93 protein-coding genes (2 of these 93 running past the window's edge) are annotated in these 115,343 nt (G+C 51.5%); 65 read left to right on the top strand and 28 right to left on the bottom strand.

The window, feature by feature from the left end:
* The 4 genes in view from A9753_RS06230 to A9753_RS06215 are tightly spaced (at most 43 nt apart) and all read right to left on the bottom strand, a layout consistent with a single transcriptional unit that may run on beyond the window.
* A protein-coding gene (locus A9753_RS06230) for a response regulator (protein ID WP_067781917.1) crosses the window boundary here: on the bottom strand, window positions 1-339 show its start. It extends 366 nt beyond the left edge of the window; 339 of the gene's 705 nt are visible here — the first part of the coding sequence; it begins with the start codon at window positions 337-339; its stop codon lies beyond the left edge, outside the window.
* The gene (locus A9753_RS06225; RefSeq protein ID WP_083090360.1) at window positions 321-1,520 is read right to left on the bottom strand and encodes a sensor histidine kinase; all 1,200 of its coding nucleotides are present in this window, start codon (window positions 1,518-1,520) and stop codon (window positions 321-323) included. The genes A9753_RS06230 and A9753_RS06225 overlap by 19 nt, the downstream gene beginning before the upstream one ends.
* 43 nt (window positions 1,521-1,563) lie before the next feature.
* A complete protein-coding gene (locus A9753_RS06220; protein WP_083090359.1) occupies window positions 1,564-2,391 on the bottom strand; it encodes an ABC transporter permease subunit in 828 nt (275 codons plus the stop codon).
* Window positions 2,388-3,296: an ABC transporter ATP-binding protein gene (locus tag A9753_RS06215; RefSeq protein WP_067781913.1), complete on the bottom strand. Its 909-nt coding sequence runs from the start codon at window positions 3,294-3,296 to the stop codon at window positions 2,388-2,390. Before A9753_RS06215 ends, A9753_RS06220 begins: the two co-directional genes overlap by 4 nt.
* A gap of 265 nt (window positions 3,297-3,561) precedes the next feature.
* Here A9753_RS06215 and A9753_RS06210 point away from each other — a divergent pair, with 265 nt between their 5' ends.
* The 5 genes from A9753_RS06210 to A9753_RS06190 all read left to right on the top strand — a co-directional run bounded on the left by A9753_RS06210 (window position 3,562) and on the right by A9753_RS06190 (window position 10,435).
* Window positions 3,562-4,488, top strand: coding sequence for a Bax inhibitor-1/YccA family protein (locus A9753_RS06210; protein ID WP_067782351.1), 927 nt, complete (start codon window positions 3,562-3,564; stop codon window positions 4,486-4,488).
* A gap of 213 nt (window positions 4,489-4,701) precedes the next feature.
* Window positions 4,702-5,109: an FKBP-type peptidyl-prolyl cis-trans isomerase gene (locus A9753_RS06205; protein ID WP_067781909.1), complete on the top strand. Its 408-nt coding sequence runs from the start codon at window positions 4,702-4,704 to the stop codon at window positions 5,107-5,109.
* A gap of 86 nt (window positions 5,110-5,195) precedes the next feature.
* Window positions 5,196-7,046: a dihydroxy-acid dehydratase gene (gene ilvD / locus A9753_RS06200; protein ID WP_067782348.1), complete on the top strand. Its 1,851-nt coding sequence runs from the start codon at window positions 5,196-5,198 to the stop codon at window positions 7,044-7,046.
* A 28-nt stretch (window positions 7,047-7,074) separates the two neighbouring features.
* The gene (ilvA, locus tag A9753_RS06195; RefSeq protein ID WP_067782345.1) at window positions 7,075-8,586 is read left to right on the top strand and encodes a threonine ammonia-lyase, biosynthetic; all 1,512 of its coding nucleotides are present in this window, start codon (window positions 7,075-7,077) and stop codon (window positions 8,584-8,586) included.
* Between the two features lie 22 nt (window positions 8,587-8,608).
* Window positions 8,609-10,435 carry an ABC transporter ATP-binding protein gene (locus A9753_RS06190; protein ID WP_067781906.1) on the top strand — a complete coding sequence of 609 codons (1,827 nt, stop codon included), beginning with the start codon at window positions 8,609-8,611 and terminating at the stop codon, window positions 10,433-10,435.
* Window positions 10,436-10,588: 153 nt separating this feature from the next.
* On the opposite strand, the gene A9753_RS06185 is transcribed toward A9753_RS06190, so the two are convergent.
* Window positions 10,589-11,350 carry an isoprenyl transferase gene (locus A9753_RS06185; protein ID WP_067781903.1) on the bottom strand — a complete coding sequence of 254 codons (762 nt, stop codon included), beginning with the start codon at window positions 11,348-11,350 and terminating at the stop codon, window positions 10,589-10,591.
* Window positions 11,351-11,522: 172 nt separating this feature from the next.
* On the opposite strand from A9753_RS06185, the gene trhA reads away from it, so the two are divergent.
* From trhA to ychF, 9 genes are all read left to right on the top strand, one after another.
* Complete coding sequence (gene trhA, locus A9753_RS06180; RefSeq protein ID WP_425394251.1) at window positions 11,523-12,188, top strand: PAQR family membrane homeostasis protein TrhA; 666 nt, start codon at window positions 11,523-11,525, stop codon at window positions 12,186-12,188.
* A 55-nt stretch (window positions 12,189-12,243) separates the two neighbouring features.
* Window positions 12,244-13,233, top strand: coding sequence for a PPK2 family polyphosphate kinase (locus A9753_RS06175; protein ID WP_067781900.1), 990 nt, complete (start codon window positions 12,244-12,246; stop codon window positions 13,231-13,233).
* Between the two features lie 39 nt (window positions 13,234-13,272).
* Window positions 13,273-13,761, top strand: coding sequence for a GreA/GreB family elongation factor (locus tag A9753_RS06170; protein ID WP_067781895.1), 489 nt, complete (start codon window positions 13,273-13,275; stop codon window positions 13,759-13,761).
* Window positions 13,762-13,765: 4 nt separating this feature from the next.
* Window positions 13,766-14,392: a peptide-methionine (S)-S-oxide reductase MsrA gene (msrA, locus tag A9753_RS06165; RefSeq protein WP_067781892.1), complete on the top strand. Its 627-nt coding sequence runs from the start codon at window positions 13,766-13,768 to the stop codon at window positions 14,390-14,392.
* A gap of 8 nt (window positions 14,393-14,400) precedes the next feature.
* On the top strand, window positions 14,401-15,237 hold the full coding sequence (locus tag A9753_RS06160) for a hypothetical protein (RefSeq protein WP_067781889.1): 837 nt from the start codon (window positions 14,401-14,403) through the stop codon (window positions 15,235-15,237).
* The gene (locus A9753_RS09650; RefSeq protein WP_141673337.1) at window positions 15,234-16,118 is read left to right on the top strand and encodes a glycosyltransferase family 32 protein; all 885 of its coding nucleotides are present in this window, start codon (window positions 15,234-15,236) and stop codon (window positions 16,116-16,118) included. Before A9753_RS06160 ends, A9753_RS09650 begins: the two co-directional genes overlap by 4 nt.
* Window positions 16,057-16,995: a hypothetical protein gene (locus A9753_RS06155; protein WP_067781886.1), complete on the top strand. Its 939-nt coding sequence runs from the start codon at window positions 16,057-16,059 to the stop codon at window positions 16,993-16,995. The genes A9753_RS09650 and A9753_RS06155 overlap by 62 nt, the downstream gene beginning before the upstream one ends.
* Window positions 16,962-17,993 carry a 4-hydroxy-3-methylbut-2-enyl diphosphate reductase gene (locus tag A9753_RS06150; RefSeq protein ID WP_067781883.1) on the top strand — a complete coding sequence of 344 codons (1,032 nt, stop codon included), beginning with the start codon at window positions 16,962-16,964 and terminating at the stop codon, window positions 17,991-17,993. Before A9753_RS06155 ends, A9753_RS06150 begins: the two co-directional genes overlap by 34 nt.
* A gap of 117 nt (window positions 17,994-18,110) precedes the next feature.
* Window positions 18,111-19,196 carry a redox-regulated ATPase YchF gene (gene ychF / locus A9753_RS06145; RefSeq protein WP_067781881.1) on the top strand — a complete coding sequence of 362 codons (1,086 nt, stop codon included), beginning with the start codon at window positions 18,111-18,113 and terminating at the stop codon, window positions 19,194-19,196.
* 151 nt (window positions 19,197-19,347) lie between these two features.
* Here the strand turns inward: ychF and A9753_RS06140 are convergent, their stop codons facing one another.
* Both A9753_RS06140 and A9753_RS06135 read right to left on the bottom strand, forming a co-directional pair.
* Window positions 19,348-19,827, bottom strand: a complete 480-nt coding sequence (locus A9753_RS06140) for a GtrA family protein (protein WP_083090356.1) — start codon at window positions 19,825-19,827, stop codon at window positions 19,348-19,350.
* A gap of 138 nt (window positions 19,828-19,965) precedes the next feature.
* Window positions 19,966-20,580, bottom strand: a complete 615-nt coding sequence (locus tag A9753_RS06135; RefSeq protein ID WP_067781869.1) for an HAD family hydrolase — start codon at window positions 20,578-20,580, stop codon at window positions 19,966-19,968.
* Window positions 20,581-20,683: 103 nt separating this feature from the next.
* On the opposite strand from A9753_RS06135, the gene A9753_RS06130 reads away from it, so the two are divergent.
* From A9753_RS06130 to typA, 12 genes are all read left to right on the top strand, one after another.
* Window positions 20,684-22,000, top strand: a complete 1,317-nt coding sequence (locus A9753_RS06130; protein ID WP_067781867.1) for a M18 family aminopeptidase — start codon at window positions 20,684-20,686, stop codon at window positions 21,998-22,000.
* Window positions 22,001-22,002: 2 nt separating this feature from the next.
* A complete protein-coding gene (locus A9753_RS06125) occupies window positions 22,003-22,992 on the top strand; it encodes a lactate/malate family dehydrogenase (protein WP_218056743.1) in 990 nt (329 codons plus the stop codon).
* Between the two features lies 1 nt (window position 22,993).
* On the top strand, window positions 22,994-23,956 hold the full coding sequence (locus A9753_RS06120) for an alpha/beta fold hydrolase (RefSeq protein ID WP_067782336.1): 963 nt from the start codon (window positions 22,994-22,996) through the stop codon (window positions 23,954-23,956).
* 115 nt (window positions 23,957-24,071) lie between these two features.
* On the top strand, window positions 24,072-24,656 hold the full coding sequence (locus A9753_RS06115) for a biotin transporter BioY (protein WP_245637387.1): 585 nt from the start codon (window positions 24,072-24,074) through the stop codon (window positions 24,654-24,656).
* 145 nt (window positions 24,657-24,801) lie between these two features.
* A complete protein-coding gene (locus A9753_RS06110; RefSeq protein ID WP_067781864.1) occupies window positions 24,802-25,908 on the top strand; it encodes an LLM class flavin-dependent oxidoreductase in 1,107 nt (368 codons plus the stop codon).
* 416 nt (window positions 25,909-26,324) lie between these two features.
* A complete protein-coding gene (locus A9753_RS06105) occupies window positions 26,325-27,284 on the top strand; it encodes an ABC transporter permease (RefSeq protein ID WP_067781861.1) in 960 nt (319 codons plus the stop codon).
* Window positions 27,285-27,287: 3 nt separating this feature from the next.
* Entirely contained in the window at window positions 27,288-28,274 is a 987-nt protein-coding gene (locus tag A9753_RS06100) for an ABC transporter permease (RefSeq protein ID WP_083090353.1), read from the top strand.
* Window positions 28,271-30,397: an ABC transporter ATP-binding protein gene (locus A9753_RS06095; protein WP_067781858.1), complete on the top strand. Its 2,127-nt coding sequence runs from the start codon at window positions 28,271-28,273 to the stop codon at window positions 30,395-30,397. Before A9753_RS06100 ends, A9753_RS06095 begins: the two co-directional genes overlap by 4 nt.
* A 392-nt stretch (window positions 30,398-30,789) precedes the next feature.
* Entirely contained in the window at window positions 30,790-32,490 is a 1,701-nt protein-coding gene (locus A9753_RS06090; protein ID WP_067781856.1) for an ABC transporter family substrate-binding protein, read from the top strand.
* Window positions 32,491-32,856: 366 nt separating this feature from the next.
* Window positions 32,857-34,551 (top strand): ABC transporter family substrate-binding protein, encoded by a 1,695-nt coding sequence (locus A9753_RS06085; protein WP_067781854.1) that lies wholly within the window; start codon window positions 32,857-32,859, stop codon window positions 34,549-34,551.
* A gap of 106 nt (window positions 34,552-34,657) precedes the next feature.
* The gene (locus tag A9753_RS06080) at window positions 34,658-35,320 is read left to right on the top strand and encodes a hypothetical protein (RefSeq protein ID WP_141673336.1); all 663 of its coding nucleotides are present in this window, start codon (window positions 34,658-34,660) and stop codon (window positions 35,318-35,320) included.
* 228 nt (window positions 35,321-35,548) lie between these two features.
* Complete coding sequence (gene typA / locus A9753_RS06075; protein ID WP_067781850.1) at window positions 35,549-37,471, top strand: translational GTPase TypA; 1,923 nt, start codon at window positions 35,549-35,551, stop codon at window positions 37,469-37,471.
* An 873-nt stretch (window positions 37,472-38,344) separates the two neighbouring features.
* On the opposite strand, the gene A9753_RS09820 is transcribed toward typA, so the two are convergent.
* The gene (locus A9753_RS09820; RefSeq protein ID WP_176702751.1) at window positions 38,345-38,524 is read right to left on the bottom strand and encodes a hypothetical protein; all 180 of its coding nucleotides are present in this window, start codon (window positions 38,522-38,524) and stop codon (window positions 38,345-38,347) included.
* A 537-nt stretch (window positions 38,525-39,061) separates the two neighbouring features.
* Between A9753_RS09820 and A9753_RS06060 the strand changes: the two genes are divergently transcribed.
* The gene (locus A9753_RS06060) at window positions 39,062-40,999 is read left to right on the top strand and encodes a VanW family protein (RefSeq protein WP_067781840.1); all 1,938 of its coding nucleotides are present in this window, start codon (window positions 39,062-39,064) and stop codon (window positions 40,997-40,999) included.
* Between the two features lie 202 nt (window positions 41,000-41,201).
* Window positions 41,202-41,531, top strand: a complete 330-nt coding sequence (gene fdxA / locus A9753_RS06055) for a ferredoxin (protein ID WP_067781837.1) — start codon at window positions 41,202-41,204, stop codon at window positions 41,529-41,531.
* 190 nt (window positions 41,532-41,721) lie between these two features.
* Here fdxA and A9753_RS10015 read toward each other — a convergent pair whose 3' ends face one another.
* Window positions 41,722-45,786 (bottom strand): carboxyl transferase domain-containing protein, encoded by a 4,065-nt coding sequence (locus tag A9753_RS10015; protein ID WP_176702750.1) that lies wholly within the window; start codon window positions 45,784-45,786, stop codon window positions 41,722-41,724.
* Entirely contained in the window at window positions 45,786-46,505 is a 720-nt protein-coding gene (locus A9753_RS06045) for a Maf family protein (protein WP_342668225.1), read from the bottom strand. The genes A9753_RS10015 and A9753_RS06045 overlap by 1 nt, the downstream gene beginning before the upstream one ends.
* A 2-nt stretch (window positions 46,506-46,507) precedes the next feature.
* On the opposite strand from A9753_RS06045, the gene A9753_RS06040 reads away from it, so the two are divergent.
* The 3 genes from A9753_RS06040 to A9753_RS06030 all read left to right on the top strand — a co-directional run bounded on the left by A9753_RS06040 (window position 46,508) and on the right by A9753_RS06030 (window position 49,382).
* Window positions 46,508-47,554, top strand: a complete 1,047-nt coding sequence (locus A9753_RS06040; protein WP_067781830.1) for a biotin--[acetyl-CoA-carboxylase] ligase — start codon at window positions 46,508-46,510, stop codon at window positions 47,552-47,554.
* Window position 47,555: 1 nt separating this feature from the next.
* Window positions 47,556-48,593: an adenylate/guanylate cyclase domain-containing protein gene (locus A9753_RS06035; protein ID WP_067781827.1), complete on the top strand. Its 1,038-nt coding sequence runs from the start codon at window positions 47,556-47,558 to the stop codon at window positions 48,591-48,593.
* 96 nt (window positions 48,594-48,689) lie between these two features.
* On the top strand, window positions 48,690-49,382 hold the full coding sequence (locus tag A9753_RS06030; protein ID WP_067782319.1) for a VTT domain-containing protein: 693 nt from the start codon (window positions 48,690-48,692) through the stop codon (window positions 49,380-49,382).
* 202 nt (window positions 49,383-49,584) lie between these two features.
* On the opposite strand, the gene A9753_RS06025 is transcribed toward A9753_RS06030, so the two are convergent.
* Both A9753_RS06025 and A9753_RS06020 read right to left on the bottom strand, forming a co-directional pair.
* A complete protein-coding gene (locus A9753_RS06025; protein WP_067781824.1) occupies window positions 49,585-50,124 on the bottom strand; it encodes a GtrA family protein in 540 nt (179 codons plus the stop codon).
* A 120-nt stretch (window positions 50,125-50,244) separates the two neighbouring features.
* Entirely contained in the window at window positions 50,245-51,432 is a 1,188-nt protein-coding gene (locus A9753_RS06020) for a hypothetical protein (protein ID WP_176702749.1), read from the bottom strand.
* A 190-nt stretch (window positions 51,433-51,622) separates the two neighbouring features.
* Here A9753_RS06020 and A9753_RS10010 point away from each other — a divergent pair, with 190 nt between their 5' ends.
* The 3 genes from A9753_RS10010 to galE all read left to right on the top strand — a co-directional run bounded on the left by A9753_RS10010 (window position 51,623) and on the right by galE (window position 54,615).
* A complete protein-coding gene (locus tag A9753_RS10010; protein ID WP_141673334.1) occupies window positions 51,623-52,996 on the top strand; it encodes a 5-(carboxyamino)imidazole ribonucleotide synthase in 1,374 nt (457 codons plus the stop codon).
* Window positions 52,997-53,024: 28 nt separating this feature from the next.
* The gene (purE, locus tag A9753_RS06010; protein WP_067782316.1) at window positions 53,025-53,534 is read left to right on the top strand and encodes a 5-(carboxyamino)imidazole ribonucleotide mutase; all 510 of its coding nucleotides are present in this window, start codon (window positions 53,025-53,027) and stop codon (window positions 53,532-53,534) included.
* 94 nt (window positions 53,535-53,628) lie between these two features.
* A complete protein-coding gene (galE, locus tag A9753_RS06005; protein WP_067781815.1) occupies window positions 53,629-54,615 on the top strand; it encodes a UDP-glucose 4-epimerase GalE in 987 nt (328 codons plus the stop codon).
* A 122-nt stretch (window positions 54,616-54,737) separates the two neighbouring features.
* Here galE and A9753_RS06000 read toward each other — a convergent pair whose 3' ends face one another.
* Window positions 54,738-56,414: an LCP family protein gene (locus tag A9753_RS06000; protein WP_245637386.1), complete on the bottom strand. Its 1,677-nt coding sequence runs from the start codon at window positions 56,412-56,414 to the stop codon at window positions 54,738-54,740.
* Between the two features lie 13 nt (window positions 56,415-56,427).
* Window positions 56,428-57,774, bottom strand: a complete 1,347-nt coding sequence (locus A9753_RS05995; protein ID WP_083090347.1) for an LCP family protein — start codon at window positions 57,772-57,774, stop codon at window positions 56,428-56,430.
* Window positions 57,775-57,856: 82 nt separating this feature from the next.
* Between A9753_RS05995 and A9753_RS05990 the strand changes: the two genes are divergently transcribed.
* Window positions 57,857-58,858, top strand: a complete 1,002-nt coding sequence (locus tag A9753_RS05990) for a glycosyltransferase family 2 protein (protein ID WP_067781811.1) — start codon at window positions 57,857-57,859, stop codon at window positions 58,856-58,858.
* Here the strand turns inward: A9753_RS05990 and A9753_RS05985 are convergent.
* Window positions 58,855-59,214 (bottom strand): DUF2304 domain-containing protein, encoded by a 360-nt coding sequence (locus A9753_RS05985; protein WP_067781808.1) that lies wholly within the window; start codon window positions 59,212-59,214, stop codon window positions 58,855-58,857. The two genes, A9753_RS05990 and A9753_RS05985, sit on opposite strands and share 4 nt — an antisense overlap.
* Window positions 59,215-59,228: 14 nt before the next feature.
* The gene (locus A9753_RS05980; protein ID WP_067781806.1) at window positions 59,229-59,876 is read right to left on the bottom strand and encodes a glycosyltransferase family 2 protein; all 648 of its coding nucleotides are present in this window, start codon (window positions 59,874-59,876) and stop codon (window positions 59,229-59,231) included.
* Between the two features lie 172 nt (window positions 59,877-60,048).
* Between A9753_RS05980 and A9753_RS05975 the strand changes: the two genes are divergently transcribed.
* The 5 genes from A9753_RS05975 to A9753_RS05955 all read left to right on the top strand — a co-directional run bounded on the left by A9753_RS05975 (window position 60,049) and on the right by A9753_RS05955 (window position 65,289).
* Complete coding sequence (locus tag A9753_RS05975) at window positions 60,049-60,705, top strand: acyltransferase (RefSeq protein WP_067781804.1); 657 nt, start codon at window positions 60,049-60,051, stop codon at window positions 60,703-60,705.
* Window positions 60,705-61,826, top strand: a complete 1,122-nt coding sequence (locus A9753_RS05970) for a DegT/DnrJ/EryC1/StrS family aminotransferase (protein ID WP_067781800.1) — start codon at window positions 60,705-60,707, stop codon at window positions 61,824-61,826. Before A9753_RS05975 ends, A9753_RS05970 begins: the two co-directional genes overlap by 1 nt.
* Before the next feature lies 1 nt (window position 61,827).
* Window positions 61,828-62,796, top strand: coding sequence for a Gfo/Idh/MocA family protein (locus A9753_RS05965; protein ID WP_067781797.1), 969 nt, complete (start codon window positions 61,828-61,830; stop codon window positions 62,794-62,796).
* Window positions 62,797-62,923: 127 nt separating this feature from the next.
* Complete coding sequence (locus A9753_RS05960) at window positions 62,924-64,120, top strand: oligosaccharide flippase family protein (protein ID WP_245637385.1); 1,197 nt, start codon at window positions 62,924-62,926, stop codon at window positions 64,118-64,120.
* Complete coding sequence (locus A9753_RS05955) at window positions 64,120-65,289, top strand: glycosyltransferase (protein WP_067781791.1); 1,170 nt, start codon at window positions 64,120-64,122, stop codon at window positions 65,287-65,289. The genes A9753_RS05960 and A9753_RS05955 overlap by 1 nt, the downstream gene beginning before the upstream one ends.
* Here the strand turns inward: A9753_RS05955 and wecB are convergent.
* Complete coding sequence (wecB, locus tag A9753_RS05950) at window positions 65,260-66,354, bottom strand: non-hydrolyzing UDP-N-acetylglucosamine 2-epimerase (RefSeq protein ID WP_067781787.1); 1,095 nt, start codon at window positions 66,352-66,354, stop codon at window positions 65,260-65,262. The two genes, A9753_RS05955 and wecB, sit on opposite strands and share 30 nt — an antisense overlap.
* A 54-nt stretch (window positions 66,355-66,408) precedes the next feature.
* On the opposite strand from wecB, the gene A9753_RS05945 reads away from it, so the two are divergent.
* Entirely contained in the window at window positions 66,409-67,527 is a 1,119-nt protein-coding gene (locus A9753_RS05945) for a glycosyltransferase (protein ID WP_067782307.1), read from the top strand.
* Here A9753_RS05945 and A9753_RS05940 read toward each other — a convergent pair.
* A complete protein-coding gene (locus A9753_RS05940; protein WP_067781784.1) occupies window positions 67,515-69,179 on the bottom strand; it encodes an asparagine synthase-related protein in 1,665 nt (554 codons plus the stop codon). The two genes, A9753_RS05945 and A9753_RS05940, sit on opposite strands and share 13 nt — an antisense overlap.
* A 156-nt stretch (window positions 69,180-69,335) precedes the next feature.
* On the opposite strand from A9753_RS05940, the gene A9753_RS05935 reads away from it, so the two are divergent.
* The 8 genes from A9753_RS05935 (at window position 69,336) to metX (ending at window position 81,790) form a co-directional block, all read left to right on the top strand.
* A complete protein-coding gene (locus A9753_RS05935) occupies window positions 69,336-70,490 on the top strand; it encodes a glycosyltransferase family protein (RefSeq protein ID WP_067781780.1) in 1,155 nt (384 codons plus the stop codon).
* A complete protein-coding gene (locus A9753_RS05930) occupies window positions 70,487-71,698 on the top strand; it encodes a glycosyltransferase (protein ID WP_067781777.1) in 1,212 nt (403 codons plus the stop codon). Before A9753_RS05935 ends, A9753_RS05930 begins: the two co-directional genes overlap by 4 nt.
* Window positions 71,695-73,731, top strand: coding sequence for a DUF6541 family protein (locus tag A9753_RS05925; RefSeq protein WP_067781774.1), 2,037 nt, complete (start codon window positions 71,695-71,697; stop codon window positions 73,729-73,731). Before A9753_RS05930 ends, A9753_RS05925 begins: the two co-directional genes overlap by 4 nt.
* 33 nt (window positions 73,732-73,764) lie before the next feature.
* Window positions 73,765-75,078, top strand: a complete 1,314-nt coding sequence (locus A9753_RS05920; RefSeq protein ID WP_067781771.1) for a nucleotide sugar dehydrogenase — start codon at window positions 73,765-73,767, stop codon at window positions 75,076-75,078.
* A 23-nt stretch (window positions 75,079-75,101) separates the two neighbouring features.
* A complete protein-coding gene (locus tag A9753_RS05915; RefSeq protein ID WP_067782304.1) occupies window positions 75,102-77,087 on the top strand; it encodes a DUF6541 family protein in 1,986 nt (661 codons plus the stop codon).
* A 132-nt stretch (window positions 77,088-77,219) separates the two neighbouring features.
* Window positions 77,220-78,794 (top strand): N-acetylmuramoyl-L-alanine amidase family protein, encoded by a 1,575-nt coding sequence (locus A9753_RS05910; protein ID WP_067781769.1) that lies wholly within the window; start codon window positions 77,220-77,222, stop codon window positions 78,792-78,794.
* Between the two features lie 356 nt (window positions 78,795-79,150).
* The gene (locus A9753_RS05905; RefSeq protein WP_089024747.1) at window positions 79,151-80,488 is read left to right on the top strand and encodes an O-acetylhomoserine aminocarboxypropyltransferase/cysteine synthase family protein; all 1,338 of its coding nucleotides are present in this window, start codon (window positions 79,151-79,153) and stop codon (window positions 80,486-80,488) included.
* An 84-nt stretch (window positions 80,489-80,572) separates the two neighbouring features.
* Window positions 80,573-81,790 carry a homoserine O-acetyltransferase MetX gene (metX, locus tag A9753_RS05900; RefSeq protein WP_067781764.1) on the top strand — a complete coding sequence of 406 codons (1,218 nt, stop codon included), beginning with the start codon at window positions 80,573-80,575 and terminating at the stop codon, window positions 81,788-81,790.
* 71 nt (window positions 81,791-81,861) lie between these two features.
* On the opposite strand, the gene rfbB is transcribed toward metX, so the two are convergent.
* Window positions 81,862-82,857: a dTDP-glucose 4,6-dehydratase gene (gene rfbB / locus A9753_RS05895; RefSeq protein ID WP_067781761.1), complete on the bottom strand. Its 996-nt coding sequence runs from the start codon at window positions 82,855-82,857 to the stop codon at window positions 81,862-81,864.
* Window positions 82,858-83,038: 181 nt separating this feature from the next.
* Between rfbB and A9753_RS05890 the strand changes: the two genes are divergently transcribed.
* A complete protein-coding gene (locus A9753_RS05890; protein ID WP_067781758.1) occupies window positions 83,039-84,898 on the top strand; it encodes a phosphotransferase in 1,860 nt (619 codons plus the stop codon).
* A gap of 11 nt (window positions 84,899-84,909) precedes the next feature.
* Complete coding sequence (locus A9753_RS05885; protein ID WP_067781755.1) at window positions 84,910-85,848, top strand: DMT family transporter; 939 nt, start codon at window positions 84,910-84,912, stop codon at window positions 85,846-85,848.
* Here A9753_RS05885 and A9753_RS05880 read toward each other — a convergent pair.
* From A9753_RS05880 to A9753_RS05870, 3 genes are read right to left on the bottom strand one after another with little or no spacing between them, the layout of a single operon-like run.
* A complete protein-coding gene (locus A9753_RS05880) occupies window positions 85,814-86,221 on the bottom strand; it encodes a DUF2304 domain-containing protein (protein ID WP_067781752.1) in 408 nt (135 codons plus the stop codon). The genes A9753_RS05885 and A9753_RS05880 overlap by 35 nt on opposite strands.
* Window position 86,222: 1 nt before the next feature.
* Window positions 86,223-86,945, bottom strand: a complete 723-nt coding sequence (locus A9753_RS05875; protein WP_067781749.1) for a glycosyltransferase family 2 protein — start codon at window positions 86,943-86,945, stop codon at window positions 86,223-86,225.
* Window positions 86,946-86,982: 37 nt separating this feature from the next.
* Window positions 86,983-88,122: a glycosyltransferase family 4 protein gene (locus A9753_RS05870; RefSeq protein ID WP_067781746.1), complete on the bottom strand. Its 1,140-nt coding sequence runs from the start codon at window positions 88,120-88,122 to the stop codon at window positions 86,983-86,985.
* Window positions 88,123-88,164: 42 nt separating this feature from the next.
* On the opposite strand from A9753_RS05870, the gene A9753_RS05865 reads away from it, so the two are divergent.
* The 3 genes from A9753_RS05865 (at window position 88,165) to A9753_RS05855 (ending at window position 91,949) form a co-directional block, all read left to right on the top strand.
* On the top strand, window positions 88,165-89,310 hold the full coding sequence (locus A9753_RS05865) for a glycosyltransferase family 4 protein (protein ID WP_245637384.1): 1,146 nt from the start codon (window positions 88,165-88,167) through the stop codon (window positions 89,308-89,310).
* Window positions 89,310-90,401 carry a glycosyltransferase family 2 protein gene (locus tag A9753_RS05860; RefSeq protein ID WP_067781740.1) on the top strand — a complete coding sequence of 364 codons (1,092 nt, stop codon included), beginning with the start codon at window positions 89,310-89,312 and terminating at the stop codon, window positions 90,399-90,401. The genes A9753_RS05865 and A9753_RS05860 overlap by 1 nt, the downstream gene beginning before the upstream one ends.
* Before the next feature lie 69 nt (window positions 90,402-90,470).
* Window positions 90,471-91,949 (top strand): sugar nucleotide-binding protein, encoded by a 1,479-nt coding sequence (locus A9753_RS05855; RefSeq protein WP_067781737.1) that lies wholly within the window; start codon window positions 90,471-90,473, stop codon window positions 91,947-91,949.
* A gap of 65 nt (window positions 91,950-92,014) precedes the next feature.
* On the opposite strand, the gene A9753_RS05850 is transcribed toward A9753_RS05855, so the two are convergent.
* Genes A9753_RS05850 through A9753_RS05835 form a run of 4 tightly spaced genes read right to left on the bottom strand, consistent with a single transcriptional unit; the run spans window position 92,015 to window position 96,280 of the window.
* Complete coding sequence (locus tag A9753_RS05850; RefSeq protein WP_067781734.1) at window positions 92,015-93,178, bottom strand: glycosyltransferase family 4 protein; 1,164 nt, start codon at window positions 93,176-93,178, stop codon at window positions 92,015-92,017.
* A complete protein-coding gene (locus A9753_RS05845; RefSeq protein ID WP_067781731.1) occupies window positions 93,175-94,458 on the bottom strand; it encodes a lipopolysaccharide biosynthesis protein in 1,284 nt (427 codons plus the stop codon). The genes A9753_RS05850 and A9753_RS05845 overlap by 4 nt, the downstream gene beginning before the upstream one ends.
* Before the next feature lie 8 nt (window positions 94,459-94,466).
* Window positions 94,467-95,357, bottom strand: coding sequence for a LicD family protein (locus A9753_RS05840; RefSeq protein WP_067781728.1), 891 nt, complete (start codon window positions 95,355-95,357; stop codon window positions 94,467-94,469).
* Window positions 95,354-96,280 carry a LicD family protein gene (locus A9753_RS05835; protein WP_067781725.1) on the bottom strand — a complete coding sequence of 309 codons (927 nt, stop codon included), beginning with the start codon at window positions 96,278-96,280 and terminating at the stop codon, window positions 95,354-95,356. The genes A9753_RS05840 and A9753_RS05835 overlap by 4 nt, the downstream gene beginning before the upstream one ends.
* Before the next feature lie 163 nt (window positions 96,281-96,443).
* Between A9753_RS05835 and A9753_RS05830 the strand changes: the two genes are divergently transcribed.
* The 7 genes from A9753_RS05830 (at window position 96,444) to A9753_RS05800 (ending at window position 105,750) form a co-directional block, all read left to right on the top strand.
* Entirely contained in the window at window positions 96,444-98,684 is a 2,241-nt protein-coding gene (locus A9753_RS05830; RefSeq protein WP_067781722.1) for an N-acetylmuramoyl-L-alanine amidase, read from the top strand.
* A gap of 96 nt (window positions 98,685-98,780) precedes the next feature.
* Window positions 98,781-99,620, top strand: a complete 840-nt coding sequence (locus tag A9753_RS05825) for an ABC transporter permease (RefSeq protein ID WP_067781719.1) — start codon at window positions 98,781-98,783, stop codon at window positions 99,618-99,620.
* Window positions 99,621-99,623: 3 nt separating this feature from the next.
* Window positions 99,624-100,874 (top strand): ABC transporter ATP-binding protein, encoded by a 1,251-nt coding sequence (locus A9753_RS05820; RefSeq protein ID WP_067781716.1) that lies wholly within the window; start codon window positions 99,624-99,626, stop codon window positions 100,872-100,874.
* Between the two features lie 4 nt (window positions 100,875-100,878).
* Window positions 100,879-101,100: a hypothetical protein gene (locus A9753_RS05815; protein WP_067781709.1), complete on the top strand. Its 222-nt coding sequence runs from the start codon at window positions 100,879-100,881 to the stop codon at window positions 101,098-101,100.
* On the top strand, window positions 101,097-101,933 hold the full coding sequence (locus A9753_RS05810) for a rhamnan synthesis F family protein (RefSeq protein ID WP_245637383.1): 837 nt from the start codon (window positions 101,097-101,099) through the stop codon (window positions 101,931-101,933). Before A9753_RS05815 ends, A9753_RS05810 begins: the two co-directional genes overlap by 4 nt.
* A 14-nt stretch (window positions 101,934-101,947) precedes the next feature.
* Window positions 101,948-103,999, top strand: a complete 2,052-nt coding sequence (locus A9753_RS05805) for a glycoside hydrolase family 99-like domain-containing protein (protein WP_067781703.1) — start codon at window positions 101,948-101,950, stop codon at window positions 103,997-103,999.
* A 35-nt stretch (window positions 104,000-104,034) separates the two neighbouring features.
* Window positions 104,035-105,750 (top strand): DUF2142 domain-containing protein, encoded by a 1,716-nt coding sequence (locus A9753_RS05800; protein ID WP_083090344.1) that lies wholly within the window; start codon window positions 104,035-104,037, stop codon window positions 105,748-105,750.
* Window positions 105,751-105,925: 175 nt separating this feature from the next.
* Here A9753_RS05800 and rfbA read toward each other — a convergent pair whose 3' ends face one another.
* Window positions 105,926-106,795 carry a glucose-1-phosphate thymidylyltransferase RfbA gene (gene rfbA / locus A9753_RS05795; protein ID WP_067782301.1) on the bottom strand — a complete coding sequence of 290 codons (870 nt, stop codon included), beginning with the start codon at window positions 106,793-106,795 and terminating at the stop codon, window positions 105,926-105,928.
* A gap of 165 nt (window positions 106,796-106,960) precedes the next feature.
* Here rfbA and manA point away from each other — a divergent pair, with 165 nt between their 5' ends.
* A complete protein-coding gene (gene manA / locus A9753_RS05790; protein ID WP_067781696.1) occupies window positions 106,961-108,208 on the top strand; it encodes a mannose-6-phosphate isomerase, class I in 1,248 nt (415 codons plus the stop codon).
* 152 nt (window positions 108,209-108,360) lie between these two features.
* On the opposite strand, the gene A9753_RS05785 is transcribed toward manA, so the two are convergent.
* Window positions 108,361-109,353: a hypothetical protein gene (locus A9753_RS05785; RefSeq protein ID WP_067781693.1), complete on the bottom strand. Its 993-nt coding sequence runs from the start codon at window positions 109,351-109,353 to the stop codon at window positions 108,361-108,363.
* 288 nt (window positions 109,354-109,641) lie between these two features.
* On the opposite strand from A9753_RS05785, the gene A9753_RS05780 reads away from it, so the two are divergent.
* The 3 genes in view from A9753_RS05780 to A9753_RS05770 are tightly spaced (at most 11 nt apart) and all read left to right on the top strand, a layout consistent with a single transcriptional unit that may run on beyond the window.
* Window positions 109,642-109,962, top strand: coding sequence for a WhiB family transcriptional regulator (locus tag A9753_RS05780; protein ID WP_067781691.1), 321 nt, complete (start codon window positions 109,642-109,644; stop codon window positions 109,960-109,962).
* An 11-nt stretch (window positions 109,963-109,973) separates the two neighbouring features.
* Entirely contained in the window at window positions 109,974-113,774 is a 3,801-nt protein-coding gene (locus tag A9753_RS05775) for a glycosyltransferase family 2 protein (protein ID WP_067781688.1), read from the top strand.
* Window positions 113,774-115,343 carry the 5' portion of a DUF5719 family protein gene (locus tag A9753_RS05770; protein ID WP_067781685.1) on the top strand. It continues 65 nt past the right edge of the window, so only the first 1,570 of its 1,635 coding nucleotides appear in the window; it begins with the start codon at window positions 113,774-113,776; the stop codon falls past the right edge of the window. The genes A9753_RS05775 and A9753_RS05770 overlap by 1 nt, the downstream gene beginning before the upstream one ends.

Here is a 115,343-nt window from a genome sequence, read left to right as displayed (position 1 = left end):
CGGACGCGTGTCCTTCAAAAGAAATCCTGAGGCTCCAGCCTTCAATCCAGCAAAGGCGTATTCGTCCAAATCAAAGGTGGTGAGGATGAGAATGCGTGTGTCAGGGATTGCCTCAACGATCTGTCGTGTTGCTTCAATTCCATCCATGGACGGCATGCGTACATCCATCAAAATCACATCAGGTTTGAGTGCCCGGGCTTGGGTGACTGCTGCATGGCCATCTTGAGCTTCGCCGACGACTTCTATGTCTGGTTGAGCGTTAAGCACCATAGAGAATCCCATACGCATGAGTGCCTGGTCGTCAGCTAACAGGATACGAATCATGTGGGCATTGTCCATGCGACGTTTCCTTCCTGGTATTCATGCCATTTGAGGATTGCAGTGACTTGCCAACCGCGAGCTGTTGGACCAGCCGTGACAGAACCACCATAGACGGCAGCGCGTTCACGCATACCGGACAAACCCTTGCCGCTGCCTTTGACGAGCAAGTCAGTAGACTCCGGAGAGTCATTAGCGACGCGAATCTCTACCATACCGGTATAGCGTTCAACAGTAATCGCAACACGAGGTGATCGGGCGGCGTAACGAAGAATATTGGTGAGTGCCTCTTGAATGATTCGGTAAACGGTCATGTGCAGATTGGGATCAGGAGGGAGAGGGCTTCCATGCCAGGTGAAGGACATAGGCATTCCCGCTGACTTAAAACGATTGATGAGGTCTTCGAGTTCATTCATCTGCGGGGCGGGGGAGCGATCTGCCGCTGTTAGTTTGGCTGAGGTACCCTCATGGTGATTAGCGAGCGATGGTAACTCATCATCATCGGAGAGTTGTTCATCACGTAGCACCCCAACGAGCCAGCGGGTATCCTTTAATGCCTGCCGCCCCGTATCTCCCAGTAAGGCCAGTGCTTTTTTCGCTTCTTCGGGATTAGTCTCGACGACGGCGCTCGCCCCGTCTGCCATGGTGACCATGACTGCTAATGAGTGTGCCACGACGTCGTGCATCTCACGGGCAATTCGGTTCCGTTCCCGTGCACGCGTCAAATTCGCCAAATTCTCTTGGGCGAGGGCATAACGATGCACTTCACGTTGAGAGGATGACGCCCTCAACTGATAGCGGCGAAGAGACAGAGCAACGAGCAGTGCGATAGTGAAGAGAATAAAAATGAGTAATCGCCCTGCTGTAGCGTCAGCGAACGGCCAGGTTGCGAAGAGCGAATGTGGGGGCACACAAGTGATAGAAATGCTGACGATCCATAGAGAAATACTGATTTTCCATGAGAGGGAGAAACTCAGAATCGCCAAGGTAAGGGCGCTAATGACTATGAGGCCATGGAAAAGCAATGTGGCTGCTAGATAGGCAGACGGCTGAAGAGAAACTGATATTTGAGCGGAAAAAGAGAGATATTCCCATGCTCCGAGAGCAGTAAGCGCTGCGAACCAGCAGAGAAAAACTAGTGACACACGCACAGATGGACGCCACGAACTATTGAGTTTCGCGGCGTCCATCGGAGTATCCATGCTCACATTGTCACATGGATACGGGTGGAGAGGGGTGTGCTTCTCAGGCGTCACGGCGGGAGAAGAGCACCCAGGCAACTGCCAGAGGAATGATGATCCATGCGGCACACACCATTAATGCTTGGGAATGGGTGAGGACCATCGAGAGACCTTCTTGCCCTTTCTCATTCCATGATGGCAGTACCGCGAATGGATCAGCAAGGGCAGAGGAGACTGAATCAGGAAGGAATGAAAAGGCTTTTTCAATCCATTTCCATTTCATAGCAGCTAGTAAGAGAGGAATCTTAATGACAAACATCAAGATCGTGATGATAGTGATTGCAGCAGCGGTTGATCGCGTTAAAAGACCAAAAGCAAATCCCATCAAGGCGATCATCACGAAAGCTAGACCGCTACCCCAGATGAAAGCAAGATATTCGTGGCGAGTGAGATCAACTGCTTGATCCCCCATGAAACTCAGAGATATTAACCAAGCAATCAGAATGCTGAAAGCGCCGGTAAGCCACGAGGCGGCAGCAAGTACGCAGATCTTAGCAATGATGAGACGTGAACGATTCGGAACGGCAACGAGTGATGAACGAATCTGTCCGGATGAGTATTCAGAGGTAATCATCAAAGCAGCCAGGACGGCTATGACAATTTCACCGAATGGCACTCCCTGAATAAAAGCTTGATTAGCGCTGGGCTGATCTAGAGAATGCATAGCGTAGGATGCGATAACACCAAAAGCGATAGTCAGCGAGACAGTAATCGCCAATGTGATCCATGTAGAGCGAAGGGTCCACAGTTTGATCCACTCACTATGAACAACTCGCCATAAGGTTTGACGAGGAGCAGGCTGTGTGACATGAGAATGAGTTGTCTGGCTCATTGAGCACCTCCGCGGTATTCCACAGAATCGTTGGTGAGTTGCATGTATGCCTCTTCCAAACTTGCCTGAAGAGGAGTGAGTTCATGGATCACAAGGTGATGCTGAGCGGCGATTTCACCAATGTGTTGGTTCGTGAGGTCTTGGACAGTCACAGACGAGTCAGTGTTCTCAAGAATACGGGCACCAGCAGTCTCCAGTAATGGAAGGAGCCGATCCATCATGGGGGAGACAATGTGGACGCGTTGGGTGGTGCTCATTCGAATGACATCATCGACTGAGCCTTGAGCAATTAAGCGTCCCTGCCCAATCACCAGTAGGTGGTCTGCTGTTTGAGCCATTTCGCTCATGAGATGAGACGAGATAAATACTGTTTTTCCGGATGCCGCTAAGCCCTTGCACATGTCGCGGACCCAGCGCACGCCTTCGGGGTCAAGGCCGTTGACGGGTTCGTCAAACAACAGGACTTGAGGGTCTCCGAGTAGCGCTGCAGCGATTCCTAAACGTTGGGTCATTCCCAAAGAAAAGGACTTCACGTTCTTCTTTGCTACGGCGGTGAGGCCAGTCAGTTCCAAAACCTCATCAACACGTTTGCGGGGAATTGAGTGTGTCGCAGCCAACTGCTTGAGATGATTGCGTGCGTTTCGGCCACCATGCATTCCCCTGGCATCAAGGAGAGCGCCCACCGTAGTCATGGGGGATGAGAGGGAAGAGTATTCTCTGCCGCAGACGGTCACTGTGCCACTCGTAGGGCGGTCAAGGCCAAGGATCATCCTCATCGTTGTGGTCTTGCCTGCGCCATTAGGGCCGAGGAACCCGGTGACGGTGCCCGGCTCCACGGTGAACGAGAGATGATCGACCGCTGTCGTCTTCCCATACCGTTTTGTTAAGTCATGTGCCTCAATCATGAGGCCCTCCTTATGGTTACGAACACTGTCGTCATATCCGCCATTGCTGATGACTATGGTAGATACGGTGAGAGCCTATGACAGGCGAAAACTTTCCGTATCAGGCTCGATGATGATTCATAATAGTTCGTTCTCATCCTTTCGGATGAGAACGGCGCGGACCTGTGGCTTAGAGGAGAGAGAAGGGGCCCTCCTCCCCTTGGGTTTTCTTCGGAATCATGGCACAGTTAACAGCAGGATATTTTCCTCTATGAAGGGCTCAGACATGTCTAACCCATTTTTTACGAATAATCCCGCGTTTAAGGAAAGCAAGGGAGGCATAGCCACTGCTACTCCTGCGGTCTACCCCATTATGCCCGGCTACCAGCCTGGTACCTATGGTCAGCCCCTCCAGGGAATTGGTCAGGTTTCTCCGGGATATGGAAGTGTCCCAGCGCAAGATATGACGCAACTTGAGCGGCAGTACGCTGCGCCGTCTGCCACCAATGTGGACCGTGAGCGAATGACGTACGACGACGTGGTCATACGCACCAGTTTTATCTTTGCCATCATTGTAGGATCCGGTGCTTTGTCATGGATGCTATCCGTCAATCAGGCAACGTTGAACATTGGAATGGTTCTCACGTTTATTGGTGTATTGGGTGGGCTTGTCTTTGGCCTCATCAACAGTTTTAAACGGGAACCTAGCGTTGCACTGATCGTTCTTTATGGGGTCTTTGAGGGGCTTGCCCTTGGCGGAATCTCAGGCATCTTTGAAATGCAAACGGCGGGTATCGTTCTTCAGGCTGTTCTCGCTACCTTCGCAACCTTTGCTGTGATGTTGGGCTTGTATAGTTTTGCCGGATTCCGCGTGAGCGGAAAAGTAGCTAAGGTTCTGTTCATTGCTATGGGTGGATACCTGTTGTTCAGTCTTGTGAACTTGGCCTTGATGGTGACAGGTGTGGTGAATGATCCGTGGGGCCTGCGTGGATCTGTTGAGGTGATGGGAATTCCGCTCGGTGTCATTCTTGGTGTTGTTGTGGTGGTGATGGCTGCTCTTAGCCTTGTCCTTGACTTCCAGTCCATCGACAATGGTGTGAAGAATGGTCTGCCCCGGAAATACGCATGGAGTTGCGCATTTGGCCTTGTCGTTACCATCGTGTGGCTCTATCTCGAATTTTTGCGTCTTTTGGCCATTCTTAACCGTAAGTAAAGAGATTTCTCGCGGCTGATTTTTCTGTAGCAGGAGGGGGCTTACTCGTTGAGTTCCCTCCTGCTTTTGCCGTTATTTTGCGACCTCATGTGACTAGAAGGAGGACAGGATCTCTGATTTGATGAGGCATCGTGGGTGTGACGGTGGTGTATTTGAGAAAGTTAATCGTTCAAATGATTCGCACCGCATCACTAACTGGAATAGGCTCATGGCATGATCGAAATGAACATGCCCTCTGTCTCCGGTTCTCAGGGAACAAAGCCGGTTCTCTCTTTCCCCGGCACTGAAGCCCCTGAAGGACTCCAGATTCAGGTCCTTGATGAAGGCAACGGTCAGGTTGTTGAAGCAGGCGACACTATCGTGTGCCACTACCTTGGACAGTCATGGGACGGTGACGTCTTTGACAACTCTTACGATCGTGGCCAGCCTCTGAGTTTCCAGATCGGTGTAGGAATGGTGATCCGCGGCTGGGATGATGGTCTGGTTGGTCAGCGTGTCGGGTCACGTGTCCTCCTTTCCATCCCTTCCGAGCTGGGATACGGCGACCGAGGTGTTCCACAGGCAGGAATTAAGGGTGGAGATACCCTCGTGTTTGTTACCGAGATTCTCGGTGTGATGTAACATCCTCGAATACCTACTCATTGATGCACCCGCTTATCATTGACGATAAGCGGGTGCATCACACTGTGGAGAAAGAATTTAACCTCATGCCTCAACTTCGAAGTGCCACATCAACCATGGGTCGAAACATGGCCGGAGCGCGTGCTCTCTGGCGTGCAACGGGCGTGAAAGATGAAGACTTTGGCAAACCAATTATTGCCATCGCTAACTCTTTCACCCAATTCGTCCCTGGGCATGTGGGCTTACGTGATGTGGGAGCGCTCGTGGCTCGTCATGTTGAACAAGCAGGTGGCATCGCCAAAGAGTTCAACACCATTGCTGTCGATGACGGAATCGCCATGGGGCACGATGGCATGCTCTATTCCTTACCTAGCCGTGAACTCATCGCCGATAGTGTCGAATATATGGTGAACGCTCACTGTGCCGATGCACTAGTGTGCATCTCTAACTGCGACAAAATCACGCCCGGCATGCTGATGGCAGCAATGCGTCTCAATATTCCCACCATTTTTGTGTCGGGTGGTCCCATGGAAGCCGGAAAGGCCGTGACCACCAACGGAACTGTAAAACTTGATCTGGTAGACGCCATGATGCAAGCAGGAGACTCTACCGTCTCCGATGCTGATATTGATGCTATTGAGCGCGCCGCATGTCCCACCTGCGGTTCATGTTCCGGAATGTTCACTGCAAACTCAATGAATTGCCTGACTGAAGCCATGGGCCTTTCCCTGCCGATGAATGGATCCCTTCTTGCTACACACAGTCAACGCAAGAAACTCTTTGAACGTGCTGGCGAACTCATTGTTGAGATGGCCAACCGTTATTACCGCGACGAAGACGACTCCGTTCTTCCTCGCTCTATTGCCACCAAGGATGCCTTTAATAATGCGATGAGCCTCGACATTGCTATGGGCGGTTCAACCAATACGGTTCTTCATCTCTTGGCAACTGCACACGAGGCTGAAGTCGATTTTCACATGGCTGATATTGATCGCCTCTCACGTCAGGTGCCGCACCTGTGCAAAGTGGCTCCGTCAACGGCTAAATACCACATGGAAGATGTTCATCGTGCCGGTGGAATCATGGGAATTCTTGGTGAATTGCGTCGTGCAGGCCTCCTGAATACTTCGACTTGCACGGTTTTGGGTAAACCATTGGGTGAGGTTCTTGATCTCTATGACGTTGCCGGTGAAACCACCGTGAGCAACGAGGTCAAGACAGGTTACTTATCAGCTCCTGGTGGTGTACGTACGACCACAATGTTCAGTCAGTCTGCCACGTACACGGAACTTGATACTGACCGAGAGAATGGTTGCATCCGTTCTCTCGATCATGCGTACTCTTCAGATGGGGGACTTGCTGTCCTTTTCGGTAATCTCGCACAGCGTGGATGCATTGTGAAAACCGCCGGTGTGGATGAATCGATTCTTACGTTTAGCGGTCCTGCTCGAGTATTTGAAAGTCAAGATGCCGCTGTCCAAGGAATTCTTGATGGCAGCGTAAAGTCAGGTGACGTTGTTGTTATTAGCCATGAGGGGCCACGCGGTGGGCCGGGAATGCAAGAGATGTTGTATCCCACCACCTACCTTAAATCGATGCACCTGGGGAAAGAGTGTGCTCTCCTTACCGATGGACGATTCTCAGGTGGGACATCGGGCTTGAGCATTGGGCACGTGTCCCCGGAAGCCGCCTCAGGTGGTCTCATCGGTCTTGTTCGTACCGGCGACATGATTGATATTGACATTCCTCAGCGCACTATTGAGGTGAGACTAAGTGATGAGGAGATTATGCGGCGTCGAGAAGAGGAAGAGTCTCGCGGTCCTGCTGCGTGGACGCCACACGATGAGCGGCCCCGCCGCATTACCAAAGCTTTGCGCGCTTATGCGCTGCATGCCACTAGCGCCGATCTAGGTGCTGTTCGTGAATTAGATGTATGAGGCGTTAGCAGTGGAAATTGAACAGTACATGACGCATCAGGATTATTTGACGTCAATTCTCAAAGCCCCCGTGTACGAGGTGTGTGAGCACACGCCCCTGGAACTGATGGAGGGATTGACTGAGCGCTTGGGCAATACTGTGTTGATCAAGCGTGAAGATCGTCAGCCCGTGCATTCGTTTAAATTACGTGGTGCCTACAGCAAGATGGCGTCATTGAGCAACGATGAGCGCGCTCACGGCGTGGTGACGGCATCAGCTGGAAACCATGCTCAAGGCGTGGCTTTTTCTGGAAAAAAACTTGGTATACGTTCGGTCATTGTTATGCCGGTACCGACCGCAGAAATAAAAGTAACAGCTGTTCGGTCAATGGGCGGCGAAGTCATCCTTTTCGGGCAAAACTTCGATGAAGCTAAGGCCCATGCTGAGCAATTGGCACAAGAACAAGGATTGACCTATATTCCCCCCTTCGATGATCCAATGGTTATCGCCGGTCAGGGCACTATTGGACTTGAAATGATCCAGCAAGACGCCGGACTGGATGCGGTGTTCGTTCCCGTTGGTGGGGGAGGACTTGCCTCTGGTATCGCGGTGCTGATGAAACAACTGATGCCCTCCGTCAAGGTAGTTGCTGTTGAACCTGAGGAAGCTGCGTGTTTGCGTGCTGCATTTGAGACGGGTGTACCAGTTACCTTAGAACGAGTTGGTCAATTCGCTGAAGGTGTTGCTGTCAAACGTATAGGAGAAGAGCCCTTTAGACTGCTGCGGGATGTGGTCGATGACATTGTCACTGTTGGGTCTGATGAGATTAGTGCTGCAGTAAAAGACATTTTTGATGATACTCGTGCTGTGGCTGAACCTGCCGGCGCTGTGGGACTGGCTGGCTTGAAAAAGTATTGTCGTGAACAAGGCGTGGTTGGCAAGCGGATGGCAACTGTTTTAAGTGGTGCTAATGTCAATTTCCATACGCTTCGCTACATTTCTGAACGAGCAGAACTTGGTGAACGCCGTGAAACTCTGCTTGCCGTCCGTATTCCTGAACGTCAAGGGGAGTTTCTTCGCTTCTGCCAAGTGATCGGGGAGCGAGCGGTGACTGAATTTGATTATCGCGTCTCAAATCCTCAATGGGCATCAATTTTAGTTGGGATTAGCCTGCGCGAAGGTGAAGCGGAACGTGTGGAACTCATTAAAAGATTAGAACAGTTCGGCTATGAGGTAAGCGATCTCACCGACGATGAGATTGCAAAACTTCATGTGCGCTATATGGTTGGGGGAGTTAGCCCAACTGGACTTGATGAGTCTGTGTACTCTTTTGAATTCCCCGAATACCCTGGTGCCCTTCTGAAATTCTTGAGCAAACTCGGTACTCAATGGAGCATTACCCTGTTCCATTACCGTTCTCACGGTACTGATTATGGTCGTGTACTGGCCGGATTTGAGGACGTTCGTGACGATACGCTGTTCGTAACCCATCTGGATGAGTTGGACTATTCCTACCGGGAAGTGACCTCATCGGCCGCTTACACATATTTTTTAGCATAAAACAAGTAATACGAGGACTTTAATGAAGACAATCGGCCTGTACCGCCATTATCTTGGAATGCTCTTTGATAAAGGAGAGCGTTGGAAACTCGTCGCATCGGTAGTGGGTAGCCTGGTGTTGTCAATGATGGACATGATGGCAATTTTGGCAGTCGCACCATTAATGGAGGCGATGACTGGAAAGACGCTAAGTGCGTCGACAGCCAAGGTTCAACGTATTTTGGGGGCCACTTCGCAGGAAAATCTTGTTTTGCGCTTGTTGTTGATCATCATGGTGCTATTTGTCATGAAGGATCTTTTACAACTTGTCTATGCATGGTGGTCGAGTAAGTTTAGATCTGGAGTTCGTGCACGTACTCAGATTCAAGTTTTGGATTATTATTTACGAACGCCCTATTCAAAACACTCTGATATTGAATTATCGCAGATCATGAACGACTCCGGATATGCTATTGGAGCAGCGTATGACAGATTTGCAGGGGCGGTCATGTCATTATTTATTCAAGTTTTCACGATTTCTCTGATTTTCGGTGCCTTGATATATGCTCAACCGGTTACTGCTATCGTCTTGGTCGTTTTTTTTGTCTTAGCTGGTTATCTATACTTGCATTTCGCGAAACCAAAACTCAAGGTGTTGGGTGAGGAACAGTATAAAAATACTGAACTGTCTACAGCTGCTGCAATTAATGCTTTTGGCGCTCTTAAAGAGACTCAATTGCGAAACTCCTACTCCTCATTTATGCCACGCCTTGAGAAGCCTATTAAGAGAAATGTTGATATTTCTATCGCGATGGATGTAATTTCATCTCTGCCAAAGCAGATGATCGAAATTGTTTTTATGTTCGCGCTTGCGGTTATTTTTTTGATCAACCATGTGGTGGGCGCTTCGTCAGGTTTTATGGTTTCGTTGGCTGTTGTTGTTGCAGCAGCGTTCCGTGTGATGCCATCAATTGCAGGATTGATGGGGACGCTCGCAATTATTAAGAATAGTGAATATCCAACTAAGCGTGCGGTAGAACTTCGTCACTCAATAAAGAGTGAGTTTCCGCATGCTGTTATTTCTAATGAGAAAATTAAACGTTTGAATTTCAGTAAACTAATGACTATTCGGAGTTTGTCTTTCTCATATCCTGGATCTTCTAAAACTGTTCTCCATGATGTGGGTGTCGATATTCCTAAGGGAAGTAGAATTGCATTCGTAGGAGGATCTGGCGCAGGTAAGAGCACTATTCTTGACCTTATAATGGGACTGCAGGTTCCTACTTCAGGATCAATCATTGTCGATGGAGTAAACATTTTTGACAATATCGAAGGATGGCGGTTAAACATTGGTGTTGTCCCACAATCGGTGTTCTTAACTGACGCATCGTTGGCTGAAAACGTTGCTTTCGATCAGACTCCTGATGAAATCGATCTGGAACTTCTACACCGCGCATTAGTTGACGCTGAATTGTCTGATTTTGTTGATGAACTTCCTGATGGTATATGGACTACATTTGGTGGTGGCGGTAAGCGATTGTCAGGTGGGCAACGTCAACGTGTTGGAATTGCTCGAGCGCTCTACAGGCAGCCCTCTCTCCTTATCCTTGATGAAGCGACAAGTGCACTTGACAATCAAACAGAAGCTCGCATTGCGGAAACGGTCTCAAAACTCGGGAACGATATAACGGTGATTACTGTTGCTCACCGACTATCGACTGTTCGCGACTCTGATCTTATTGTTTATCTTGAGGATGGACGAGTAGCAGGAATGGGAAGTTTTGATGAATTAACTCAAAACTGCGAAGGGTTCCGAAAACTTGTGGAATTAGGCTCTCTTGAAAAGAAACCTGTGGAACTTGATGTTTAATGGGGCTTATTTACCCTATTCCGTCACCAGTATGTACGAGTACATATTTGGCGTGGTTTCGCAATAGTGAGCGTTCTGTTCTGAGTTAAGACGTTGCGACTCTCACGGAGTTTTCGCCCGGTGTTTTTACGTAACGGCTCGTCTGGGGAGATTTTATTTTCCAAGTCGGCGTTCGCGTTTGCCGTAATCACGGAGTGCTCGAAGGAAATCAATTCGCCTGAAGGCAGGCCAGTTAACTTCACAGAAGTAAAATTCTGAATGTACAGACTGCCAGAGCATGAAGCCGCTTAAACGTTGTTCGCCTGATGTGCGAATCACTAGTTCAGGATCGGGTTGTCCGGCGGTGTAGAGATGTGCAGCGATGTCTTCTACCGTTAACGAGGCTGCAACGTCATCGATAGTGCGTCCAGCCCTCGCCTGTTTGCGCAGAAATTCTCGTACGGCGTCTGCAATTTCCTGACGTCCGCCGTATCCAATTGCGACGTTAACGTGTAGTCCGTCAACATCGGCTGTAGAAGCGACTGCACGTGTGATCCGCTCTGAGATATCGTGAGGAAGTACGTCAACGGTGCCAACAAGCCGAAGCCGCCATTTGTGTGCAGAAGCTAGACCTTCAACTGCACGGGCAATAATGTCGAGTAGTGGCGCAAGTTCCTGGGGGGCACGTTGAAGATTGTCGGTGCTGAGTAGCCATAAGGTGACAATCTGAACTCCAGCGTCCTCAGCCCAGGATAAGAACTCTGAGATTTTGTCTGCGCCTTTTTGATGGCCGGCTTGCGTGCCGATACCCATGGCACGAGCCCAGCGACGGTTTCCGTCAAGGATGACACCAACGTGTGACGGGATGGCATCCTTGTCGATTTGGGTGGCCAGACGCCGTTCGTAGACTTCGTAGATGAGATTGTCACCGGCCATGTAATTCTCCTGCAGTGGGTGCTGACTCAAGCAGAACGCGTGGGCGAATCTACAGTATCGTGAAAAGTGATGTACCGTCGGAGTAGGCCAGTTTTATGGAGGCGCCGTGGCTATCACACCCCCCGTTAACGATCAGTATGTTCAGCAATCTGTTGCGCAGCAACGACGTCGAGTGGTGAGTTCTGCCTCTGATTCGACCATCGACACGATTAAGCCGCGTTTGCGGGGCTGGATTCACGCGTGTACCGCACCATTGGCGTTTGCTTCCTGTCTTGTCCTTGTCATCCTTGCTCCGACGACGTCGTTAACAATTGCCTGTGTCATCTATTCGGTGTGTACGCTTCTCCTGTTTGGAAACTCGGGAATTTATCACCTTGGAAATGGTCATTGGGGCATACGGGTTGCCGCCATTCTCAGACGTATTGACCACGCAAATATTTTCTTGCTCATTGCGGGTACCTACACTCCTTTGTGTTTAGCCCTCCTTGCTCCCGCCACTGCCAAGAGTGTTCTTTGTATTGTGTGGGGCGGGGCATTGGCAGGAATCTTCGCGAGACTGTTCTGGATGTCTGCGCCTCGATGGCTTTACACTCCGCTATATATCATCCTTGGATGGGTAGCCGTGTGGTTTCTCCCTGATTTTTGGCAGGCTGGTGGACCGGCGGTGGTCGCTCTCATTGCGTCAGGTGGTGTGATTTACACGCTTGGTGCACTGGTCTATGCAATGAAGAAACCGGATCTGTTTCCTCGATGGTTTGGATTTCATGAAATCTTTCATGTTTGCACAGTCCTTGCATGGATCGTGCAGTGCATCGCTTGTTACCTAGCCGTTCTGTAGAGTAGACGAGTAGACTTGACTTATCTTCTTTCTTTCCCTCGTCAAGGAGCGCATCATGTCGAAGAAAGAGATCGGTTCGTCCTCGGTTTCAACTGAACATTTATGGGTTCATGATCCACGTGAAGTACTTCGCGCACGACCTAATTTCTTACTTGAGGCGATGGATCGTGCAGATACTCCTGGATGGTCAGGGACCTCTCGAGAAGCTCAAGCGCATATTTGTTCGATTACTCCAGTCCTCTCAATGCTTCAAGAGCGTCTTTTTGCTGCTTCGAAAGAAGGATCACAGCAACGCGTTCTTCTTGTTGCTCAAGGCCTAGATACCGCTGGCAAGGGCGGAATTGCGAAGCATGTGATGGGACTTGTCGATCCCCAAGGCGTACATCTTCATGCCTTTAAGAAGCCCACAGAAGAAGAACGTCAGCATGATTTCCTGTGGCGTATCCGAAAAGCTCTTCCAGGTCCAGGAATGATTGGTTTATTTGACCGCTCTCATTATGAAGACCTTTTGGTTCCATTGGCAAATCACCAGATGAGTGATGCCGAGTTTATTGAGCGCGTGGAAACCATTAAGGAATTTGAGAAAGAACTTGTTGATAACGGAACCCATATTATTAAAGTCGCTTTGATGGTGTCCTATCAGGAGCAGGGGCGCCGTCTACTGACGCGGCTTGATCGGCGGGATAAGCAATGGAAGTTTTCATCGAATGATATTGATGTCCGTGGACAGTGGCGGACCTATCAGGAGGTTTATCAGCGTATTCTTCCTGAAACATCTTTTAGTTTTGCTCCTTGGTACGTGATTCCCGCTGATCGAAAGTGGTATTCCCGTCTTGCTGTTACTGAAATGTTGGCACGGACCCTCGCTGATATGGATGTTGACTGGCCAACGGTTGATTACGACGTTGAAAAAGAACGCGAACGTGTTCTGGCGACGATGGCGCCGGAATCAATTGAGGCTTATGACGCAAAACGTGAGAAGATGATCCGCAAAGCAGCAAAGAAGAACGCGCGAATTGAACGTTTAGCACAATCTCTCGCCTAAACTCTTTGCTCCAATGAGAAAGACTGCGAGGACTAGACTATGGCTGAATCTCAGGGAACTTGGCTCACTCAGGATGCGTACGATCGTCTTGTCGAAGAACTTGAGAACCGTAAGACGGTGCTGCGTAAGGAAATTGCCCAGCGGGTGGAGGCGGCTCGGCAGGAGGGGGACCTTCGAGAAAATGCTGGCTACCATGCAGCCCGTGAAGAAGCAGGTCTGAATGAGGCGCGCATTGTTCAATTAGAGGCCCTTCTTGAGACAGCAGAAGTTGGTGAAGTTGCTCAGGATGGTTCTATCTCTGCCGGTACGATCGTCACTGCCAAGATTGCTGGTAAAGAGCAGACTTTTGCGTTGGGTGGTCAAGAAATTGCCGACGACGTGCCCGAGGGTGTCAAGGTCTTCTCACCTGACGCTCCCCTCGGTGCCGCTCTCATGGGACACCGCGCAGGAGAAACCGTGAGCTACAAGGCTCCCAACGGTAAGTCGATTAAGGCAGAAATCGTCGACGTTACTCCTCTTGGAGCCTGAGTTCATGACTGGGTCCAATCAGCGTTCCATTCCGCTTCTCACTGAAGAAGAGATGAACCAGTCGCACCCTGTATTGAATCGTTCGTACGCTGATTCCTTAACAGAAGGCGCTCAGGTTATTTATCTTGCGGGTGGCTGCTTCTGGGGGATGGAACAGGTATTCTGGGATATTCCCGGCGTGCTGCATACCTTTGTGGGATACATGGGAGGAACTCTTCCTCATCCCACGTATAAAGAGGTGTGCACCGGAGCCACTGGTCACGCAGAGACGGTGAGAGTCGTCTATGACCCTGCTGTGGTGGGTGAGGGGGCAGAGGAAATCCTTCGGGTCTACTGGAACAACCACAACTCCACCCAGTTGAATCGCCATTACGGAGATATTGGTGAACAATACCGCTCTGAAGTCTGGTGCGTGAACGGTAGCCAGGTTAAAGCCGCACAGCGACTCAAAACTGAACTTGAGAAGCAACTCGCTCAATCAGGTAAGCAGTGCTTTACAGTGATTTCCAAAATCTCGCAGGACCCATCGGTCGAGGAAATCTTTTACCCTGCAGAAATGAGCCATCAGGCTTATTTGCATCATCAACCATACGGTTATTGTACTCATCAAATTCAATCAGTAGTGATTTAGGGTTAAGTATGCATATTGGTTTGATTTCAGGCGGCTCGAATATCGGCGCCTTAGCCTATCGCAATCATGCTGTCTTTGCATCTGAGTATGATTATGAGTATAAACAGGTTATAAAGTTGCTGTCGGATGCGCCTTATCCATATTATCCAAAACTTAAGATTATCGAAGATGAATTAAAATATTATGATTGGATCGTCTGGATTGATTCTGACTTATTTATCACAGATTTTTCTCGAGACAACTTCCGAAAAATAATATTCTCCGCAGCCCAGGATGACACTTTCTTTGTTGCTGCCGAAGGGCCTCATGAAGTCGTTGATACTAAGAAACAGAATGCTGCAACGAAAACATTACTAAATTCTGGTCTTCTCCTTTTGAAGAACGACCCTCGAACTTATGATTTACTGAAAATAGTGAAAAGTATGTCAGTTGACAAGATGCGCAGCGTCTGGGATGTGGAAAGATATGGCGCATTTACTTCTGGCGATCAAGATGCCTTTATTTTAGCTCTCCAGAGGCCTGAGTTTTCTGAGCAATATAAAATTGTTTCTTATTCGCTTTTAAATGCGCGTGAACATCATTATCACAAATCTCTAAATGAGCATTTTGCGGTACATTTCTGCGGCCCGGAAAAGGTGAGTCGTATTAACTATTTTGCGCGTCGATTAGGGGTGCGAAGCGATCTGGTTCCACTCGAATATGCAAGTCGTTATCATCTACCGGCCCCTCCGAGGTCTAATGCTATGTATGATTCATATCGACTGACTAGTGTTAGAATTAGGAAATTCCAAAAACGGATCCGTAGGAAAATTGCATACATCCGCGAAACGGGGCGCTGGAAATGAGTGGGCCGGTAAATAAGTTTTTTGATATTCTACGAAATTATAAGCATACTTTGTTTGTCTATAAAAAGCGAACAGTCTTTGAGTTTGCATTTAGAACTGAGAATATCTATCGTAAATTTTATCGCTATTTTCCTTATAATTACGATCCGTCAGATTTTAAAGGTCTCGATGTAGTTGATTCAATTTCGAATACTTCTCCGCAAGTTCAAGTCCCGAAACGTATTTTTGTTTGTTGGACTGGCGATAATGAACTGAGGGGAAAGCGGCTGGATTGCTTCAGATCTATTCAGGATAGTCAGACGGTTGAAGTGATTTTGGTTGATAATTCAAACCTATGTGAATGGATACTTCCAGACCATCCCCTTCCTGATCTGTATTGGAAATTACATTTTGTTCACCGTGCAGATTTTCTTCGCGGGTATTTAATGAACTTTCATGGGGGGGGATACGCTGATATTAAAGGCATTTCGCAAGATTGGGGTGAGGTATTCGCGAATTTTGATGATCCTGATGTGTGGCTTGCAGGGTACAAAAATCCATGTAGATTGATGACGCCTAATTTTCCAGATAAAAAGTTAACTCGTTTAATGATTCGAACTTCTGCGATTCGTGTGGGTCAAGCAGGTTTTATTGCTCGGGCACATACTCCATTGACTGAGGAATGGTACCGAAATATGAATCGTATTCTTGATAGGAATCGGGCCGCTTTATTGTCTAATGAAATTATTTCTAGTCGTTCAGGAGGGCCTTCTTACCCCCTGCACTGGAACGGATTGCTTGCCCAAGTTTGGGATCCACTAGTTGTCAAGTATTCTGAACATGTGCGGTATTCAGAAACTTTATTTCCTGCTCAAGATAATTATCGAGATGATGATGAGTAGGGGGGCAATGTCAAGGGTTGTGGTGCTTTCTGGTGGGGATAACGTACGTTTCAACTCATATATCAATCATGCCGTTTACTCTGAAATGCATAACTTTGAATATGTTTTTGGCATTCAGATTTCCAATTCTTCTAAGGCTTTTAATGACAGAGCATTCACTACGCTGCGAAAGATTGATTCTATTCGACGATATCTTTCATCTTGCGATTTTCTTTTATGGCTCGATGATGACGTCTATATAACTGATCTTCATTCGACAGTCGTCGAAGATCTTATTTCCCATATGGTCGATAATGATTGTTTTTTCTCTGTCGGCAATGAGGTTCCCCCGGCTGAAATGGACAGGCAAGCGCCGATAAATGCTGGTGTGATGATATGGAAAAATGATCCGAGATCTTTCGAGATGCTGGATTATATTTCTAAAGATGACTACGGGTTGCATGTTGAGTCGAGTTGGGCCTCTTATGGTGGTGGTTCTGTTGCCGGTGGTGACCAGGATCGAATTCGTATCTATATTTTAGACAATAATTTTGAGGGTGTTTACGTCGCTCCATTCGGTGTGATGCAAAGCCGACCCGATGATTATATTTCCGAAGTTTCTGAACACTTTGCAGTGCATTTTATGGGTTTTGGCTATCCTTGTAAGGTGCGCGCATTTTTGGATTTTGTGCATCGTTTTAAGTTAAGTAATCATATTTTGGTTGATGAGGATACATGTAAGTTATTTGGGTTGAACTCATCTCAGAAGATCCCGTATAGTGAGTCGCTGATTCAAACCGCCCGTTGTTTTGGTATTAAAATGCGGTTTCATATTTTTATTTTCAACAAGAAACTTCGCCTTAAATGGCGGTATTTGAATCGAAAGTGGCGACATTGAGAAAACGAATTCTTTTAGCTGCGCCCCGCGGCTACTGTGCTGGTGTTGACCGTGCTGTTGACGCTGTAGAGAAAGCTTTGGCTCACTATGGTGCGCCCGTTTATGTGCGCAAAGAGATCGTCCACAACAAGTACGTCGTTGAGGCTCTCACTAAGCGCGGTGCGATTTTCGTTTCTGAGACCGACGAGGTTCCTCAGGGGGCTCGCGTTGTCTTCTCTGCCCATGGCGTTTCTCCTGCTGTTCATGAACAGGCTGCCGCCCGACACCTTGAAACGATCGACGCCACGTGCCCGCTTGTCACCAAGGTTCATAAGCAGGCCGTCCGCTTTGCGTCAAGTGATTACGACATCATCCTTGTGGGCCACACTGGTCATGAGGAGGTTGAAGGAACCCAAGGTGAGGCCCCCGATCACATTCAGGTCGTTAACGGCCCCCATGAGGTGGATCAGGTTGAGGTTCGCGACCCCAATAAGGTCGTGTGGATTAGCCAGACTACTTTGAGTGTGGATGAAACGATGGAGACGGTTGCGAAACTTCGTGAGCGTTTCCCGGCCCTCCAGGATCCACCGAGTGATGACATTTGCTACGCTACCCAGAATCGTCAGGCTGCCGTGAAGGCTCTTGCTCCTGATTGCGATGCGGTTATCGTGGTAGGCAGTGGCAACTCCTCAAATTCTGTTCGTTTAAAAGAGGTTGCTCTTGAGGCCGGTGCAGGTGCTGCCTACCGCGTGGATTTCGCATCTGAGATTCATCCTGAGTGGCTCGCCGATGTTGAGACGGTCGGCTTGACGAGTGGCGCGAGTGTTCCTGAGATTCTTGTGCGCGAAGTTATTGAGTTACTTGCGCAGTGGGGCTTCGAGGATGTGCAGGAAGTGCGTACCGCTACAGAAAACATCGCATTTTCTTTGCCGAAGAACCTCCGCGCCGATCTTAAAGCTGCCGGTGCCGAAATACGTCCACACGAGCGTCGTCAACCGGCTCCGGATCATACTTGCTAGTTTTGCCGATATCGCATCGGTGAGTGATCGTCCCAGGCCGCTTCGGGGAAGGTGAGTTCCGTCTGAAGAAAGGAATCCGGTAGAAGGTGAGCGGGTGTGAACCTGTAGACTGACTCCGTGGCTCTTACTATTGGAATTGTCGGACTGCCCAACGTTGGCAAGTCCACCCTTTTTAACGCTCTGACTCGCGCAACCGTTCTTGCGGCGAATTACCCATTCGCAACAATTGAACCGAACGTCGGCATTGTTCCCCTTCCAGACCCTCGTTTGGACAAGTTGGCTGAACTTTATGGTTCTGAGCGGACTGTACCCGCTACCGTTTCCTTCGTCGATATCGCGGGTATCGTCCGTGGTGCAAGTGAGGGTGAGGGACTCGGAAACCAATTCCTCGCAAACATTCGAGAAGCTGACGCTATCTGTATGGTGACTCGTGCCTTCGATGATCCCGATGTTGTTCACGTTGACGGCAAGGTGGATCCCTCGAGTGATATTGAGACGATTGCGACCGAATTAGTTCTCGCCGATATTCAGACGCTCGAAAAGGCAATTCCCCGCCTCGAGAAGGAAGTTCGTGGCAAGAAGACTGATGCCTCTGTTCTTGACGTTGCCCGTGGTGCACTCGCGGTGCTCGAAGAAGGAACTTTGCTCAGCGCAGGCGCAGAGAAAGCCGGTCTTGATCCTGAAATTTTGGCGACTTTCCAATTGATGACCACGAAGCCATTTATCTATGTTTTTAACATGGATGACGCTGGTCTCGCCGATGAAGCCAAGCAAGCAGATCTCCGAGCCATGGTTGCTCCTGCCGAAGCGATCTTCCTTGACGCACAATTTGAGTCCGAATTAGTGGAACTTGACCCTGACGAAGCAGAAGAAATGCTTCGTGACGCCGGACAGGAAGAGAGCGGTCTTGATCAGTTGGCGCGCGTTGGTTTCAATACCCTCGGACTGCAAACCTACTTAACTGCTGGTCCGAAGGAAGCGAGAGCTTGGACGATTCATCAGGGTTGGACTGCTCCGCAGGCTGCCGGTGTTATTCACACGGACTTCGAGCGCGGTTTTATTAAGGCCGAAATTGTTTCCTACGAAGACCTTCTTGAATATGGTTCCGTTGCTGAAGCACGCGCGCACGGAAAGGTTCGTATGGAAGGCAAAGACTACGTCATGAAGGACGCTGACGTTGTCGAGTTCCGTTTTAATGTGTAGACATTAACTAATAACTCACTTCAATGGCTGAGCACGAGGAATATCTCTAGTGCTCAGCCATTGATATTGAGTGGAGGACTGCTGAGATTATTGAGGGTTTATCAATGTTGACTGATTGGTGAAGAAACCAGCGAATAGTAAGGCCATGCCTTTAGGCATTATTTTTTTCGCGGAACACCCAAAACCGCATGACGAGGTAGAGGTAGATACCTTCGCAGCACGCTGAGATAACTCGGGCAACTTCGGCATTGATGCCCAGTTGCCAGTGCAGGAAACTTGATAACCCAAGGATGAAAATGACGTATTGGGATGCCAATCCTACGGCGTATTTTGATCCTTGGGCTACTGCATGTCCGGGCGCCTGGAAGTTCAGCCATTTGTTCAGCGTCAACGAGTAGAGGCCAGCGATGGCATACCCGATCGTGACGGCAAGCGGATAGAAAATATGCAAGTGGTTATTAAAAATCCACAGGCATGTGATGTCTAATAAGAATGCTGAGCCATTGATAAAGGCGTAGCCAACAAAAGTTAGTGGTACATGTTTGCGCAACGCTGCAGGAATTAATCGGTGGACTGCTGTAGTAAAAGCAGTGAACCTCTCCGGCGCGCGCCGTGTATCTACTGACGTCATGAATGCCTAACTCACTTGGCTTGGAAACTTCTTCAGGCCTATTTTGCACTAAGTCTTAACAACATTCCCTACGGGGACTACGTGCTTGAGAAGGACTGAACTCATCCTTTGGGATGAATAAATGAAGACAATGGTCTGTCACATCAGGCCGGGAATCCATTCGCTCAGTTCCTGGCGCAGTACATCAGCGCCAGCATCGGCAGGATGATGGATAGTCTGAATTCCACAGCGAGAAGCGGCCGCGATATTGTCAAGATTGTCGTCGACGAACAGAACGGAACAAGGTTCAACTCCTAGACGGTGAAGAATTAATGTGAAGTACTGCTCCTCAGGTTTGCAGGCTCCAAGATCGCATGAATAGAACCTTTCATCGCAGAGTTCGGAATAACCTAACTCATCTTCCATCCACGTTTTGCGTTCAACCTGTTGATTGGTTGCCAGTGCTGTCCTAACACCGAACCGTCGCAGTTCTCTCACCATATCCCAAGCGTCCTGATCAACAGTCGCATGCCACCAAGCATCCATAAGGAAGTCGACGTCTTGATCGAGGCTTAATCGGTTCTTCAAACCTTGGAGAAACTCGCGCAAACTTACTTCACCGCGAAGAGTTGTTCCTTCGGTCGCTAAGAGTTCACGAGCAAATTCCTCACCGCCACGTGCAGCGAGTGCTTCGGGCCACGGTGTGCCAATGAATTGAAGGACACCATCGGCGTCGAAAAGAACAGTGGAGATTGGACAAGGTGACGTATTCACCCGTCCATCATGCCTGAGAACTTCGCAGGAACCTATATGAGGGGGCACGTAGCTCACACTTATCCCACTTTTCTCCTGGCGGCGAGAGGAGGACAATGGGGACATGACATTTTCAGCGTTGACAGACCTCACCGACACGCACGCTTATACCGAGTCCCTTACCAACTTCGTACAAGCATCCCCGTCGTCCTTTCATGCTGCACAGGAAACGGCTAATCGTCTCGAAAAACTGGGATTCACTCGGGTACGAGAGGATGTTGCCTGGGGCAGTGAGGTCCCACGCAAGGGCTATGTCATCCGCGATGGTGCAATCGCCGCATGGATCATTCCTCAGGGAAACGCTGCTCCCGAGCACTTCTCTTTCCGCATCATGGGGGCCCACACCGATTCTCCGGCACTCAAACTCAAACCCGGAGCCACCACAATCAGCCATGGCTGGAGCACTCTCGGTGCCGAAGTCTATGGTGGACCGCTGCTTAATTCATTCCTTGACCGAGACTTAGGCTTAGCAGGTCGTCTCACCGCTATTGATGGCACCGAATACCTCGTTGCCACTGGTCCTATTGCTCGTGTTGCTCAACTCGCTCCCCACCTTGACCGCAGCGTCAATGACGATCTCAAACTCAAACGCCAGCAGCACCTAGCCCCATTGGTTTCCTTGGAAACATCGATGAATGGCAGCGTTGAGGATTACCTCTGCTCTCTAGCAGGAGTGAATCCTGAAGACCTTGCGTTCCATGACGTTGTTACCTTCCCGACTGAAGCACCGCGCGTCATTGGTATCAATAAGGAATTCTTTGCCTCGTCGCGACTCGATAATCTTTCCTCCGTTCACGCTGGACTGGCCGCGTTGGAAGCGATGGAGGCTGAGGGTGGTCTTGATGCTGATTATGCCGTGGTCTTCATTGCGAACGATCACGAAGAAGTCGGCAGTTCTACCCGCTCCGGTGCTAGTGGCCCCATGCTCGAGGACATCCTTAAGCGCCTAGCCGCAGTACACGGCCTCGACACTGACAGTTATGCAGCAGCCATCTCCCGCTCATCCTGCATCAGCGCAGACGCTGGCCATAGTGTTCATCCCAATTACTCGGAGAAACACGATCCTGTTGTCCAGCCGCTCATCAATAATGGTCCTCTCCTGAAGATCAACGCTTCTCAGCGGTATGCGACCGACGCCGTGGGGGCAGCGATCTGGAAGCGCGCCTGTCGCAGGGCTGACGTGCCGTCACAAAATTTCGTTTCCAATAATGACGTGCCATGCGGTTCCACAATCGGACCACTTACCGCAACACGTTTGGGTATGACTACTGTCGATGTGGGTATCCCACTGCTGTCTATGCACTCCTTGCGCGAAATGTGTGGTGTAGAAGATGGCCCCTACCTTGCTCGTGCTATCAAGGCCTATTGGATGGGAGCCTGACCATGATGAAGCCTCTGAAACCTCACAAACTTGTTATCGTGGGTGTTGGCCGCGTGGGAGATGCAATCCTCGCTGACGCAATGAAGATGGACTTGTTTGGTTCCATCGTGGTCATTGATGCCAATGATGAATTGGCTCGTGGTGAAGCGCTTGATCAGCACCACGCCACCGCTATGCCGATGCTGTCTCACGTGAGTGTTAGCGCTGGTACTTACGATGATTGTGCTGATGCGGATGTCGTTATTTCTACAGCTGGTCCATCCCTGAAGAAAGACCAGGCTACGGGTAGTGACGCTGATCGTCGTTTGCTCGCATCTGTTAATGCCGCCGTTGTCCGTGACATCATGGGAAATATTGCTCAGAGGACCTGTGATGCTGCTGTTATCGTCGTGTCCAACCCTCTCGACATGGTGACCCATGTCGCCTCGACAGAATTCGATTACCCCGCCAATTTGGTGATGGGAACCGGAACCTTACTGGATACTGCCCGTATGCGCCGCGTGATCGCTGACCGTTTAGGCGTTGATCCCCATGCGGTGCATGGTGACATGATGGGGGAACATGGCCCGTCTGGTTTCCCCTACCTTAGCGGTACGACTGTGGGTGGAGTTCCTTATGAGCACCTTAAAGACGTATTCGGTGTGACTGTGCCAAGCCGGGAGGAACTCTCCGCTGCCGTGAGCCGAGCCGGCTGGGATGTGTTTAATACCAAGGGCTGGACTAGTGCTGGCGTTGCTCAAGCAGCATTGACCGTTGCCCGCGCTATTCTCCTTGATGAGAAAGCCATTCTTCCGGTCGCTTCAACATTGCGTGGAGAATATGGTCATGATGGTGATGTGACACTGTCTGTTCCCACCATCATCGGAGCCAATGGTATTGAGCGTCGCCTCGAAGTGCCTTTGACTGACTGGGAACGCGAACAGTTTGATGCGTCTGTTCGTGCAGTTCAGAACACCATTGCTTTGGGGACCTTGGAAAACGGTGAGCATTGATATGGCAACTGACGTCATCAAGAAAGAGCACACTCTTATCGCAGGTGATGGACTTAACCTTGCTGTTCGTACGTGGGAACCAATCGAGGGGCGCACACGTATAGGCATTATCCAAGTGGTCCATGGCATGGCAGAACATTGTGAGCGTTACGATGTATTCGCTCTCGAAGCGGTGAAACGTGGATACGTGGTGGTGGCCGATGATCACCGTGGACATGGCAAAACCATGTCTGAGGAAATTGGGCAAGGATTTCTTGGGCACCGCAATGGTTGGGCTAATGTCTTGACCGATCTTCACCGCATCACTATGTGGGCAAAAGAGCGTTATGCCCCAAGTCGAGGTGGGCAAGTTTTACCGTTCGTCATGCTTGGGCATTCGTGGGGTTCCCTTCTAGCGCGTCACTATGCCATTCAATGGGGCAATGAGCTTGATGCTCTTGTCGTTATGGGGACTGCTGGCCATCCAGGTGTGGCAGGTGTAGCAGGATACGCTTTGGCGAATGCTCAGTGCCGCATCCATGGCGCGGATCATCCTTCTCAGCTTCTTAGTGATTTGGCTTTCGGTAGTGCGAATAGTCGAATCGATGAGCCTCGCACTGTCTTTGATTGGCTGAGCAGGAAACCTGAAGAGGTTAACGCCTATCTTCGTGACCCCTGGTGTGGCTTCACTTGTACCGCAGGATTCTTCCGTGATCTGACCGCTGGAACTCTTTATGTCAACACCTTGAAGAATGTTCGCCGTGTCCCCCAGGATTTGCCTATCCATCTGTTCTCAGGGGCGATGGATCCCGTGGGCAACTACGGAGCAGGTGTGCGCGCAGTTGCCGCACAGTATCGACGTGCAGGGATCGCACGGATCAACCTGACTTTATATCCGGGAGCTCGTCACGAACTTTTCCATGAGACCAACGCTCAGGAAGTCATCGTGGATGTTCTGGACTGGCTGGATGAAATAAGTCGATAAAACGTTGTTAATGGTGATGATGGGCCAGGCATACGACTCACAGTATGAATAAATCGGTGACCTCTTTATCGGAGGAAACCACGAAGGTTTAAAAAGGTCGCCAGCAGATAATCTCATGACTATGAATTCACGTGCTTCCTCTTCTCGTATAACTACCGTCTTCCATGAGCAATCTGTAGTTTCGTCCCTGCACTCGATGCCTGGTTTACGGACCATCGCACGTGTGCTCGTGGGGACGGGGGTATTGACCCTTATCGCACAGATTGCTATTCCGCTTCCATTTACTCCTGTGCCGATCACCTTGGGGACATTGGGCGTTCTCCTTCTTGCTCAGGTGTTGGGAGGACCTCAGGCTATGGCAAGTACTGGTTTGTATGCCCTGTTGGCTGCTGGCGGTGCGCCGGTCTTGGCTGGTTGGAACGGGGGAGTAGGTGTCACGTTCGGCTACGTCATCGGATATATCTTGGCAGCTGGAATTGCGGCACGCGCTCGCGGAAAAGGGACCATGCAGGCCGCGGGAATTTTGGTTCTGGCTAGCCTGGCGTTTTATGTCCCAGGCTTGCCCTGGTTGCACATGATGACTGGGATGCCGTGGGGAGATACATTTGCACTCGGACTAGTGCCTTTCATCATTGGTGACACTCTCAAGTGCGTTTCTGCGCTGGCACTCAATCGTGTGCCTGCGATGCTTCGGGATTGAGGATCTAATTCTCGTGTCGGTGGGTGTGCCTAGATGGTGCATCCACCGAATTGTGTCTATCTCTGAGGCAGGTTTCTTTTAGTCGATGGGGATGTGTGTCTGATCCCCTATATCTTCAGGGGCTTTTCCCTTTAGGGTTGTTGGTATGACTCAATACTCTGCGCCAACCCCGTGCTCTCTCTCTGTTCTCGATCTGGTGAGTTTGAGTGAAGGTGACGATCGTCCTGGAGCGTTCGCTAAGACGATTGCTCGTGCGCAGACCGCAGAAAAGTTAGGTTATGCGCGTTATTGGATTGGTGAGCATCATGGCTCAAGCACCTTCCTTGCTAGCGCAACATCAATTGTCATGGGCCAAATTCTTGCTGCTACGTCACGAATTACTGTGGCAAGTGGCGGAATCATGTTGCCCAACCATGCGCCATTTATTGTGGCTGAACAAATTGGTACATTGGCCACAATGTACCCTGGCCGCGTGGAGGTGGGGCTAGGTCGCGCGCCGGGTACTGATCCAGCAACATCACATGCTTTACGACGTCGCCCGGCTGACCCCGGTCATTTCGCTGACGAAATCGTGGAGTTCTTGTCATATGTTGATATGGAAGAGTCGGGAGAAAACAGTCCAGTTCCCGGTTCTCTTCTTGGACAACAATCAAGGCGTGTATATGCTCCACAGTTGCTGTCACCGCACCGTTCTAGCGTGCGCGCGATTCCGGGTGAAGGAACTTGTCCAGGAACGTGGGTTTTAGGATCTAGCGTGAACGGTGCACGTGTTGCTGGTGAACTCGGACTGCCTTTCGTTGTTGCCTCCCACTTTGCGCCGTCTGCGGCAGAAGCGGCAATCATGGCCTACCGTTCCACATTTAACCCCGATGCCCCCACTGCCATGATTAGTGAGCCGAAAATTGCGGCTAGTGCTAACGTCGTTGTGGCGCCCACGGATGGTGAGGCTCAGTACTTGTTTACCTCCATGATGAGTGCGTCTGCTCGTATTGTGGGTGGACAGCCTGCTCCCATTGATCCTCCTCAGCAGGATTTGGAAGCATGGAAAGCCTTTGCGCCCGGCAAGGAAGGGGCGGTACGTGCATCAATGGCTCTGAATTTCGTAGGGGCGCCAGGCAAAGTTGTTGATGGTTTACGTGATCTTGCCCAGAGTTGGGACTTGGATGAAATCCTTGTGTTTACAGTGCTACATGACTCAACTCTTGTTGAACGTAGCCTGGAGTTGCTGGTTTCGCAATGGAATCTTTCCTAAAACAATTCCGGATACTGAGACGAGAGTGTAGCGAGAGCCTTTTTATTTAGTGCAATCAGTCACTAGGTGAAGTGTCCCTGAGGTTCCACGTGTTCTCGTGTATTAGTGCATAAAAAGTCAAGAAATCACCAGCTATACTCCCCAGGTATCAACTGAAAAATCGGACCTATTTTCTTCGTGATGAGCGCGCTGCAGTCACTATGCGAGATATCAAAGGTGGCATTAAACTCAGCGCAGAAACTCCTCACGTGTCAAAAAGATTTCTTTTCCACGAGTAGTGTGGAGGGAAATCGGATGGAACTGACCTTGATTACCGTCAGGTCGGAACCCTCTCCACAGTCCGCATAACCTGACTGGTCTCGGATGTGCTCGTGTTGAGAAATCCATGCCTGAGGGAGAACGGAAGAAGAAGACGGATGTTGCCTTATCTTTTACGAAGGATCGCTAACTATGTGGTTCTGCTGACGGTTGCCACTGTGTTGGCATACTTCATCGCTGCCAGCGCCCTGAACCCGTTGAGCATTTACGACCTGTCGAATCCGAAGCTCAACTGGGAGGGTATCTACGCAACGATGACCTCCTACAACATCAACCCTCACGATCCGGTCCTTGATCGATTCAAGATTTGGGCAACCAATATCTTGACTCACTGGGATTGGGGTAAGACTCCTAAGGGCGAGAACGTTAATGAGATCATCTCTCGTCGTATGTGGGTCTCCGTTCGTCTCGTCTTCCTTGGTGCATTCATCGGTATGGGCCTGGGTACTGCTCTTGGCGCATGGACCGCTACTAAGCAGTACTCCGTCTGGGACCGCGTTGCCACGATCCTCTCCCTCATTATCATCTCCACTCCTGTGATGGTGCTCGCACTCTTCCTTAAACTTGGTGCTGTGAAGGCCAACCAGGCGATGGGCGTTCAGTTCTTCGAATTCGTTGGCGAAGGTAGTGGCTTCCTTGGTCGTGCTCAGCACCTTCTGTTACCTACTACTTCGATGTCGTTAACAGGTATTGCTGCTTATTCGCGTTACCAGCGCAACCTCATGCTCGACACCCTTGGTGCTGACTATGTGCGTACTGCTCGTGCTAAGGGGTTGCAGAAGCGTCAGGCAATCACCCGCCACGCACTGCGTACCTCCTTAATTCCTATGGGTACCTTCTTTGCCTTTGCTCTTGCAGGCCTTTTCGTTGGCGCATCCATCACAGAGACTGTGTTTACCTGGCACGGATTGGGCGAATACGCCGTGACGTCCATTAGCAATATGGATATCAATGGCACAGTCGCTGTGGTTGCCTTCTCCGGCATGATGACCCTGATCGGTGCCCTCTTGTCCGACGTCCTCGTGGCGATCATCGACCCCCGAGTGAGGGTGAGCTGACCAATGGCTAAAACAGAACTTAATCAAGGTGACCTAGTGCACGGCGGAACGGATGGTGCAAGCGCTATTGCTTCTGCAGCACAAGAAGAAATCGAAGTTGTTGAAAACCAGCGTGCCGCTAAGCGTCTGAGCCGCGGCGAGATCTTCCGTCGCCGTTTCCTACGTAACCGCAGCGCTGTCATCGGTCTTATCGGTTTCCTTGGCATTATCTTGCTAGCCCTCGTCGGCCCCATGATTAGCCCTTGGCACTTTACTGAGTCCGACTTCCTTAGTTTCCATACACCACCCGACGCCAACCACTGGCTGGGCACCACCAAGGATGGTTCTGATGTTTTCGCTATGACCGTTGAAGGGTTGCGTAAGTCCCTCGTTATCGGTCTATCCGTGGCAACTATTCAGATCGTCGTGGCTACCACTATTGGTAGTGCTGCCGCCTACTTCGGCGGTTGGTTCGATAAGTTAGCCCTTTGGGTCATTGACCTCATGCTCGTGATCCCTGCCTTCCTCACCATCGCTATTATTTCCCAGCGCGTGAGTGCAGAATCCAAGGGAAGCGTGTGGATGTTCATTATCCTGCTTGGTGCTTTCGGCTGGATGCTTACTTCTCGTGTGGTCCGCTCCATGACGTTGTCGGTACGTAACCAGGATTACGTCACTGCTGCTAAGTACATGAGTGTTCCCGCTCCTGTGATTATTGTGCGTCACATCATCCCGAACATTTCCTCCTACCTCATCATCGACTTCACTCTCGGTGTGGCAGCAGCAGTGCTCAGCGAAACGACCTTGAGTTACTTCGGATTCGGTGTGAAGCCGCCGAATACCTCACTGGGTACCCTGATCGCTCAGTCGCAGGGTGACGTGGTGGTTTATCCTTGGACCTTTATTGCTCCCGCACTGGTCCTGGTTGTCATGCTCGTGTGTATCAACCTTATTGGTGACGGCGTGCGCGACGCACTCGATTCCTCATCCAAGTCTGGAGGCCAAGCATGAGCCGTAAGAACCAAGGAACTCCCGTATTTGAGTCTAACGATCTTCCTGATCGCCAGTCTTCTGCCCCTCTACTTGAGGTGAATGATCTTCGTGTCTCCTTCCCCTCAGAAAACGGTAAGGTCAACGCTGTTCGTGGCGTAAACCTTCGCGTGGATTCTGGAGAGGTCGTTGCTTTGGTGGGTGAGTCCGGTTCTGGTAAATCCGTGACGTCGACCGCCATCATGGGGCTGCTTGATGAGACTGCCCAAGTGTCTGGCTCGGTGAAACTCCACGGTCGTGAACTGCTCGGCCGCTCCGACAGTTACATGTCGAAGATCCGCGGTTCACAGGTTTCCATGATTTTCCAGGATCCGCTCAGTGCTCTTACCCCCGTGTATACGGTTGGTACACAGATCGTTGAAGCGCTCAAAATCCATACAGGAATGAGCGAGTCCGATGCCTGGAAGCGTGCGGTTGAACTCCTTGACCTTGTTGGCATTCCAAACCCCTCTGTTCGCGCCAAGGCTTACCCGCACGAATTCAGTGGTGGTATGCGTCAGCGCGCCGTGATCGCTATCGGTATTGCTAATAATCCTGATCTGATCATCGCCGATGAGCCGACTACGGCTCTTGACGTGACTATTCAGGCGCAGATCCTGGATGTTCTCAAGACCGCCCAGCACGAAACTGGTGCAGGCGTCATCATGATCACCCACGACTTGGGTGTTGTTGCTGGTATGGCTGATCGCGTCGCGGTGATGTATGCCGGTCGTATCGTGGAAAAGGGGCGTGTTGATGACATTTTCTTCAATCCTCGCATGCCCTACACCATTGGGTTGCTTGGCAGTCTTCCTCGACTGGACTCTAAGAAAGATTCTGCTTTAGCAACCGTTGAGGGCAACCCGCCGTCATTACTTGAGCTGCCCACCGGCTGCCCCTTTGCACCCCGCTGCCCCATGGCTGAGCCTGAGTGCAGTGCAGGCGAACCTGAACTCGCAGACGTTGAGCAAGGCGCCCGCCACTTCAGCGCTTGCCGTCGCTTCCCGGAGATTGGGGCAAAGAACCTTCAGTACACTGATATATTCCCCGTACCTCCGCTGAAGCATTCTGAAGAACTCAACCTTCCTCACGAAGAACGTGAAGAGGTGTTGCGTGTTGACGGTCTGGTCAAGGAATTCCCCTTGATGAAGGGGGCAGTGTTTAAGCGTCGCGTAGGCACTGTCCATGCCGTCGATGGCCTCTCCTTCGACGTTCGCCGTGGTGAAACCCTCGCACTCGTGGGTGAATCCGGCTGTGGTAAGACCACTACGCTTCTTGAGGTTCTTAATCTGGCAAAACCTCAGGACGGCACGATCGTCGTGCTAGGGAAAGATACAGCAGATGTCAGTCGCCGTGAACGACGTAATCTGCGTCGCGACGTCCAGATTGTTTTCCAGGACCCCATGGCCTCTCTAGACCCGCGCCTTCCTATCTTTGACATCATTGCTGAGCCTCTTCAGCACAACGGATGGAAGAAAAAGGACATCGGCCCCCGCGTTGAGGAGTTGATGGCGCTGGTAGGCCTTGAGCCGAGCCACGCTAACCGTTACCCTCGTAACTTTTCTGGTGGTCAGCGCCAGCGTGTGGGCATCGCTCGCGCATTGGCATTGAATCCTAAGTTGCTGGTCCTTGACGAACCCGTTTCCGCTTTGGACGTGTCCATCCAGGCAGGTGTCATCAACTTGCTTGATGAATTGCGGGCAACTCTTGGTCTGAGTTATCTCTTTGTTGCTCACGACTTGTCCGTAGTGCGACACATCGCAGATCGCGTTGCTGTCATGTACTTGGGCAAGATTGTGGAAATCGGTGACGTTGACGAAGTCTTTAGCGCTCCTGCTCATCCCTACACTCAGGCTTTGCTCTCCGCCATTCCGATCCCTGATCCAGAAAAGGAACGCACCCGCTCACGCATCATCCTCGAAGGCGATCTGCCCAGTCCGGCAAACCCGCCCTCAGGCTGCCGTTTCCGTACGCGTTGCCCCAAGTTCGCCATGTTGAACGCGGAGCAGCAGGAGAGTTGCTTGAGTGCAATGCCTGAGCATGTCACGCTTGGTGACGACCACACCACTGCGTGCTACTACCCTGAACGAACCAACGTGTTCTAAAGCGCTGATTTTACGGTGAAAGGGGTCCCGCCAGATGATGGCGGGACCCCTTTCACTTGTTCATCATGTGGACATGGCGAGGATGTTTTCTAATTGTTATACGGTTGTTACTTTTGAGTGTCTTTGTATAACTATTCATAAGAAGGTTGGTGAAACTTTCTTGTCAGCGTCTTTTTTTACTGGCCTATTCGAAGGTATTAGTGCACTTATGCATTAATGTCTCGATAGTGAAATGTGACATTTGTGTGACAGGAGGGTCACGATGTGGTCCCAATTACAGTTCATTCTGTGAGAAGAATTGTCCTGATGCTGAGATGTGTGGTCTCATCGTTTCACCATCGGTGTTCTGGATACCACCAGAGCATCAAAATTCTCGACGAACGGATACTCACATGATGATCAACCGCCGATTGTTCCTCGCTGGCACTGCGTCTACGGCGATGCTGGCGGCACTGGCAGCCTGCTCAGGCAAGAGTGGTGACGGCTCGACGAAATCCGATGGCTCCGTCTCCAAGCTTGCAGCATCAGATATCAATGAAATGGCGCGTGACAAAGTCGCCGATGGCGGCAAGTTAGTCCTGCCTCTTGATGCGATGATTCCTCAGTACAACCCTCTGCATATTGATGGTCAAATTGCCGACAACGGTAACGTGCTTCAGATGTTTATTGGTTGCTCTAACTGGTTATACAAGCCAGATGGTACTTTTGAAGTGCGCAAGGACTTTTGTGAGTCCTACACCGTTGATGAAAAAGACGGCAAGACTGTTGCCACGTTGAAGTTGAATCCCAAAGCAAAATGGAACAACGGTGATTCCATTACCTGGGAAGACTATGAGTCATGTTGGAAAGCGTGTAACGGCGCAGATAAACAATATCTTGACGTAGTTGCAACTACGGATGGCTGGGATCATATTGAGTCCATCACTGCTGGTGGCGATGAATTTGAAGTTGTTGTGAAATTTACATCCATTTTCCCCGACTGGTCCAGCGTTCTTAGCCTGGTTATTCCACGTTCTTTAACGGCAACTCCTGAAGCATTTTCTTCTTGGACTGATCCGATGATGACCGAGTTTTCTACCGGTCCTTTCGTCATTACCAACCATGATCCCTCTTCTGGAAGCATTACGCTTGGCCGCAACGATCAGTGGTGGGGTGAGCCTGGCAAACTCGAAACGATCGTGATGCGTGTGATTGATGCCGATCAACTATCTGCTGCATTCGCCAATGGCGAGGTGGATGTTGTCCATAACATTATTGATGCAGCGTCCTACCAGCAGTGCGAGCAGCGAACCGATGGTGAGATTCGAGAAGCAAGTGGTCTGCAGTGGCGTCACTTTACGATTAATGGTTCTACAGGCGTTCTTGCTGATGAAAAGCTTCGTCAGGCTTTAGTTAAAGGTGTTGACTGCTTGACCATTGCGCAGGCTGATCTCCAGGGACTTCCAGTTCCGGCGGAGGATCTCATGTTGGGTAACCATCTTTTTATGGTTCAGTCGCATGGGTATGAAGATAACCGTGGTGAATTTGCTTTCGATAAGGATGCTGCAATCAAGGATCTTGAGGATCTCGGATGGGTTCTTCCTGAAGGCGGCAGTGTGCGCGAAAAGGATGGTCAGAAACTCTCGATCAAATACCTGCGTCTTCCCAACGTCTCCACCTCAGCTACTGAAGGTAAGGTCTTCCAGTCTTGTATGGAAGCCATTGGTTGTGAGGTTGTGATGGACGATACCAACCCGTCGGACTTCTTTACTCGTATCCGACAGGGCCAATATGAAGTTGTGACCTTCACCTGGGTGGGTACTCAGTATCCTATGGCAAACATTCAGCAGGTCTATGGCAAGGGGTCTGCGTCGAACTACACCGGTGTGTGGAGTGAGAAGTTGCAGGATCTCATTAAGCAGGTTGCTGAAGAGCCCGATGAAGAAAAGCGCATCAAGTTGGCCAATGAGGCAGACCGCGAAATTTGGCGTGAAGCTATTGTCCTCCCCATCTACAGCCGCGCTGACTACACCGCGGTTCCCAAGAGTCTGGCTAACTACGGTTCCTTCGGTATGTCCACCGTGCTTCCCGAAAATATCGGTTACGCCAAGTGACTTTCATAATCTTGCATCGTTAATGCTTTAGTGTGAAGCGATGATGCAAAACGCAGTGAATGGGTGTTTCGTATGCGATACGAAACACCCATTCACTGTCTGTGTGTGGGGCAAAGTAGACCTTGAGTGTTCCTTGTGAAGTCGGGACAAAAGTCTTATTTTTGAATGAATAATTGTGACATTGTGTGGGGATTTTTTGCATGATGTTCGATCATCATAGTGTGTTAATGAGATAAAACGTGAGATGTGACTCAGAACTATCATTGTGTGTGAACTAACTGTCATGATTCGCGTATAGTTCTAAATTAATCACCTGGTGATTCCGGGTGTGACGATGAATTCCGATAACCAGAATGGATGCATCACATGATGATTTCCCGCCGCTCTTTTATTGCCGGCTCAGCCTCTGTAGCCGTTCTGGCTGCGTTGGCTGCTTGTGATAAGAAGGAATCCGCCTCATCTGGCGGTAGTGTCTCCAGTTCAGATTTGGCTGCTTCCGACATTAACCCCATGGAACGTGACAAGGTTCAAGATGGTGGAACCTTTGTTATGCCCATCGAGGATTGGATCACAAACTTCAACCCCAACACTCCCGAAGGCTCCAACGGTGATAACCAGAGCCGTCTGGGAATGTGGACCCGTCCTACGAACTTCATCTTTGATGCTCACGGTGAGCGTTCACTGAACAACAACTTCTTGCTTGATACGAATGTTGAAGAAGTTGACGGTAAGACCGTTGTTACTCTTAAACTCAACCCTGCCGCTAAATGGAATAACGGCGAATCCATTACCTGGGAAGATTACGCCGCAACCAAGGCTGCCTGTGACGGTTCTGATCCCGCATTCGCTGAAGTAATTGGTAGTGACGATGGTTACCGCGACATGGAGTCTGTCGTTCGTGGCGCCGATGATTACGAAGTCATCATTACCTACAAGTTTGCATTCCCTGATTGGTCACAGCCTATTGATGAGGTTCTGCCTCGCTTCCTGTGCACTGACGCTGAAACATACAACAGCTGGACCACTCCTGAGCAGACAGAATACGCATCCGGTCCCTTTATTATTTCTGAAGCAGACAAGACGAAGGGCACCCTTACTCTTACACGTAACCCCAACTGGTGGGGTGATCCCGGTAAGCTCGACACCGTCGTGTTGAAGGTTATTGGTGCAGATCAGGCGCCCGCCGCATTTGCTAACAAAGAAATTGACTGTGTTAACTCCATCATTGACTCTGCCTCATATGAACAGTGCAGTTCCCGTGAAGATGGTGTGATTCGTCAGTCTTCCGGCTTGAGTTGGCGTCATTTCACCATTAATGGTGAAGCCGGTGTTCTGCAAGATCAAGCACTGCGTAAGGCTCTTCTGCCCGCCATCGATCGACTGACCATGGCTAAGGCTGACTTGCAGGGACTTCCTGTTCCCGCTGAAGAACTTATTTTAGGTAACCACTTCTACATGCCTGTTCAAGAGGGCTACCAGAATAACGCTCCTGAATTCGATCCTGAAGCCACCAAGAAGGCTCTTGATGAACTCGGATGGGTTCTTCCTGAAGGAGGCACAGTGCGTGAGAAGGATGGTGAGAAACTCTCCATCAAGTACCTGCGCCTTCCCAACACTTCCACCTCAGCCAACGAAGGTAAGATTCTTCAGGAAAACTTCGCCAAGGTTGGTTGCGAGGTTGTCATGGATGACGTCGCACCTGCAGACTTCTTCCCCCGCATTACTGAGGGTAATTTCGAGATTGTTACCTTCACCTGGACTGGTACTCCATACCCCGTAGCAAACGTGGGCCAGGTGTACGGTAAGGGCCAGGGTGGCAACTACGCCCACGTTTGGAGTCAGGAGATTCAGGATCTCATGCCCAAGATCGCTGGTGAAATGGATCCCCAGAAGCGGATCGAACTTGCCAACGAGTGTGACCGCGCCGTGTGGGATCTTGCTGCTGTGATTCCGATTTACAACCGCGCCTCTTACACCGCCGTTCCCTCCAACCTGGCTAACTACGGATCCTATGGTCTTCAGACCGTCCGCTCCGAAGATATTGGTTACGTCAAGGCCTGATTGCTGTGAGGGATCACCTTCCTAGGTGAGAACATCGCAAAAGTGAGCCGACGTCGATCTCAACTGATCGGCGTCGGCTCACATGTGTCTGTGACAGACTATGGATATGCCCACCGTTATCATTCGATCCCTTCCAGCAAGAATCTCCACCGTTCTCATCGCGCTGATCGCTCTGTACATCACCATTGTGGTCTGGTTGAGTGATGGATGGGGTAATGGCCTCGTGGCAGCAGCGATCACAGGGACCTTTAGCGCATGTGTATGGCTACTGTGGTGGGTGCCGATGATGCGATTAGATAACGACGGAATTTACGTGCGCAATGCTCTGAATTCATGGACTATTGGATGGGAAGAACTTACTGATACACGAACCCGATGGGGTCTTCTTCTTTTGACTGAACAAAGTACGATTCCTGTCTCCGCAGCCGGGCGTGGAGGTCTATGGACGGCTGTGCGTCGTGAGAGGACCGTTCCTGCCACTCGCGAGGAATACCTCACCCCTTCGGCCCATGTGTATAAAACACGTCTAGATTCTGATGATGCAGCGCATTTAGTGGAGTTATACCAAGAAGCCTGGCGTCACCATGCGCAAGCAGAAGAACGTGCGTATCAGCGTCAAGTGCGTCTTGCTGCGAAACGCCATCAATCAGTACCCCCACGAACTCACAAGCCCGTAACCGGTGTAGCGCGGCATGTGATGACGTCTTCATGGATTGTTATCGGGATGTGCGTTGTAGCGCTTGTCGCAGGATTTGTGATGAAGCCCTAGTTTTTCCCCGCTCGGGACGCATATCGATATATGCCGATATTTCAGTCTTCCGAGGGAGTGTAACGGCGAGGTGTCACATGGCACAGTCCTGCTAGGGCCTTGCCTGTAGCACACGGTCCCCCCTACCCATTAGCCTTATAACGCCATGCCTTAGGCATGTAGCGAGATTGATGGACTGCCCTGCGCTCGGTAGAGGCGGTCACCGCCTGATGGAAGAAGAAGCCTTTAATGACCGTGCGCCAAGATCTGCGCAATGTGGCAATTGTTGCCCACGTTGACCATGGAAAAACAACCCTCGTCGACGGAATGCTCTGGGAAGCCGGTGCCTTCGGCGCCCGAGCAACTGAAGAATCAACTGGCGATCGGGTTATGGACTCCGGTGAGCTCGAACGTGAAAAAGGCATCACCATCCTCGCCAAAAATACCGCAGTCCACTACCGCGGCCCGGCAGCACAGGAACTTGGACTTGATGATGGCATCGTCATCAACGTGATCGACACCCCCGGTCACGCTGACTTCGGTGGCGAAGTTGAACGTGGTCTGTCCATGGTTGATGGTGTGGTCCTCCTCGTTGATGCCTCTGAAGGACCCCTGCCTCAGACGCGCTTCGTTTTGCGTAAGGCCCTAGCCGCCTCCCTGCCCGTGATTCTCGTAGTCAACAAGGTTGACCGCCCTGACTCGCGTCTTGATGAAGTCGTTGCCGAATCTACTGATCTTCTCCTGAGCCTAGCTAGTGACCTATCCGATGAAGTTCCGGATCTTGATCTGGATGCCGTTCTTGATGTTCCCGTCATCTATGCTTCGGCCAAGGCTCGCCGCGCTGATACTGTTCAGCCCATCGACGGCCAGTTGCCTGCTAACGATGATCTTGAGCCCCTTTTCCGCACGATTATCGAGCGTATTCCCGGCCCTTCTTATGAGGACGATGCTCCTCTCCAAGCACATGTCACTAACCTTGACGCTTCTCCCTTCTTAGGTCGTCTCGCTCTTTTGCGCATCCACAACGGAACCTTGCGCAAGGGACAGAACGTCGCCTGGGCACGTCACGATGGCACCATCGCCAACGCTAAAATTACCGAACTGCTCGTCACCGAAGGCCTTGACCGCATTCCTGCGAATGAAGCACATGCTGGTGACATTGTTGCCGTCGCTGGTATTGAAGACATCACTATCGGTGAATCACTCGTTGACCCTGACGATCCTCGCCCTCTGCCTTTGATTACCGTTGATGACCCGGCTATCTCGATGACTATTGGTATCAACACCTCTCCGATGGCTGGTCGGACTAAAGGCGCTAAGGTGACTGCTCGTCAGGTGAAAGATCGTCTTGACCGTGAACTCATCGGTAACGTCTCTCTCCGCGTTTTGCCTACTACTCGCCCAGACGCTTGGGAAGTCCAGGGGCGCGGTGAATTGGCTCTGGCTATCCTTGTGGAGCAGATGCGACGTGAAGGTTTTGAACTCACCGTGGGCAAGCCCCAGGTTGTTACTAAGACCGTTGACGGTAAGCGTTATGAACCTGTTGAGCGCATGACTATCGACGTTCCCGAAGAACACCTCGGTGCTGTCACCCAGTTGATGGCTGCGCGTAAGGGCCGCATGGAAACGATGACCAACCATGGCACTGGCTGGGTTCGTATGGAATTCCTCGTTCCCGCTCGTGGCCTGATCGGTTTCCGTACTCAGTTCCTGACCGAAACTCGTGGTACTGGTATTGCTTCGTCCATCGCGGAAGGCTACGAGCCGTGGGCCGGTCCCATTGTTTCTCGTACTACCGGCTCACTGGTCTCTGACCGTGCAGGTGCTGTGACGGCATACGCTCTGATTCGTCTTCAAGATCGCGGCACTTTCTTCGTAGAACCCACGTGGGAAACATACGAAGGACAGGTCGTGGGTGAAAATCCCCGCAATGAAGACATGGATGTCAACGTGGTCCGCGAAAAGCAGCAGACGAACATGCGCTCAGCCACTGCTGACAGTTTCGAAGGCCTTACCCCTCCTCGTCACCTCACGCTTGAAGAAGCACTTGAGTTCGCTGCCGATGACGAGTGCGTTGAGGTAACCCCCGATGCCGTTCGTATCCGCAAGGTGATTCTCAATAGCCAAGAACGCTTCCGCGAGAACTCTCGTCGCCGACGTGCCGATGGCTGAGTTTATTGACTAACTCTAAAGTGTTGTGAGGGTCAATCAGCAATGCTGATTGACCCTCACTGCATGATTTATACAGATGCAGTGAGTTTTCGGAAGAATTCATTGGTTAATTGATGCGCGTTATGAGGGGTCTCTATCATTGACTAATCGCTAGAAAAACCATGACATACTCATATTCAGGAAATAGTCAGGAAGGAGGACTGTGGCGTGAACTCTGGACTATCACCCTACGAGCGTCGCCCTGCTTCCGTCAGGAGACCCAAGCGAGTGCGTCGGCCTGCTTCGATTGACTCCCCTCCGAACGACAGTAATTCTCCTCGTCAGCCTGAGCCCTCTTTTCAACCGCAGCGACGAACACCTCGCCCTCCCTCAGCGCCGATTCGTACAAAAGCTTCCCAGGGCAATGATGTCCTGGAGGCTTCGAATGATGTTTCCCAAGAACTCAGCGCCATCATCCACACTCCCGTGCTCAGCCGCAGGCAACGCCGTCAACAAGAACGACTCACTGAAAACGCTCTATCTGCAACTGAATTTTGCGCTTTTCAGGATTCTCAGGACCCAGTAGACAATGACGCGGAAGACAAGCAACGGCGTCAAATATCCCAAGAAACATCCTCAACAGAAACCACGCCTCTGCACGAGAGAGAAGCCACCAGTCGAGTAATATCCCGACCCACACCGCACTCAGCGCCTGCCCCATCTACTCCCTCTGAATCTCTATACCCAAAAACTCCCTCTGAACCCTGCCTTGCCTCATCTCGCCCCCTCTCCCGAAAAGACCTTCGTCGTCAAGGGAGCAGCAATATCCATAAAGACCCACACCTCACGCCTCATAGTGACATGTCCATCCTCAGACCAGAGCAGACGAGACAATCACTGAACACTGCAGGCCACAAATCTTCGGACCACCATGGCCATGAGGACATTGCGGTGGAACCCCAGAATCTCTGCCTCAATGGCACTATCGATGATGCGGACACGCAAATAGTTCAACCAAATGATCTTGAATCTGCGAATAATCCAAAACCAGCCCAGAATCACGGTGTATCTCAAGACTTTTTGCCTGCTGATCGGGACGATAGGCACAGTCAATGCTCAAACACATCACCTGTTCACGTCATCGACTCTGGTGAAACCAGAGACCCACATGCCTACCGTGTTTCTAGGTCTGTAAAGCAGCGAACTGAGGAATCAAGCGCCACTGACCTGCAACAGCAGTCGTTACCGGATTGTCAAGAATCATCTTGGGCTTCTTCCTTGCGAGAAGACTCAGGCAGTGACCACAATGGCCACGAGCCTGGCGTACATGCTGAGCCGTCCAACGCGGGCCAATCCTCCCAGCCCGACTGCTCTTGCTCTGAACATGACGATGAATCATTAACGTCAATAGAGCCAATATCGCAACATACAAGAACGCCTTCGCCTCGCCCTTTACAGGGGCACGCAGACGCTCACCCCACCCGCCACTGCTCGAAACCCTCTGACAACGTGCAGGCTCCCCGCCGCGTATGGCGTGAGTCAGAACTTCCTACCAGGCCAGTCAAAGAGACGCATCATGCGTCACCTTCAGCCCAACCGTTCCAGCAAGTTGTGCGATCTTTCCGTCGTGTTTGTTCCATTGCAGGTTTCAAAATTCTGGCATTGGCTCAAGCCTTAGGACACCGCTGGCACACGCTAGGACGAACCGTACACGTTGGTGTGGGAGTTGTTTTTCTTTTCCTTCTGGCCTACTCCGGTGCTGCTGTTGCCCTCAGTGGACATGCCCCCGCCAACACGGTGATTTCCGGTGTGGACATAGGGAAATTATCCAAGGCTGAGGCACGCCAACGCATAGAAACTGAGCTCACTCCACGGCTGAGTCAACCATTGACCGTGACAGCACAAGGCGGCAGTGCCATTCTGCATCCCGCCACGCTCAACCTCACCCTCGATACGGAATCTACCTTGTCGCCGCTCATTGACTTCACCCTCAACCCGGTGACGTTGGCCCGTCGCGCTTTCACCACCGCTCACCAGCCTGTGCGTACAAGCGTCGATATCACGGGTCTACATGCTGCTCTAGACGCCGATCTTCCAGTACTGTCCATGGGCGTGACTAACGCTTCGGTGACCTTAGACCACGGACAAGCCATCATCACTCCAGGAAGTAGCGGTGTGGGTGTAAACATCCCCCGTACATTGGGCATTCTTGCCACAACATGGCCACTTAATGCCACAAGCGAACCTCAACCATTCGGTGACGATGACGTGAGCGTCCGCAGTGGTGATCATGGCATCGTCATGGCCCTGCCCGAAGGAACAGTTGATCCGCCGATTACTGACACGGCTGCACAAGTCTTCGTCCATGATGTAGTGGAGCCGGTTTTGTCTGCCCCCATTACGCTTCTACCTCCGGACATATCAGCAGGAGATGCTGGTCAGGCGCCTGCAGCCTTGCCACCACTTATGCTGACGCCTGATCAACTTGTGTCGATGGCTAGTGTTCATGAGCAGAACAACACTCTCGTTCTTTCCCTCGATACCACCCAACTCGGAGATCTTGTTAGCGCCACCTACGGCGACTCCTTGAATATGCCAGGAAGCAATGCCCAATGGGCTGTTGACGGCGGAGAAAACCAAGCCCCCCGTATTACATCAGGAAAACCAGGGAGGATGATCGACCTGGCTTCCCTCGCTCAAAACATTGTGATCGCGGGAAGCACAGGGGGAACAGACTCTGCCGCCCAACTAGTTGGCGCAGGCATTACCCTCGATGACACTAAGGCCAATCGCAGTTATGAGTCAGTAGTCCCCGGTTCACGACAGGTGACGATCCCCTTGACCTTCCAAGCCCCCGTAGTCTCTGAAGATGACCTTCGGAGCATGGGAATCGTCAACATCGTGGGGGAGTATTCCACTCCTTTCACGTCAGATCCCAACCGTGATAAAAACCTGGTTCAAGGCTGTGAACAAATCAACGGCAAAATCGTCCAACCTGGCGATATTTTCTCCGTCAACGAAGCGCTAGGCACCGTAGATGAGGAGCACGGATTTGCTGCTGCCGGGGTCATTGTGGCTGAAGAACACATTGACGCGATGGGTGGAGGCTTGAGTCAAGTAGGCACCACAGTGTTCAACGCAGCCTACGAAGCAGGCATGGACGATATCGAACATACCCCGCATTCTCAGTACATCTCGCGCTATCCCGAAGGCCGTGAAGCAACCATTTGGACTGGAGAAAAAGACGTAAAGTTTAGAAACTCCACCCCTTACCCTGTGTTGATTCAAGCGTGGGTGGAAAACAACCGTGTCAATGTTCGCTTGTGGTCAACCCCGTACTACGACGTATCCATCACCACCAGCGAGCGAAGCAACATCATTGATTACGACACCATCGTTCGTTCTGGTGACGAATGCTATCCGCAACCCGATGGTGAACCAGGCTTCACCGTCACCATCATGCGAAAGCGTAGCCATGATGGCACCGCACTTCCTGATGAGTCACTTACCGTGCACTACAACCCCAATAATGTTGTGGTGTGCCAGTAAAGTTCCACAGTCACGTATCGTCATCCTTGATGATCATGCAGTGAATGTGAAAGTCATGTGGACCTTCGGCGTCAATGGTCAGTGAGCTGGGCAAGGTGAGCAATACTAGAGACAGAACAATAGCCCTACGCAACCAACCGGGGCTTACCGTGAGAAACCAGAGAGCACTCAATTTCTCTCTGCACTCTAGAGGAGGAAAACGTTGACCTACGTGATCGCCCAGCCGTGCGTCGATATCAAAGACAAGGCATGCGTCGACGAATGCCCTGTTGATTGCATCTACGAAGGTGAACGTAGCCTCTACATCAACGCCGACGAATGCGTCGATTGTGGAGCATGCGAGCCAGTTTGCCCCACTGAAGCCATCTTTTACGAAGATGACGTTCCCGATGAATGGGCTGACTACACCCGAGCCAATATCGACTTCTTCGAACTCAAGGGCTTGGGATCACCCGGTGGAGCACAGCGCGTAGGGGCTCTCAACTATGACGACCCCATGATTGCGGCACTGCCCCCACAGAACCAAGACTGACGATAACCTTTTGCACGCAAGGGCATCATCACGGGAATTACGTGATGATGCCCTTGCGTGCAAAAGGTTAATTCCTAGTGTTTACCGACGTATTAGTCGATGAGAAGCGCATCACTTTTCTTGCTTCTTTCACTCAATTCGTTAGTACCGAGTGAACGAGGGGGCAACCAGGTATGGAGCTTTCCTACACTCAGGAAGCAGAAAATGCCTGATCGTTTGGTTGTGGTAGAAGAGCAGCCAACTCATCCCACACGGCAGACATCGCAGGAATCAACGGTTCTGATGGCTCCTGCCAGTAACAACCTTCTGAATCTGGACAGAGACGAACCCAGGCCAACGCTGACGACTCACCATCTCCTGGAAGTGACAGTGCGGCGTCAGAATCCCCAACATGTTCGGCAACAAAAGTCGAATACGACCAATCACCATGATCCTGACGATGGCAGGGACCTACAACAAGGTCTGCCCTATTAATGCCAGTTTCTTCAGAGCACTCGCGTAACGCACCCTCAAGGGCGGACTCTCCGTCACATATGGCGCCCCCCGGAATACCCCATGTGCCCCCATGATGAGTCCATTGAGCGCGCAACTGGAGCAACACCTCAACGCCACTACTGACTCGCCGCCATACAAGAATCCCTGCAGCGCCGTTCAAGCCCCAGTGGGTAGCTCCGCATGAGCAACCCAACCACCCATCTCCAGGGTGACGCCCACGACCCACGACTGCGCCCTTCCACCCTTGACGAAGCAACGAACGTAACCGCGAACGCGTCTGAGAAGGATCGATGACCTCATCAATCCACCCCAACTTGACGCTCACATCCGGACTCTCACGGGATGCATACTCAGCAATAGCCTGAGCCTCAGCGCGTTGGGTGGCGTCGTCCCCTTCAGTATGAGCAAGGTGAGATAAATACTTGCGCTGAGTCACCCGCACGGCGCTCGCGGCATCCATCACGCCGACGCGGCTTGAGGGCCAAGCCAGAACGTGGGAATTACTCAGCGCCGCAGAGCCCAAAGCAACGAAAGCACCACCATAAGCTTTACCGGTCAGTAATGTGATGAGACGCGAAGAAGAGAGCGCATAGGCCTCAACTAATCGGGCCCCATGACGAATCGCGCCACCAGATTCAGCAGTAACCCCTGGCATGAAGCCTGGTGTATCAACAATTGTGAGGAGTGGAAGGCCAAGATCAGAGCACAGACGAACATGGTCAGCAGCTTTGTCGCTGGCTTCAGGAACAATTGCACCTGCTCCTACGCCCGGATTAGGAGCCACAATACCGACAGCAACCCCACCAATATGGCCAAATCCAGTCACCATTGCGGGAACGAACTCAGGACGCAACTGTGTGAAATCACCACGATCACAGAGGGAAGAAATGACGCTGTGAACGTCGTAGGGCACGGAACGATCGTCAGGCACGACGCAGCAAATCGCTGAATCGGTCACCATCACATCGGCTGAAGCACTCGATGGAATGAAACGGAAACGATTGCCTCCCAAAGGAGCGAAGTTGACCAGGTCACGAACCAACGACCAAGCATGAGTATCGCTATGTGCACGAAGATGACAAGTTCCAGCAGACTGAGCATGAACGGGGACGCCGCCAAGTTCCTGCGCGCTGACCTTCTCACCCGTAGCACGAGATAACACCGCGGGACCAGTGAGAAACATTGACGAGTTATCTTCCACCATGACCACTACATCAGCTAGAGCAGGAGCGTAGGCTGCCCCACCGGCTGCGGCACCAGTCACCACCGCAATGTGAAGAATAGATGAAGCATGCGCGATAGCAGACAAAATTAGGCCGACACCGCTGAGCGCATCGGTCCCTTCATCAATCCGGGCACCGCCACCATCCAGAACGGACACCACCGGCCAATTCTTATCAGCAGCATGAGCAATCAAGCGAGCAACGCGTCGAGATCCGCGTAAACCGATGGTTCCACCTTGGAAAGTGGGATCTTGAATCCACAATGCCACTGGAATGCCATTAATCCGAGCATAGGCGGTTAGGACACTGTCATCATCTACAACACCACTTAACGTGCCCTCATCGACAAGATCGTGGGCTTTTTTCCGTGCACTGGTGTGTTGGGGGCGTGGAGAGGACGAAGCATAGGAAGCGGTGGCACCTTGGGGCCTAGGGGCAACATGCTTAGAGTGATTAGTGTCCTTACCAGGCAGAGTATCTGGTGATACCGGAGAAATAGAAGCCATGACGTCACCTGTTTTGACAGTTGAACCCACTTCGGGGAAAGGATGCGTGCACCAGCCATCACATGGTGCGGCAAGAGTTAGACGCATCTTCATCGCTTCGATCACGCCGAGAATGTCACCTTTCCTGACTAACTCACCCTGGATTGAACGAGCGACAACGATGCCATCAATAGGTGCCTGAACCTTGACGGGAGCCAGCGGAGTGGGAGGAGATAAAGGGGCGGGGGTGGTAGAAGCCAACGTGTGTTTGAGATTAGCCTCAGGTTCAACGTCGAAACGGGGCGTTATTCCCTCAGCGTCATGGAATGCGCGTAGACCAGAGTGCATGAGCCACGAAGGAGTGACTCGGCCAGAACGAACATCACGATGCTCTGCAAGCCAGGAAACAAGTGGTGCTAAAGAGTCCACTCCACAAACAACTGTGCGATCGCAGATGGCCGCTAACAAATCCCATGCGCGCTCGCGGTTAGGTGCCCAGCAGATGAATAAAGCCAGCGGGTCAGAAAAATCAGAGCGAATACGATCGCCAGGCGAGAGAGCTGAATCAATGCGGAGACGATCAGAACTTTGGGGACGACAAGCTGAATCAATGCGGAGACGATCAGAACTCTGGGGACGACGAGCTGACTCATGAGAATTGCTCTTGACACCTGTCAGCTCACGATACTTGTCGACCGACTGGTTGAAGTTCGTGTTGACTGCCAGTAGTTCGTCAATAGATTCAGGCCAATGACGATGACCAATAACACCCGATGAGGGCACTAACGTGAGAGGGTCTTCGCTATAGATACGTCCCTCCACAGCGACGCCGTGGTTCTCCAAATGGTAAAGCGAAGCGTCAGAGTCGATATCTCTGTCGATGTGCGGAAAGAGTTCACAGAGAGTATGCCCTTGGGATATGGCGCACTGGAGTGCAACAAGATCAATACCCGTGACTTCCTCAGTTACCCCATGTTCCACTTGGAGTCGCGCATTGACCTCTAGAACCATGAAGTCGCTATGGGGCGTTGTGTGCTGAGGCACCTGTTCCCGAAGCGAATAAGCGTTTTCAAGAGTTTCTGACGGTGTGATGCTTGCGAATCGGACACCATCGCCAGTACCGGAGATATTGGCCGTGTTATCGAATAGATTCGTTTTACAAGGGTGAGCGGATGATTCTTCAGACACCACAGGAACAAGGAATTCCACTGTGGCCACACCGCACAAACCTGCTGCCGTGACTAACTGAGCAGCAGCCTGCTCCAAGCGAGTAACAAACGCGCTACTGAGACAAGGTGCTGGTGCGCACTCCATGATTTTCTGCCAACGACGCTGGACACTGCATTCACGTGTTCCGGCGCTGAGAACGCTACCCGTCCCATCAACGCAAATCTGCACTTCTATATGCCTGCAATCAGGAAGTGCCTGCTGAACCAACGCCCCGTCGGAAGGTTCCTCATTGAGACCCATCGCCTGCCATGCCAAGGCCATATCATCAGGTGAATTCACCATTGAGACGCCCCGGCCGCCGCCGCCACGGACACGCTTGAGCGCGCACGGAAAGCCGATAGATTGAGCTGCGCTGACGGCATCACTTAAAGATGAGAAAGGGCCCTTCCATGCAGGAACAGGAAGGCCGCACTCCTGAGCAAGTGACGCTAACGAAGCCTTATCCGAACATAAGGACAAAGCTGATGCTGACGGCCCTAGCCACGTCATCCCTGCTTCGTTGACCAATAAGGCAAAATAGGGATCCTCAGCAACAAAGCCAACTCCAGGGTGGACCATGTCCGATCCCAGTCGCTGAGCACAGTTAACGAGAGATGCAATATCGGTATAACTGCTGATTTCTAGTGCATCATCGAGGCACTGTACCCACGTCGAATCGCGATCCATGGGGACGAATACGCCAACAGCGCGCCACCCCAACGCATGAACAGTTCGAGCCACACGAGCAGCCACCGACCCGCGAGCAGCGATGAATACCGTCTGGGTAGTCTTGGGGAAGGCGGGAAGCGACGTCACGGCGTCGAGAAATATAGGAAATGTCACTAGCGCGCCCACAACGAGGTCCACACAATGCCATGCTGAGCGAGCATCGTTCGAAGTAAAGGCAAAGAGATTCCCACAACGCCGTGGTGATCGCCTTCGATGCGAGAAACAAAAGCTCCACCAAGGTTATCGATGGTGAACGCTCCAGCACACCACAGGGGCTCACCGCTGGCTACATAGTCAGTAATCTCTTGTTCGCTCACTTTGGCGAAATGAATGATCGCTTGAGAGAGTTCCGTATGAGGCTGGCCCACCATTCGGTTGTTTTCATCAAGAACAACCACACTATGGCCCGTATGAAGAGTACCCTGGGCACCACTCATGAGACGCCACCGGCGCACTGCATCCTCAGCATTCGTGGGCTTCCCCCACACCTGGCCTTCAAACTCCAGCATGGAATCACAGCCCACAAGCACTGTTTGACCATCTGGAAGCATCGTTGCAGGCTGAAACTCGCATGAGGCCTGCCCGCCATCAGCAATCCACTGCTGTGTAACGTCAACAACTTTGCTCTGAGCTAGATGCGCCACCTGCTCAGCAGGCGTTGTGCGGTGGCCTAACTCATCAGCCAAAGAGCGTAAGGCCGCAGGTTCATCAAGGCCAGACACGCGTACCACCGGATCGATACCTGCAGCACGCAAGGTGGCTAAACGACCGGAGGACTGAGAGGCAAGAACTAACACAAGACCAGAGTACTGAACTTCCCCGATAGAGTTCACACGTGACCACCAGCGCCCCCACTCAGCCAACCACTCCCATTCGAGTCACTATTGTTGATGAAACGGGCTCGACACAGACTGATCTTCATAGGTTACTTACGCACACGGACGGAACGCTTAATCTTGGGGCCGTTGAACAGTGGCCTCATCTCAGTGGATTGCGCGCTCGTCACCAGACCGCAGGACGCGGACGAGGCACTCATACCTGGACCACGACGCCGGACTCCTCAGTACTTCTGTCTACCGTCCTTCGCCCCGCCTTGCCATCACACTATTTGCCGTGGATTCCGATTGTTTCTGGCCTAGCTGTACGTGACACGGTTGCTGAGTTTTTACAAAACCGGCCTTTCTCGCATCAGGGGAGTGGGACTTCTTATCGTGATAAGGATGCTGGTGACCACGTGGATGCTTCCGGTGGTCTGGCTAGCGGTATGGAAAGTGACGTCAACAATCTCGTCATGACGAAATGGCCTAATGATGTTCTCGTTGTTTCCTCCTTAACTGACGATAAGGATGCGGATAAACGGATTCCTGGCTGGGGGCTAGACCGCAAAATTGCCGGAATACTCACTGATGTCTACTTCCCAAACCCACACCAATCAATGACAGATCATGGACACGAAGAGGGGTGGAAAAAGCGAATGGGGGCATGTGTCGTGGTTGGTATTGGCATTAACGTGACGCAAACACCTCAGGAACTTCCCGTCCCTTGGGCTACCTCTCTTGCACTTCATGGAGTGCAAGTTACAGCCGAGGATGTGTGTGCGCGCTTGTGTTGCCACTTCGCCAAGCGTGTTACTCACCTTGAGCAGTGTTACTGGGAGTACGACGAGCCAATGAGTGCAATCCGTCAGGAGATTGAGCGTACTTCACGGACGCTTGGTCGTGATGTTAGTGTCAATACCCCCTCGGGGACACTAACGGGGCGAGCAGTGGGCATTTCGCCAGCCCTCGTTCTTCAAACGCGACAAGGACGTGTTGAGGTTGGTGCGGGGGATGTGGCTTATGTTCGGCGTGCAGGGGAAGCGGAACCTGCACCACTGTTGTGATATGCGCTACTCTTACGCGGTGGACTTAACCAACCCCGAATCGACCCTGACCGGGCACCAGTACGCCCTACTGGGCGGCGAGCGGACCCTTACTCTCATCGACCTTGCCAATAAAGCAGGTGTCAGTGTCACCCAAGCCCAGCAATTCTGGCGTTCCATGGGTTTTGCTGACATTCCCCCGGACCGTCCCGCGTTCACCGATGCGGATGTTCACGCGTTGAAAAATGTCAGCAACCTGGTGACGTCACATGCTGTTGATGAAGACACCTCCAGTGAATTACTGCGCGCCCTGTCCTTCACCATGGATCGTCTTGTTCTTTGGCAGCTCGAAGCCCTTGTCAGTGACGTTTCACGCCGCCTGAGTTTGGATGACACTTCAGCACGCCTTGTGGTGCTTGACCATATGAGCGAGATGGTTCCCGCACTTACCGAGCAACTCACTTATGCTTGGAAGCGTCACATGGCAGCTCTACTCGGGCGTACGGATTCTGAAGTTGCTCAGCGTGGTCCCGAAGAGGCTGGTCCCGATTACTACCCGCTCACCCGAGCATTGGGGTTCGTTGACATCGTCTCCTTCACCCAAAAAGCTCAGCGCATGGGGAAAAAAGACCTCACCAATCTACTTCAAGACTTCGAAAACACCGCACGTAATGTGGTGACCTCACGTGGTGCTCGAGTCGTCAAAACCATTGGTGACGCCGTGATGTACATTGCTGATGATCTCACCACCGCAGCCGATGTTGTGACTGCTCTCGTCGACGAACTCCAGCGTGGCCCCGAAATGATTCTCGTTCGTGCCTCGCTCGTCTATGGTCGTGTGGTTTCGCGGAGTGGGGACGTGTTCGGGCCCACCGTGAACCTCGCTTCACGTCTCGTTGATACTGCACCTCCTGGTGGTATTCGGATGGATGAATCGACGGCGCGGGCCATTGAACGCAGCGATCTTAGTGAACGCTATGATGTGGAGCGGTGTCACGAAGTAGTGACCAAGGGGCTGGGGACGATCGTTCCTTGGGCACTGACTGCTAAGAGTGAGTGAGGGATAACAATTCCTATTATTCTGCCCATGCTGATGAGCAGATAGGATAATTCGGTGACTGATATTGCCACCCTGATTCCCCATATCAACTCCTTGATGATCCACAGCCATCAGGCCACACTTGGCCCCCAATGGCTAGACCCTGCCTATCTCATTAACTCTTTTGTTGCATGGATTGGTCCTTGGGCCATCTTGGGGGTCATGCTGGTTATCTTTGCTGAGACAGGACTCTTGGTAGGGTTCTTCCTTCCCGGTGACTCTCTCCTTTTCACCCTCGGTATGTTCGTGGGGACAGGAACTGTCGGTGTATCTATCTGGCTCGCTGCACCACTGGTGTACCTGGCTGCCATTCTTGGTAACCAGTGTGGGTACTTCATCGGTTATAAAGCCGGTCCGGCTGTTTTTGACCGTCCAGATTCACGTTTTTTCAAGAAAGAGTATGTGGATCGAACCAGCGAATTTTTTGCTAAACATGGTGGAAAAGCAGTCACTTTGGCGCAGTTCGTACCCATCGTGCGTACTTTTACTCCTGTGATGGCTGGCGTAGGTAAAATGCACTATCGCCATTTCTTCATGTTTAATGTTCTCGGCGCTACATTTTGGGCTTTCGGCATTACCTGGTTGGGCTACTTCCTTGGATCGGTAAAATTCATCCAGGAGAATATTGATGTCATTATTTTGGCTATCGTCTTTGTGTCCGTGCTGCCAATGATGATCTCTTGGCTTTCTAACCGTTTTTCCTCAAAGCGTGAAGCAAACCGAACAGCCGGCAGTCGTGAAGTGAAGTAACTCTTCTACTGATATCCAATGGGGTGATCCTGCTGGGTCATGGGGTGTGGCATGGCGGGTGCGTCGCCACGATTGCGTGCCTGGTCATCACCCTCGTGAACCCTGCACTGGAAGAGGGGGGGCAGCGTGGAAGGTGAACGCTGTGCTGAAATAGTGTTCAGCGTAGAACGTATGGACTCGCTGTATAGCGAAATTTGATGAGTCAGTCGTCAATTTCGATTTCAGGCGGGCCGCCGAGCGCTGAAGCGAGTTCAGCCCCTTCCAGGGCAGGTGTTTGCTTGTGCCCGGTGAAGACGATGTAGTGATAGAAGATGAAACGGAAGGCAGTTCCTAAACCAAAGCCCACGACGTAGGCAGCAACGTTGTCAGCTAGCGGGCCATGCATGTGCAGAATATGGTGAGTGAAAAGCAAACAGAACTGCGTAATACCCACACCACCGATGTTGGCGAAGGCGAACAAGATTGCTTCGCGTGCAGCATTGTCTTGTGTTCGGCCACGGTAAGTCCACAGGCGGTTTGCTACCCACGAATAGAAGGTAGCAATGGTTGCTGAACAAACGTTTGCAGTATTGGGGTGACCAGAGAGAAATCCTAGCGGGCCGTGCTGAAACAGGTTAAACAAGCCCATATCGATGACGAAGGCGGTTGCGCCAACGAGTCCGAACTGAACGAACTCCTTTACCCAGGCCTGAATGCGTTCTCTCAGCGTCTTGGGGGACGATGAAGAGGAAGCGTCAGGCATGAGAAACCTCCTCGGGAGAGAAGCACCGGCAGGAATTGCCAGTAAAGGGTGGGACTACGGCCTCTGTCAGTGTAGTTGTTGCAAATCGTGCATCATGACAAATCGGCTCGTCTATGCTCCCTACGGAATCCACTGGATACTCACACTTCCAAAGTTCCATATCCATGCCAACCACCACAATTGTGCGGCGAAACTGAATGAAAGAACAACGACGCGTCCTGGAGTGCGCAGCGTGGCCATCAATGGCCAGAGCATGGGGGCAAGAGGGAGGAGTAAACGGATGAGTGAGGTGGTGGGATCGAAAACTACTAACAAGTACACCGCATAACTAGCACACCACACCCAGATCACTGTGACTTCAGGATGATCGGTAAGAGTCGTGACGAAATTGGCGTGAGATGAAGCGGTGAATTTGTTCCGAGACAAGGCGGTGAAGTCGTTACGAGATGACCAAGAGGTGAGTGTAGTGACGAGGGTGTTCCGAGATGACGTAGGGATGAGGGCAGTAATAAGTCCGAGAATCCCGATAGTCACACTGACGATAAGGAATGGTGCTAGCCACGCCCCCACAAACTCTCCAGCACGAGTAACCCATGCAGCGAACGGAACGAGATGGCCACCACGCCATGCTGTCTCCGTTGCAGTGTACGCATCGAACTGACCAGTACGTAGAGCAGCAATCACCGGCCATAAACCTGCGCCACACCACGAAGCCAGCATAGTCACGATTGACTGTCGATTGTGGTGGTCGCTACGCCAGGACATACCAGCAACAAGGGTGACAGTCAGTGCTAATGGCACAGCAAGTGGACGTGTTAGTCCTGTCATTACGATGGGAATAATGGCCACAAGCCACTGCTTCCGCTGAAGTGCCACTAATGCCAATCCCAAAAAGAAAAGTCCCAAGGATTCTGCGTAGGGAACCTGGAGAATCACTCCCCACGGTAATAGCCACCCACAACTTAAAGCCCATAGCGATGTAGTACGTGAAAAGCCTGCTCGTTGCATGATTTGTTGGAGAACAATCCATGTACCGCATGAACCAAGAAGTGCGATAGTGAATCCTGCCCAACTGAAAGGCAAGCCCGCCACCATGAGCACACGAACGAGTAAAGGAAAGAGGGGAAGAAAAGCCCAAGGATTTGGAGCAACTGCTCCCGTTTCTGTTCGAGGAAGAAGAGCAGGGTAACCATCTACAGCGATGCGCTCGTACCACCCCGAGTCCCAGAACATCATGTGCTCGCCATGGGACGGATAGACACCAGCCCAAGGAGTAGCAGGAGTGTTATGCGCACTTAGCATCATCACGAGAAATGTTAGAGCAGTGAGTAGGCCCCATAAGATCAGGCCATAGCGACTGACCGCAGGTGGTGCCAGGGTGGTACTCGCGGTGGAATGGTGGTGAGAGGCTCTCTGACCCATACTCCATATCGTACGGGCACTGGTGGTCGAGGCAAGGCGCAGGCCGCTGTCATCATGCTGCGGTAGGCTTACCTTTGTGAATGCACCGATTGTGGCAGTCGTAGGCGGCGGACAACTAGCCCGCATGATGCAAGAAGAAGCCAGCGCGCTTGGAATTCATGTGCGTGCTCTAGTAGAAGCCTCAGATGGTTCAACTGCGCAAGTTCTTCCTGATTCCATTGTTGGCTCTCCCCATGATCCTGAGGCAATGGCCGCCTTGGTTGACGGTGCCGATGTCCTAACCTTCGAACATGAACATCAAAACGACGAGATCCTTCACGATTTAGCTTCACGTGGCGTGAAAATTCACCCTCGTCCTGAGACTCTTCTTCTGGCTCGCGATAAGTATGAAATGCGTCAAGCCATGGGTGCGGCTGGATTACCTCAGCCGCAATGGTCTGTAGTTCGCACTCGTGATGACATTGACAAATTCGCTGAACACCATGGCTGGCCAGTCATTCTGAAAACTGCACGCGGCGGATACGACGGTCGTGGAGTTCTCCTTCTTGACCGCTCTGATACGCACACCTCCTCTGACTCTCGCACTAAGGAAAACACTGGGAAACTAACAGTCGTTGATGAATGGCTTGCGGGAGATATCCCAATTTTGTGTGAAGAGGCCATTAATTTCTCAAGCGAAATTGCTGTACTTATCGCCCGTCGGCCTAGTGGTGCGATGGCCCAGTGGCCTGCCGTAGAAACCCGTCAGGTTCACGGCATGTGTCATACCGTCATTGCGCCCGCACCGGACCTTGATGAGGATACTCTCCGTCAGGCAGAAACAATCGCTCAGCACATCGCAACCACATGTGACGTGACTGGCGTGCTCGCCGTCGAAATGTTTGTTCTCCCTCGGGGACAGGAACGTGAGTATGTCCTCTCAGGATCAGAGGACGGCAGTGCTCCTCGTACTCTGGTGACGCGTTTGCTGATTAACGAACTAGCAATGCGTCCCCACAATTCTGGCCATTGGACCCAAGAAGGTAGCGCAACGAGCCAGTTCGCCCAGCACCTGCGTGCCGTGCTTGACCTTCCACTTGGCTCCACCGCCATGAGTGTTCCAGCTGCTGTGATGGTTAATTATGTGGGGCCTGCACATGCTGGTCTTGCCCCGGGCAGTCAAATTATCGCTTCGTCTGACGACGCCGCCTCGGACGTTCCCGGAGTAGTCGCCCCCTCCGAAGGGGCTCTTCTGGCCCCATGTGCTGGGAGTGATGGGGGAGCGGAGGCATACCGCCAGGCACTTGATAGTGACCCTCAGGCATTCATCCATTTGTACGGCAAAGACGTGCGTACCGGTCGCAAACTTGGACATGTCAACACTCTGGTTGACGATGCACACCCCACGCTTGATGAGGCGCTTACCAGTGCCCAACGAGTAGTTGATGCCCTCAGTGGCATTAGTCAGTAACCCATTCATATCACTGAAAGGCATCATTATGAGCACTCCACTGGTCGGCATTGTTATGGGTTCAGACTCCGACTGGCCCACCATGGAAGCCGCTGCCCAAGTACTCGACGACTTTGGGATCCCCTATGAGGCCGATGTAGTCAGTGCTCACCGTATGCCTACCGAAATGCTTGAGTACGGCAAGCAGGCTAGCGCTCGCGGATTGCGCGTGATTATTGCTGGTGCCGGAGGTGCTGCCCACCTACCCGGCATGCTCGCCGCAGTGACTGAACTGCCGGTTATCGGTGTTCCTGTTCCCCTCAAATACCTTGATGGCATGGATTCATTACTCTCTATCGTCCAGATGCCCGCTGGTGTACCGGTGGCTACGGTCTCCATTGGGGGCGCGAAGAATGCTGGACTCTTGGCTGCCCGAATCTTGGCGTCGGGTGAGGGAGCGCAGGCAGAACAGTGGCGTGAACAGATGCGTCATTTCCAAACTGAGTTGGCGGAAATTGCCCATGCGAAGGGTGCCAAACTGCGTAAACGGATGAACTAACGTACTGTCTTAAAATGTGCGAGCATGTGCGGTCATGTGAGATTTTATGTGTGTTCGCCTGCGCAACATGGGTGACCTGACGTAGGCTACTTCTATGAGCATTCTTGTGGCCGGCGGAGCCGGATACATTGGGGCCCACGTTGTGCGCTTGCTGCTAGAGCGCGGCGATGAGGTCATCGTTGTTGATGATTTGTCCTACGGAACACCAGATCGTGTTGACGGTGCAGAACTCGTGCAACTTGATGTTGCCGGCTGCGGAGCAGTTGACGCTCTGGCAGACCTGATGGAAGCACGCGGCGTCAGTGCCGTTATTCATTTTGCAGCACGCAAGCAGGTTGGCGAATCTGTGGCACGCCCCGGTTGGTACTACCAACAGAACGTTGGCGGCCTAGCCAACATGCTGATGGCCATGGAACGCGCCCGTGTCGATCAAATGATCTTCTCTTCCTCTGCAGCTGTTTACGGCATGCCACCCGTCGAGGTTGTTGACGAAGATATCGAGAAGAAGCCCATTAACCCCTATGGCGAAACTAAACTCATCGGCGAATGGATGATGGCAGACTCCGAACGAGCCTGGGGACTTCGCTGGGCAGGCCTGCGTTACTTCAATGTTGCAGGAGCTGGATGGGACGACCTCGGCGATATGGCCACCCTAAATCTTATCCCGATGGTCATGGAGCGCCTTGCTGATGGTGAAGCTCCTAAGATCTTCGGTGATGACTACCCGACCCCTGATGGCACCTGTATCCGTGACTACATCCACGTTAAGGACCTTGCTGCCGCTCACATCTCAGCCTTGGACTACTTGGCCAGCGGCGAAGAAATGGAAGCCAATGTCTTTAACGTTGGCACCGGTGTGGGCGCATCCGTTAAGGACGTGGTTTCTAAGGTCATCAAAGCCACTGGTTCCAACCTCGAACCTGAGATTATGCCTCGCCGTGCAGGTGACCCGCCGCAGTTGATTGGTAACCCCGAACGTATTGGCCGCATCCTGAAGTGGAAGGCTGAATACGACCTTGATGACATCGTTGAATCAGCATTCAGTGCTTGGCAAGCCGATCCTGCCCGTAAGCACTTCTGAGTTTTGAGACCACGATATGTCTGGCGAAGGCCGGTGTTAAGTTGATAAATGGTGTGGCCCGCTTCTTGATGAGGGAAGCGGGCCACACCATTTATTTTGCCGCGTGTGAGGAAGCGCTAGTTCTACTCGTCGATGACGTTGAAATCGTCGGGAGTTAATGAACCATCACGGACCTTGGCAAAGAAATCTGGAGCCGTGGTATCCCGAAGAAGCACTGTGGCACCAATCCAGCCAGGCTCGTAGTCCAATGACTCAATCGGTGGAGCACCAGTGAGATTGGCATTCGATGCTGATCGGAAGGCAAGAACCATGCTTATCAGGTCACTGACACCGTCGTCTGAATCAATAGTGAGGGCTTGGGAACCAGCCGTGACAAGACGATCCTGAGCATTCAGTGACAAGACAGTACCTGCACTAAGTGCTTTTTTCACTACAGCGCTGACTACTGCACGTTGGCGTAGGCCACGGCCAATATCGCCGGTGGGGTCAGACTTACGCATACGTGAATAAGCCAGTGCCTTTTTGCCGTCGACGTGTTGGCATTCTCCTTGAGTGGTATCCCAAACAAGACCAGAGTCTTTGTCGTTAACGTCGTAGTCCAAACAGACGCTCACGCCACCAACGGCGTCAACCATCTGCTCAACTCCACCCATACCGACTTGAACATAATGATCGATGTGAAGACCTGTCAATGATTCGACAGTGGCGACCAAAAGTGGTGCGCCTCCATATGAAAAAGCTGCATTAATTTTCTCTTCACCATAATCGGGGATGTCAACGAAAGTGTCGCGGGGCAGAGAAATCAGAGAAGCCTGGCCGTTTGGTGCCTTATGAAGAACCATGATGGAGTCAGTGCGTTCGCCCTCAACTTCATCTTCATCCATATCGGTACCTTGGCGAGAATCTGATCCCGCGATTAGCCAGGTTTCACCAGTTGATTGGCCAGCATGGGTCGCGTCTACGCGGCCAATTTGAGAATCAACACTTCCCCATAACTGGTAAACACGTCCTCCGATAATGAGAGTAATGACTAACAGAAGAACAAAAAACCACCGTACAGGATGGAAATGGCGCCGGCTGTAGCCAAAAAGTGGACGCTTGGGTTCAGGGGCCGGAAGGTAAATTGGCTGTTGGGGCGGTGTCGATGGGGGAATGGCGGCGTCAGAGAACTGCTGAGGATGTGAAGGTGCTTGCGGTGCGTATCCCGGTGCCTGAACAGAAGGGCGCCGTGACTGGTGACGCGAAGAAACTCCACGCCGTGAGCGAATTGATGAGGCTGATGAGGTAGATCGCTGTCCTCGAATAGCCTCATCGGACACAGGCATGACGCGAGTTGGTCGAATTGGGGGAGTGGTGGGATAAGCGCGTTGACCGATACCAGCGTCAGGGCGTGCCGAGGATGCTTCTTGTGATGAGCGGCCTTCGCTTACGGAACGGCGAGTTTGATTTTGTGATCTGACACGTGAGACTGACTCGCCGCGAGATATCCTCCGGGGGCCCTGCGTTAAAGGCTGGGAATCGTGCTGAGACGAGGGGCGGTTTACACCCGCCTTGTTATGCGAAGTGGAACGTGGAAGAACACGGCGTCGTACGGGCTGTTTACTCTCTGGCGCATATGAAGCCGGTAAATCACGGTGTCCGGTAGAACCATCGACCGAAGATTGTCGAATTGATGGTATGCGGCCGTGAGGTGATGATGGAGGCTTAGGTGACGACGTGGCGTCGTGAACTGAATCAGAGCGGGGAGCACCAGAAGGGCGACGCTTTTTAGGTGCAAATGAGGGAGGAAGATCGGTCATGACGGAATCGCACTCATACGCACTGCTGTGCAGGATCTAAAGATGGTGAAGAGTCAGGGAGGGGAGCAGTAGGAACTGACTCTTCAGGTGATTTATTTTCTGCTGTTTCAGTCTCATTTGTTGATGAATCGGTTCCGGACGGATCATCTGATTCATCAGACGACGATGAGGATTCACCATTTCGAGACACAGTACTCTCAGGGGGAGTTTTGTCTTCTCGAAGCGCATTCCATAGGCGCTCTGCCATGTAGTCATCAGGGACAACACGGTTTTCATCGTCTGGGTCGGGAACATTTGGCATGGTGATAAAGAGAATGTTGTTTAGGCCAATGTCTTTCGCGCTCATGGCTAGTCCCGCCAGCGTAGGAAGCGAGCCAAGGTTATCTGACGTGGTGAGAGTGCTCAGAGCGGACCGAGCAAACGAATAGAGATTATCCGGATTGGTGAGGATGTTGGTGTTCATGGCTGTGCGCATCATGGCGGCCATGAGATTTTGCTGACGGTTAATTCGTTGCAGATCTGAGCCGTCACCTACACCATGACGAACTCGTGCGTAGAACAAGGCATCGTGGCCGTTGAGATGCTGACATCCCTGAGGAAGAACGAAACCAGTCCATTCGTCATCATTGATGGGCTCATCAACCCATACATTGACACCACCTAAAGAATCCACCATCTGTTCTAGGCCGTGGAAGTCCACAATGACAAATCCGTCAATGTAGATGTCTGTCATTTTCTCAATGGTTTTGATGGTACAAGCAGCACCACGGGCTTGTGCCTGTGTCGAAGCATCTTCTCCAGCACCAATTGAGAAAGCCGAGTTAAATTGGCCGTATTGGGGGAAGGATTCTGTGCCGTCAGGAGTGACACACGAAGGGATGCTGACCATTGTGTCACGTGGAATCGAGACAACTTCCATGTGAGTACGATCGGCCGACAGATGAACAATCATTGTGGTGTCAGAACGGGCCACAGAGACTTCCTCTGTTCCTGCTGAACCATCGATATTGTTTGCGCCAGCGCGTGAGTCAGTTCCCATGACGACGATGTTGACGGGGTGTCCTTCAAAATCATCGTCGGGAAGGGGAGTGCCATCTCCACGAATGGGGCGATCCTCCCCAAGAAGAGAGTCCACGTTTACTCGCGTCACTTGAGATTGCATATCGTGGTAAGCAAACGCAATACCCGAAGCGAAGAACGTTACTAAAGCAAGAAATGCGTAGGCGAAACGTCGAGGCCATGCGAAGCGTAATTCACGTGCTGCATGTTGGGCATGTGCATGTGGACGCAGTCGGCGTGGGGTTGCTGCGTGTGCGGGGCTTTTACGTGAACTCACGGAAGCAAGTTTATGCAGGCGCATGTCATCAACTTGTGCCGAGAAGGTGAGGAATGTGTGAAGAGGGTGTGGATGTTGCCACGTTAACTGTGAGCAGGTTCGTGGAATGAAGCGATATTCTCATCAGGTGAATACTCAGCCTACGGTACGGATCGCTTCTGTTGCTTACAATCCTGGCCCTGAATTCGAGCGTTTCATTGTTTCATTATCTGCTGCTACGTCCGTACAGAGTCGGATTGTTGTTGCTGACAATGGTACGGAGCATGACTTGGTGGACCGTGTCTGTAGTGAGCATGGAGTGACTGTCTTGCGTGACGGTATGAATCACGGATATGGCGCTGGAATCAATGCTGCGTTGGCTGACAGTAATGAGGACATCGTTGTGGTCGCTAATCCAGATCTGGTGTTTGAGGCTGGGAGCATAGACCGCTTGATTGATGCATTGATGTCTTCGTCAACAGTTGTTGGTGGTGACGGTCATTCGTTAGTTCAACCGATTGGTTGCGTTGGTCCTTGTTTGTTGAATACTGACGGAACGGTGTATCCGTCGGCTCGCGCTTTGCCATCATTACGTTTAGGCGTAGGGCATGCCCTTTTCGGTCATATTTGGCCTTCAAATCCTTGGACACGTAGATATAAAAATTCTTCAGTTATTCCACAGTTTTCTTCGGCTGTAAGTACCGGTCATAGCAGTGAGAATAAGGGGTTTTCTAACGACGCCGTATGGGGACATTCGCCTTCTGTCTTACTCCGTGCTGTGGGGTGGCTTTCGGGGGCGTGCGTTGCCATGCGTCGGGAAGTGTGGGAAGAACTCGACGGATTTGATGACCGATATTTTATGTTTTTTGAGGACGTCGATTTAGGGCGAAGGATTGGCGAACATGGATACCTCAATGTGTACGTTCCTGATGCTGTGGTGTGGCATGAGCAGGGCGCATCATGGAAAAAACAGCCGGAAACGATGATTCGTGCTCATCATGATTCAGCACGACGTTATTTTGCTGATACACATTCATCGTTGTTGCATGCTCCACTCAGGTTCATGATTAATGTGGGCTTGCGGGTCCGTGAAAACCTGATGGTCTCGCTTGCTAAGAAATCACTTTAGTTCTCATCGTTGCCGTCTGGAGAAGGCGCAGTATCAAGAGCAATGCGACGTGCAAGTTTTGTTAAGCGCCGTTCTTGAGCTGCATCGCGACGAAAAGACGAGAGTAGAGACATAAAAAACGCAACCACTAAACCGTATAGGAGTAAGTCAGTGCCGCGCCCAACACCGACAAGATGTGCTAGACGTGTTAAAAGATGGGGCGCAGCAATAGAAACAGTTCCGAAGAGGACAAACAACAACGTGATTAGCCGGCGTCCCGCCTGATGGCGGGCTCCACCGGGGCTCTTCAACATCATCCATCCGACTGCGGCTAAAGCGGTGAAAAGGAGAATCTGGATGATTAGTTTTGAAGTCATGGGAAAACGCTGCCTTAACTGAACACAAGATCAACAAGGATGTTGACGGAGTTCCATAGAGATTGCCCCTTGGCTTTTGAATACTGGGTGTACTTGATGTGGACAGGGTATTCACACCAAGGTAGTTGGGAATTCCCCAGTTGCCGAACGATCTCGCTGGCATGGGCCATACGATTTTGATGAATATCAATCATTGCAGCGGCATCACGGCGCAACACGCGTAAACCGTTGTGAGCATCGCTAAGTTTCATACCAGTTGAGTGAGAAGCGACTTTCGCAGCGGTTCGTAAAACTAATCGTTTGAGCCATCCGACTTGTGCAGGGCCCTCAAGAAAACGGGAGCCTAGAACAATAGCGATATTGTCCCTGTCTGCTTTCTTAACCATAGCTAAAGCGTCTTGGGGACTGTGCTGGCCGTCTGCATCAAAGGTGACAATGTAACGGGCGTCTGTCCGGGTCAGAACATAAGTAATCCCTGTTTGTAGGGCAGCACCTTGGCCAAGGTTGAGAGGATGGCGAACAACAAGTGCCCCAGCTTTCTGGGCTTCGTGAACTGATTGATCCCGTGATCCATCGTCAACTGCGACGACATGGGGGAAAACTGTCCGGGCTTGTCGAATGACGTCACCGACAACGGCAGCTTCATTGAATAAAGGGATCACGAGCCATGTGGAATCGCATAATGACTGGACCTCATGGGGTGATAGCGAGGTCTCAGAGGGAGAGGTTGATTCATGAACATGATTCACTCGTCGTATTGTGCCATGTTGCTGAATGCGGCGTTGCTGAGCATGAGATCCACGTAATTCATCTCATGCCAACTACGATAGGACGGTGAGCATTCGCATAACAGAATCAGCCGATGTTTCGGTCGATGCAGAAATTGGTGACGGTACGTCGATATGGCATCTTGCCCAAGTCCGGGAGCATGTTGTTCTCGGAGAAAACTGCATCGTTGGCCGAGGTGCCTACATTGGTGAAGGCGTGAGTGTCGGTAAGAACAGTAAAATACAAAACTATGCTTTGGTTTATGAGCCCGCAGTGATTGGTGACGGTGTGTTTATCGGGCCGGCAGTGGTACTAACTAACGATCATTTCCCGCGTGCTATCAACCCCGATGGAACACTCAAGTCAGCTGATGATTGGGAACCTGTGGGCGTGAGTGTCCATACCGGTGCGGCCATTGGTGCTCGTAGTGTTTGTATCGCTCCCGTAACGATCGGTGCTTGGGCAACCGTCGCGGCGGGATCTGTTGTGACGAAAGATGTTCAGCCTTTCGCTCTTGTCGCGGGTGTTCCCGCGCGGCGTATTGGCTGGGTCGGTCGTGCTGGGAAGCCGTTACAGTTAGTCGATCTTCGGTCTTTCAGTGGTGATGGACTTCCCGGTGACTTATCCTCAGGAGAGTCTGTGTGGCAGTGTCCTGCGACTGGTTCTCTCTATATCGAATCAGCATCGTCTCAGTGCCCCGAACTACGAGAGGTTCACTCCTAATGGAACGTACATTCATTCCCGCCGCCAAGCCGATTATCGGACAGGAAGAACGTGATGCTGTTGACGCTGTTCTGGCATCTGGCATGGTAGTTCAGGGCCCCCAGGTCAAGGCATTCGAAGAAGAATTTGCCGAGCAAGTCGCAGGCGTGGACCACTGCATCGCAGTGAACTCCGGAACATCCGCTCAGCATGTTGCCACCCTTGCTAGTGAACTCCCTGAAGGTGCAGAGGTCATCGTTCCCTCCTTCACCTTCGCTGCAACAGGTAACTCCGTAGCGATTTCTGGTGCACGTCCTGTGTTCGCCGATATCGACATCAATACCTTTAACCTTGATCCTGCCAGCGTTGAGGCTGCCATTACGCCTAATACCAAGGCGATTGAAGTTGTTCACCTCTACGGTTTGCCTGCCAATATGCCGGCAATTCTTGAGATCGCAAAGAAGCATGATCTTGAGGTTTACGAAGACTGCGCTCAGGCACACGGTGCTGCGATTGGCGGAAAGCCTGTTGGTAGTTTCGGTCGTTGGGGTTCTTTCTCCTTTTACCCCACCAAGAACATGACAAGCCTTGAAGGCGGCATGATCTCAACTGATGATGCTGCACTTGCTCGTCGTTGCCGCTTGATTCGCAACCAGGGCATGGAAAAGCAGTACGCCAACGAACTCGTCGGTCTAAACAACCGCATGACTGACGTTGCTGCCTCTGTTGGTCGCGTACAGCTTGGAAAACTGGCTGGCTGGATTGAACAGCGCCAGTCCAACGCTGCTGTTCTTAACGAAGGCCTCGGATCAATTGCCGGTGTTGTGACACCTATGGTTCCTGAGGGCTACACCCACGTGTACCACCAGTACACCATCCGTCTTGAGGGTGCCTCCGGGGCTGAGCGTGATGCCGTAGTCACCGCTCTGCGAGAAGAATGGAAGGTTGGCTCAGGCGTGTACTACCCGATTCCCAACCATCGCCTCGAGTCTCTTGCACCCTACGCACCTGGTCTTGAACTTCCTGTGACCGAGAAAGCCGCACAGGAGTGCATTTCTCTGCCGGTCCACCCCTCACTGTCCGCTGAAGACCTTGATCGAGTGATCGAGGCTGTCGCAGCCTGTGTGAAGGCAGGTGCCTGAGATGTCTGACCTTCGTGTTGGCCTCATTGGCCTTGGTTCCATGGGGCGCCACCACGCTCGTGTTATTCGCGCAACAGAGGGTATGGACCTCGTTGCTGTAGCAGATCCAGGTGGCGATCGTTTTGGTGTAGCTGGTGACCTCCCGGTTCTGCCTGATGTGCAGGCATTGATTGCTGAAGGTCTCGATGCAGCAATGGTCGCTGTTCCAACCATCTACCATGAGGATGTTGCACTCGCTCTCGCCGAGGCAGGTGTTCCCACCATGGTGGAAAAACCCATTGCTCACGATTCTGAAGCAGGCAAGCGAGTCGCCGAAGCGTTTGCTTCCCGTAACTTGGTTGGCGCCGTTGGCTATGTGGAACGGTGTAACCCAGCTCTGCGCGAAATGCGTCGCCGTATCGGTGAAGGGGAACTTGGTGAGGTTTATCAGGTCCTCACTCGTCGCCAGGGCCCCTTCCCCGCTCGTATCAGCGATGTTGGTGTGGTGAAGGATCTTGCCACTCACGATGTTGATCTCACCGCTTGGGTCGCTTCATCAACCTACGAATCGATCTCCGCTCAGGTGACGCATCGTTCCGGCCGTGCAAACGAAGACATGGTGGTGGCAACCGGACGATTGAAGAACGGTGTCATCGTCTCCCACGTGGTCAACTGGTTGACTCCCTTTAAGGAGCGCGTCACCATCGTCACCGGCGAAAAAGGTGCTTTTGTGGCTGACACTCTTACCGGTGACCTCACCTTCTATGAGAACGGTACCGTTGCGTCCACATGGGACCAGGTGGCTGCATTCCGTGGGGTCAGTGAAGGTAACGTGATTCGTTACGCTTTCTCCAAACGCGAGCCACTCGCTGTCGAGCAGGAAAACTTCCGTGATGCTGTTTTAGGGAAGGCATCCGAGCATGTCACCATGCAGGAAGGGGTTAACACGCTTGTAGTTGTTGAAAGTATCTTGCAAAGCGCAAGCCGATAACTATCTCTGACTATTTCGTGATCGTGGACTAACTAGAGTGAAAAGGCTAGTACCTCAGCGTGCGCAGTCGTTGGTTCAGACCTCACCATTTTTGTCACATGTACTGACATTAGTGACAGGGACAGCCTTGGCCCAGGTCATTGTGTTCTTCATGACGATGGTGCTCTCGCGTCTGTATACCACCGAAGATTTCGGTCAACTGACGCGTTATACCTCAATCGTTGCGATTGTCATTTCTATTGCAGCATGCCGCTATGACATGACAATCATGTTGCCAAAGGACAACAAAGCCGCATTGAGCGTGGCTCGACTGGGAATGACATGTCTAAGCGTGACGTCTGTGGTGGCCACAATCATTGCTTTCCCATTGAAACCGTTGGTTCGTGAACATTGGGGTCAATCCATTGCCACCTGGTTGCCGATGATTGGCGTGACCACTTTTCTCCTGTCTTCAGTTACGCTCTTTCAATTTTGGTTTAACCGACAAAGTGATTACAAGACCATTTCTTTGAATCGTGTTGAGCAGCAAATTGGTCAAACGTTAGGCCAACTATTTTTTGGGATTATTGGCCTTCTTGGTGTTTCGGGTTTGATATTGGGACAGACGGTGGGGCAGTTGTGGGCCTTCGTGAACCTGGGAAGAAAAGCCAAACCACTACGTCAACCCCTGCCCGCTGACGCTCCGTCATTGAAAGATATGGCATGGCGTTATCGAAGAATGCCTCTACTTAATGGATCAAATGCATTGGTTGACGCAGTGCGTCTCAACGGCATTAACCTACTTATTGGGGCATATTCCACCTCAGAACTTGGCCAGTTCTCCTTAGCCTGGCGTGTTCTTGAAGTTCCTCTTGCTTTGATTAATGGTGCTGTATCTCAGGTTTTTTTTCATAAACTTTCCACCCTGGAACGCGGGGAAATGCACCCTCTCGTAAGGCTGACGATTAAACGGGCAATTGTGGTAGGCGTGCTTCCTTTTGTATTACTGGCTTTTATTTCCCCATGGTTATTTCCACTGTTATTCGGTCATCAATGGACCAGTTCTGGTGCCTTCGCTCGAGCCCTCACCCCGTGGTTGCTTATGACGTTGATTACCTCTCCCCTGTCGAATCTGTTTGTGGTGACTGAGAATCAGGACTGGATGCTGGTCTTTTCAATTGTTTACGCTGTTGTGCCTTTGTGTTGGTTATCCTGGTCTCCATTGGCGCTTCTTCCGACTGTCTTTGTCCTCGGAGTTCTCATGGCACTCATGCTGATTGCTATGACGATCATGGCTGATATCGCTGCCCGACGCTGGGATACTCAACTAAAGGAGGCACAGTGATGCATGTTCTTTTGGTTCCTTCCTGGTATCCCGATGACAACCGTCCACTTAACGGTTCCTTTTTTCGTGAACAAGCACTGATGTTGCGTGACAGCGGGATGACCGTTGGCGTGATTGCCCTGGAGCCGGTGTCGGCTTGGCAGTACCGCCCGGGACTGTCCATTTGTCATGAAGATGGTATGACCGTTATTCGCGGTAGCCTCCCCACTGTTCCTCGTGGTCTCCTTCCGGGGGAGGCTCTCATGTTTCGGTTACTGAGCCGCCGTGCTCAGAAGCGCTACGTGGACTCAACTGGAATTCCCGACGTCGTTCACGCCCATTCCGTTTGGAGTGGGGCTATTGTGGCCCAAGCAATTGCGTCTCGATTACATAGGCCATGGGTGGTCACCGAGCATCGTCCTTCATCACTTGAGCGTTACCGGTGGGGGTGGCGTTACCGTGCGATTGCCTCTGCTGTTCGTCGAGCCCATCGGCGCATCGCCGTTTCTACCCCGTTCGCAGAGATGCTCGCGTTGTATTACGACACTGACATGTGGGCAGTATGTCCTAACCCTGTGCCTGATGACCTCGTGGCATTATGCAATCCCGAAACTGTGAAAGATCCCCATGATTCCACGGTGATTTTCTGCCATGTCTCACACCTCGATGACAATAAACGCATTGAGATGACAATGGAAGCTTTTGCTCGCCTTGCACATAAGGATCCACACGTATCACTGAGGATTGTTGGTGGAGATCGAGAGCGATTGCGCGAACTTCATGTCTTAGCTCACAGCCTCAAGATCGACAAGAATGTGACCTTCTATGGGCGCCTGCCGCATTGCGATTCCATGACTGTCATGGATGGTAGCGATGCTTTTGTTCTTGCCAGTGCGACAGAATCCGCCGGCGTAGTTTTTGCTGAAGCACAGATGTGTGGACTTCCGAGCATCGCGACACGAACCTGGGGTGGGCGAGAGGCGATCGATGGTGCCACAGGCATGCTCGTTGACATTGATGATGTTGACCAACTTGCTGAGGCCTTTGCCACCATGACCAAGCAGATTCGGGATCGTCGTAGTCAAGGAAGTGCCCAACCGCAGCGGACCATTAGAGAACACGCAGAAAAGAAATATTCTGAGGCGCGATTTACCAATTTTTTAGGGACGCTTTATCGCAGTCTTCAGTAACGTATGGGCTACTCGTTCAGCCGCATGTCCATCACCATAAGGATGAGCGTCTTCGTCGGCAGGCTCAAGTGGAGTGGGACGTGATACTGCGTTAACAAGAGCCTGACCTGGTTCAACCAATACGTTCCATCCTAACTGGACAGTCTCTACCCACTCAGTCTGCGGACGAACTGTGGTACATGGAACGCGCAAAAGAAAGGCTTCTTTTTGCAGGCCGCCTGAATCGGTAACGATTGAGCGGGCATGGAGCGAGGCTTTAATGAGATCGGGATAGGCCAACGGGGGATGGACACGTAAATTGCCCCATGCGCCGTCAGTTAGAGGAATATTGAACTGTGCACATTTAGCAACGAGGCGTGGATGAGCCAAAATCACTACAGGATGAGGGACCTCGCCCAGGGAGTGAAGAATAGCGCGCAAACGTTCTGGATCATCAGTATTTTCCGCGCGGTGGATTGTGGCCAAAGAGAAACTGTGATCGTCCAATGCTAGTTCCTCTAATAACGGTGAATCATCGTGACCAACCGTGTCTCGCGTGTGCATCAATACATCGGTCATCACATCACCGACTACTACAGTGCGATCAGCAAGCCCCTCATTAGCTAAATGCTCAGCACCTACCGCCGTGGGAGTCAGAAGCAAATCGGAGACATGATCAGTGACAATACGGTTGATTTCCTCCGGCATGGCGCGATTAAACGAACGCAATCCGGCCTCAAGATGCGCAACAGCAATATGCAACTTCACTGCACTTAACGCTCCTGCAGCAGTGGAATTTGTGTCTCCGTAAACCAATACCCAGTCAGGATGGAGAGCAGGTAACTCCCGGTCTAAAGCCTGAAGCATCGCCCCTGTTTGCTCACCATGACTGCCTGATCCAATGCCCAGGTGTACGTCAGGGGCAGAAATCCCCAAATCTTCAAAAAACACATCAGACAACAAGGGATCGTAATGCTGTCCGGTATGAATGATGACATGATCAATGCCTGCCTGGGCAAAAGCATGATCAATTGGTGCAAGTTTAACGAACTGAGGACGGGCACCCACAATGGAAACAACACGCATAATCTGAGACTACCGTGAGTGAAACCGAAGCACCTTCACGTAGAGTTCAGTGCTATGAACATCACCGTCGTGACCACGTGGCTTCCCACCGCAGTTGCCCCCTCCTCGGGGTCATTTGTTGTCAATGACTGCACAGCGATCCATCAGGCAGGTGCTGATGTTCGAATCATTCACCTGGTTCCACCTCATCAGGATGACGGAACACGGCATGTCATGCTCAACGGCATGAAAGTTCTGCGTATCCCCTTTACCCCATCAAGTCCTGCGTCTGTTCTTGCTGTCTACGAACCGTTACGTCGTGCCCTTGAAGGAAGTACGATTGTGCATTCCATGGCGATGAGTTCTCTCATCCCCCTCACCGTCTTGGATATCTGCGGTGAGATGGACACACACTGGGTGCATACCGAACACTGGAGTGGGCTGACCAACCCGGATACCCTTGGTCCGGTGTTAACACTGGGGCGCCATGTGATTGAGCGTCTTGAACAACGCCCTGATGTGGTTACAGCAGTATGTGAATACCTTGCTCAGCCTCTTTCACGTTTACGTCATGCTGCGCCGACGGTAGTAGTCCCGTGCATCGTTGAACCGCGCACCGATCTCACCCCTTCGCCATTATCAACCGAACAGATCGCCATGGTGAGTGTGGGGGGACTAGTGGAGCGGAAAAATCCCATGATGTGCCTAGAAACCTTGGAAGCATTACTTGCTTTAGGTCAGGACGCCACCATGACATTTGTGGGGGATGGGCCACTACGCGCGATGATCGACGATTATTGCGCTTCACGATCTCAATTAGCACAACGCGTGACCATCACAGGAATTATCCCCCATCATCAGGTACCGCACTATCTTGCTGATGCTGATGTATTCATCGGCCCTACGCGAGGGGATAACTTCTTTGTCTCTGCCGCTGAAGCCATTGTTTCAGGGCGTCCGGTAGTGGTGAGCGATGCTGGTGGGCAAACCGAGTACGTCACCGATACCAATGGGCGTATCCTGCCGATTGACGCAAATGCTGAGCAATGGGCTCACAGTGTAGTGGAGTGTGTGACATTAGCGCGTAGCCAGGGAAAAGAAAGTGCTCAGGCAATCGCCGCCACTATTGGTGATCGGTTTAGTTCTTCAACAGTTGGACAACAGTATTGCGATATTTATCGTCAGTTGTTGTAAGTATCCTCATGAAGAAACTTAAAAATTGTTGAGCCGCGTGACCACGTATCACCAAGGAATGAACGAGTCCAAAAGCCTAGTGTCATTCGTCCCTGCATGAGTTTCGCTGCCATCGTTGCACGGGAACAATCAGTGACAAGACGATCAAAAGACATAGCTGAGTGCATTGATGACCATGACGAGAATGATCGTTCGGCTAGAGGTAATACATGAGCACGGTCAAGTACCCTCTTGATTTTTTCTCGAGTTTCACTGGCAAGTGGCGTGACTTCGTAATAGGCCAATTCGCTACGGTTACCGAGTGCCTGAGCCCATTGGTAATTGACGAAGGACCGGTAGAAATCACGTGTGGCGGTGAGTTGTTCACTGCCGTGAGCCCATCCATGCCACATGGGGGCATCCAGCATGGGAAGTGCCCAATCCAAACCCATAAACTCGTAAGCCCGTACAGAATTATTGATGTATTTCGTCTGTCGCTCATGAACGTTGTAGGACTCAATCACACTTTGCACATAGCGATAGTTATGAGGATGACCGTACATCCTTAGGTAGCGAGCAACTTTAGCGATGCGGTAGTCATCACTGAGGGCCTGGTGTGAGTGCTCTTGAAGAATATTATGATGTGCAATCAAGGCTCGGCCCAGGTCGCCGTGAGTCACGTTTTGGCGATGAAGCAACTCATGGTCATGCATGTTACCGACGATGGTATGGCCCGGTAACACCACGTCATTATCAAGCATTCCTTGAGAATCAAGAGACTGTAGAGCAAACCAATCTTGAACATGGGGAAGCGCATTGAACCCTGAGGAATATCGGAAAAACTCGTGAGTTTGTTCCGAATGCCAAGCGCGCAGCATCGCTTCGGGTTCGTATTCTATGAAATGCCAAGGCAACCCGGCTTGTTGGGCAACTTGCTGAGAAACTTGTGCCTCGCGAGAGCCACTCACACCGTAGGTGAACGTAAGAGCAGAGGAGACATCATTTTTTTTGAGCCAGGAGACTAGCAGACGGGAATCTAAACCACCGGACAGTGGGATCAGAAGCCTGCGAGAACCAACGCGGTTCATTAATGTGGTCATTGACCGATCGAAGGCCTGGGATAGAAACTCAGAGAATTCACCAGGCGACTCGATGCTTTCATCGAGGAAATAACTCAGTGCATAAGGGTGAAAAGTGACGTCGTGGGTATGGCGGTTAATGCGTACCATCACACCTTGTGGTGCACTGGAGATTGTGCGCACAAGTGTGTCTGTGCCAGTAACGAAACCTGTATCGAGAAACTCATCACGGGCAGGAATATTCCATGTCGAGGATGAACCAAGTTGCTGAGAAAACCTGTTCAGAGCATTCGCGTCATCAGAGATTACACATACAGGGTCTTCCCCATCAGGAGAAAGGATAGTCCACAATAGAGGCCAAGAACGCAGACGATCTTGAACGATGAGGACCTCATCATCGCTGATGATGATGCCACCGGCTCGTTCGGGATGATGTGCCATCACATCGGGGGATGATAGATCATCCACAGTGAGTGGATGATCGGCGCGAATATAGCCCAGGCGCCTGGAATGATGTGGCGGTGAGTCTGTTTCTGAGGCGTGTACCGGCTGCCATTGAGGTGAAGTGAGAAGAGTGGTGACGACAAGAGGCACCGGCTCACTCCTAACATTGTCTGTGTGTGATGAAAAAAGCGTGCTAGAACGCGGAGTTCTGAGCATGTCTATCTCTGCTCTTAATAGACTAGTGTGGCACAGCGATCGAGACACTTGTCGATTTGTTGCTGTGTCTGATTCCTAATGAAGCGAGACATGATTTCTCCAACTAGTAATACTTCTCAACAATCCAGGGCCGAAGACACCCGCCCCTGGGTCGTTTTTCATGCGCCCTATCCCTTGGAACCGGGCAAACCTGCTGCATCGAAGTTGCGTCCCGTTGCTATGCGCAAAGCGTTTCGTGAACTGGGGTATGACGTTGTTGACGTTACGGGGTATGCCCCTGCCCGACGTCGTGCTATTCACCGGGTCATGAAACGCATCGTATCTGGGGATCATCCCGTGTGCGTATATGGGGAAAACGCCACTATTCCTTCAGCATTGACAGAGCCTCGTCATGTTCCTGTTCATCCTCGATTGGATATGGCGTTTTTCCGCTTTTGTACACGTCAGGGAATCCCCGTTGGAGTGTTCTACCGAGATATTTACTGGCGTTTTCCACGTTTCCGTACCCATATTCCTCGCCCGATCGAACTGGGATTGCAAATCGCTTATCGTTCGGAACTTCTGGGTTACCGATATGCAGGGGTTCACTTGTTTGTGCCCAGTGAGCCGATGATTCCTTATATTCCCTTCATCTTGCACCAGTACATGTCTCCTCTTCCCCCAGGATCTGATAGTGGTGTGGACATCACCTCATCACCCTCAACCTCTCACGTCACCTTCTTATTTATCGGTGTTCTTGGTGATAACTATCGTCTTGATGAAGCGTTCCATGCTATCAATCACCACGATGATGCGAAGTTAACATTGTGTGTTCGTGAAGAAACATGGCAAGAATGGCAATCCCACTATGCCCCCATGATCAGTGCAGAAAAACTGCGTGTTGTTCATGTTTCCGGGGCAGATCTTGAACCGCTTTATCGTGACGCCACAGTAGGTCTTCTTCTCACGCAGCCTCACGAATACTGGGATTTTGCTGTCCCGTACAAACTCTATGAGTACCTTGCTCACCAACTTCCTATCGTCGCTACGCAAGGAACGCAAACAGGGAGAATTGTTGATGATTTAGGGATCGGATGGACGATTGAGAACACGGAAAGTGCTCTCATGAATCTTATTGACCATCTCACTGCTCACCCTGAGCAGATTGAGGCCGTCCGTTCTCGCATGCGTGAGGTACTGTCGTCTCAGACATGGGCTGCACGAGCACGCACAGTGATTGATGTACTTACGGGGGAAACGGAATGACTCGCACATACCGCTTGGCGATGGTGACGCGTATTCACCTCCCCGAAGCCGCTGCGGCTTCTTTCCGTTTAGCAGGCGTTGAACGAGCCCTTCGGGATGCGGGACATCGCGTCACCGTATTGACTACTCAGGTGCCTGGGAAAACTCCTAAGGATATCGCTGGCGTGATCGTCAAACGCTGGCCTGTTCTCCGTGACAAGAGCGGGTATGTGCGTGGCTATATCCAGTACATGAGTTTTGATATCCCCGCTTTTTTTCGCATCCTTGCCCTCGGCCCTACAGATGCCGCACTCATTGAACCTCCTCCAACCACAGGCGTGGTAAGCAGAGTGGCATGTGCTATTCGCCGTATCCCGTACGTGTGGTACGCGCCGGACGTATGGAGTGACGCCGCAGCATCAACATCAGCTCCCCGCCCTGTAGTTCGTGCCGTACGTGCTATGGAGTCTTTTGCAATGAGGGGAGCGCAAGCCGTTATCGCTATTAATGATGGGGTTGCGGAGCGTGCTAAAGCTTTAGGTGCTCGCGATATTCGCATTATTCCGAATGGGATTGATACAGATGTGTTCCGTGCGGATCGAGAGCCATTGAGTACTGAGCAATGGGCTGCTCTTACAGGAGAAAAAGTTTCCGAGGTGCCGCCTTTCCTCTTGTACGCAGGAACTGCTTCAGAATGGCAAGGTGCTGGGATATTCGTCGATGCTTTCCATCGCATCCATGAGGATTTTCCGCAAGCCCGTCTTGTTTTTCTAGGCCAAGGTTCAGACTGGGAAACCATTCGTCATCAAGCACAACAATTTGAGTGGGTTGGTGACAATCCAGTCACCGTTGCGTCAGGTGTTCCTGTGGAGGCTGCTGCTCAGTGGCAGCGTACTGCACGAGCATGCCTCGTCTCCATTATTCCGGGACAAGGGTACGACTTTGCTTATCCCACGAAAATTTTCGCTTCTCTGGCTTGCGGTACTCCGATTATCTATGCAGGAGTTGGCCCTGCTGTTGACGATATTTCCACTCACGACTTAGGTTATGTTTCCTCCTACGAGGTGCGCGACGTGGCTCAAGCGATGTCGAAGATGTTGAGTGACGTATCAGAAGGTAGTCAAACCGAGCATTACCGTTCATGGGTGGTGGCTCACCGTTCATTGCAGGCCACGGGGCAACGAGTCCGTGACGTTCTTGAGGAAGTCGCAGCGAGGACTCGCTTATGATTCATTGGCTCTGGCTTAGTCCGGTCCTTTTCTTTTTTGTTTTTCTTACTTTTCTTCCTGGCCTTCTTCTCATTTCTGCCACTGGGCTTCATGGAGCTCTACGGCGACTTGCTCTTGCGCCAGCTGTGACTTTCGCTTTTGTGGGGGCCGGTGGTGTAATCCTTCACTATGGAGGGATTTGGTGGCATCTGGTGACTGTTGTCCCACTGGGATTGACAGTTATTGCCATAGCGATTGTCGCTCGGGTTGTTGTGGAAGGACGGCACGGGGATCGCTGGGACTTTTCTTTCCTCACGGATCATCATTTTTCTCTTGACGGTGCCCGTAGGTTTCTACGTCGCTGTTGGAGAGCAGCACCATGGTTGAGCAGGGTCATCATGGTGTGGTTCATCATGATTCTGCCCATTCTTGTGGTGGTGGATCCCTTAACGCCTAGTCAAAGTGGTGACGCCCTCTACCACTACAACCAGGTGTGGCTGATCGAGCACACGGGTAATGCTTCTATGCTCGACGGTAATGCCGGGCTTTTTGGGATGGATGGAACAAGCAGTTTTTATCCCATGGTGTGGCATGATCTGGTGTCCTTGGGTGCATTGGGATGGACTCAGTCTCTTCCTGTCACCAATGTGATGCTTTTGGTGGTTCCGTTGATTTGGATCTGCGGAATTCTGTATCTCACGCGCACCGTTTTGCCTGATGTGGCGCATGCGGACGTCTTTGCTCTGGGACTCATCGCCCTTCCGGCTATTTTCCCAATGCGTCTTCTTTTTGATACGGCTTTGTGGCCGTATTGTTTAATGTTATCCGCATGTCCCGCAGTGGTTGCGTTTATCCTCGATAGTTGGCGGCAGTTCATTGCGCATGTACGTAATCATCACTACGCGCAAGCTACGTTATGGGCACTGGCTCCAGTCGTTCCTCTCCTTGGTGTGATTTTCACTCACCCTTCTGCTTTAGTCGTCATCGGCTGGCCCTTAGTGCTGATCGCCTGGTCCGGTTTGGTTTTGGCAGGTATCCGACAACGGCGCAGTTCTGATTCTTTTCAACGACGCCGCGGTACCTGGATTCTTGTCATCGCAGGGTTTCTTGTTTTTGCCACCATTGTGTTTGTTTTGGGGCCTGGTCCGCAGCAAGCGCACTTTGGGCGCCGTCCACACCGTAATTGGCACCATTTGTGGGACAAACTGTTCCAGCCCTTCTTCTTGTATTACGCAGGGGGAGGGCACATGATGTGGATCTCTTCGGCCATTATTCTTCTGCTCCTTACGCTTGGTGTTTGGGCAGTGTTGACTCAGCAAAAACATCGTGGAGTTCTTATTGGATGGGCATCTATCCTGCCGCTCATAGTGGCGGCCACGGCTCCGATTCCTGTTCTTAGCGCATTGACGGGATTGTTCTACAACAACCCCCATCGTATTAAAGCGATGGCTGTGCCTGCATTGATTTTGTTGATGGCTATTGGGCTGTCATATGTATGGCAGCGCAGCCCGTTCATGCAACGATGGTCACCGAATACTGTGGCGGCAATCCTTCTCATTGTTGCCACGATTGCGAGTACTCCAGGGCTTATCAGTGATGCTCGTGGTGGTTTTAGTCCTCAACCGGGAGATACGCGCTTTATGGTGGATTCTGACGAATTGGCCATGATTAAGCGTTTACGTCACGAGTTGCCTGATGATGCCCTGGTCATTGGTGATCCGGTTGCCGGTGCTGGCATGATTCCTTTCATTACCGGACGTGAATCGGTGTGGACATTCCCTGGGCAGGCAAGTTCAGATCAGGATGGTCTGTATCTGCGTAATAACTTCCGACGCCTTCATTCAGACCCTCGAGTGTGCGCTATTATTCGGCGTCACAACATCAGGTATTTTTACGCAGATCAAGACCGAAACTTTAATGGCGTTCATCTATCTGAACTCCGTCCGGGCTTGTATAACGTTCCCACGTACCATGGCTTTACGCTCATCGATCATGGAGGAACCGCCGCGCTTTACAGGATTGATTCCTGTTATGACCAAGACAACGGTGAATAAACTGGTTTCATGACCACCACGGAAGGACACAATATGCGTATTGCGGTTGTCGCATTAGGAAAAATTGGCCTGCCTCTTGCAGTCCAGTTCGCAGACATGGGCCACGAAGTGATCGGGGTTGATGTCTCTCAGACCGCCGTCGACGCTGTTAATGCGGGGGAAGAGCCTTTCCCCGGTGAAGCTCATCTTGCTGAAAAACTTGGTGAACTTATTCCATCGGGTGCGCTGCGTGCCACTACGGAGTATTCCGAAGCAATTCCTGGTGCAGATGCAATCGTGATTGTGGTGCCGCTTTTCGTTAACGATGAGACGTGGGAGCCGGACTTCGCTTGGATGGACTCTGCGACGAAGTCATTGGCAGAGCATTTAACCCCAGGAACTCTTATTTCTTACGAAACTACTCTCCCGGTAGGAACGTTGCGGGGGCGCTGGAAGCCCATGATTGAAGAGATTTCTGGTCTTACTGAAGGCAAAGATTTTCATCTCGTTTTTAGTCCCGAACGTGTTCTTACTGGTCGGGTCTTTGCCGACCTTCGCCGGTATCCCAAGTTGGTTGGCGGCCTCAGTGATGAAGGTACTCGGGTAGGTATTGAGTTTTACGAGAAGGTCCTCGAATTTGACGAGCGCGATGACCTACCGATGCCGAATGGCGTGTGGGATATGGGTACTGCAGAAGCAGCTGAAATGGCGAAACTGGCAGAAACTACCTATCGGGACGTCAATATCGGTTTAGCTAACCAGTTCGCGGTGTATGCCGATAAGGTCGGTTTTGATGTGGACCGTGTGATTACGGCATGTAACTCCCAGCCTTATTCGCACATTCATCGTCCTGGTATCGCTGTTGGCGGTCACTGTATTCCGGTCTATCCGCGTCTGTACTTGTCTACTGACCCCGACGCATCGGTTGTGCGTACTGCTCGTTCTTTCAATGCCACCATGCCTTCGTATGTGGTGGGGCGCGCTGAAGAACTTCTTGGAGACCTTAATGGACTACGAGTGGCAGTTCTTGGTGCTTCTTACCGCGGCAAGGTTAAGGAAACGGCATTCTCCGGGGTCTTTCCGACTGTTGGTGCCTTGCGTGAGAAAGGCGCTCATGTCATGGTTGAAGATCCCATGTTTAGTGATGAGGAACTTCAAGCATATGGATGGGAACCGTACCACCTTGGTGACCAGGTGGATCTGGTTATCGTTCAAGCGGACCATGCTGAATATGCAACCCTGACCCCTCAAGATCTTCCTGGTGTGCGCCTTCTTATTGATGGGCGGCGTATCACTGATGCTCAACGATGGGTTGGAATCCCACGTCTAACTATTGGTGGCGGCACGCTCGCATTGGACGTGGAGTAACGTAGGTGAACTTTGTGTTCAGTATGGGAACAGTTGTCGCGCTTCTGTTTCTGCCTGGTTGGCTCATTGCTTATGCATGGCGTTATCGAGGACTGTTTGCGTGGTCAGTTGCCCCTGTGTTGAGCGCTGGAGTGTTGGGGTGTGCAACACTTTTTGTTCGTCCCTGGGATCGAGCCCATGTCATTGCTGTGCTCCTTGTGCTTACCGCAGTCACAGCATTCGCTGGGTTTCGTGTTTTTCGTGGGAGTGGCACATTCCCCTCCCAAGAATTAGGGAATGTGGGGTTTATCCGTGGCTCATGGATAGCAGGGGCGGGGTTAATAGTCGCCATTTTGGCTACGGTAATCCCTTTGTGGATAGGAACTCACGGAGCAGATAATCCTGCACAAGCGTCTGACGCTGTTTACCATTTGTCAGCCGCTCGCTTTGTTCGTGTCCAGGGTAATGCCTCTCCTTTGGGAGGCCTATCGAGCATGTATGACGGTGCTCAAGTGTATTACCCCACCTTGTGGCATGGGTTAGTGGCATTGATGCCTGGAAGCGTAGTACTGGCCTCTAATGCGCTCGTGATTGTGGTAGCCGGATTCATTTTTCCTATCACCATGAGTGCAATGATTGTGAGTCTGGCACATCGAATCGCACTTCCTCCAGTCGTGGTTGCTGGAACAATCGCAATGACTGGCTCCACGACCTCTGTGGTCTTAATTGCTTCGAGTGTATGGCCTTTTACGCTGAGTATTGTTTTTGTCCCGGCTGTTCTTGCTTTGTTGATGAGTGTCGATCAGATAGATGGGAATAGTCATGGTGATGCACGCCGTATCGTGACTGGGCGCGTGGCTCTGGTGATCTTGTCGACTATGGGGGTGGTGAGCGCCCATGGGAGTGGAATTTTTTCTCTTCTGGTAATTGGGATGCCTGTGGGGATTGCCATCATGTGGCCATGGTTAGCCTCATTTAGACGTCGAGTTTTGTGGGGCGGATGCGCGGCGGTGGTGCTGGTAGCCTCGTTGTTGGCATGGGTGATGCGTGCACCGCTGAATTCTGTTTTTAGCTATCAACGCTCACCCGGTAATCTCTTGGGCTCTGCTTTTGGCATTCTCACGGGGCACCCACAACTGGGGCATTATTCTTTGTGGTTCCCAGGTAATGCATGCGTCGTTGCATTAGGAATTTACGGTGCTGTGCTCGTGATTCGATGGTGGCGTATTTCTGAAGACAAGGTTCTGCGTGCTTGGCTGGTCAGTGCTGCCATCGCCGTGTTTTTGGTTCTTCTTGCCGGTGGCCCTCAATGGTTTGGCAGAATTCTTGCAGGGCCGTGGTACACCCAACGTGCGCGCATTATGCCATTGGTGACTATTGCAGGATTTCCTTTGGTGGCTGTTGCCCTTCACAAGATTTCTCAATCCCAATGGCCCTCCCGTATTCTCGGGCACATTCTTCGTCGCCTATCGATCGTTCGTGTACGCACGTCGTTCTCTCCGGAGGGGATTGTCTGTGCAATTGTGATACTTACAGCGGTGTGTGCCCCGGCATGGAGATGGGGGCTTAAGGAAGAAATCATGGCATCAATTCATGATCCCCATGCCATTACCTATGGTGCGATGCTGTCAGACGATGAGCGCGTACTCATAGAACGCGCATCACGTGACCTCCCATCTGATGCTGTTGTTCTTGGTGAACCTTCGAGCGGAGCCCCGTACTTGTGGAGCATTGCTGGCATTCACGTGGTTTATCCTTCCCGTCCTCCAATTGACGGTGAACTTGGATGGCTTGCGCACAACATTGATCACATTAACGATGATCCTCGGGTGTGTGATGTGCTTAAACGTCGAGGAATTGGCTTTTACTATAGTGACAGTGCTCTTCCGGATGGGCGTGATGGGGGAGTGCGCGAACCATTATGGGAAAATCAGTTGCGTCATATTCCTGAGCATGCTCTTGAGCGAATTGATTCTCAAGGTGACGCAGCATTGTGGCGGATTATTGCCTGTGGACATGAATCTCAGTGATCGGGTAAAGAGCGCATAAGGTATTTCACTATTGCACCACTAGTCACAACCATCACTTCCTCATAAACTGTCGCTCGTATCACGCCCGACTGTGTGTCGCATTCGACACGGATCATATGTTTGGACTTCGTTATGACGTCTGCTCACCTCTTGGCTCGGATTTTTCACCGATTGCTTGTACTTGTGGGTATGTTCGCTGTGATTGCTGCTGGTAGTGGGCTCAGCCCACTGACACCGCAGGCATACGCCTATCACGCATCAGTATTTCATCAAGAAGTTACCGCAGATGATGGTGAATCAGTCGGAGGAGACGGATCATCCCGGGGGTGGTCGCAGGGTGGTCATTGGGTGCGAAGCGGTAGTTCATGGTGGTGGCGAAATCCTGACGGATCCTGGCCAGTAGCGTCGTGGAACAAAGTAGGTGCTTTCTACTATTACGCTGGTGCTGACGGTTTTCTCGCAACTGGATGGCTTTATGATGCAGGTCAGTGGTACTACCTCGACCCTTCTTCTGGGGCAATGGTGGTTGGCCGTCGAATCGTCAATGACTCTGCTTACGCTTTTGATGATTCCGGGTCAATGGTGACTGGTTGGTTTCATGACCGAACTGGATGGCGCTATTACGCGGCGGACGGCCGGGAAGTTCGAGGCTGGCAGTCCATTTCGGGACGCTGGTACTTCTTCACTGATGCCGGCCTCATGCACACTGGTTGGCTTTGGGATCGCGGATCGTGGTTCTACTTGCAAACTGATGGTTCAATGAAGCAATGGACATTGACTTTGCCTGATGGCACGTATTTTTTCACCTCATCTGGGGTGATGGTGACGGGGTGGTTCCTGCATCCAGATGGTTGGCGTCTTTACGAGGACTCAGGACGCCGTGTTAGTGGGTGGAAGCGTGAAGGAATTCGTTGGTATTACCTAGATCTTGTTACGGGCTTGATGGCGACAGGTCAGCGGGAAATCGATGGTCAACTCTATGACTTTCCTTTGTATGTTACTGATGCGGTTAGCCAAACGTTTCAGCCCGGCGTGATTATTTCTGACGCTGCTATGTTTGATGGTGCGGCAATGTCTGAATCTGAAATTCGCCAATTTCTCGAGTCTAAGAATCCTTCCTGTGTGCCTGGATCTGACGGTTCTCCCTGCCTGAAGGACTATCGTCAAACAACGTCGACTCTTACGGGCGATTATTGTTCGCCGTATGTAGGTGGAAAGAATGAAGACGTTGCGACGATTATTGCGAAAGTTTCGCAAGCCTGTGGCATTAGCCCCCAGGTGTTGTTGGTTCTTCTTCAAAAAGAACAGGGACTTGTGTTGGGGACAGGGGATCGTCTGACTATACGCGCTTACTCTCGTGCTACTGGGTTTGCGTGTCCTGATACGGCTGATTGTGCTTCGCAGTATGCGGGTTTGCAATCGCAGTTGTATTACGCGGCATCGCGTTTGCGGACCTATGGGGAAAAGCCGCAGTCGTATCGTTTTCGGGCTGGACAAACTGTTGAGGTTGGGTACAGCCCTAATCGTGCATGTGGTAGTTCTACGGTGCTGATTGCTAATCGTGCAACGGCGGCGCTCTATAACTACACTCCCTACCAGCCCAATAGTGCGGCATTGGCGAATCTCTACGGGGTGGGAGATAGTTGTTCGACGTACGGCAACCGTAATTTCTGGCGTTACTTTAGGGATTGGTTCGGGCAGGGATAGTTTCGCTCCGAGAAGACTTAATGTGAATTAATGAGATACTACATTAGTGTGATTGTGAATTAGTTCATCAGTAAAATATTTGCTTTCCCCCGGAATGCATGCTGAACTACAACCATGTTCCGTCGAATGTGCCGCTGACGCGCACGCCGCCTCCGCTCACTGTTTAGCCTGCCCTCATAGGGTCGCTAAGGTGTCCGTTTTAGCGTTGAGGCCATCGGTTAACTTCCCGATACGCAGTCAGCAGGCCCACGTGTGCGTCATTTGAATCCATGAGTAAACCCAGCGGATTGATGACGGCGAATCGATCAGACTAGTGAAATCAGCCCATGATCCGCACAGCAATGAAAGACATGATCATGAGCAATGACTCCACTGCACGTAAATTTGAAACTCTCCAGGTTCATGCCGGTCACATTCCCGATGGCGATACTGGCGCACGTGCTATTCCGATCTATCAATCCACCAGTTTCGTCTTCCCCTCAGCGCAGGAAGCTGCTGACCGTTTCTCTCTTTCTTCGCTCGGTCCTATCTATACTCGTCTTGGAAACCCCACCAATGAGATTGTTGAAAACCGTATCGCCGCTTTGGAAGGTGGCGTGGGTGCGCTGCTCACCGCCTCAGGCTTGGGGGCTGAAACCCTGACTTTCCTCACGCTAGGGTCACAGGGGTCCAACATTGTTGCCTCACCTTCTCTCTACGGTGGTACTACCAACCTCTTTGCTCAGACACTTCCTAAGTTCGGTATCACCACGCGCTTCGTTGACGATCCCACCGATCCTCAGGCGTGGGCGGCTCTTGCTGATGAACGCACTATTGCTTTCTATGGTGAAACTATCCCCAATCCCGCAGGTGACATCCTTGATATTGAAGCCATTGCTCAACAGGCGCATGATCTTGGTATTCCACTTGTAGTTGATAACACCGTGGCCAGCCCATACCTCACTCGCCCCATCGAATGGGGGGCAGACATCGTGGTTGAATCAGCAACCAAGTTCCTTGGCGGTCATGGTTCTGCCGTGGCTGGTGTGATTGTTGATTCCGGTAACTTCGACTATGCGAAGCAACCCGAGCGTTTTCCTGATTTCAACACTCCCGACCCCTCCTACAATGGTCTGATCTATGCCCGTGATTTGGGGGTGGGAAGTGAGTTCGGGGCAAACCTCGCTTTCATTCTTAAGGCACGCGTCCAAATTCAACGTGACTTGGGTTTTGCGGCCAGCCCATTTAACGCATTCCTCATCGCACAAGGTATCGAAACGCTGTCACTGCGTTTAGAACGCCACGTTGATAACGCCCAGAAAGTCGCAGAATTCCTTGATTCTTCCGACGCCGTGACATCAGTTCGCTATGCGGGTTTGCCTTCCAGCCCGTATTACGAATTGCACCGCAAGTACAATCCCCGTGGAGCAGGAAGCGTCTTCTCCTTCGACCTCCCCGGTGGGCGGGAAGCTGGCGCAGCTTTCATCGATGCGCTCGAACTGTTTTCTCATCTTGCCAATATTGGTGATGTGCGTTCCCTGGCTGTTCATCCTGCTACCACCACCCACTCACAACTCGATGATGAGGGACTAGCTAAAGCAGGAATTAGCGCAGGAACTGTTCGTCTCAGCATCGGTATTGAGCACATCGATGACATCCTCGCGGATATCCAGCGAGGTCTTGAAGCAGCAAGTGCAGTGTCTCAGGTTTCCTAATCCTGGCAGCAACAACGGGTGGGGTGAAGTTGTAGTTGCTTCGCCCCACCCGTGGTGAGAAAAAGAGTGAAAGGATAGGCGACCATGAGTAATCGTCTCCCCGCGGCGTCGTCGTATGACATCGAATCCGGGCAGTCATCCATACTGCCACCTACTATTAGTGACGTTATAACTAAGACTGCTCCTTTTACTCGTGGAACCCCTACTGGCGCATGGAAACAAGGGAGCGATCCGGGCTATCGCCAATTTTGTTCGTTAGGTGAATTTCCCCTCGAGTCGGGAGCGGTTATTCCCCATACCGTTATTGCATACGAGACATGGGGAGAACTGAATGACGACGCTTCTAACGCTGTTTTATTCCTTCACGCGCTAACTGGTGACTCCCATGTGGCTCCCCATGATGTTGATGATGAACCGGGCTGGTGGGCAGATATCGTCGGCCCTGGAAAAGTGATTGACCCCTCCATGTATTTTGTGGTGGCTATGAATATGCTTGGCGGTTGTCAAGGGTCCACTGGTCCTAGCACCCAGGCACCTGATGGAAAACCCTGGGGCGGGCGATTTCCTTGGATCACCACTCGTGACGCTGTGCGCGCAGAAGAAGCAGTAGCTCGCCAGTTGGGAATCAGGCAATTTGCCTGCGTGATCGGTGCATCTCTTGGCGGGCATCGTGCTCTGGAATGGGCGCTTATGTTCCCTGATATGGTTCGCTCACTTATCGTGGTAGCCTCAGGCCCCGCAACCACCGCCGATCAAATGGCCTGGTGCCATATTCAAGAACAAGCTATCAGTAATGATCCCTACTTCTTTGAGGGGAATTACTACGATCACCCCGTTGGTCCCGTGCGAGGACTAGGACTAGCGCGTTCACTGGCACACACTACTTACCGTAGTGCACAAGAACTTGACTGCCGGTTTGCTCGTCAGGAGCAAACAGGTGAAGATCCCACCGTCAGTGGGCGATTTGAAGTGGAGTCGTACCTGGACTATCACGCCTCAAAACTCGTTGCGCGATTTGACGCAAACACCTACCTGCTCGTCACCCATTCCATGCTTTTGCACGATGTGGGGCAAGGTCGTGGGGGAGTGGAGAGTGCATTAGCATTAATCTCCTGCCCTACTCTTGTTATCAGTGTGGATTCAGACAGGCTTTTTCTTCCTCACCACACACAAGCGATGGCGCAGAATATTCCGCAAGCAGAACTAAGACATATCACCACTCCCTACGGCCATGACGGATTTTTGATTGAAGTTGATCAGGTTGCCTCTTTCATGGGGCCATTCCTCCGACAGCACACGTAAGGCGTGCATAGTGAGGGGCCACGATGGATTCTATCGTGGCCCCTCACTAGTGTTAATCGCTCACATGGTAATTACTGTCCTTGTGCGGCGTACTTTGCTTCGACTTCAGCCTTTAGTGGGCGCCACCAGGCTTCATTCTCACGGTACCAAGCGATGGTCTGCTCAAGTCCTGAACGGAAATCGGTGAACTTAGGAGCCCAACCTAACTCTTCGACGAGTTTGGTGTTGTCAATGGCGTAACGCATATCGTGACCCGGACGGTCATTGACATGCTCGTAATCGTCACGATCATGGCCCATCAGTTCAAGGATAAGTTCGACGACTTCCTTGTTGTTCTTCTCGCCATTAGCGCCGATCAAGTAGGTCTCACCGATGTGTCCCTTTTCGATGATGTCCCACACAGCATCGTTGTGGTCGAGGACGTGAATCCAGTCGCGAACATTTTCACCAGCGCCATAGAGTTTGGGGCGCACGCCATCAATGAGATTTGTGATTTGGCGAGGAATGAACTTCTCAATGTGCTGGTAAGGGCCGTAATTGTTTGAGCAGTTCGAGATGGTTGCTTCAATTCCGAAGGAACGCACCCATGCGCGAACTAAAAGGTCAGAGCCAGCTTTGGAGGAGGAGTAGGGGGAGGAAGGGTTGTAAGGGGTCTCCGGGGTGAACTTGGCAGGATCGTCTAACTCGAGGTCGCCGTAGACCTCGTCGGTGCTGACGTGGTGGAAGCGGGTGCCATGCTTGCGAGCAGCTTCAAGCAGAGTGAACGTGCCCACGAGGTTGGTTTGAATGAACGGGGAGGGGTCAAGTAGGGAGTTGTCATTGTGTGATTCGGCTGCGAAATGGACAACAACATCTGCGTCTTTGACCAAGGGGTCCACAGTGTCACGGTCGGCAATATCTCCAACGACAAGGTTGACCTTGTCCTTGATGTCAGCCAAGCTGCCTTCGTTGCCGGCGTAGGTCATTTTGTCCAGAACAGTGACAGAAGCGTCTGGGTAACGGTTCAAGGTCTGATGGACAAAGTTAGCGCCAATGAATCCGGCGCCGCCGGTGATGAGGACGTGCATGAAAAACTCCGATCAAAAGGATGGGACTTCAGTGTACTCACTTTGGTGGTATTCACTCTGTGCTACGACTCGTTCGTCGTATGGTAAAACGCGCATCCACCATCATTTGTGTTCATTTATTGAAATTAAGTGCTAGTATTCGAACATAATATCGCCAACAAAATTTCGAACGAGGCTTCTTGTGGTAACTTCTCCCTCTTTGACCCACCAGCAGTTCAATGTCCTGTTCGCACTCCTTAATGCCCCGGGTGATGGACGATTGACTCAACGTCAACTGGCCGAATCAACGGGAATGTCTCTTGGTCGTGTGAACACTGCTGTCAGAGAGTGCGAAGCCTACGGATTCATTAACAATCGCGCTATTACAATTGCTGGTCGAGAGGCGCTTGAACCCTATCGAGTTCGTAACGCTATCGTCTTGGCTGCAGGGCTGTCTCAGCGCTTTGCTCCGATCTCCTATGAACGGCCAAAAGGAACTTTGAAGGTTCGTGGCGAAGTTCTCGTTGAACGCCAGATTCAACAACTGCATGATGCTGGGATCACTGATATCACTGTGGTTGTCGGTTATAAAAAACAATATTTTTTCTATCTTGCTAAAAAATACGGTGTCTCTATTGTTGTTAATAACGAGTACGCCACTCGAAATAACAATGGCTCACTGTGGCTTGTAAAAGACAAACTTGATAATACTTACGTATGTTCGTCTGACGACTATTTCACCGAAAATCCCTTTGAATCACACGTCTATCAGGCTTACTATTCAGCTCAATATGCTGCGGGTCCGACCGACGAATGGTGTATTACCACAGGGGCGGGAGATCGGATCACTGGAGCCACGGTTGGCGGACATGACTGTTGGTTTATGCTGGGACACGTCTATTTTGATCGAAAGTTTTCGGCAACTTTCCGTGAGATTTTGGAAAAGGTTTACCATCTCCCGCAAACTGCGCCTCTCTTGTGGGAATCGATTTATATCGACAATGTGAAAAAGTTCGATATGGTAATTCGTCGTTATCCTGATGGATTGATCAATGAATTTGATTCTGTTGATGAAATTCGTTCTTTCGACCCTATGTTTATGGAAAACGTCGATTCCGAAGTATTCGATAACATTTCCAAAGCCCTAGACTGCGCGAAGAGTGACATTCACGATTTTTATCCCTTAAAGCAAGGAATTACCAATCTTTCTTGTCACTTTAGTGTTGGTGACAATGAGTATGTGTACCGTCATCCAGGCGTAGGTACAGAGAAAATTGTTGACCGTCAGGCTGAAGCAGCAGCGTTGGATATGGCGAAAGATTTAGGAATCGATCAAACTCATATCCTCTGTGATCCTAATAAAGGTTGGAAGATTTCCCACTTTTTGCCGAATGTGCGCAATTTGGATCCGGCGAATAGTGATGAACTACGTCGAGCTATGGAAATGGGACGTGCGCTTCATGAGTGCGGTCGAGTCCTTGATCGGTCTTTTGACTTCATTACTGAGGGAGTACGTTACGAATCTTTCTTGCTTCAACATGGACCAATTGATCTTCCTGGATATGAAGAACTTCGTGCCAAGGTCATGCGTCTTAAAGAATGGGCCGATTCTGATCACTTTTCCGCAGTGCCCAGTCATAATGACTTTTTCCCTCTGAACTTTTTAGTCGGCCCTGAGGGGCACCTTGACCTGATTGACTGGGAGTATGCGGGAATGTCCGATGTTGCTAGTGACTTCGGAACCATGACCGTGTGTGCTCAACTTTCACCTGAGCAGGCGGCGGAAGCGTTGTACGCATACTTTGGTCGCCGGCCTACCGTTGAAGAAGAACGCCACTTTATGGCATATGTCGTTTTTGCCGGTTGGTGCTGGTATGTGTGGTCCTTGGCTAAACAGGCTGAAGGTGATGATGTAGGTGAGTGGCTATTTATTTATTACAACCATGCTGTTGAATACGTGGATGACTGTCTCTCTGCTTATGAGACGAACTCTCGACCGCAATGCCTAAGTAATGTGTCAATTGATCGGGTTACATCGGCTGATTCGCTACAAGGAAACTGAGAGAAATCAGCATGCGATTTGGAATACTTAGCGGCGCGTTGTGGGGGCTAGACACGGTTATTTTGGCGATCGCCGTTGTCATGGTTCCATTTGTGACGAGTTCAGAAACCTCTCTAGTCAGTGCATTACTACATGACACAGTTAGCGCATTAATTCTGTTCGTCTATATGGTGGCGCGAGGTCGACTTCATGACACTGTCAGGGCACTTAAAACGCGTAGTGGTCAGGCAGTCGTTGGTGCAGCAATCCTTGGCGGTCCAGTAGGAATGACCGGATACCTGACAGCGATTAATCATATCGGGCCTGGGCTGACTGCGATTATCTCGACTTTTTATCCCGCAGTGGGAACCCTACTGGCCTATATATTTCTCAAAGAACGGATGTACACTCATCAACTTATGGCCTTGATGGTTGCTCTCGGAGCGGTGATTGCTGTGGGATGGTCAACTCAAAGTGCAGTTGAAGGTTCGCCGATCATCGGTGTCATAGGTGCCCTTGCCTGTGTGATCGGCTGGGGCTCAGAAGCAGCAATTCTTGCTTGGGGGATGCGTGATGATGCTGTAGATAATGAGACGGCTTTGCATATTCGTCAAACCACATCAGCCACTGTCTATCTGCTCATTGTTGCTCCACTCGCAGGAGTTCTTCCCTTCACTATCTCGGCTGTCCCGCACCTGGGAACAGCAGTGATCGCGTTAGCGGCATTAGCCGGAACAGCTTCGTATCTTTTTTACTACCAGGCAATCCATGTTATCGGAGCGTCACGAGGAATGGCTCTGAATATTTCTTACTCGGCATGGGCGATTATCTTTGCCTTGCTTTTACAAGGAACTGTGCCGACTCTGCTTCAAAGTATTTGTTGCGTCATTATTCTTGTGAGTACTGTTCTTGCTGCAACTCCGCGATGGAGAGATCTTATTTCTCGATCGGAGAATGTTCAGCAGATGTGAGGTGAGGCAATACAACGTTGTTTTGATTCGGAAGATGAGATTGTAACTCGGTGACGTCATGTCGCAGCAGAGCAATCTCTTCCACTAATCGACGCCGATCTTCCTCAAGACCCGTAACCACGACTGCTTGGTGGAGAGCTAAGGCAACAACAACACTGAGTACGATAGTTAAAGCAAAGTTTGACGTGACCTCAAAGCCCGCGAGGGTGGCTGCCTTATGAAGTATTGAAGGAAAAAGAAGAGAGATAAGAGCGAGAAGATCGAGGAATAGCCACAACCATACGTATTTTTCTTTAATCTTATGGAATCTCAGTAATCGTAGAATTACCCAGGCAATTATTAGTACCCCGAGAATTAAGAAGAGTGTGTACATGCTAGGCCTTCTCGATAGTGAAACGGGGACTTGAAAGAGCAATACACATGGCCATGAACGCTCGTAGTAAGTAAATCGCTGCTTTGATAGGAGAATGCGAAGGCTGACCGGCGGTACGTGCATGCATTTCTACTCCAACTTGGCGCACCACTAGCCCAGAACGAATCCCTACGATCATTGCTTCGATGGTATCTCCGAGATACTCAGCAGGGTAGTGCTGAGAAAACAAAAGGATGGCTCGACGAGAGTAGAGTTTAAAACCGCTCGTGACGTCTGTGAGATGAGTTTTACTGAGTTTGCTCATCACATGGCGAAGTAGGGCCATTGCCCATTTTCGGGGACCACGAACAGCATATGAACCGACCCCAGCGAAACGTGCACCGATGACAACATCGGCCCCCTCCTCATTCATACATGTGATGAGGGAAGGAATATCACGAGGGTCATGTTGTCCATCAGCATCAACCTGCACGGCAGTGTCATAACCGTTGCGTTGAGCAAAAACAAAGCCCGCTCGCATTGCACCTCCTACCCCAAGATTGAGAGGAAGATCTAGGACAATTGCTCCTGCTTCTTGGGCAACTAATGCTGTCGAATCTGTCGATCCATCGGAGACAACGAGGACATCAGCCCACGGCAGTGAGTGGCGCACTGACGTTACTACTGTGCCGACAGACTTCTCTTCATTCCATGCTGGAATGATGACAAGAAGAGACTGGGTCACTGTGCCGTCCTTTTCGTGAGATAAAGGGTGTGTCTTCTCATCGTAGCGCGTGTTCGTAGGCTTGAACGTGTGCCAATGCAGAGCGTTGCCATGTGAACGTCTTTGCTCGTTCTTGGGCGGCTTGCGCGAGATTCTGACGTCGTTCAGGGTCGTGGTGGAGGGAAAGTAGTTCCTTACTTAAACTTGCGGCATCTGGATTGCTATAGGCCACAGCGTTACCTCCCACTTCAGGAAGAGACAAAATGGGGGTGGTGAGCACTGCTGCTCCACATGCCATTGCCTCCAAGACAGGTAATCCAAATCCTTCACCGATTGATGGATACGCCAGGACCTCACATCCCGATAGGAAGCCAGGAAGATCGCCAAGAGGTAGGTAACCCGGTTGCATGACGGTCATATGAGAGGGGACTGTTGTAAGTGCAGGCTCAATATCGTGATCCCAACCTTTTCCGCCGGCTAGCACAAGTACGGGAGCATGCGGATCATCGTGAAATGCTTGAACCCAGGCGTGAATAAGCGCGGGGACATTTTTCCGGGGCTCAAGTGTCCCTAAAAAACCAATGTAAGGTCGATCGGCTAGACCAAGCGATGCGCGTACGCGCGAACGGTCATTGTCTGAGACAGGATGAAAAACTGAACGATCAACACCGTGATATGCAATGGTGAAGTCGGATTCATTTCCCCCTACGTATCGGAGAATTTCATCACGAGTCGCCTGTGAGGGAACGATGATCGAATCAGCATACGCGACACAACGCCGAATAGCATGGCTAAAAAAGTGTTTCTTGAGTGGCGAATGTGCTTGTGGATGTGAGAAAAACGTGGCGTCATGTGCTGTCACGGTCAAGGGGATACCACCGAGTGCTTTGGGGCCACGAATTGCTGCAGGGAATGTGTAGTGAGGACAGTGCAACACGTCTGGTTTGATTCGACTCACTAATTCAGGCAATCCGACCTGTTCCCAGGCTATGCGAGCTGCACGACTTTTTAAGAACCCGGGAACTGTGATGAGGCGGGCTTGGGGCACTTTATGTTTGAAATGCTCCACATCGCGCTGTTGAACCGCCATCGTGAGGTGAACACCAGCCTGAGCAAGTTCTGGGACAAGATCGTCGACGTAGCGACCAACACCGCCAAGATTGGCGGGGATGGCAGTGGCATCGAAAAGAATCTTCATACCATCAGGCTACCGGTACTTGTGACCACGTAGGCTTAGGACATGAGTACAGTTGTCCCTTCATCAGCCGCCAATCGAGTTCATCTACGAGTTGCGATGGTAGTCGAACAACTGTGGCAGTCCGTTCCAGGAGGATCAGGAACATATATTTCGAATCTTGCTCGTGCATTGGTTAATGACACAGTACCGTTAGTCGGTCTTACTGCTCGACATCGTGGTGGCTGTGACGATGACATTGATTTACCGTCGATTCCTCTGCGACAGTTTCCACTACCGCGTCCGCTTCTTTATGAGACATGGAACCGTTGGCAGTGGCCATCGGTTGAATCGATTCTTAGAGACTCAGACGTTGTTCATGCCACGACGTGGGCGATTCCTCCAACTCGTTGCCCTATGGTTGTCACCATTCATGACTTAGCGTTTCTCCGTTCACCAGAGCATTTTACTCGGCGTGGTGCAGCATTTTTTCGGCGTGCATTAGAACGGACATTTACGAGTGCGTCGGGAGTTATCGTTCCCTCTCGTGTGACAGCTGATGACTGCATCGAAGCGGGGATAGGGAGTGAACGCATTACGGTGATCCCCCATGGGGTGGATACGCAACATGTGACCTCGAGCCAGCAGGAAGAATTTCGGCATATTTTTGGCCTTACGCGCCCATTCATTATGTGGGCTGGTACGCGAGAACCGCGGAAGAATCTTCCTATGGTATTGAAAGCCTTCACACAGTTGTGTGAGGATCGTTCATTTGACCTTGATTTGGTTCTTGTTGGTCCTGCTGGATGGGGACCTGATGATGCTATAGGGGAACTCAGCAGTCTCATTCCTCCGGATCGCCTTCATGTGCTTGGGCGTTTATCGGATGAATGTTTAGCTGTTGCCTATCAGATGGCAGAAGTCTTTGTTTTTCCTTCACTATGGGAAGGCTTTGGGTTACCAGTTCTTGAAGCGATGGCATACGGTACCCCCGTGGTTACAAGTGCAGGAACGTCGATGGAAGAAGTATGCGGTGAGGCGGGTGTTCTCATTGATCCGCATGATGCTCGTTCGCTAGCAGAGGGCATTCGGCAAGCTCGCGCTGAAAAACTTGACCGAGCGAGTGCAGGGTTGAAACGCGCGCAGATGTTCACGTGGCAGGAGTGTGCGCGTGCGCATGAACAGGTATACGCGAGTGTGGGGGTAGCCTGATGAATGAACCACGTTTGAGTGATCATGAGAATGTGGAAAGTACATCGGCGGCGGTGGCAACTGCCAGAGTCGTTATTGTGAACTGGCGTCAGCCAGAAATTACTAAGGAGTGCGTCCGCTCGATACTTCCTCAATTACGTTGCCATGATCGTCTTGTGATTGTTGATAACGCATCAGGAGACCAATCAGTTGAAGAATTACGTTTCTTCCTCGAGCACGAGGCTCATTGTGGTGAAAACGTGCATGTTGAATTACGTGTCGCTGACAGTAACCGGGGTTTTGGGTCAGGAGTGAATGCAGGGGCGAACGATCTCAGTGAAGATGTGTTGATCCTTTTGAACAATGACGCTTGTGCTCGTCCTGGTTTCAGAGATGCGGTAGTGGCACCATTTTTCTCGTCAGGGGCTAGTCGATTAGGCGCTGTCACAGCACGAATGCTGTTAGCAGGCCGGTATCGAATTGATAAGCAGGCCACAGCAGAGACCGAGGGATTCCGTGACCAGAATGGACAGGTGTGGGTTAACGATTCTCAAGGAATTCTCCTGATTAATTCCACGGGGAATTGCGTCGACAGTCATGGAAATGGTTATGACCGATCATGGCTTCAACCGGCACAGTTGGAACATGATTCTCCACAAGTGTTCGGAATCTGTGGCGGGGCATGCGCTATCCGTGCTGAGGCTTGGCAAGAAATGGAAGGGTTCCGTGAGGATTTTTTTATGTATTACGAAGACACAGAATTGTCCTATCGTTTACGACGAGCTCAATGGACAATTGAATACATTCGAGGTGCTGAAGTCGATCATCGTCATGCCCAGTCGATGGGTACGCAATCTCCGTTATTCGTTCGCTGCAACGTACGAAATCGTCTTATCGTCAGTTCTCTCTATCGATCACCACAGCAGACTGCATATGCATATCTACGAACGGTAGCCCATCTATTTCACGGTCCTCATCGATGGTCAGTATTCCAGGGATTAGGTGACGCAGCACAGTTCTCTTTTCGGTCTTTTTTCCATTGGGGAAGAAGTCATCGTGATGGGGGAACACAGAAAGTGGGCGGGGCGGTGTTGTGGAGAACGAGAAAATAAATCTCGTTATACTCGCTCGTGGCTACTTAGACGCCCTGATCGCCAATCATTCGTTGAATCGAGATTTTCATGACCGCCAATCCGCTTGCCGTACGATCAACCCCGATTCCTGGGGTCTTGGTCATTGATCTCACTGTCCACGGTGATAACCGCGGCTGGTTTAAAGAGAATTGGCAACGAGAAAAAATGCTTGAACTTGGTCTTCCAGATTTTGGTCCGGTTCAAAACAATATTTCTTTTAACGATGAAGTGGGTGTGACCCGAGGAATTCACGCTGAACCGTGGGACAAGTATGTATCTGTGGCGACGGGACGTGTTTTCGGCGCATGGGTAGACTTGCGTGAAGGAGAAACCTTCGGAACGGTCTTCACCCACGAAATTGGCCCAGATACCGCAGTTTTTGTGCCTGCAGGTGTGGGTAATTCTTACCAGACGCTTGAACCTCAAACGGCTTATACCTATTTAGTTAATGATCATTGGTCGCCGGAGGCTCAGTACACGTTCCTTAATTTGGCAGATGAGACTGTCGCTATCACGTGGCCTATTCCTTTAGACCAGGCAATCTTGTCTGACAAGGATCGTGCTCATCCTCGCTTGGGTTCTGTGATCCCATTCGTGTCAATTGACGATGCTGATTCATGTTGTGGTGAACAGTGCCATTGTTCTGACCAGACGCACGATGAAGAAGGCCCTACACGAGTTCTTGTGACCGGTGCTAATGGTCAGTTGGGGCGTGAACTTATGCGCCAGTTGCCTGCTGCTGGTTTCGAAGCTATCGGGGTTGATCTTCCTGACGTGAACATTGCTGACATGAATACCTTGGCAGAAATTGATTGGTCTGCCATTGACGTGGTGATTAACGCTGCAGCATGGACGAATGTTGATGGTGCTGAAACCTCTGAGGGACGTCCGCAGTCATGGATGGCTAATGCGGTGGGGCCAGCGAACCTTTCGCGAATCTGCTCTCTTTTCGGCATTTTACTCATCCATGTTTCAAGCGAGTATACGTTTGACGGAACACAGTCACCGCATCGCGAAGATGAAGCTCCTAGCCCTCTCGGCGTGTATGGACAGTCAAAAGTCGGTGGTGATACGGCTGTGAGCGCTTGTCCCTTCCACTACATCGTTCGGACCAGCTGGGTTGTGGGTGACGGAAAGAACTTTGTTAAAACCATGGCGCAATTAGCGGATAAGGGAGTAGAACCTTCAGTAGTCGCTGATCAAGTTGGTCGTCTGACTTTTACTACTGACCTTGCTGCAGGCATCATTCACTTGATTAACTGTGAAGAGGCTGAGTTCGGTACCTATAACCTCTCAAATGAAGGTCCTGAAATGAGTTGGGCAGACGTCGCTCGACGCGTTTTTGAGTTGCGTGGCAAGAACGCAGACTCAGTCACCTCGATTACTACAGATGAGTATTTTGCTGGTAAAGACGTTGCTCCGAGGCCTTTGAAGAGTCTTCTTGATTTGTCGAAGATTGAATCAACGGGTTTTATACCCGCTACGGCAGAAGAACGACTTGTGGAGTATGTGGCTAGCCTTGCTTAATGAGTCGTAAACGACTTATTGAATTGTGGGTGGGGAAAGACAAAATTTTTCCCCACCCACAGGTGTTACTGAATAACTTGACGAGCGATGTTTTCATACTCTGTGACGCGAGCAGGCCATGTCCATTGAGCAACTAAGGCTTCGCTAGCACAGGGCATAGGGTGTTCACTCATTTTTGCAATGAGACGTGCTAAGTCGGAAGCACTGTGAGACTGACAAATAGTGACAGGTGCACCGGATTCTTTGAGTAACGTGGCACCAGGAACGTCGAATGTTGCAATTTGTCCTCCCACAGCGATGGATTCTAAGAGGGTGGTTTGAAAACCCTCAGAAAGAATTGTGGGGTTAACGAGGGTTGAATCAGCAAGATGGTCGCGAACTTCGGACTGATCGACACGGCCGTGAATTTGTACGACGTCATCTAAGTTCAATGCGTGACGATATTCAATAGCCCTGTTGTAATCTGTTCCGTCCCCAAGGATGTCTGCGCTCACTTTGTAGCCTGCTTGGTGGAGGATTTGGACGCATTCAAGGAAAGTATCCCAGCCTTTTCCTGGAACTAATCTGCCAACGAATACTAAGTGATTCGGACGATTTGGATATCGCTGGGAGAGAGAGGCAGAGGCATGATCACTACGGTGTAGCGACAATGTTCCATTGGAATTGTGACCACTGGAGCGGGGTATCAGATTAATTGCGTTATAGAAAACTGTGGAATCAACGTGAGCCAAACGATGAACAAAACGAGACGCGTTATCTGAAATTGCTAGGACCTTGTCCGCGTGACGCAATATGTAGCGTCCCATTGTAAGGTCAACGGTACGTGAGCCAATTTTAACAATCATGGATGACGCCGCAACGAACCCTGATCCATGTTCAGTGTGGATACATGGAATCGATGCTGCATGCGCGGCCCGTAAGCCAATAAAACTCATCGGGAAAAAGCGTGTGTGTATTGAAACAACGTCGATGCCATCGCGCTTTAATAATTGAGTTAAGCGCTTGCGTGTTCCTAGAGGGGGGAAACTGATGACGTCAGCGATCGGAAAAAAAGAACGCCATGTCGTCACTTTGACACCATCGTCGCATCGCTCGTGAGGATGATCAGAGATGGTATATACCCAAACTTCATGGCCGAGATTTTTCAATCCTTGGGCTAGATTTTCGACGTGGAACTCAAGTCCGCCTAGACGTGGCGGATAACTGTTGACGATGACAGCTATTTTCATTCGTCGGCTCCTTTACGTTCGCCACGTGAAACTACTCTCGGAACTGGCCCTCGATATATCAAACCTGCGATGAAGCCAAGGCATAAGACGGTCATGCCGCCACCGTAGGTGTAGGCGGCTCCTAAGAGGCCATGCGGCGCAACAACATTATGTGCTAACAACCAGACTGCCGTGGCTGCTGCACCGTAGCAGAAAAATACGTATGTCTGTCTGCGCATGGTGGTGAGTGCGTAGTACAAAATGACGCTGAAGGCATTGAGCGCACCTGCAGCAACCAAGACCATGAGTTCGAGTCGGAACATGGAGACATCGGCATGGAATACCAGATTAAGGATCCATACGCCAAGGAACCAACTCACGATAGCCACTAGTACTGATGCTGCAAGAGAAGTAAAAAGCCCTTTTCGTATGACTGACATAAAACCATGTCGATCACCAATCACCCAACGAGCCGCCATACGTGTGAGTAACGGACGGAAAACCAACAGTGAGAGCATGTTAATTGCCACGGCAGGCATGTAAATGATAGCGAAATAGCCTTGAGCGGCTTTATCCATGTAGGAATCAACTGCGTAGCGTGGAGCATTTGCCAGATACATTGCAAGAAAAGAAGCGAGAAATAGCGGTAAACACTCCCATAACAGAGCAGCAATACCTCGCCATTCCCATTGTGGCTTGAGAGAGTACATTCGGCGTGCTGGCGGAATGAAGACAATAATGAGGACGATTGTTGAACACACTAACGTAAGAAGTGTGGCGTGCAGAAGACTCTTAGTGATAATGAGGCCACCACAGAAAATAAGCATGGTCGCTGTGATACGAAGAAAACTCGCTCGCCCACCAATATCTAAGCGTCCCACACGTTGGAATTCACTATAGAAAACATCTTCTACGGCATCGAAAACTCTTAACGAGGCAATCGCGATAATCAGAAGAATGGTGGGGGCATTACCACTTGATCGTAAGGCATGGATGATGATCCCCATGACCATGAGAATTGTTGTCACGATACGCGTGGCTAAATAAGTTCCGAATGAATACCTACGTTGTACATCTGTGACGTGGTAAGTACGCACTTCGTACATACCTAGAGTCTGAAATTGTTGGCCTACCGCAATAGCGAGTGAGTAGATACCTGCTGCCACAATTCCAGCGCTGCGTGTTACCACCATCAACATGATGACGAGAGAAAACGAACTCATCAGTGATGACAGCGAGTTCCACAGATAATCCCGTCCAACTTGTTTTTTATCGTTGAGGGAATCGGATGATGCGGTCACAGTGATCCTTAATGTGTGGACAATGACCCTGGCCCCGTCCACGGCCCAAAATCAATGTGGAAAGGTTGATGGTTGACTCGGTCTTCCGGAGAGGGCTCGCACATGTAATCACCATATCCACGGGCGAGAACACGATCGTAAAGGTGCGGTATTTTTAACGTAAACCCTTCAAAAACAGCCTCGCCTGCGGGAAATAACTCATCATAGGTCACTGACCAATGTTTGGGATCTCGCGTGGAGAAATCTGCGAGAAGACGCTGATTGCCATTGGACTGATCGTGTTCATAACGCCGTGCAATGGACTTCCAACGTGAGTAGATCATTTTGCTTTTCAGATGAATCCCCCGCATAAGCCAGTGGGCACTGTACATGGCGGAGTTGGCTAACAGTGCAAGGGGTTGAGGAAGACCTGTGGCAGCACGGGGGGTTCCTAGCACAAATAATAATCGTCCCCATAGCCATGTTTCACGGCACTGTCGGTTGAAATCCTTCTGTGATGGTGCGGCGGCATCTAGAGGGAAAATATCGACTCCCACCGGCATGACAAACGGACGATCCTTTGCTGTCGTTGAAATAAACTGAGAATCTCGAATTCCAATGACTGCAAATGTGGTGGGGTAGTCGGGAATTCTTTCCGGGTCAACAATCATGATGTGCGGATTGAGATATTCAGCAGCATGCGCGAGAAAACGTTCGTAGTCTTCACGCGGCATACATACGTCGGCATCGTCATCCCAAGGGATAAACCCATGGTGGCGCACGGCGCCAATTGCCGTTCCTCCGTACATAACGTACTGGCACCCCAGTATCTTGCAGACACGATCAAACTCAACTAGGACATCAGTGGTAGCTAGTTGGATACTACGGAGCAATTGTGGGTCACATGCTGTGGTATTCACTCTGAGTGATCTTCCGATTGAGATTGATGGGAGACGGTCTGTTCGACTAGGTCATTCCACGGGCCAAAATCGACAATAGCCGGTACGTGATTTCGGCGCTGAGCTACGGGGGGCGGTGTCATGTAATCGCCGTATCCGCGTCGAAGTAACCGATCGTATTCATGGTGAATTTTTACGTTTATTATTCCGGTAGGGGTTGTGAAAGGGATGTCTCGTGTAGGGAAAAACTCATCGTCGCTGACAACCCAATTCTCTGGGTCACGCATGGTGAAGTCTGCGTAGCGAGTAAATCCGCTTCCTTCATAGCGGCGAGCGGCGCGATCCCACTGACGTTGTAGGACACGAGGCGTAAGACGAATAACTTTCATTCCGTAATGGGCTAATGAGGTGGCTGTGTAGATTGCCGTGCGTTGAATGCCAGAAATGCCGATGAGATACGGGCGAGGGGTCCCCTGAAGGAACAACAGACGTCCCCATAGCCATGAGGATCTTTTCATAGCGGAGAATTTTCTTGCATCATCAGGTACTTCATCGACGGGTAAAATATCAATGAAAAATGGCATGCGATAACGCGAATTTTTGGCGAATTCTGGAATCAGCAACGTATTGCGGAGCACCATTTTTGTAAACATAAAAGGAAAGTCCGGGTTAGTTCGCGTGTTGTCAAGGCCAAACTCCTCACCAAGGTGCTCGGGGGCTTCACGGAGAAAGCGTTCATAATTGGTGCGGGTGAGCATGATGTCGACGTCATCATCCCAAGGGATAAAACCTTTATCGCGAACAGCGCCGATTGCTGTACCACCGTAGACGGAATAATCGATCGATAGTTCTCTACACACGCGATCAAACTCGCGTAGAAGGACTCCTAATAGTACGTGAATCTTTTCGATGAGTTCATCATCGTCAAGACTTTGCGAAGTCATATTTTTCTCCAACATATACTGAGCGCCGACAGTAGTTGATCATCTCATAAGCGCCAGGACATTCATCTCTTATCTGTATACATGTCGCTGTGCAGGATGTACGGTAAGGGCGAGTCCTGTTTTTTATCTTTTCTCGTATTCTCCGCAACATCAGAAGGTCTTCATGATTTCTCGACGCCATTTTTTTGTAGCAGCTGGGTTGCCTGCGGCAATGATGGGCATGCAAATTCCTGTTACCGCGTTTGCGGATGAATTGCCGGTCTCTTCCTCACCGCGCCCCGTAGGATTCCTGGAATTGACGACTAGTGACGGTGAACTCACATCCGTGGGCGAAGCAGGTCTGAGTAATCCAGCTAACGCTTTCGATGGTCTTGATCTCGGGACTGTTGATGGATTAATCGCATCTGACCTTGTGGATAACCACTCAATTGGCCATAGTAATTCTCCAGATCATTCCCCCACTGGTGTGAGCGTTCAGAATGATGAGATTGCTGACCATGCGCTTCTTTTGACTGATCCTCTTGAGGTGGGCTCTTTTGTTGTTGCTGGATTGACCTGGGATGGTGGGGTATCTCTATCTGATGATGTTTCCCTTTACATTCGTGCGCGTGAAGAACAAGGGTGGACGCCGTGGTTCTTAAGTGAAGCCATATCGTCGGGCCCCGACCATAACCGCCATATCGCAGGGACCGAAGAATTCGTTACAGGGTCTGGTGACGCAATCCAGGCTGCGATCGTGGGACCAGCATCGGCAGCAGGCAATTTGCCGAAGAACTTACGCTTAGTTGTTGTTCCTTCGGAAGCAGAAGGACAGAAAGTTCTTAATCCTGATGATTTGCGTGTTGCTGAATCAGAGCCAACACCTATTTTCAGCGAAGACGATATGTCTGCATCGAGTACGGGTTCGATAAAAGGTGCGGTGGCTCGTGCCGGTGCTGTTCCAGTATTTGATCCAGAGTTACGAGTTAATTCATCAGACGGTGATGATTCGAGTCATCATGTATCAACGACGGAAGTTTCTCCTTTAACTCCACCGGTTTCAGTAACGACACGTATTCAATGGGGTGCTTCATCTACAGTTCCTCGGGATTGGGAACCCGAAGTCGTGAGTGCTCATCACGTTGTGATTCACCATACTGCAGGAACCAATAACTATTCAGCCGATCAGTCTGCATCAGTGGTGTACGGCGTTTATCACTATCATTCTCAGGTTTTAGGATGGGGTGATATTGGCTATAACTTTCTGGTCGATAAATTCGGTAGAGTTTTTGAAGGTCGCTATGGTTCACTGTCAGCCCCGCCTGGAACTATGGTGATTGGCGGGCATGCGCGTGGTGTCAATACGGGTTCCATGGGGATTTCTATGCTCGGAGATTACTCGTCGGTATCCCCTTCTGCTGCAACGCTCGATAGCGTTAGTAAGATGGCAGCATGGTTCCTTAGCGGTGCAGGTTTCTCTTCATCGTCAGAATTGGCATCTGTAAAAATTCTTACTAAAGATCGTTACGCGGTAGGAACAGTTTTACAATTGCCACGAATTTTCGCTCACCGCGACGTCGGATTAACTGCGTGTCCCGGTAATGTTGGCTATTCAAAAATGGGGCACATTCGTAGTTTGGCACAGGCTGAAATGGACAATCGCCCTGGTGCCGATCCGAAGGGATCGTGGCAGAAAGATAGGACTGGGTGGTGGTGGAAGAATCCGAATGGAACGTACCCCACGTCGTCCTGGCAGTTCATCAGTGGCGCCTGGTATATCTTTAACTCTCGTGGATACGTCGTCACCGAATGGGTGAAACAAGGTGATGATTGGTATTACATGGACTCCAAATCAGGTGCGATGAAAACGGGGCCCATCGTGGTTGATGGGAAGCACTATATGCTTTCATCGTCGGGTGTTATGGTCACCGGCTGGCATAAAACTCGTGACGGGTGGAACCACTACGCCGATGATGGTCAGCGTTCTACTGGATGGGTTTTCTCGAGTGGGTCATGGTACTACCTCGATACAATTACATCCCTGATGGTTACCGGTGAACGTCAGATTGACGGAACGAATTACGCCTTCGACTCAGAAGGACGAATGGTTGTGGGCTGGAAGAAGTTCGCTAACGGGTGGGCACACTTCGCTTCAAATGGCGCACGGTCAACTGGTTGGTTGAAATCTGGAAGCAGTTGGTACTACATCGACCCGAAGATCGGACGAGCCGTGAATGGTTGGAAACGTGTCGATGGTTCGTGGTATTACCTCAATGAATCTACTGGAGCGATGGTTACTGGGTGGATGCACTTAGGATCGCATTGGTTCTATCTCGATCCGGCCACTGGTGTCATGACCGTCGGCCAACGCACGATTTCTGGTGTGGATTATATCTTTGACTCTTCCGGTTATTGGATTCAGTAACACTCGATTCATTGGTGTCAAGGAATAAGTCTCGCGCGTAGTACGATGGCTGAGCGCAACAGTGCCAGTATGGAAGAAAAGTAAGGGGCTAACTTCGTGACGTCTCCCCAACGAACTGATGTTCGCCCGACCTTCTCGGCGAACCAGTTGTGGTCTTTGGTTAACGCCTTCGGGCAGCGTGATCTCAAATCGCGTTTCAATGCGACTGCTCTGGGATGGCTGTGGTCGCTCGTTGTGCCATTGGCAACCATGGGAATCTACACGCTCGTCTTTGGTGGCCTCTTTAAGATGCAGCCGCCAGGCATTGCTTCACGTCATGAAGGCATTGGAATTTTTGCCATCTGGCTTTTTGCTGGCTTGACGATTTGGAGTTTCTTTCAAAACTCTGTGAATGCTGGTATTAATGGTCTCATTGGTTCGGGTGGGCTACTCCAAAAAGTTTATTTCCCATCATTTGCTCCTGTTTTGGGGGCCTGTTTGGCGATTGCTGTTCAGTCGCTAATCGAAGTTGGGTTGTTGCTCGTCGTTTTTCTTCTTTTGGGAAATATTTCCTGGACCTGGCTTTTATTGCCAGTCATGCTGGCCATGCTGGCAGCTTTCACTGCGTCCGTCTCGGTAGTGTTGGCTATCTGGAACGTTTATGTTCGTGATCTCGCGCATCTGGTTGGAGTTATTTTGCAACTGATGTTTTACGCGACTCCGATTATTTACAATCCCAAGATTGTGCCTGAGAGTTTCCATGGAATTCCGATGAAAGCTTTGATTGAAGCCATGCCTTTGGCACAATTTATTGAACTCTTCCGAGCATTGATCTATGAGTTGACTCCCGGAAATTTATTGACGTGGCTTGGTGCTCTTGCATGGACTTTAGTAGCCCTGATTCTCGCTAAAGTTGTTCATCAGCGTTGGGGTGCTGACCTGGGGGAGAAGATCTGACCGATGAGTGACGAAATCGCTATTGAAGTACGTAATGTTTCAAAAACATTTGACGTACATGCTGACAGACGGAGTTCCCTTAAGGAAATGTTTGTTCGCGGACGCGCCAAACAACATTCTCAGTTTCATGCATTAGATGACGTGTCTTTTACCATCAAAAAAGGGACAACCTTTGGTTTGATCGGCCATAACGGTTCAGGCAAATCAACAATGTTGAAGATCCTGGCTGGGGTTTATCGTCCCTCGTCAGGATCGGTGAGTGTCTCTTCGAAAGTAGATGCCCTTTTGGAATTGGGAGCAGGCTTTCATGGTGAACTCACTGGCCGCGAAAACATTTATTTGAATGGTTCGATTTTAGGCCGTAGTAAGGCTGAAATTGACGAGTCGCTCGACTGGATCCTCGATTTTGCTGGTATTGGTCATTTTATCGACGAACCAGTCAAGGTTTATTCTTCCGGTATGACGGTCCGTCTCGGCTTCGCAGTTGCAGTAGCGGTTCAACCGTCAATCCTTATCGTCGATGAAATCATCGCTGTGGGTGACGAAGAATTTCAACGTAAGTGTTTTGATTTGATGCGTGAATTGCGCGAGCGCGGAACCACGATTGCTCTCGTTACGCACTCCTTATCGCTCGCCCAAGATATTTGCGATGAAGTTGTGTGGCTTGACCACGGTAAGGTTCGCCAGATTGGTCCTGCTCATGAGGTTGTCTCCTCTTATATTGCCCAGGTCAACGCGAAGGAAAATGAACAGCGCGTAGGCCGCCAACTCGACAATGCGGAATCTATTGACGATGACGAGTTTGCATCGAATCAAGGATCTGGTGAGTGCCGTGTCACTGATATCGAGTTGTTTAATTCAACTGGAAAACCGACTGCAATCCTGAAAACGGGAGAGAAGGCTACTATTCGTCTACGAATTCGATCGACTGTCGATATTGAAGACGTTGAGGTCGGTTTAGCGATTGTGACCACTGAAGGCCTAACAGTTGCTGGCCCGAACTCACGTCACGCAGGCGCAACGATCAATTTGCGACAAGGTATCAACCTCGTTGATTACGAATTACCGAACTTAATTCTCCATCCGAACCACTACAAGATCAGTACTGCGGTTATTCGCGATGGCCATACTTATGACTATTCGGATCGACGCTTCAATCTGCCCGTCCAAGCTGATAGCGTTCTTGACGAACCCGGCCTTGTTGATTTTCCTGTTGGGCAATGGGACGTCATCTCTAGCGACGAGGAAAGTTAATTTCATGACTGACGTGAATGAAGAACTGCGGCAGGTGCGTGCTGCGTTGGCAGCGGCGAATCGCCAACTTGCTGAGCAGGGACAGACGATTGCCGAACTCCGTACCGTCAATGAAAATCAGGTAGAACGCGCTGAACGTGCATGGGAACAAATTGAGTTAATGCGTCATTCGATATCGTGGCAATTGACTGCTCCATTGCGCAGAATGAAGCGACGTATTCGATGAATATGCATATTTTTCCTGCCCCGTATGAGGGGGAGTATGTCAGTGAATGCATGCGTGGGCGTGTACGTCTGGAACGAGGTCACTTACCTACTGCACCACCGGCAAAGACTGCTGTCATTGCTCAGTATTCAACGAGTGTTCAACAGAGTAAGTCCTTATCGCGCTATGTCGAATCCTTGTCACAACAGGGATTTACTCCCATCATTGTGTCGACATGTCCATCCGACGCCCCCTTAGAGTTCCCTCATGGGCTTGTTGGTGACTGTCTTATTATCAGGCGTCCCAACTTGGGTTATGACTTCGGTTCGTGGTCAACAGCGTTAGGGCTTATTCCTGCTATTCGACGTAGTGACATTGTTTTACTGACCAATGATTCAATGTTGGGGCCTTTTGATGACATTGGGCATTTGATTGATTGGATTTGTGAACCTGGCCCTGATATTCGTGGTTTGACGACGTCGTATCAAATGGCTCGTCATTTGCAGAGTTATTTCGTTGCTTTCCGCGGAGGTATTCTTGACGATCGTCCGTGGCGTGATTTCTTTAATGCAATTCGTGTCCTCCCGACGAAAGAGGATGTCGTCCTTGCCTACGAAATGGGGCTAACGCGTCGTGCTATAGCTGAGGGCTATTCTTTCGACGAGTGGATCACTGGTCCAGATTTGGGATACATGTATGCGAATCCCACGACCGATGGTTGGCAAAAACTCTTAGATGCCGGTGTCCCGATGGTGAAGAAAATGTTGTTCACCCATGAAGCATTCGTTGATGACGTTCCACTGATCCGTGATGAATTACGTCAACGTTTCAATATTGATGTTGATCAGTGGTGAAGGGGAAAGAAACTATGACAGCAGATCAGGAATTCGTGTTTAAGCGTCGTGTTGCCCGTGTTACGCGTGGTGCACGCCATGCCGCGATCCATTTTCTGTCAACCGGGGAGTTCACTTTGAATCGTCCGGATTTTCCCGCTCACTTTTCGTTGTATGAAGAGCGGCTTGCCGGTCGTCTTCCTGCTGGATTCCCAGAGGTATGGCGCACACGTGAAGATTTGTCTCCCTCGGAGCCTGCCCGTGTGGCCGTAGTACTTAACTGCTTTTATGTTGACTTGTTACCAGAATTGTTTGATCGTCTTCATTCGATCCCTGTGCCATTCGATCTCTTCATTACCAATGTGTCTGGCGAATCGATTGACCCTCCGCGGGAATGCGGACAGATGCGCCACTGTGCAGTCGTTGATCTGGACAATCACGGACGTGACATCCTCCCGCTCGTCTCTTTGGTGAACTCTGGTCTTCTTGATCCTTATGAACTGATTCTGAAAATTCATACAAAGAAGAGTCCTTGGAGAGAAAACCATTCGGAACTCGCCGGTACGGGGGCACAATGGAAAGACGCTTTTCTCGATTCGCTACTCGGCGATGAAGAATCGGTTGCTCACATTCTTGCGAATTTTGCCTCGGACTCACATCTTGGTTTAGTTACGGCACCTGGAAATATCGTAGGACCTGAGCACTGGGGTGGCGATCAAGAAATCGTAAAAAATCTTTTACGCCGCATTGAGTTAGGTCTCCAACCGGAGTCATTACAATTTGCTGCCGGTTCAATGTACTGGATTCGGGGATTCATTCTTCAGGGACTGCGTTCATTCAATTTGATCGCTGATGATTTTGAAACCGAACAGGGGCAGGTCGATGGGACTACCGCTCATGGTATTGAACGGATTATCGGTATTGTCACGAAAGAGGCAGGTCTGACCCTCCATACGACAGACGACCTCGATGATGGATTAGCAGTAACCAATCCGGATCTTGTCCATCGCTATCACCCGGCGGGAAGTGTACCTTCTCGAGCGGACGTCGTACCTTTCTATCTTCCTCAATTCCATGCTTTCGAAGAGAATGATCAATGGTGGGGAAAAGGATTTACTGAATGGAATAACGTTGCTGCCGCAGTGCCGATGTATCGCGGGCATTACCAGCCAAAAATTCCCACTGATATGGGCTTTTATGACCTGCACAGGGATGAAGTACGCAAGGCTCAAGCAGAGTTAGCTGCTGAGCACGGATTAGCGGGCTTTATGTACTACTACTACTGGTTCTCCGGTAAGCGTTTAATGAGCATGCCTATTGAACGTCTCAAAGAATCAGAGATTAATTTCCCCTTCTGCATTATGTGGGCCAATGAAAACTGGACACGACGCTGGGACGGTCGAAGCGCAGATATTCTCATTGCCCAGGAATATGAGCGTGTTCCAGCTGCAGATTTCATCGATGATGTGATGGAGTTCCTGAAAGATTCGCGTTACCTTCGGGTGAATGGAGAGGCTGTTCTCGCTGTCTATCGGCCAGGACAGATGGCTGATTTTGATGCTGTTGCCCGTCAGTGGCGAGAGCGTGCTCGTCAAGCGGGAGTTGGAGAATTACGTATTCTCGCCGTTACCATGCCTGAGGAATTTGACGCTGTGGATGCCGCATCCACGGAAGTTGATGGAACGCTTGAATTTCCTCCACACGCTCTGCCTTGGTCTGCTGCTCCAGCACATTTGGTTAGCCTCGACAAACGATGGAAAGGAAACTTTATTTCTTACCAGAGCACAGCAGAAGAATCGATGCTCCGTGCCCGCGGAAAAGATCACACATACTTCCCTGGTGCGATGGTGAATTTTGATAATACGGCGCGCCGGCAGTTTATGTCAGACGTGTGGTTCGGCTCGAACCCATACACTTTCCATCGGTGGGTTTCTAGTCAAATTGATTCGCTCATGACACGTGAGCGTTCTGAACGACTCATGTTTATCAATGCCTGGAATGAGTGGGCTGAAGGCGCGATTCTCGAACCAACGACTCGATTCGGGCGCACGTTTTTATTAGCGTTACGCAACGCTATTCAGTCATAGTCGCAAACTGAAGAGAATGAGAATTGGAATTTCTTATGTTTGGTCGTTATAGGACGAATCCTATGCCTCTTCCCCTTGTCTGGGTAATGCGAGGAATAGTTGTCTTATCATTAGCAACTCTAGGGCTGGGGTGGGCGGCGAGTTCTCCCATCGGTGGTTCTCCTGACGATGATTACCATCTCGGTTCAATTTGGTGCCCCCCGCCTGTTGGACAGAGCGGTTGTGACATCAGGGTTATTGATGGAGAAGAACGGGTCGCTGTTCCAGAAACAGTTTCTGATCAAGTGCCTTGCTACAAATTCCAATCAGACGTTTCGGGTGCCTGCCAGTTACCTATGAGCGACCATCGGACGGTGTATACCAGCCGTTATGATGCTGGGAATTACCCATTTGGTTACTATCAGTTCCATCATCTCTTTGTGGGTGACAGTGTTGCTACGTCGGTTCTTTTGATGCGTGCATTCAACGTGTTTATCGCGGTGGCTCTGCTTTCGGCGATCGCTTTTCTCCTTCCGACATATCTAAGAACTCCTTACTCCTTGGCTATGTTGGTGTCATGGTTACCGATGGGTGTGTATTTTATTGCATCGAATAACCCAAGTTCCTGGTCAATGACAGGTGTTTTAGCCTACGCGGCAGCATTTCGAGGAAGTTTGGAGACTGAAGGGAAACAGCGTTACAGTCTCCTCGCTCTTAGCGTTGTAGGTCTCGTGCTGTCATGTACCTCGCGTGCGGATTCTGCTTTTTATATTTTTGTTGTCACGCTGGCGATGTTGCTTTCAACTCGATGGACACGTAGCGCGCTAAACTGGGCTATTGCGGCTTATGGAGTACTTGCCAGTATCGTCGGCATTTGGATTATGACTTCAACCAGCGTTGCTTCGAATGTGACAGACGCCGTGGTGACGGGTGAATCATTCAGCAAGGTTGTATTGTCCAACATTTTGTCACTGCCTAAGTACATTGCTGGTTTTTGGGGATACCGTCGCGGTCCAGGTTGGTTCGACATCTATCTCGATGGGCCTGTGGAGGTCTTTTCTCTTTTAGTTGTTGGAATGGCGCTCTATGTGGGGGCTCGTTATCTAACCTGGCGCAAGACTTTAGCCGCATTGGTTTTGGCTGGCGCAACTTTAGGTATTCCTATTTTTCTGGGAATTCAAGCAGATTACCCGTTTACTGTTGAGATGTATCAACCTCGGTACATGTTCCCTCTTGCTGCTGTTTTTTTCTTTATTTGGTTCACTGGATTGGGCAAGGAGAAAGTCTTTACGACTCCTCAGTATCTTATGACGTGTGTTGCGCTAGTTATCGTGCAGGGAATTTCCATGCATACAGTTCTCGAGCGTTACATATTCGGACAATTTAACGTCATGGTTCATGTGAACTTGAACTTTGCTAAGTTGTGGTGGTGGCATACCTCGATTGAACCGATGACTGTCTTTATCGTTGCGACGATGGGGTTGGTGGTTGCTATGGTGATTACACCGATTCTGTTACGCAACGCCGTACTGATCCCCGTAGATGTTGACGACATTGAAAAAAGTGATATTCAATCGTTAGAAATGATGATTGATGCGGGCGATCGTTCAGAATTGAATGAGAGCCGACATGTTATCGCTCCGTACTTGCCCTCTTCGACTGACGGGCAGGCTGTCACTGGTACAGATATTGCTGAGTCTGTGGTCAGTTATTCGGTGAATGAGAATCCGGACATTAATGATTCAGGCAGCGAGAAGTCAGCGAGTGATTAATCTGCGCTATGAGTGTGTGATGGCCGTGTTGGCGAATTTGATGAATGTTTCGATGTCATCATGTGAACACAACGTGAAATCGGGTGGGACAAAGATCGAGCCTTTGTCCCACCCGATTTCACGTTGTGTAGGCGGATAACTATCGTTATTCAGTTCTGTGGCAGCGGCACAACTTTTAGTGATCTTGGGAAAGCAAACCAAGCAGGTATGCGCCGTAACCGGACTTTACTAGTGGCTCAGCGCGCTGGCGCAGGCCTTCATCGTCAATGAAGCCCATACGCCATGCTACTTCTTCAGGAGCACCAATCTTCAGGCCTTGGCGAGCTTCGACAGTGCGGATGAAACTGGTGGCATCTGCCAGTGAATCGAATGTTCCAGTGTCGAGCCATGCAGTACCGCGGGGGAGTACTTCAACGTTGAGGCGGCCGGCTTCGAGGTAGGTGCGGTTGACATCAGTGATTTCGTATTCGCCGCGTGCGGAAGGCTTGAGATTCTTAGCGATTTCAACAACGTCATTGTCATAGAAGTACAGGCCGGGAACAGCATAGTTGCTCTTGGGGTGAGCAGGCTTTTCTTCAATGGAGATGGCCTGGAAGTCTTCATTGAATTCCACCACACCATAAGCGGTGGGATCAGCGACCTGGTAGGCGTAAACCACACCGCCGGTGGGCGTAGTGTGGCGGCGCAGACGGGTACCCATACCGGGGCCGTAGAAGATGTTGTCACCCAGAACCAAGGCGGCACTGTCATCGCCGATGAAATCGGCGCCGAGGACAAAAGCCTGGGCGAGACCGTTGGGGACTTCCTGGACGGCATAAGACAGATTTACGCCCAACTGGGATCCATCGCCTAGGAGGCGATGGAATGAAGGAGCGTCATGAGGCGTGGTAATGACAAGCACGTCCTGAATGCCCGCAAGCATAAGAGTGCTTAAGGGGTAGTAAATCATTGGCTTGTCATAGACGGGAACCAACTGCTTGGAGGTGCCAAGGGTAATGGGGTTAAGTCGGGTGCCGGAGCCGCCGGCTAGGATAATTCCACGCATAGAACTAGTTTTACCCATTATTGCTTTTCATGCACCTATTTGGCTGTTGTGGCTGTGATGTGTACTCCTTTGTGAGGCGTGGAGAGTTTTCTGATGTGCTTGGCGGTAGCGTAGTGCCTAGCCATTGTGGTCTCCCCGCCCGTGTATTGAGTAATTGAGGCTTCTATGCTCCGCTTAACTGGTGCTCTTCAGCGTTATGACTGGGGCTCCCCGACAGTCATGCCGTCTTTCCTGGGTGTGCCCGCCGATGACAAGCCATGGGCAGAACTCTGGTTCGGTGCTCACCCAGCAGGCCCCACCATGGTGGTTCCTCAGGGATGTGAGCATCGCATTTTCTGCGAGCTGGAGGAGACTTTCTCTTCTGAGGCTGAGTCGCACCTCGCGTCAATCATCGGGGACGATCCGGTGGGCCAGTTGGGTAGCGACGTGGTCGAGCGTTTCGGTGAGAAACTCCCGTTCCTCTTGAAAGTCATCACTCCTGGTCGGCCTTTAAGTTTGCAGGTTCATCCTGACTCGGCTCGTGCTGCGCAAATGTTCAAGGCTGAGGATGATGCGGGTATTGATCGACTCGCTCCGGAACGTTCGTACAAGGACGCTAATCACAAACCTGAAATGGTATTGGCGCTGACTCACTATGAAGCTGTGGCAGGATTCCGGGCACCTCGCCGCGCCGGTGAGGTCCTTGCAGGCCTGGATTGCGAAGTGGCTGAATCGATGCGCAAGACTCTGCGTCGTAACCCTACTCGCTTCGGTATTCGTCAGGTTTTCACTGAGGTAGTCAGTGATGAAACTAAGCCATCTCCGGGACAGATTGAGGAACTTGTTAACGCGGTTCGTGTACGTCAACAGGCTGGTTTGAGCCCCTCGCCTCGTGTGGATGCCAATGTGGTTGCCATGAATGAGGCCTTTCCCGGCGATCCTGGTGTGGCCGCATCACTTTTGCTTAATCCTGTGACTCTTCAGCCTGGCGAAGCACTTTTCGTCCCCGCTGGTGCTGTCCATGCCTACATTTCCGGTTTGGGTATTGAGGTCATGGCGTCTTCAGACAATGTGTTGCGCGCAGGCTTAACCACCAAGCATGTCGACGTCGATGAGATGCTTGCTTGCGTTGATTACGTAGCGGCCCCACCGGTTCGTCCTGCGCCTGAATACATTTCTAGCGTCACCCGCGCCTACTACGCTCCCGTGGACGACTTTGATGTCCTGGTTACTACAGTTCGCCGCGGTGACGGCCGCGTCCAGGTGATGGGGCACGGCCCACGCATCGGCATTGTCGTGGAGGGATCACTGCGCTTAGGTACTATCGGCGGAAGTGAGGAACTGACTGTGGGGCAGGCAGTTTTTATCCCTGCTTTCGAGCGTGCGCTCAGCGTTGAAGGCGAAGGCGTACTGGTTCAGGCTGAGTGTCCATAAATCTTTCACGCCTTTCGTTGTTTGCTGTGACAGAGTGCTGACAATCGTGTGAGGTTTTGCCTGCTGGCGACCTAACGAATGGCAAAGCGGCCGCCCGTGCATCAAGAGCCTGTTAGTGCATGCAGGTTTCTGTGAACGCCATCCTTGCTATATCAGCATCCTTCTTGTCTGATTGCTGCTTGCGCTGTGTGCTCGTCGCAATCGGGACTCAAGATCACCACGCCGCGCCCACATGACCAGGCTGCCCAGGTCATCAGTATTCCGCTGGCGCTGCTGAGAGTTCGGCCATCAAGGAGGATTGGAGAAAGAGGAGAGGAAGCGTACGTATTTAGTTTTTGAGCGGCCGCATGGACAAGGTATGCCACCTGCTGTTGAGTCATCGTCACCATCGGACCATGTGGGGGCGTGGGGAAGGTCGAATCAAGAAGAGAGCGATGAATTGAGTAGGCGCAGGTGTTAGCAGAAACAGGGGCGGGCTGGAGCGTGTCAGGGTAGGTCATCAGGTCTGCTGCCCCGTCAATCACAAGGGGTGGCAGTTCTCCTGGCCAGGACAATGCGAGGGATGACAGTGGCGTCAGGATTTGTGTATCGGCGTTGTCATCTAGTGCAGTTTCGTTGCAGGCCACGCTGACTGTGTCACCCCAAAACTCCTTAAGGGGGTGATCAGAACTATCGGTGTAGTCTGCTTGTGAAAAGGCCTGGGTGAGTAGTGAGGAGATGAGGGATTCTGGAACATAGGGGGAGACGTCGTTCGTTACTGTCTGTGAGGACGTAGAAGCGGCAGATACGTGTGAGGCAATAGCATCATCGTGGATATTTTCGGTAGGAGTCGTGAATGAGACATAGTGCCCAGCTAGAAGGGCACCGCTTGCCCACATGACAGTGCGCCAGTGCCATGGAAGAGATAAACGGACTTGTGAGGATGGAGATGCTTCAGTGCTAAGAAGCCCACAGACTTTGGCCATCCACATGCGAGTGACGTGAGTGGACAGTTCGATACGTTCAGTGGGGGAGTAGTACACCAGGGCATTGCGAGGCCCATCATTAAGTGTGACCAACATCTCGTTGAGGGTTTTTGGAGCGCCTCCCTCAAGTGAGGGTTGAGATGTGGTGGGGGTGTTATTGGCTGCCTGTGAGAACTCCATGAGCCTATTGTTGCAGATGGGGTGTTGCTCGGAATTGTTGGAATTATTTACCTCCGGGGGTATGAGGGGGCTAGGAAAAGAGACGGGATGTGAACTTTGTTGGTCGCCTGGCAAGTGTTTAGTTGAATGAAAATGGGGGCAGTTATGGATATATCTCACCTCTCGCTTGTTATTTATAAGTGACGCCAGTGTTCTTGTCGGGGCTCCACTATCACGTACCACTTGACTAGTGAAGATGACACGCGTGTAATTTGATCAGTCATTCACACCCAACCGGAGGGAACTACCGTGTGGAACATCCTCGGCGACGGACCGCTTATGCAGTCCCACACCGCAGATGAAGAACAGGCAATCCTTCTTCTCTTCGGTCATGATGACCTAGATGACGGTCCTCTCGCGTGGCAAGAACGCGCCTTGTGTGCACAGACCGATCCTGAAGCGTTCTTCCCCGAAAAAGGCGGCTCAACTCGCGAGGCAAAGCGCGTATGTGCAACATGTGAAGTGCGCGAAGAATGCCTCGAATACGCACTCGCACATGATGAACGCTTCGGTATTTGGGGTGGCTTGTCAGAGCGAGAGCGCCGCAAACTCAAGCGTCGCGCTGTGTAAGTGAGGAGGGCATGACTAGCCCGAGCGCTTCACACGTCCTCGCTATTGTCGTTACTGCAGGAACAACCCCGTACCTGCCGGACACCCTTCACGCCCTCACACAACAGACCCTTCCCCCTGCCTTTACACTCATCGTTGACGTAGCCTCGCGAGGTAACGGTTTGGGGAGCGGCGAACCCGTTGAAACTGCTGTTGAACTCTCCGGGCTCGACGACGTCAGTGACGTCAAAATTATTCGAGCACCATCGGCAGGAAACTTTGGACAAGCAGTGGGTTATGCCCTTCATACCTGCCCGAACTATGGCCCTAGCGAACCGAAAAATGCTGGCCACTCATCCTCTCGTTGGCTGTGGCTCCTCCACGATGATTCTGCTCCGGAGCCTTCTTGCCTGGCTGCTCTTCTCGACGAAGTTATCACCTCCCCGTCCGTAGCAGTCGCAGGGCCCAAACAGATTGATTTCTACGATCCTGACGTAGTGCTTGACGTAGGAATCCGGGTCACTCCGGCAGCACGGCGCGCGAATTCCATCGTTCCTGGGGAAATTGACCAAGGCCAGTACGACCACCGAAGTGACGTGATCGCCGTCGGTAGCGCAGGCTCACTGATTAACCGCGAAGTTTTTGACAGTATCGGTGGCTTTAACCCCGATTTTGGCCCTTACGGTGACGGCCTTGAACTCTGTCGTGTCATCCGCATGGCCGGTCATCGCGTCATTGTGGTGCCCCGCGCCAAAATCCGCCACCGCCGCGCATCCATGCTGAATCTACGCCCCCGCGGAGACGACCTTGTCACCAGCGAAACACAGCAACCCATCCACGAATACGCCGTAGCGGACGTTGACGCGTCCTTCGCAGACCGCCGTACCAGCCAACTCCGGAACTGGATGATCGGCGCCCCCACCTGGCAGATGCCCCTCATCCCCCTCATCGTTTTCCTCGGTGCACTGCTGCGCGGCGCATGGCGCCTGACCGCCGGGGATCTTCAGTTGGCGCGAGCAGAATTGACTAGCGCTTACCAGGCAGTGATACGCCCTGGGATAGTTGCCCGTGGCAGAGGCCGTATTCGTGCTAACGCCGCAATCTCCCGCCGTGTGCTCAGCCAGTTGTACATGAACTCGGCTGAAATTCGTGCGGCCCGGGCGGATAGGCGTCGCCAACGCCGCGAATCCCATGCCCGCGCAACTGCACCTAGCGAACTTGAATTGAGCGAACTCAAAGTGCAAGCTCAGCAGCGTCGTCTAACTGTCGCTGTGGTTCTCATCATTTTGTCGATTGCCGGTTTTTGGGCTACGGCTGACCTCATTACCGCCTCAACCGTTGGTGGGGGAGCACTTGTTCGTATGACAATGGGCGTGCAGCAGGCCTGGGCCCAAGCCCAGCAGTCCTGGATCATGAGTGGCAACGGCTACCCCTCCGTTATCACACCGCTGCTAACGTTGACTGCGCTTGTCACCACCGTATTGGCGCCTCTTGGCATCAGTGTTGACGATGCTGTTCAGACACTTCTCATCATTGCAATCCCTCTGGCAGGCTGGGGCGGCTGGGTTGCTGCGGGAACCCTTTCGCGTCGAGTCTCCCTTCGTTCTGCGGCAGCGTTCTTCTGGGCTGCTGCCCCGTCATTCCTCCTCAGCCTTGGCCAAGGACGATTGAGTGCTCTCATCATTCATCTTCTTTTGCCATGGCTCATCGTGGGATACGCCCGAGCCACAGCGAAAGACCGTCGAGATATTGTCCTTTCCGGTCTCGTGGGCGTGGACCACGCTCAGGAGAATCATGACCACGCCAGTGGTGACCAGGACAGCCGCGATCAGGACCAGCAGGCTGACGACGAGGCTGCCGATGATCATCACGCTGACGTTACTGAGTCCACTGACGTTACTGACTCTACTGACGTCATTGAGTCCGCTAACGTTACTGACTCTACTGACGCGGTGGTAGCTCCAGAGTTTCTCGATGACGATGACCTAGATGAATGGGACTGGGGCGATGACGATGAACTCATCGCTATCAACTCATCGACCGAATCTGATGAGGACATCGACAACACGATGAAGGCCCGCCGAGCGGCCGCTCTTCGTGCAGCAGTGGGTGTGGAACACTGCGGCCCTGGCTCCGTCAGTGCGCTCGCGGCTACAGCGCTCCTTGCTGCTGTGCTGGTGGCCATCGCACCGATGCTCGCAGTTCCACTGGTGCTCCTCCTGATTGTGCTGACAGCGACGAGGCGCCACTCGCTGGGACAAGCCCTTGTCCTCCTGATTCCTTCCCTGCTCGTTATTGCGCCGGTGGGATGGGCCGTCTCGCGAGACATTCACGGGCAATCCCTCGCCTCAATTCACACCTGGAAATATGCCCTCGCTCAGGCTGCAGGATTACCTGATCTGCCCCTGCCCTTCTCTCCTCCGCACCTGACAGACCTCTTCGCTTTCCTCCCCGTGGCTCACGGTGACCTCACCAGTGCCTCGTACCCCATCCGTGCGGTGGTGATGGCGGTGGGAGCATTAGCCATCGGATTCTTCTGGATCGCGGCACTTGCTGGTGGCTTTGCCGGTGGCATGCGTGGAGCACGTGCCCGCCAAGGCATGAGTCTTGCTTTACTCTCCCTGCTCACCGCTGCCTTTGCTTCCACCATCCCCGTCGCCATTGGCCACAATCTCATCAGTGGTCAGCCGGAAATCGTCATGGCCTGGACCGCTCCACTCCTCTCTTTGGCCTACGCCGGACTCCTGACCTCTGCAATCGTGGCCAGTGACGTCATTCGCGACTGGGTTGATTACAAACCTCTTAAGACCTGGCACCTACCTATCTATGCACTCACCGCCTGCGCAGTACTTCTTCCGCTGGTGATGACTGGAGGCTGGGTGTGGTCCGTCTCCACCGTTCCCGATGCCTCGAACACTGAAGAATCGAACGCTGCACCATCCTTGACGGGGGGAATGACTCGCGCGGAGGCCTCGCCTCCTTCGGATTCTGCGCCTTCACCCACGTGGTGGGCACTCCAGCCAGGTAGCGAATCCATCCCCGTAATCGCGGCACACATGCAAAATTCCCCTGAGCACTCCTTGGTCCTTGCACTAACCCCGTACTCCACCTCGATTACTTTTGCTCAATGGCGAGGCCAGGGAGTAGAACTCGTCGATGTTCTTCCTTCTATATCAGCCTATACTCTCCACTCTTGGCTCCCAGACCATCAAGATGGTGCAGGAACGATGGCTTTGAATCCCACAGACCCATCCGATCGTCATCTCTCTCAAAGCGTCTCGACTCTCCTAGCCGTCCAGGATGACGATGCAGCAGCCAACCTCGCCAGCCACGGTATTGGTGTTCTTCTCGTCAGCGGGGCAGACCACTCCACGCAAGCTGAGGTGCGAGCATCCATCGCTGCCACCTCAGGTATGGAACAACTCGCAACCACCGCCAGCGGCGAATCCTGGCGCGTAGGAGGCACAATCCCAGCCTCCTTCGCCTCACTGCGAACCAACGGAACTGACGGCGCTGGAACAGTTGTTCTTGATACCTCGCCAAGCGGCGTCGTCGACATGACAATTGAGCAGGCCAGTGCCACCAGGACACTCCATCTCGCTCAGCGCGCCTCCATCCACTGGAAGGCCACCCTTAACGGAGAACCCTTGGCAAGCGTGAGCGCCGATGACGGATGGTCACAAGAATTCCTTGTTCCCCCGCACGAAGGCCACCTCAAGGTCTGGTATGAAACTACCTGGTCCACATGGCTCCTCTACGCAGGATGGGCAGTGATGGCCCTCTACGCCTTCATTGCCTTGCCCGTCCGCTCAACACGACGCAGGGGGCTGTAATGCGCGAAAAAACCCAGATTGTTCGCTCCCGACTCATGGGTCGCGTACCCGCAGTTGCCACTCAGATCCTTCTCATTACCGGACTGGGAGCCTTGCTGTTTGCGCCCTCACTCAGCGCGCCCACCGAGTACACCGTGGCCCCCTATGCGGCAGAGCCTCCCGCTGCCCCCACAAATATCGTCTGCCCACCTGCCCCCACTAACACCCTCGGTGTTGCTCACGTTGTGGCGCCTCAAAGCGAAACCCTGATCGCTAGCACCGCTGTCACTGAGGTGTCCGCGTATATTCTTCAGGCCGCAGCAGCACCCGCCGTGGGGAATGAGAACTCATCGTCATCGCGAGGACCATCCGATTCCGATGACCTTCGAGAAATGCCTCTGACTGAGGACAATGGCATCAGGCGTACAGACTCCGTCCCTTCCACCATCACCACCCAGATGAGCCAAGGGAAAACCCAACACAGCACGGCCGTTGCATTTTCGGCAGCACCGCAAGGAGATCTCCGCGCACTGACTGCTGGAGAATGCATGGCTCCACGCTCCAGTGCCGTCCTTGTAGGCGGAAGCACCGAAGTGGGATGCTCCACCGCGCTGACACTATCCAACCCCTCAGCAGCCCCCATCACTGTTAGCCTCCAACTCCAAGGCTCAACCGGCACCATTGACATGCCCGCACATGGAGATGTGCTTGTTCCCGCCTACTCCACGCAACAACTTCTGCTCGAAAGTGCTGCACTGCGCGACCCACGCGTGGCACTGACCATGACCACTGACGCAGGCACACTCGGCGCATGGTTGACCACCTCATGCCTCAGCGGTGAGACCCCCGCAGGAACCAGCATCATCGCGCCAGGAGCACGTCCATCCACTCATGTGCTCATTCCCGGCCTCACCATGACGCAGGCAGACGCGGACCGTCAGGGCATGTCAGCCGATCATGGCCCCGTCCTACGAATCGCCAACACCTCACAGAAACAAGCCCACGTGAGCGTCCAGGTTTTGGCTACTGACGATGAACACCCGCTTCCCGGCGGTGACAACATTGAGATCGCCCCTCAAGCAGTCACCGACATTAGTCTCAACGCCATGCCTGCAGGAGACTACGCACTTCTACTCACGAGCGATCAACCCATCGCTGGGGCCGTCAAACTCATTCGTGAGGGCAAGCCCTACCCGCAAGCAAAAAGCCCCCTGCTGACGGATATGACATGGATCCATTCAGCAACGGATGACCCGCATATCCTCATGAATCCCGAGCCGAAGGGCGTGCCCGGCGTAGAGACTTCCGCCCACGCAACCATCGCGAACTCCTCGGACAACCCCATCATCCTGACACTCTCGCCGATGCTCGATGCTGCCGGTTCCTCAGCCGCATCCGAGACTGCGGAGCCTATTGATGTGCTGATTGGTTCCCATCGTGTCAAAACCCTCGACCTCGACCCGTCAATCCGTGCCTACGCCGTCACCGTGAATGCCGGGAGCAGCACCACCGATGAGGGTGCACCGACTCTCGGGGTGAACGTGTTACTCACTGCCACCACCGCGGACCCGATGCCTGGCGAACTTCTCG

It is taken from the genome of Actinomyces vulturis (assembly GCF_001687305.1).
In the GTDB taxonomy this organism is placed as follows: domain Bacteria; phylum Actinomycetota; class Actinomycetes; order Actinomycetales; family Actinomycetaceae; genus Actinomyces; species Actinomyces vulturis.
The sequence above is the reverse complement of the archived record's forward strand: the minus strand, read 5'-3'. Positions and strand labels throughout refer to the sequence as shown.

What these genes read in the sequence shown, in the direction of transcription:
- A9753_RS06215 (WP_067781913.1), bottom strand. Translation starts at nt 3,296, where the DNA reads ATGATTGAGGCACATGACTTAACAAAACGGTATGGGAAGACGACAGCG.
- A9753_RS06205 (WP_067781909.1), top strand. Translation starts at nt 4,702, where the DNA reads ATGATCGAAATGAACATGCCCTCTGTCTCCGGTTCTCAGGGAACAAAG.
- A9753_RS06160 (WP_067781889.1), top strand. Translation starts at nt 14,401, where the DNA reads ATGCATATTGGTTTGATTTCAGGCGGCTCGAATATCGGCGCCTTAGCC.
- A9753_RS06090 (WP_067781856.1), top strand. Translation starts at nt 30,790, where the DNA reads ATGATGATCAACCGCCGATTGTTCCTCGCTGGCACTGCGTCTACGGCG.
- metX (WP_067781764.1), top strand. Translation starts at nt 80,573, where the DNA reads ATGAGTAATCGTCTCCCCGCGGCGTCGTCGTATGACATCGAATCCGGG.
- msrA (WP_067781892.1), top strand. Translation starts at nt 13,766, where the DNA reads ATGACTGGGTCCAATCAGCGTTCCATTCCGCTTCTCACTGAAGAAGAG.
- A9753_RS05835 (WP_067781725.1), bottom strand. Translation starts at nt 96,280, where the DNA reads ATGACTTCGCAAAGTCTTGACGATGATGAACTCATCGAAAAGATTCAC.
- A9753_RS06210 (WP_067782351.1), top strand. Translation starts at nt 3,562, where the DNA reads ATGTCTAACCCATTTTTTACGAATAATCCCGCGTTTAAGGAAAGCAAG.
- A9753_RS06155 (WP_067781886.1), top strand. Translation starts at nt 16,057, where the DNA reads ATGTGCGGTATTCAGAAACTTTATTTCCTGCTCAAGATAATTATCGAG.
- A9753_RS05905 (WP_089024747.1), top strand. Translation starts at nt 79,151, where the DNA reads ATGAGCAATGACTCCACTGCACGTAAATTTGAAACTCTCCAGGTTCAT.
- A9753_RS05885 (WP_067781755.1), top strand. Translation starts at nt 84,910, where the DNA reads ATGCGATTTGGAATACTTAGCGGCGCGTTGTGGGGGCTAGACACGGTT.
- A9753_RS05805 (WP_067781703.1), top strand. Translation starts at nt 101,948, where the DNA reads ATGACAGCAGATCAGGAATTCGTGTTTAAGCGTCGTGTTGCCCGTGTT.
- A9753_RS05985 (WP_067781808.1), bottom strand. Translation starts at nt 59,214, where the DNA reads ATGACTTCAAAACTAATCATCCAGATTCTCCTTTTCACCGCTTTAGCC.
- A9753_RS06095 (WP_067781858.1), top strand. Translation starts at nt 28,271, where the DNA reads ATGAGCCGTAAGAACCAAGGAACTCCCGTATTTGAGTCTAACGATCTT.
- A9753_RS05990 (WP_067781811.1), top strand. Translation starts at nt 57,857, where the DNA reads ATGAAGCGATATTCTCATCAGGTGAATACTCAGCCTACGGTACGGATC.
- A9753_RS06035 (WP_067781827.1), top strand. Translation starts at nt 47,556, where the DNA reads ATGCGCTACTCTTACGCGGTGGACTTAACCAACCCCGAATCGACCCTG.
- A9753_RS06170 (WP_067781895.1), top strand. Translation starts at nt 13,273, where the DNA reads ATGGCTGAATCTCAGGGAACTTGGCTCACTCAGGATGCGTACGATCGT.
- rfbB (WP_067781761.1), bottom strand. Translation starts at nt 82,857, where the DNA reads ATGCACGTCCTCATCACCGGCGGCGCCGGATTCATTGGCGCTAACTTT.
- A9753_RS06000 (WP_245637386.1), bottom strand. Translation starts at nt 56,414, where the DNA reads ATGACCGATCTTCCTCCCTCATTTGCACCTAAAAAGCGTCGCCCTTCT.
- A9753_RS06130 (WP_067781867.1), top strand. Translation starts at nt 20,684, where the DNA reads ATGACATTTTCAGCGTTGACAGACCTCACCGACACGCACGCTTATACC.
- A9753_RS05820 (WP_067781716.1), top strand. Translation starts at nt 99,624, where the DNA reads ATGAGTGACGAAATCGCTATTGAAGTACGTAATGTTTCAAAAACATTT.
- galE (WP_067781815.1), top strand. Translation starts at nt 53,629, where the DNA reads ATGAGCATTCTTGTGGCCGGCGGAGCCGGATACATTGGGGCCCACGTT.
- A9753_RS05930 (WP_067781777.1), top strand. Translation starts at nt 70,487, where the DNA reads ATGACTCGCACATACCGCTTGGCGATGGTGACGCGTATTCACCTCCCC.
- A9753_RS06150 (WP_067781883.1), top strand. Translation starts at nt 16,962, where the DNA reads ATGGCGGTATTTGAATCGAAAGTGGCGACATTGAGAAAACGAATTCTT.
- typA (WP_067781850.1), top strand. Translation starts at nt 35,549, where the DNA reads ATGACCGTGCGCCAAGATCTGCGCAATGTGGCAATTGTTGCCCACGTT.
- rfbA (WP_067782301.1), bottom strand. Translation starts at nt 106,795, where the DNA reads ATGCGTGGAATTATCCTAGCCGGCGGCTCCGGCACCCGACTTAACCCC.
- A9753_RS05775 (WP_067781688.1), top strand. Translation starts at nt 109,974, where the DNA reads ATGACTAGCCCGAGCGCTTCACACGTCCTCGCTATTGTCGTTACTGCA.
- A9753_RS05995 (WP_083090347.1), bottom strand. Translation starts at nt 57,774, where the DNA reads ATGCGCCTGCATAAACTTGCTTCCGTGAGTTCACGTAAAAGCCCCGCA.
- A9753_RS06125 (WP_218056743.1), top strand. Translation starts at nt 22,003, where the DNA reads ATGATGAAGCCTCTGAAACCTCACAAACTTGTTATCGTGGGTGTTGGC.
- A9753_RS06185 (WP_067781903.1), bottom strand. Translation starts at nt 11,350, where the DNA reads ATGGCCGGTGACAATCTCATCTACGAAGTCTACGAACGGCGTCTGGCC.
- A9753_RS05800 (WP_083090344.1), top strand. Translation starts at nt 104,035, where the DNA reads ATGTTTGGTCGTTATAGGACGAATCCTATGCCTCTTCCCCTTGTCTGG.
- A9753_RS06105 (WP_067781861.1), top strand. Translation starts at nt 26,325, where the DNA reads ATGTTGCCTTATCTTTTACGAAGGATCGCTAACTATGTGGTTCTGCTG.
- A9753_RS06085 (WP_067781854.1), top strand. Translation starts at nt 32,857, where the DNA reads ATGATGATTTCCCGCCGCTCTTTTATTGCCGGCTCAGCCTCTGTAGCC.
- A9753_RS05870 (WP_067781746.1), bottom strand. Translation starts at nt 88,122, where the DNA reads ATGAAGATTCTTTTCGATGCCACTGCCATCCCCGCCAATCTTGGCGGT.
- A9753_RS05915 (WP_067782304.1), top strand. Translation starts at nt 75,102, where the DNA reads ATGGGAACAGTTGTCGCGCTTCTGTTTCTGCCTGGTTGGCTCATTGCT.
- A9753_RS05810 (WP_245637383.1), top strand. Translation starts at nt 101,097, where the DNA reads ATGAATATGCATATTTTTCCTGCCCCGTATGAGGGGGAGTATGTCAGT.
- A9753_RS05965 (WP_067781797.1), top strand. Translation starts at nt 61,828, where the DNA reads ATGTCTGACCTTCGTGTTGGCCTCATTGGCCTTGGTTCCATGGGGCGC.
- A9753_RS05815 (WP_067781709.1), top strand. Translation starts at nt 100,879, where the DNA reads ATGACTGACGTGAATGAAGAACTGCGGCAGGTGCGTGCTGCGTTGGCA.
- manA (WP_067781696.1), top strand. Translation starts at nt 106,961, where the DNA reads ATGCTCCGCTTAACTGGTGCTCTTCAGCGTTATGACTGGGGCTCCCCG.
- A9753_RS05850 (WP_067781734.1), bottom strand. Translation starts at nt 93,178, where the DNA reads ATGAAAATAGCTGTCATCGTCAACAGTTATCCGCCACGTCTAGGCGGA.
- A9753_RS06080 (WP_141673336.1), top strand. Translation starts at nt 34,658, where the DNA reads ATGCCCACCGTTATCATTCGATCCCTTCCAGCAAGAATCTCCACCGTT.
- A9753_RS06120 (WP_067782336.1), top strand. Translation starts at nt 22,994, where the DNA reads ATGGCAACTGACGTCATCAAGAAAGAGCACACTCTTATCGCAGGTGAT.
- A9753_RS06100 (WP_083090353.1), top strand. Translation starts at nt 27,288, where the DNA reads ATGGCTAAAACAGAACTTAATCAAGGTGACCTAGTGCACGGCGGAACG.
- A9753_RS05860 (WP_067781740.1), top strand. Translation starts at nt 89,310, where the DNA reads ATGAATGAACCACGTTTGAGTGATCATGAGAATGTGGAAAGTACATCG.
- A9753_RS05945 (WP_067782307.1), top strand. Translation starts at nt 66,409, where the DNA reads ATGAACATCACCGTCGTGACCACGTGGCTTCCCACCGCAGTTGCCCCC.
- A9753_RS06190 (WP_067781906.1), top strand. Translation starts at nt 8,609, where the DNA reads ATGAAGACAATCGGCCTGTACCGCCATTATCTTGGAATGCTCTTTGAT.
- A9753_RS05830 (WP_067781722.1), top strand. Translation starts at nt 96,444, where the DNA reads ATGATTTCTCGACGCCATTTTTTTGTAGCAGCTGGGTTGCCTGCGGCA.
- A9753_RS06030 (WP_067782319.1), top strand. Translation starts at nt 48,690, where the DNA reads ATGATCCACAGCCATCAGGCCACACTTGGCCCCCAATGGCTAGACCCT.
- A9753_RS05785 (WP_067781693.1), bottom strand. Translation starts at nt 109,353, where the DNA reads ATGGAGTTCTCACAGGCAGCCAATAACACCCCCACCACATCTCAACCC.
- A9753_RS09650 (WP_141673337.1), top strand. Translation starts at nt 15,234, where the DNA reads ATGAGTGGGCCGGTAAATAAGTTTTTTGATATTCTACGAAATTATAAG.
- A9753_RS05855 (WP_067781737.1), top strand. Translation starts at nt 90,471, where the DNA reads ATGACCGCCAATCCGCTTGCCGTACGATCAACCCCGATTCCTGGGGTC.
- A9753_RS05970 (WP_067781800.1), top strand. Translation starts at nt 60,705, where the DNA reads ATGGAACGTACATTCATTCCCGCCGCCAAGCCGATTATCGGACAGGAA.
- A9753_RS05920 (WP_067781771.1), top strand. Translation starts at nt 73,765, where the DNA reads ATGCGTATTGCGGTTGTCGCATTAGGAAAAATTGGCCTGCCTCTTGCA.
- A9753_RS06110 (WP_067781864.1), top strand. Translation starts at nt 24,802, where the DNA reads ATGACTCAATACTCTGCGCCAACCCCGTGCTCTCTCTCTGTTCTCGAT.
- wecB (WP_067781787.1), bottom strand. Translation starts at nt 66,354, where the DNA reads ATGCGTGTTGTTTCCATTGTGGGTGCCCGTCCTCAGTTCGTTAAACTT.
- A9753_RS05880 (WP_067781752.1), bottom strand. Translation starts at nt 86,221, where the DNA reads ATGTACACACTCTTCTTAATTCTCGGGGTACTAATAATTGCCTGGGTA.
- A9753_RS06140 (WP_083090356.1), bottom strand. Translation starts at nt 19,827, where the DNA reads ATGACGTCAGTAGATACACGGCGCGCGCCGGAGAGGTTCACTGCTTTT.
- A9753_RS06225 (WP_083090360.1), bottom strand. Translation starts at nt 1,520, where the DNA reads ATGGATACTCCGATGGACGCCGCGAAACTCAATAGTTCGTGGCGTCCA.
- A9753_RS06025 (WP_067781824.1), bottom strand. Translation starts at nt 50,124, where the DNA reads ATGCCTGACGCTTCCTCTTCATCGTCCCCCAAGACGCTGAGAGAACGC.
- A9753_RS05910 (WP_067781769.1), top strand. Translation starts at nt 77,220, where the DNA reads ATGACGTCTGCTCACCTCTTGGCTCGGATTTTTCACCGATTGCTTGTA.
- purE (WP_067782316.1), top strand. Translation starts at nt 53,025, where the DNA reads ATGAGCACTCCACTGGTCGGCATTGTTATGGGTTCAGACTCCGACTGG.
- A9753_RS06115 (WP_245637387.1), top strand. Translation starts at nt 24,072, where the DNA reads ATGACTATGAATTCACGTGCTTCCTCTTCTCGTATAACTACCGTCTTC.
- A9753_RS05955 (WP_067781791.1), top strand. Translation starts at nt 64,120, where the DNA reads ATGCATGTTCTTTTGGTTCCTTCCTGGTATCCCGATGACAACCGTCCA.
- A9753_RS06175 (WP_067781900.1), top strand. Translation starts at nt 12,244, where the DNA reads ATGTCGAAGAAAGAGATCGGTTCGTCCTCGGTTTCAACTGAACATTTA.
- ilvD (WP_067782348.1), top strand. Translation starts at nt 5,196, where the DNA reads ATGCCTCAACTTCGAAGTGCCACATCAACCATGGGTCGAAACATGGCC.
- A9753_RS05935 (WP_067781780.1), top strand. Translation starts at nt 69,336, where the DNA reads ATGATTTCTCCAACTAGTAATACTTCTCAACAATCCAGGGCCGAAGAC.
- ilvA (WP_067782345.1), top strand. Translation starts at nt 7,075, where the DNA reads ATGACGCATCAGGATTATTTGACGTCAATTCTCAAAGCCCCCGTGTAC.
- A9753_RS05865 (WP_245637384.1), top strand. Translation starts at nt 88,165, where the DNA reads ATGAGTACAGTTGTCCCTTCATCAGCCGCCAATCGAGTTCATCTACGA.
- A9753_RS05925 (WP_067781774.1), top strand. Translation starts at nt 71,695, where the DNA reads ATGATTCATTGGCTCTGGCTTAGTCCGGTCCTTTTCTTTTTTGTTTTT.
- A9753_RS06220 (WP_083090359.1), bottom strand. Translation starts at nt 2,391, where the DNA reads ATGAGCCAGACAACTCATTCTCATGTCACACAGCCTGCTCCTCGTCAA.